Here is a 103,593-nt window from a genome sequence, read left to right as displayed (position 1 = left end):
AGGGTAAGGTCAGGTCGGAACGGAGCGATTCCGAACGGCCTTCGGAGGCGGCCTCGCCGCCGCTAATGAGACAATATCCGAAACACCAACACGGTGAACGCGAATGCCAGAAGCGTTCGTCTGTGCCTGTTGGTCGAGCAAGCCCAAAGATACCTCCAAGTCCGTCGAAGTGTCGGCGACTCCCTGCTGGCAAAAATAACAGGTGGGAGTCAGCGGCATTGAGGATAGGAGTAACGGCGGTTTGGCACCGCCAGTCAGCCACCGTTTCGTGATGGGTTAAACGGGTTCCCGAAGAAGAAATCGGACTCATGGTTGCGAACCTGAAACTCCCACCGCTCGGGATTCCTCCGCGTTCACGCGGAGGAGGATGTCAAACGACCTCAATTGTCGTCACATACTAATGGTCGAGCAACAGCATAAGCGTATGTGTGGCAATATGTAGCGTAGTAAACTCCACTGAAGTATCGCGTCCGCCCCGTTCTGGTGAGCCGTATCGGCCGCTTGCGTGACCAACGAGCGGCGACCGATTCGCGCGCTACAGTCAGCACGGCCTTTCCGGGTTATCAGGGACAGTGGACTTTAACGGTGGCAGCGGCGCGATCTCGGACGTTCGCTACTCCAAGGGTTACGCTTCGTCAAACTGAGAAAATCGGAGATTTTTGCGCTTGATTTCGCTCCGCTCAATCAAACAACGCAGCGCTCCGCGCTGCTGGCTCGACGAGGCTTACGCCTCGTCGAACAACGTCTCGCCTTCGACCATGTGCTCCTCGACGGTGTCCATGTCGAGTGTGACGCCGAGGCCCGGCTTCTCCGGCACCTCGATGTAGCCGTCCTCGATGACGTCCTCCTCGACGAGGTCCTCCCACCAGCCGAGCTCGTAAGAGTGGTACTCGATGGCGAGCGAGTTCGGGATGGCGGCGCCGACGTGCGTCGCGGCCATCGTCGCCACCGGCGAGGCGACGTTGTGCATCGCGACCGGGACGTAGTACTGGTTCGCGACGTCCGCGATCTTGCGGGTCTCGCGCATGCCACCGACCTTCGGGAGGTCAGGCGCGACGATGTCGACCGCCTGGTTCTCGATGAGGCGGCGAAGCTCTGTGACGCGGTAGCGGTTCTCGCCGACCGCGATGGGCGTGACCGTGTTCTTCGTCACTTCCTCTTGGACTTCAAGGTTCTCCGGCGGGACAGGGTCTTCGAGCCACCACACGTCGTACTCCTCGATGGCGTCCGCGAGGCGCTTCGCGGAGCCGCCCGAGAACGTCCAGTGGCAGTCGAAGGAGACGTCGGCCTTGTCCTTCACGCGCTCGGTTACTTTCTCGACGATCTCCGCCTTGTGGCGGATCTCGCCGGGGCGGAGGTGGCGGTTCGCGCGGTCCTTCTCGAACCCGCTGGGCACGTCGAGGTCGAACTTCAGCGCGTCGTAGCCTAACTCGTCGACGACGCGCTCGGCCTCGTCCGCGCACGCCTCGGGGTCGGCCTCCTCTTCGGTGTGGCAGTCGCAGTAGACGCGCATCTCGTCGCGGTACTTGCCGCCGAGCAGCTGGTAGGCGGGCACGTCGAGGATTTTGCCGGCGAGGTCGTGGAGCGCGACCTCGATGCCGGAGATGGCGGTGACGGTGACGCCCTCGACGGAGCCCTCGCCGGACATCTTCTGGATGAGGTGTTCGTAGAGGCGGTCGATGTCGAGCGGGTTCTCGCCGACGACGAACGGCTTCATGCGCTCGATGAGCTCGGGCACGCCGGCGCCCCAGTACGCCTCGCCGGTGCCGACGACGCCCGCGTCGGTGTACACGCGGACCAGCGTCCATGGGAAGTTCCCGTCGACCATCGTCGTCTGGACGTCCGTGATCTCGACGTCGCGGCCGCCGCCGCGCGTCCCCGTGGTCCCCATCGTCTCGGCGGAGAGCTCCCGCATCGTGTACTCCGCGTTCGGGTCGTGGAGCGACTCGTAGTCTGGGCTCATAACCGGGTGATTCATTCGGAACAGGGTAAACGTTTACCTTCGCACGCCCCACGGTCCGAACAGGTGGCTTTTCATCCCCGTACGGCCAAAAGGGACCATGGTCGAGATCACTGATTCTCTCGCGTGTCTGTACACGGGTCGGGTGGAGTCCCGGGGCGACGACTACGTCGTCACCGTCCCCGCCTCTGAGATCGAACACGGCAGCGTCAGCGAGGGCGAAACGTATCGAATCGCCGTCTTAGACCGCGCCGAACCGAGCGGCGAGGAGTCGGCGTCGGGCGGCGACGGCGCGTCGGTCCCGGATGCGGACGGCTCCTCCGCGGGGACGCCGTCCGACGACGGGCAGCGCCCCACCTCACGCGGCGCCGCCGGCGCGGTCCAGCCGGACCCGCCCGTCTCGGAGGGCGAGGTCCGCGACGTGACCATCGAGACGCTTGGCGACAAGGGCGACGGGATCGCGAAGATCGAGCGAGGGTACGTCGTTATCGTCCCGGACGCCGAGCCGGGCGAGGAGCCGACCGTCGAGATCACGAGCGTCCGCGAGAACGTCTCGTTCGCGAACGTCGTCGAGGAGTAGCGCCGCCCACCGGACGCCCCCGCCTCCGCGCCGCGACCCGCCCGCCCTCACGCGTTCCTTCTCACTCCGGCGGCTCGCCCCGTGAGAACAGCGCCCGCAGGTTCGACGGCGAGAAGAACGAGGACGGCTCGTCCATGTGGACGCCGATCTCGCCCGAGAGCGCTCGCAGGCCGACTCGCTGGACCGGCTCCGGCAGCGAGTAACACCGCCGGATCGCCTTCCCGAGCCGGATCTCCGTGGCGAGTTCGTCGCGCCACCCGGACTCGTAGTCGGCGAGCGTCGAGGGGTCGCGCGGGTCGATGACCGTCGCGGCGACGTCGGCGGCGCGCATCCCGTAGAGGATGCCGCCGCCGGTGAACGGCTTCGTCTGCGCGGCGGCGTCGCCGATCAAGAAGCCGCGGTCGCTCGTCGTCTCCGCCGGTGGCCCCACCGGAATCGCGCCGGAGCAGCGCCGGTCGGTCGTCGCCCCGTACGCGTCGGTGAGCCGGTCGAACCGCCCCGACACGTTCTCGCTCGGCGGCGCCGCCAGCCCGTACTCGACGCCGGCGTCGCCGCGGGGGATCCGCCACGCGAAGAACGTCGGCGCCGTGAGGTGGACGTCGACGAAGTCGCCCGCGTCCGCCTCGTCGTCGAACCCGAGGACGCCGTGGAGCAGTTCCGCCGGCTCCGGGAGGTCGAGCGCGCGGCGCACCCGCGAGGTCGGGCCGTCGCAGCCGGCGACCATCCGCGCCTCGACTTCCTCGACGTTGTCCGCCGGGGTCCGGACCTCGACGACGACCCGGTCGGACCGCTCCTCGACGCCGACGACCGTGTGGTTCTCCCGGACGTCGGCGCCAGCGTCGCGCGCGCAGTCCGCGAGGGTCCGGTCGAGCCCGACGCGGTCGATCACGTTCGACACCGGCTCCCGTTTATAAAACGGGTACGCCCGCGATCCCGGACCGCCGACGTGAAACCGGGCGCCGTACACGAGGTTCTGGAGGAGCTCGTCGCGGGCGCCGTCGGGGACGTACCCCCACACGTCGTCGGAGACGTGTCCCGAGCAGGCGAGCGGCTCGCCGACCGACCCCTTCTCGAAGGCGACGACGTCGCGGCCGGCTTCGGCCGCGCGCCGGGCGAACCGGGAGCCCGGCGGGCCCGCGCCCACGACGACGAAATCGTACATGGAGGAAGCGAGGTGACGGGGATATTTAATTACGACGCGGCGTCCCGACCCGCCAGAGGATGAGCCGAGGCGGGCTGACGCGCGGCCGCTACGCCGACGGCTCCCGCGTCTCCAACCACTCCAGCGCCGCGTCGAGGTCCGTCCGCGGCGGCGAGCAGGTGAACCCCTCGCAGACGTAGGCGGTCGGCTCGCCGTCGGTCGCGTCGCGGTCCGCCCAGATCGGCGGGGCCTCGGCCATGCCGAGGCTGTCGAGCCACGCGTCGAGACCCTCCTGCGAAGCGGGGCGGGGCGCGACGAGCGCGCCCGGGAGGTACCGTTCGCCGAGCGTCTCTCGCCACTCGTGGGGGACCTCGGCGGTGGCGATCGTCACCTCGATCCCGCCGGTCTCGACGAGGTCGGCCGCCCGCACGAGCGAGGCGTGTTCCAGCGGGCTCCCGCGGATCCGGTCGGCGTGGGTCGTCACGACACGCTCGGCGACATCGCGGAACTCCCCGTCGGTCCGGAAGCCGTCGAGGAGCGCGAGCGTCTCGGCGGCGACGCCGAGGCTCGACGGCGTCGACCGGTCGGTGAACTCCTGCGGCCGCGCGATGAGGGGGCCGGAATCGTCTGTCTCCGAGGTCTCGCCGCCGAGCTCACGGGTGAAGTAGATCGTCCCGTCGTCGGCGTCGTAGAACTCTGCGACGAGCGCGTCGGCCAACTCCAGCGCGAACCCGAGCGCCTCCGGGTCGCCGGTCGCGGCGTAGACGTCGAGCGCGCCGCGCGCGAGGAACGCGTAGTCGTCGAGGTATCCCGGCCCGCGCACGTCCCCGTCGAGCCAGCGGCGGGCGAGCGCACCGCTCTCGCTCTCGGCGTCGTAGAGTCGCTCGCGGCAGAAGTCGAGCGCCTCGCGGGCGATGTCCGCGTACGGCTCGCCGAGGGTCTTCCCGGCCTGCGCGAACGCGGAGATCGCCCGCCCGTTCCACGCCGCTAGCACCTTCTCGTCGCGGGCGGGCCGCGGACGCGACTCCCTGGCGTCGAACAGCGCCGTCCGCGCATTCGTCAGAATCTCTCGGACTTCGTCGGGCGACAGGTCCCGGTCCGCGGCCAACTCTTCGACCGACGCGGCGACCGTCGGGACCGTCGTGCCGCGTTCGAAGTTACCGCCGGTCCGGATCCCGTATCGCTCCTTCGCCAGCGTCGCCGCCGGCTCGTCGAGGACGGCGTCCACCTCCGCGGGCGTCCAGACGTAGAAGGCGCCCTCGACGTCCTCCGATTCGTCGGAGTCGTCCGCACCGCCGCCCCGGCGGCTTTCAGGCCGCCGGCTCCGCGCGTCGAGGGTGCTGAAGAACGCGCCGTCGTCGTGGCGCAGTTCGCGGTCGAGGAACGCGAGCGACTCGCTCGCGACGCGGGCGTACGCGGGGTCGCCGGTGAGGCGATAGCCGTCGAGGTAGGCCATCGGCAGCTCGGCGTTGTCGTACAGCATCTTCTCGAAGTGGGGGACCGTCCACTGGCGGTCGACCGCGTAGCGGTGGAACCCGCCGCCGATCTGGTCGTACATCCCGCCGCGGGCCATCCCGTCGAGGGTGCCCGTCGCGGCCGACAGGAGCGCGTCGCGACCGCTGCCGGCGTACGCGCGCATGAGGAGGTCGATCCGCCCCGGCATCGGGAACTTCGCGCCGCCGCTCCCGAAGCCGCCGTACTCATCGTCGTAGCCGCGCAGCGCGGCCGCGGCGGCCGTGTCGAGCAGGTCGTCGCCGGGCGGTGAGGCGGCGCCCTCTCCGTCCGCCCCCGCCGCGTCCGGCGTCGGCACCGACTCCAGTTCGTCGCGCGCGCTCTCGGCCCACTGGTCGGCGCGCCGCTTCATCTCCTCGCGCTGCTCGGGGTCGCTCCAGGAGTCGGCGATCCGCTCGCAGAGCTCGCGGAAGCCGGGGTGATTCTGCCGCGGCTCGGGCGGGAAGTAGGTGCCGACGTAGAACGGCTTCCCCTCGGGCGTACACCACGCCGAGAGCGGCCACCCGCCGCCGCCGGTGACGAGCTGGCAGACGGTCATATACGTGGTGTCGACGTCGGGGCGCTCCTCGCGGTCGACCTTGATCGGGACAAATGACTCGTTGACCGCGGCCGCGACCGACTCGTCCTCGAAGCTCTCCTCGGCCATGACGTGACACCAGTGACACGAGGAGTACCCGATGGAGACGAACACCGGTACGTCGTGCTCGCGGGCGCGCTCGAACGCTTCGTCGCCCCACGGCTGCCAGTTGACGGGGTTGTCGGCGTGCTGCCGGAGGTAGGGACTCGCCTCCCCGTCGAGGCGGTTCCGCTCGGTCGGCTGTGACATAGGCCTGATTCGACCCGGCGGGGCAAAAGGCGTCCGGGCCGGGACGAGCGGCGCCGCTCCCGCCGTTCATCCCCCCTACCGGCGTGCCCGGTAATACCCACGAACGCGCATATATCTGGTCGCGTAGAGAGTAAGGTTTACACTACCGTGCGGATATCCGTCGGACATGACGGAGACCGTACTGCTGGTGGGGGGCGGCGGCCGCGAACACGCGATCGCCCGCGCGGTGGCGGACGACTGCGCGCTATACGCCTGCGCGAGCGTCCGGAATCCGGGGATCCGGCGACTCGCTGACGGGTTCGAGGCGATCAACGAGACCGACGCCGAGGCGGTCGCCGACTACGCGACCGAGGTCGGCGCCGATCTGGCCGTCATCGGGCCGGAGTCGGCGCTGGAGGCGGGCGTCGCGGACGCGCTCGACGACGCCGGCGTCTACGCGTTCGGCCCTCGGGCCGAGGAGGCGCGTCTGGAGACGGACAAGGCGTACCAGCGGGAGTTCATGGAGGAGCACGCGGTCCCGGGCTGTCCCGACTACGCGGTGTTCGACGACGTCGAGGCCGCCTGCGAGTACATCGACGACTACGACGGTGACCTCGCGGTTAAGCCCGCTGGCCTCACCGGGGGCAAGGGCGTGAAGGTTATCGGCGACCAGGTGACCGCGGAGGAGGCCAAAGAATACCTCCGCGACTCGGAGTACGACCGCGTCGTCCTCGAAGAGCGGCTCGTCGGCGAGGAGTTCACGATTCAGGCGTTCGTCGCGAACGGCGACGTTCGGACGACGCCCGCGGTCCAGGACCACAAGCGCGCCTACGAGGGCGATGAGGGGCCCAACACCGGCGGGATGGGGTCGTACTCCGACACCGGCCTATCGCTCCCGTTCATGGCCGAGGGCGACTACGAGGCCGCGGTCGACGTCCTTGATGCCGTCGTCGGCGCGCTCCCCGACTACAAGGGCGTCCTCTACGGCCAGTTCATGCTCACCGACGACGGGCCGAAGGTCGTCGAGTTCAACGCGCGCTTCGGCGACCCGGAGGCGATGAACACGCTGCCCGTCCTCGACACGCCGTTCGTCGACGTGCTCGCCGCCGCGCGCGACGGCGAGTCGCTCCCGGAGCTCTCCTTCTCGGGCGAGGCGACCGTCTGTAAGTACGCGGTGCCGGACGGCTATCCAACCGACCCCGACGCGGGCGCGGAGATCGCCGTCGACGAGGAGAGCGCGGGCGACGCGCTCCTCTACTACGCGAGTGTCGACGAGCGCGACGGCCGCCTCTACACCACCACGTCGCGCGCGTTCGCCGTCGTCGGCCGCGGCGACTCGATCGCGGCCGCAGAGGCGCAGGCCGAGGACGCGCTGGCGGCCGCGGGCGACCGCGTCCGGATCCGCCACGACATCGGGAAGGCGGACCTCGTCCGGCGCCGGATCGACCACATGGACGACCTCCGGAGCTAACGCAGTCGAGAGCCGAACCGCCGCAGCCGGGAGCGACCCTTTTATTCTCGCCGTCCAAACGGCGTGACGTGACCGACGACGACACGGACGCGACGGGCAGCGATCCGGATGCCACTCGCGACGACGCCAATTCTCCCCGGAGCGACCGCCTCGACCGGTTCCCGACGCCCGGGGCGCGCAACTCCCTGTGGTCGTGGCCTGACGCGAAGTCGCCGCTCGCGGTCGTGCGCAACTACGTGGTCATCGTCCTCGCGCGGATCTGTCCGAGCCTCCGGCTGAAGAACTGGCTGCTGCGGCAGATTGGCGTCACGGTCGGCGCCGGCGTCGCGTGGGGGTTGGAGTCGACGCCGGACGTGTTCTGGCCCGAGCGGATCACCGTCGGCGACGACGCGATAATCGGGTACGACGCCACGCTGCTCTGCCACGAGTTCCTCCACGAGGAGTACCGGCTCGGCGACGTGGTCGTCGAGGACGAGGCGATGATCGGCGCGGGGGCGGTAGTCCTCCCGGGTGTCACAGTCGGCGAGGGCGCGCGCGTCGCCGCGAACTCCCTCGTCGCGGAAGACGTGTCGCCGGGCACGACCGTCGCGGGCGTGCCCGCCGAGGTCGTCTCGCGGGCCGAGACGCGCGCGAGCGACGATTAAGCTGCGTCTTCCTCGGTCGGGTCCGAACCGTCGGTCGCGTCCGCGTCGGTGTCCGAATCGCTGGGTGCGTGCGAGTCGGCGTCGTCCGCCTCTTCGGCCGCCGACTCCTCGGCGTCAGTGATGTGCGCCTCGGTGCTCACGCGCGCTAAGTCGACGCCGACCTCCTCGGCGACGGCGTCGAGGACGGCCCGCTGCTCTGCCATCTCGTTTTCGAGCGTCTTGACGCGCTCTGAGGTGTCTATCACCGTCTCCTGCGTCTCGTCGACCTCGTCGCGAAGCTCGCTGATCTTCTTGTAGGTGCGCTCCGCGCGGTCGGCGAGCGTCTGGATCTTCTTGGCGGTGTCCCCGAATCCCATACCGAACGGTCGGCCCGCCGATACGTGTGCTTTTCCGTTCGGTTCGCGGTCGCGGGGCCGCCGTCCGCGCCGGCCGATCGACGGTGGACTTTTGCCCGACTCGCCCCAGTACTCGGTATGACCGTCGACCGGATCCTGTTGACCAACGACGACGGCGTCGACGCCGCGGGGCTGCGCGCGCTGTACGATACGCTCGCGGCCGAGTACGCGGTTACCGTCGTCGCCCCGGCCGACGACCAGTCCTCGGTCGGCCGCCGCCTCTCCGAGGACGTCGCGGTCGCCGACCACGAGCTGGGGTACGTCGTCGAGGGCACGCCCGTCGACTGCGTCGTGGCGGGGCTCGACGAGCTCGTCCCCGAGGCGGACGCGGTCGTCGCGGGCTGTAACGAGGGGGCGAACCTCGGCGCCTACACCCTCGGCCGGTCGGGGACCGTCTCGGCCGCGGTCGAGGCTGCGTTCTTCGACGTCCCCGCGGTGGCGACCTCGATGTACGTCCCCGGCGGCGACGACTGGTGGAAACGCGAGTTCGAGGCGACCGACTTCGCGCACGCGGCGCGAGCGACCCGGTTCCTCGTCGACGAGGCGGTCGACGCGGGCGTGTTCGACCGCGCCGACTACCTCAACGTCAACGCGCCAATCGCGGACGCGGACCGCGCGCCGCTCCGCGTCACGACGCCCTCGACGTGGTACGGGATGCGCGCCGAGCGGAACGGCGACGGCCGCGTCGGGTTCTCCGACCCGATATGGGGCCGGATGAACGACGGCGACGTGCCGGACCCGGTCGGGACCGACCGGCGGGCCGTCGTCGACGGCGAGGTGTCCGTCTCGCCGCTGTCGGTGCCGCACGCGGCGGAGCCGAACGCGGGACTCGACGACCTGGCGGACGCCTACGAGGCGGCGATCCGGTCGTGAAACGCGTTCGCACTGCTCGGTTGCGGTGGACTCGGCGTGTTAGTCCCCGTCGCCGGTGCTGACGGTCACTTTCGCCTCGCTCAACACGCGGTCGCCCATCTCGTAGCCGGGCTCGTACACCTCGTGTATCGTCCCCTCCGGGTGGTCGCTGTCGACGCGGAGCATCACCTGGTGGCGCGCGGGGTCGACCACCTCGCCGGGCTCCGGCTCGATCGCCTCGACGCCCTCGTCGGCGAGTACCTCGTCGAACTTCTCCAGCGTCGACTCGACGCCGGGGCGGAGGTCGCTTCCCTCGTCCTGGTCGAGCGCGCGAAGGAGGTCGTTCCGGACCGGGGTGAGCCGCTCGACGAGCGCCTCGGAGGCGCGCTCGCGGATGTCCTCCTGCTTCCGCTTTGCGCGCTCCTTGTAGTTGCTGAAGTCCGCCTTCACGCGGGCGAGCTTGCTCGTCAGCTCTTCCACCTCCTCGTCGCGCTCTTGGAGCGCCTCGCGGGTCTCTGCGAGGTCAGCCTCCAGTGCCGCGACCTCGCGGGCAAGCGCCTCGTCGTGTTCGGCGACGGCCGCGGCCAGCGCCTCGGCGTCGCGGCGGGCGTCCTCGCTGACCGGCTCGCTGTCGGCCGATTCGCTGTCGGCCGATTCGCTGCCGGCCGATTCGCTGTCGGCCGACTCGCCGGCCGCTCCCTCGGCGGTCGCCTCCGCCGTGCCGTTCGCTCTCGCCGCGTCGCCCTCGGCGTCGTCGGGGGTCTCGACATCGACGGCGTCCTCGTCGCTCATACTCGATCGAAGTCGGTCGTCGGGGATAAGCGTTCAGAAGCGCGACGCGACGAGCTCGACGAGGACCCGGAACCGGCTACCGCCGAGCCGATAGCGCCGTGACGACGCCGTTCGTCCAGCCGAAGCCGTACTGGAGCTCGTACTCACCCAGGTCGCTCGCCGCCTCGGCCGTGCGGACGTCGTACTTCTCCGCCATGCGGCCGGTCTCATCGAAGGAGCTCCGCGCGAGGTCGACCCAGCGGCTCGCGACGTCGTCGGCCAAGTCCTCGTGCCCGTACCGGCGCAGCCCGGTGACCGCCATCCAGTGGAGGGGCGCCCAGCCGCTCGGCGCGTCCCACTGCTCGCCGGTGGCCTCGAGCGTCGTCACCAGTCCACCGGGCCGGAGGAAGTCCCGGCGGAGCCGGTCCGCGACCGCGGCCGCCCGGTCCTCGGTCGCGACCCCGGTGAAGAGCGGCGCGACGGCGGCGAGTGTGAGGCGGTCCGACCGCCGGTCGTCGGTCCACGAGTGGTCGACGTAGAACTCCGCCTCCGCGTCCCAGCAGTACCGATTGATCGCCTCCCGACGCCGCGCGGCCAGGTCGGCGTACCGCTCGCCGGCCGCCGTCCGTCCGACGCGCGGAAGCCACTCCGCGAGCGCGGACTCCATCCCGAAGAGGACGGCGTTGAGATCGACCGGCACCAGCTCCGTCGTCCGGATCGTCGTGAGGTCGTCGCCAGCCAGCCACCGAGAGCTGAAGTCCCAGCCGGACTCGCAGGCGGCCCGAACGTCCCGGAACAGCGCAGGCCGGTCGTCGACCGGGACCCGGTCGGCGAGGCGACGGTCCTCGTAGTACGACTCCGGTCGCGGGCGAGCGCGGTCGTCCCAGTACCGATTGAGGACGGTCCCGTCCGAGAGTCCGACCACCCGACGGTGTGCCGCGGGCCCGTCGTCGCGGGCGACGCGGTCGGCCCCGTCCATCCAGAACTCGTGTTCCGTTCGGAGCGCGTTCACGTGGGGAGCGACGGCGTCGAACCCCTCCTCGCGCTCTAACACGCGAAGCATGCGGTAGAACAGCGGAACCTGCGACCGGCTGTCGTAGTACGTACGGTTCCCGGTCGGGACGAAGCCGAAGCGGTCCAGAAGCGACGCGATGTTCTCGACCATGCCCGCGACGAGGTCGGTTCGATCGTCCGCCGCCAACCCCTCCGCGGTGAAGTAGCTGTCCCAGTAGTACATCTCGCGGAAGCGACCGCCGGGGACGACGTGCGGGTTCGGGAGGGGGACGAGCGTCGACCCCGCCGCGTCGGCGTCGTCGAACGCTCGCGTCAACGCTCCCCACAGCGACGAGACGTGGTCTTTCATCGACCGGGAGGCGGCGAGGTTCGGTGCGACCCCGACCGGCTCCGGTAGCCTGAACTGCTCTTCGACGAACGACTCGAGGTCGAAGTCGTCTCGGTTCCGCCGCGTCAGATACCGCTCGAACAGCAGATCCGGATCGACCCGCGGCTCGGCGTCGACGAACCGCTTGTCGTCGTCGAAGAGGTCCCGCCGCTGAACGGCGCGGAAGAGTTCACCGGAGATCTGCGGGAACGTGCTGTAGTCGAAGCGGGCGGAACTCATCTCTATCACGTAGTGAAAGGATTAGTAAGTACTTGATGAATTAGCCGCGGAGAGAACGGATCACGCGCACCATCGGCGATCCTCTCATCAATGGGCCATGATTAATTATAAGTGTAATAAATGAATACCGCCGAGTAGTTGATGACCCGCATTAGCATGCGATCGGTGAGTAAGTACTTCGACGGGGGTGACACGGTCGCCAACTACAAGCTGGACATGGAGGTGGACGACGGGGAGTTCGTGGTGTTCCTGGGGCCGTCCGGCTGCGGAAAGACGACTGCGCTCCGGATGATCGCGGGGCTCGAGGACCTCTCCGAGGGCGAGATATACTTCGACGACGACCGCGTCGACGGGATGCCGCCCGCCGATCGCAACGTTGCGATGGTGTTCCAGAACTACGCGCTGTACCCGCATATGACCGTCCGGGAGAACATCGAGTATCCGCTGAAAGTCAGGGGGGTGCCGCCGGAGGAGCGCGACGAGCGGATCGCCCAAGTCGCCGGGCTGTTACACATCGAAGACCAGATGGACAGCGACCCGGGCGAGATATCCGGTGGACAGCGCCAGCGGACGTCGCTCGCGCGGGCGATCATCCGCGAGCCGTCGGTGTTCCTGCTCGACGAGCCGCTCAGCAACCTCGACGCGAAGCTCCGCTTGGAGATGCGCTCCGAGCTCAAGCGGATCCAGAACGAGCTCGGGATCACGACGGTGTACGTCACGCACAACCAGGAGGAGGCGATGAGCATGGGCGACAAGATCGTCGTGTTGAACGACGGTACGATCCGACAGGTCGCCGAACCCCAGGAGCTGTACCAGCGGCCGCGGACCACCTGGGTCGCGAAGTTCATCGGGTCGCCCCCGATGAACCTCTTCGAGGGAGAGAACCGCGACGGTACCGTCCAGCTCGCCGAGGGCAACACCCTCCCAATGCCGGCGGAGACGTCGTCGTCGACCGTGTCTGTCGGGATCCGGCCCGAAGATATCGACGTGTCGATCGAGCCTCCCGACACGGACTGGACGGTGCCGGGCACGGTCAAGACGGTCGAACCGCTCGGCGAGTTCGTCTTGGTCAACGTCGAGGTGGGCGGCTCCGTGGTGAACGTGAAGGTCCCGAAGACGGACGCCGAGGCGGGGGATCACATCCACCTCACCTTCGACCCGACCGACGCGTACCTCTACGACGAGGACGGGGAACTGGTGGCCTGATACCATGTCAGTCGAATCGTACCTGGAGGACCGGCTCGACCGCGACGTCGACGGGGAGAAGCTCACGGCGATCCTCGTGTTCATGCTCCCCGGCCTCACGCTGTTCGCCATCTTCTCGGTCGGACCGATGCTCTACTCCGCGGTCGGGAGCTTCTTCACCTGGGACGGGTTCACGATTGGGCAGTTCGCCGGGTTCGACACGTGGGTCGCGACGTTCCAAGACGACGCGATCATCAACTGGAGCAACCTCCTCGCGTTCCAGTACCCGATGGGAGCGCTCCCGCAGAACATCATCTGGATGATCGTCCACGTCCCCTTCAGCACGCTGCTGGGCCTCGGCCTCGCGCTGCTGTTCGCCGACCTGCGCGGCCGGAGCATCCTCCGATCGATGGTGTTCCTCGCGTTCACGACGCCCACCGTCGTGATCGGGCTCGTGCTGCTTTTCGTCTACGACCCGCAGGCCGGCATCTTCAACGGGCTGCTCCGGGGTATCGGGCTGGAGTCGGCGGTCCGAAACTGGGTTCAGGAGCCCCAGATCGCGATCTACGCGCTCATCGCCGGCGGCGTCTGGGTGCAGACCGGCTTCAGCATGCTGTTGTACAGCTCCGCGCTCGCGGGGATCGACCCCGCGTTACTGGAATCCGCGCGCGTCGACGGCGCGGGGCGGTTCCGACGGTTCAAGGACATCATCTGGCCGCTCGTCAAGCCCGTGACGGCCGTCGTCGTGATCATGAGCATGATCTGGGTGATCCGGATCTTCGCCATCGTCTACGCGGCCGGCGGCCCGTCCGGCGGTCCGGGCGGGGTGTTCTCGGTGTTGGGCCTGGAAGTGTATCAGGCCGCGTTCTCGACGCCGATCGAGTACAGCAAGGCGATGGTCGTCGCGCTCATCGAGCTGGTGATCGCCCTCCCGATGGCGTGGTACATCGCGTCAATGGACTGATCGACTATGACCGACACACACCACTCAGACGATCCGACAGACGCCGACAGCGAGCCGAAGACCGACGGCGGGCGCGTGTACCACGAGGCGCCTGAGACCGCACCGATCTCCGACCGACCGCTCCCCGAACGGCTCCGTGCGGCGGTGCCGAGCGGCCCGCGCGCGCTGCGGTACGCGATCGCGATCGGCGTCGCGCTCCTGTGGCTCGTCCCGCTCGTGGGGCTGTTCATGGCCTCCGTCCGCCCGCTCGACCAGATCATTCAGGGCTGGTGGAACTTCGAGACGTTCACCGTCACCTTCGAGAACTACGCCCGCGCGTGGACGTTCCAGTCCGGGCCGATGCGGCAGGCGATGTGGAACACCGCGATCGTCACGATCCCGTCCGTCCTCGCCGTGACGCTGCTCGGGACGATGGTCGCGTACCCGTTCGCCCGCTTCGACTTCCCGGTGAAGAAGGGGCTGTTCTTCCTGCTCATCGTGGTCATGGCCGCCCCGCCGGAGCTGGTGGCGATGGGTAACTACAACACCCTGCGGAACACCGGCCTGTTCGACACGTACATGGGGCTCATCCTGGTCCACATCGGCTGGGGGATGGGGTGGGTCGTCATGTTCCTCCGGAACTTCCTCCTGGGGCTCCCCGAGGAGCTGGAGGAGGCTGCCCGGATCGACGGCGCGTCCCGGTACCAGATCTTCAAGTCGATCGTGTTGCCGTACTCTGCCCCGGCGCTCGTCTCCGTGGCGGTCATCCAGTTCACGTGGGTGTGGAACTCCTTCTTCTTCCCCCTCGTGTTCATGCGGTCCCGTGAGAACCAGCTCGCGCCGCAGGTGTTGCCCCTGATGAAGGGTCGCCTCCAGATCGACTGGGGGCTCGTCGCCGCCGGCTCGGTGCTGACGATGATCGTTCCCATCCTCCTGTTCGTCACGCTCCAGCGATACTACAAGCAGGGGATGGTGGCCGCGGTCGCCGACTGAGCCGCCGTCGGTCGGTTTTCCGTCGAATGGACGCCCGTTTTTTTCCATCGCTGAAACCCGCTCTGACCGACGGGTTCTGCCGGGCGAGGCCGAACCGGGAAGTGCTGCGCGCGAAACGTGCCGTCAGGACTCGCGCCACTTGTGGCCGCATCTCGACGCAGGTGAACAGCCGGACCTCGTAGGAGCCGCCCGGCTTCGGCAGCATCTCCGAGTGGGCTCGCTCACCGTCGCAGTCGGCCGCCGGACAGGGCTCTCGCGTCGTCTCGGCGTCGTCTCTGGTCGCGTCGGCCACGGCGGGCGCCCCGTCGTCCCGCTGCCCGTCCCGGGTCTCCATCGCCGCTTCCGCCTGCGAGTCCCGCGGCTCCTCGTTCCCACACGAGCGACACGCCCACGCGTCGCCCGCCGTGTGCATCATCGACCCGCACTCGTCGCAGAACTTCATACGAGGGAGGAACACGCGGCTGTCGGATATATGCCTTCACTTCCGATCCGCCGCGGGCGGCCGCCGGCGCCGACGCCACGGCTGCGGCCTACGTGAGAAAGGGGAAACCGCAGTCCGCCGCCTCAGTACGGCAGCGTGCCGGTCGCGGTGCCGAGCAGCGATACCGCGATCGCGAGCGCCTGCGCGACGAAGAACGCCTTCGAGGAGGCCCACCCGAAGTACAGAAGCGTCGCCATCGGGACCACCCCGATGACCGACGGCCAGAACCCCATCGTAAACAGGATGGCGAGGAAGCCCGTCGTCACGAGGATGAGGACGTCCATCCCGAGCGAGACGAGGTTGCGTCGGCGGAGCTCCTCGGGGTCGAACATTTGCGCCAGCGACCCGCGGCGGTCGCTCCGGTCGTCCGCGGTCGACGTCGACTCCATCGTTAGTCGTTAAGCGTCTCCTGGTGGGCGTCGTCGAGCGAGCTGGTGATCTCGTCGGTCGGCGTGTCGGGCGTGGCCCACAGGCCCTTGAGGACCGACCAGAACTCCTGCTGGAACGGGTTCCCGAGCGCGTCGTCGAGGTCGGGTACGACGGTCACCTCGGCAGCGAGGTCCGGCAGGTTCGCCATCACTTCGATTTCGTAGGCGTCGTCCGGCACCTCGGTGTTGGAGGCGATGAAGCCGCCGTCCTCGACCCACACCTGCTGCCCCTCGGCGGAGACGAACGAGCTCAGGGCGTCGCGGGCGGCGTCGACGTTGTCCGAGTACGTCGGCACGGTGAACCAGTTGACGGACGAGGAGATGCCGTCGACGCCGGGCAGTCGGAAGACGCCGAGGTCCGACGGGTCCTCGACCGCGTCCTGCGCCGGCGTGAACGAGCCCATGAAGTACAGCGGGAGGCTGTTGTCCCAAAAGTACTCGTACTGGACGCCGAAGTCGCGGGTCTGGCTGAAGTACCCCTCCTCGTGGAGGGTCTTGATCTCGTCGAACGCCGTCGCGACCCGGTCGTCGGTCATGGAGGCGTCGCCGTCGATGAGCCCCTGCTGGAGCGACGCGCCGTCCTCCTGCCGCATGAAGAAGCCCTCGGTGAGGTCGCTGAGCGGCCAGCCGGTGCCGTTCCCGGAGGCGATGGGCGCGTCGACGCCCTCGATCCCCGAGATGTCGTCGAGCAGGGTCATGAACTCGTCCCAGCTCTCGGGCTCGGAGAGGCCGTGCTCGTCGAAGAACGACTTGCGATACCAGAAGCCGGGCTTGAGGTCCATCTTGAACGGCGCGGCGTACACTTCGCCGTCGACGGTGACTCGCGACGGGTCGACCGCGAAGTTGTCGGCGTTCCACGCGTCGCCGACCGGCGCGAGGTGACCGTTCTCGGCGTCCGAGATGATCCGCGCCGGCGAGGGCATCACGACGATGTCCGCGGAGGCGACGCCGGACTCGTAGTCCATCAGGGTCCCGGTGAGCAGGCTGTCGGTGTCGCGCGGGAAGTACTCCAGGCTCATGCCCGTCGACTCCTCCACGAAGTCCATCACCTTGGTGAACGACTCCTGCTCGCCGCCGGACCAGACGCCCGTGATCTCGAGGTTGTTACTCCCGCCGTCCCCTCCGTCGTCGCCGTCGGAGCCGTCGCCGCCGTCGCTTCCGTCGGAGCCGTCTCCGCCGTCCCCGCCGTTGCCGGAGCAGCCCGCGAGCGCGACGCTCCCGAGTACCGACGCGGTGCCGGTCGTCTTCAGCACGTTCCGCCGCGTAGTACAGGATCGATCATCGGACATGTCGTCCCAACCCAGTCGGCCCACTTACTTCAAATTTGCTTATTAATTACCGGTATAGTTACTAATCTCAGTCGACCCGACGCGGCACGCGATCACGGCTATTTATGGGTGTATCGGCGGTTAGTGGGGGATATGACGAACGGAGCCGACACCGCACCCGACTCGCTGGACCGCCCGAATCTCGTCCTCGTTCACTGTCACGACCTCGGCCAACACCTCAGCTGCTACGGGGCCGACGTCGACACGCCGAACATCGACGCGCTCGCGGCCGACGGCGCGCGGATGGCAAACAGCTTCTGTTCGGCCCCGCAGTGTTCGCCCAGCCGGTCCAGCATGATGACGGGCTACTACCCCCACGAGAACGGCGTCATGGGGCTCGCACACATGGGCTGGGCGCTCGGCGAGGACTGGGAGACCCTCCCGAAGCGCCTCCGATCGGCGGGCTACGAGACGGCCCTGCTCGGCTTCCAGCACGAGGTGCCCGACGAGCCCGAGCGGCTCGGCTACGACTACGTCGACAGCGGGACGAAGCGCGCGCTCGAACTCGTCGACGTCGTCGACGACTTCTTCGCCGAGCGCGCGGACGCGGACGACCCCTTCTTCGTCTCGATCGGCATCGAGGAGCCGCACCGCCCGTTCCGCCGGGAGTACCTCTCCGAGGGAACCTACGACGCCTACGATCCCGACGAGGTCCCGCTCGACGACTTCCCGTACCTCCCGGACGCGCCGGGGGTCCGGGAGGACGTCGCCGACCTCCGGTCGGTGATCGCGGAGGTGCTGGACCCGGCGGTGGGTCGCTACCGCGAGTCGCTCGCCGACGCCGGGCTGGCCGAGGAGACGGTCTTCGTGTTCACGACCGACCACGGGCTGGCGATCCCGCGCGCGAAGGGAACCTGTTACGACCCCGGAATCGAGACCGCGCTCGTCGTCCACCACCCGGGCGCAGTCGCGGGCGGCGAGGTCCACGAGTCGCTCGTCACCAACGTCGACTTCACGCCGACGATGCTGGACCTGCTCGGCGTCGAGCCGCCGACGGACACCTCCGGCGAGTCGTTCGCGCCGCTGCTCCGCGGGGAACCGCACGAGGGCCGCGACCGGATCTTCGCCGAGATGACGTGGCACGACCGCTACAACCCGATCCGCACGATCCGGACGGAGCGGTACAAGTACGTCCGGAACTTCTCCGTGCTCCCGAGGGTGTTCGTTCCGATGGACGTCGCGCCGACCGCCTCGGGCCGAGCGGTCCACGAGGAGTTCCACGTCCCGCAGCGCCCCACGGAGGAGCTGTACGACCTCGAGGCGGACCCGCACGAGTCTGAGAACCTCGCCTCGGACAAGAAGCCGTTCGAGCCGGCGGCCGAGGCGAGCGACCCGGACCCGGCCCACGCCGACGCGCTCGACCGCCTGCGGGACGAGCTGGAGTCGTGGATGGAGTCGACAGACGACCCGCTCCTCGACGGACCGGTCCCTTATCCGGACGTCAGGTGAGATCGCGGCGGCGACGGCCGAACCGTCTTGATGATTTTTATACACCGAGGTGGTTAATTGATCGTCATGGACACCGAGGAACTCCTGGAGACGCTCCAGGCCGCGGACCTCTCTTACTATCAGGCGAACGCGTACGTCACGCTGCTCGAACTGGGGACCGCCTCCGCGACCGAGGTCGCACAGGCCAGCGACGTCCCCGACGCGCGGATATACGACGTGCTCCGCGACCTCGACGACTTCGGGTACGTGGAGCTGTACGAACAGGAGACGTTCCAGGCTCGCGCGACCGACCCGGAGACGATCGTCTCTGGGCTCACCGACCGCGCGAGCGCGTTCGAGTCGGCCGCCGAGGAGATCGAGGAGCGCTACGAGCGGCCGACGCTCGACACTCAGACGGTCAGCATCGTCAAGCGGTTCGACACGGTCCTCGAAGCGGCCCGGACGTTCGTCCGGGACGCCGAGACGCAGGTCCACGCGACGCTCACCCGGGACCAGTTCGAGGCGCTGCGCGGCGACCTGGCCGACGCCCGCGACCGCGGGGTCACGGTCAACGTCACGATCCTCGGCCGCGACGGGGACGAGCCGCTCGCGGACGCCGACTACGAGGGGGCCGTGAGCGCGGCCCACCGCCTCTCCCGGCCCGCGCCGTTCGTGCTCACCTCCGACCTGCGCCGCACGGCGTTCGCGCCGAACCCCGCCGCGGTGGAAGACTACGGGCTCATCCTCCGCAACCGCTCGTTCACGTACGTCTTCTTCTGGCACTTCCTGCTTTTCACGTGGCTCCCCTCCCCCGTTGCGTACGAGGCCGACATGGCCGGCCCAAAGCGGTACGCGGACATCCGACAGTTCCTGCTCGAGAACCGCGCCCTAATCCGCGGGGACGAGCCCCTCCGGGTCGAGATCGAGGGGCGCGAGACCGACGGCGACCGGTCGGTGACCGTCTCCGGCGAGGTCGTCGACGCCGAACACCTCTCGGACGCCGCGGTCGACGGCGACCAGGCCCCGAGCGTCATGGCGCTGACGGGCACCGCTTCCATGGTCGTCGACGACGGGGAGGAACGATGGACCGTCGGCGGGTGGGGCGCGACCTACGAGGAGGTGGAGGCGGACCGGATCCGGGTGACGGGCGTCGGCGCCGAACTCGACGCCGAACCGGCGGAGTAACGCCGGTCGACTTTTGCCCCTCCGCGACCGAGCGGGACCATGCCGATCGAACCCGACGAGGTCGCCGATCTCATCGAGGGGAACCTCCCCGACGCGGTCGCCAGCGTGACCGCGCCCCGGATCCACAACGACGAGGACGAGGACGCCCACTTCGCGGCCGTCGTCGTCTCGCCCGCCTTCGAGGGCGAGTCCCTCGTCGACCAGCACCGGCGCGTGTACGACGCGGTGGGCGACCACATGACGCAGTCCGTCCACGCCTTGGAGATCAAGACGTACACCCCCGAGGCGTACGCGAAACACGGCGACGGGACCCTCGACGCCGATCTCCGCGAGGCCGGGCTGTTCCCGGTCGACGGGGCCTGACCGCCGGCTCCGACCCGCCAAATCCGCGAGCCCTCCACGTCGATGCGCTCCGCCATCGCTCGCGCCCTCCGCGGGACCCTCGCCGCGGTCTCGCTGCTGGCGTTCATCTCGCTCTTCCTCGCCCTCGAAGCGCGCGTCACGTCTCCGGCCGTCCTCGGCGGACTCGCGGCGCTCGGGACGGCGACGCTGCTCGCGGCCGCGGGGCGTTCGGGGGTCCAACGGTTGCTCGGCCGAAACGAGTGGGGTCCCGAAAACGACGGAGAAACGACCGCCGACGGGGACGAGTGGCTCGACGAGTCCGCCGACGACACGCCGTGGACGGACCGCGCCGACCGCGCCGGCGACGGCTCCGAGACCGACTGGCCGCTCGCGCGGCTCGAACCCGCGCTCGACGACGCCTGGAACCGGTGGTCGGACGCCGCGCTGACGCTTGGGTTGGCCGCGCTGGGGATCGGATCGCTCGTCCTCCTCGCCACCTATCCGGGCGAGGAGCCGCCGCTCGGGCTGCTGTTGCTGGTCGCGTTCGGGTTCAATGGGGCGCTCGTGACGCTCCCGTTCGTTTTTAAAGAGGGCTGACTGGGCGCTTCCGATCAGCCGTCCTCTCGGTCGTCGGTCGCGGTCGGTTCGTCGGCTTCACCGTCGGACGCCTCGCCCGCGACGCGGTCGGCCACCGCCTCGGCCAGCGGGTCGACGGTGACGGTCAGGCGGGCGACGAGGAACACGACGGGGACGAGCGCGACGAACAGGAAGGCGGCGTCGTACGCCCACGCGGCGCCGTTCAACAGCGGGACCGCGGCGCCCGCGAGCCCGCGGTATGCGACGAGGACGGCGCCGAAGACGACGAGCCAGTGGACCACGCCGCCTGCGTTCTCGGCGATCCGGCTCGGCGGCGCGTCGCCCTCGCCATCGGCGCCGCGCCCGCCGAGCGCCAGCCGCGTCAGTAGCGCGAACTTGGGCGCCGCGTACAGGAGGATGCCCGCCACCGCGAGCGTGACGACGGCCGTCGCGACCGCGGCGAACGTCACCGGGGCAAAGGGAACGAGCCGGTCGGCGCCCGGCAGCAGGGTGATGACGGCGAGGACGCCGACGACCGCCAGCGCGCCGATCAGGAGTTTACTCGTCGACCGGACCGTGTCGCGGTCGAGCGCCGTTCCGATCGCTGAGTCGTTCGAGTTCATGTGCGCCCGGTCGTTGGCGGCGGACCGATATATAAGGGCCAAGCGTTTGCGCCGATTTTCGGCCGTTTTCCTCGATTTTCTCGACCGCCCGTACTTGGTCCCTGTTACCGAATATATTGGTACTTAACCACACGATTCTACGGCGTTGGCGGCTTCCAGTACCTTTTACAGCGTCTCGCGGGAAGGTCGGCGCATGGGTGACGACTACCGCACGGAGGAGGACAGCCTCGGCGAGATGCAGGTGCCGGCGGACGCCTACTGGGGGGCACAGACCCAGCGCGCCGTCGAGAACTTCCCCGTCTCGGGGATCCCGATGAGCCGGCGGTTCATCCGCGCGCTCGGCGTCGTGAAGAAGGCGGCGGCGCAGGCGAACCGCGACCTCGACCTCATCGACGAGGACACCGCGGAGGCGATCGTCGCCGCCGCGGACGAGGTGATCGCGGGCGACCACGACGACCAGTTCCCGGTCGACGTGTTCCAGACCGGCTCGGGGACCTCCTCGAACATGAACGCCAACGAGGTGATCGCGAACCGTGCCGCCGAGATCGCGGGCGCGGAGATCGGCGACCGCGTCGTCCATCCCAACGACCACGTCAACTACGGCCAGTCGTCGAACGACGTGATCCCGACGGCGATGCACGTCGCCGCGCTCGAGGCGGTCGAGAAGGACCTCGTGCCGGCGTTGGAGACGCTCCACGCCGAGCTCGAAGCCAAGGAGACCGAGTTCGACGGCGTCGTCAAGACCGGCCGGACGCACCTCCAGGACGCGACCCCGATCCGGCTCGGACAGGAGTTCGGCGGCTACCGGACGCAGGTCAAGAAGGGGATCGAACGCGCCGAGAGCGTCCAGTCGAACCTCCGCGAACTCGCCCTCGGCGGCACCGCGGTCGGGACCGGGCTCAACACCCACCCCGATTTCCCGGAGCTCGCGGCGGAGTACATCTCCGACGAGACCGGGACGGAGTTCCGCGAGGCGGAGAACCACTTCGAGGCGCAGGCCGCCCACGACGCGATGGCCGAGGGCCACGGCGCGCTCCGCACGATCGCGGGCAGCCTCAACAAGATGGCCAACGACCTGCGGCTCCTCGCCTCCGGCCCCCGGAACGGGCTCGGGGAGGTCGAACAGCCGGAGAACCAGCCGGGCTCCTCGATCATGCCCGGGAAGATCAACCCGGTCGTCGCGGAGTCTGTCAACCAGGTCCACAAGCAGGTCGTCGGCAACGACGCCGCCGTCTCCGCGGGTGCGGCCCGCGGCGAGATCGACCTGAACCTTTATAAACCGGTCATCGCGCACAACTTCCTCGAGTCCGCGGAGCTGCTCTCGAACGTCGCCGCGACGTTCGGCGAGCGCTTCGTCGGGAAGCTAGCGGCCAACGAGGAGCACTGCGAGACGCGCGTCGAGCAGTCGATGGCGCTCGCGACCGCGTTGAACCCCGCGATCGGCTACGACAAGGCCTCGAAGGTCGCCAAAAAGGCGCTCGCCGAGGACAAGAGCGTCCGCGAGGTCGCCGTCAGCGAGGGGTACCTCACCGAGGAGGAGGCCGACGAGGTGCTGGACCCCGAGGCAATGACGCACCGCGTCATCCTCGGCGACGAGGCCTGAAGGGACCGTTCTCCGGTGGATCATCCGCCGGCTTCGGGGCGCCCGTCCGCGCCGAATCGGAACCATTTAAGCCGATGTCGGTACCGATCCCACACGGATGAAACTTCACGAGTATCAAGCGAAGTCTCTCTTCGCGGACGCCGGGATCCCGGTTCCGGACTCCCGGCTCGCGACGAGCGTCGACGAGGCGCTCGACGCGGTCGACGAGATCGGCTACCCGGCCGCGATCAAAGCGCAGGTCCACGTGGGGGGCCGCGGCAAGGCCGGCGGGATCAAGATCGCGACTGACCGCGAGGAGGCGGAGCAGTACGCCGAGGAGATCCTCGGGATGGACCTGAAGGGGTACACCGTCGACCAGGTCCTCGTCGAGTCCGGCGTCGACTTCGTCGACGAGCTGTACGTCGGCGTCACGATGGACCGTGGCGAGGGGAAGCCCGTCCTGATGGTGTCGACCGAGGGCGGCGTGGACATCGAGGAGGTCGCCGAGGAGAACCCCGACGCGATCGCGCGCGAGCACGTCGACCCCGCGTTCGGGCTCCACCCGTATCAGGCCCGCAAGGTCGTCTACGAGGCCGGCGTCGACGCCGACGTCGCGCTCGACGTCGCCTCGATCCTCTCGACGCTGTACGACCTCTACGAGGAGAACGACGCCTCCGAGATCGAGGTCAACCCGGTCATGATCACGAGCGACCGCGACGTGGTCGCCGCGGACGCCGTGATGAACATCGACGAGGACGCGCTGTTCCGCCAGCCCGACCTCGCCGAGATGGCCGAGGAGTCCTACGAGGACGACCTCGAACGGAAGGCCGGCGAGTACGGCTTCGACTACGTCCGCCTGTCGGGTAACGTCGGCATCATCGGCAACGGCGCCGGGCTCGTGATGACCACGCTCGACTTAGTCGACTACTACGGCGGCGCGCCCGCGAACTTCCTCGACATCGGCGGCGGCGCGAAGGCCGAGCGCGTCACGCAGGCGCTCGATATGGTGTTCTCCGACGAGAACGTCGACGCGGTCGTCTTCAACATCTTCGGCGGGATCACCCGCGGCGACGAGGTCGCCAAGGGGATCAACGAGGCCTTAGAGCAGTTCGACGAGATCCCGAAGAAGGTGGTCGTCCGGCTCGCCGGCACGAACGCCGAGGAGGGGATGGAGATTCTGAACACCGACCTCGTCGAGGTCGAGGAGACGCTGGAGGACGCGGTCCAGCGCGCTGTCGCGAACGCTGACGAGGTGACCCAATGAGTATTTTCGTCGATGACGACACCAGAGTGGTGGTCCAGGGGATCACCGGCGGGGAGGGCAAGTTCCACGCCGGCCAGATGATCGAGTACGGCACAAACGTCGTCGCCGGCGCGGTGCCCGGCAAGGGCGGCCAGGAGGTCGACGGCGTCCCGGTCTACGACACCGTCGACGAGGCCGTCGAGGCTGAGGACGCGGACGCCTCCGTGATCTTCGTACCGCCGGCGTTCGCGGCCGACGCGGTGTTCGAGGCGCTCGACACCGACCTCGACCTCGCGGTGGCGATCACCGAGGGGATCCCCACCCAGGACATGGCGAAGGTGAACAAGCGCCTGAGCGAGACCGACACGCGCCTCATCGGGCCGAACTGTCCGGGCATCATCACGCCCGGCGAGGCGAAGCTCGGCATCCTCCCCGGCAACATCTTCTCGGAGGGCAACGTCGGGCTCGTCTCTCGCTCCGGCACCCTGACCTACCAAGTCGTCGATAACCTCACCGAGCGCGGGCTCGGCCAGTCGACCGCCATCGGCATCGGCGGCGACCCGATCATCGGCACCTCCTTCGTTGACGCCCTCGAGGCGTTCGAGGCCGACACCGAGACCGACGCCGTCGTGATGTGCGGCGAGATCGGCGGGGAGGACGAGGAGCAGGCGGCGAAGTTCATCGGCGAACACATGGACACGCCGGTCGCCGGCTTCATCGCCGGGCGCACGGCGCCGCCGGGCAAGCGGATGGGCCACGCGGGTGCCATCGTCTCCGGCTCCGGCACCGGCACCGCGCAGTCGAAGATCGACGCGCTCAACGACGCGGGCGTCCCCGTCGGCGACACTCCCGAGGAGGTCGCCGACCACGTCGAGGACTTCCTCTAGCGTCCGTCGCACGGCGTCGACCCGTTCGACCGTCCGTTTCGGTTCGGGTTCCGTTTTTCAACTTCGGTAGCCGGAGCGAAAGCTAAAACTATCGGTAGGGAAACACACGCTCATGAATTCGGATCCCGGTGGCCCCTCGGCGGGGCCCGGAGCGGACTCGTCCGACGCGCCGGGATCGAGCGTCGACCCGTCCAGGCGCGTCCTGTTCGTCGACGACGAGCCGGGGGCGGCCGACCTCGCAGCGACCCACGTCGAGCGGCTCCTAGACGGGATCGAGACGGTGACGCGACTGTCGCCGGACGAGGCCCTCGACGTGGTCCGGGACGACTGCGTCGACTGCGTCGTCAGCGACTTCGACATGCCGCGGAGCGACGGGCTCGAACTGCTCGAGTCGGTCCGCGAGATCGACCCCGACGTCCCCTTCGTGCTGTTCACCGGCAAGGGGAGCGAGGAGATCGCGAGCGACGCGATATCCGCCGGCGTCACCGACTACCTTCAGAAGGGTGCGGGGCGGGACCGCTACGAGATGCTCGCGAACAGCGTCGCGAACGCGCTCGGGCGGCGCCGGGCGGAGCGCGACCTCCGCGAGGTGAACGACCAGATCACTGCGATCCACCGGTTCGCGACGGAACTGGCGTCGGTGACCGATGTCGCGACGGTGTTCGACCGCACGGTCGACGCGGCCGAGGAGATACTCGAGTTCGACCGCTGTGTCACCGCCCGCCGACGCGGCGACCGGGTCGTACCCGCCGTCCTCTCCGAGAGCGTCACCAGAGACGAGGTCCGGACGTTCGACGTCGGCGAGGGGGTCGTCGGGACCACGGTCGCCGAGGAGGAGACGATGGTGGTCGACAATCTCAGCGTCGACCCCGCGGACCCGGACGAACTGGAAGACCCCTCGTCCCCGGGTCGGACGTCGAACCGGGCTGATCGACGGGAGGGGTCGGCAGTGGCGGACCCGGTCGCCGACGACATCCGGTCGGCGATCAGCGTCCCGATCGGCTCTCACGGCGTGTTACAGGCCGTCTCCAACGGCTACGCCGCGTTTGACGAGCGCGACGTCGAGTTTGCGGAGCTGATCGCTTCACACGCAGCGAACGCGATCGAACGGATCGAGACCGAGGCCGCCCTCCGCCGGGAGCGCGACCGCCTCGCCGCCCTCTTCGAGAACCTCCCGCTCCCGATGGCGCGGACCATCGTCGGCGAGGACGGCGAGCGAACGCTCGCGCAGACGAACGACGCGTTCGTCGACGCGTTCGGGTACGACGCCGAGGGGTCGGCTTACGGCGAGGTGGTCGACGCGATCATGCCGGCCGAGGCGGAGCGGTTCGACCACGAGGCGCTGATCGCCGCGGACGAGCCGACCGGACTGGAGGTCCGCCGTCGGGCGACCGACGGGCTGCGGAACTTCATCCTCCACGCGATCCCCGTCGTCCAGCCCGAGGAGCCGGTTGTCTACTCAGTCTACGCCGACATCGACGAGCAGAAGCGGGTCGAGCAGACGCTCAGGAAGCTCCACGCGACGACCCGCGAGATGTTCGGCGGCGGGGACCGCGAGGAGGTGGCGGCGGTGGCGACCCGCGCGGCGATCGACATCCTCGAGTTCCCGAACAGCGGCGTCCGGCTGTACGACCCCGAGGCGAACGTCCTCCGACCGACAGCGATAAGCGCGGAGGCGACGGCGGCCTTCGGCGACAGGCCGGCGTTCGGCCCGGGCGACGGTCGCGTCTGGGAGGCGTTCGAGTCCGGCCAGCCAATCGTCGTTGACGACCTCGCCGCGGTCGACACCGCGGTCGGGTACGGCGACCTCCGGAGCCTCCTCGTCGTCCCGCTCGGCGACCACGGCGCGATGCCGCTCGGCTCGTGCGACCCGGACTTCTTCGACGAGACGGACCTCCAGCTGGCCCGCGTCCTCGCCGCGAACGTCGCGGTCGCGCTCGATCACGCCGAGCGGACCGAGCAGCTGCGCGACCGCGACGCAGCGCTCCAGCGGGAGATCGACCGGCTGGAGAAGTTTGCGGGGCTCGTCTCCCACGACCTCAGGAACCCGCTCAGCGTCGCCGCCGGCCGGACCGACCTCGCCCGCTCGCTGACCGACGACCCGGCTGTCCTCGCGGAGCTCGACCGGGTCGAGGGGGCCCACGACCGGATGAGCCAGCTGATAGACGACCTCCTCGCGCTCGCGCGACAGGGCCAGACGGTCGACGAGGTCGAGTCGGTCACGCTCGACGCGGCCGCCGAACGCGCGTGGCGCACCGTCGACACCGCGGGCGCGACGCTCGACGTCACTGAGGCGACCTCCACGGTCGAGGCGGACCCGGAGCGGCTCCGCACGCTCTTCGAGAACCTGTTCACAAACAGCGTCGAACACGGTCTCACGAACAGTCGGGCAGAGCCCGAGGACAGCGTCGAACACGGCTCGGACCCAGACGATGCCACCGGGGCAGAAGATGCCACCGGGGTAGACGATGCCACCGAGGCGGCAGACGACCTCACCGTCTCCGTCGGGTCGCTCCCGGACGGGTTCTACGTCGCGGACGACGGGACCGGCTTCGAGATCGACCCGGAGGCGGCGACGGAGTACGGGCGTTCGAGCACCTCCGACGGCACCGGGTTCGGCCTCGCGATCGTGCGCGAGATCGCGACCGCCCACGGCTGGGAGCTGTCGATACACGGCGACGACGGCGTTCGGTTCGAGTTCCACTCACAAAACTAGTATATAAAAACCCGGTTGACGTGCGGCGGGAGCGCACAGGCGGGCCACGGTTATGCGCGAATCGCCCCTGTACGTGACGTATGGACGAAGGAACCCGAGAGCTACTCGAACCGCTCCCGCCGAGCGCCAAGCTGGTCTACTACGTGCTCGACGCGGAGGGTCGGTTCGACCAGACCGGCCTCGCCGAGGAGACCCGCCTCTCGACCCGTACCGTCCGGTTCGCGGTCGAGAAGCTCACCGAGGTCGGCCTCGTCGAGGAGGGGCTGTGCCCCCGGGACGCCCGCCGCTCCGTCTACCAGGCCGTCCCGCCCGCCGAGCGCGACACCGTTGACGAACCAGAGGCGACCGCGGAGGCCGACGCGCCGACCGCCGCGGTCGCCGAGGACTGAGGCGGACGCCGGCTCGACCCGGCCTGCTCTGACTCGCCCACGCCCCGATCCGTCGCGTTTTTGCCCACGGGACCGATAATGAACTCACTCCGATGGCGACGTACCACATCGAAACCTACGGCTGTAGCTCGAACCGGGGAGAGAGCCGGGAGATCGAGCGCGCCCTCCGCGACGGGGGGCACCGCCCGGCCGACGGCCCGGAAGACGCGGATGTCGCCATCCTCAACACCTGTACCGTCGTCGAGAAGACGGAGCGAAACATGCTCCGCCGCGCGGAAGAGCTGTCGGAGACGACCACCGAACTCGTCGTCACCGGCTGTATGGCGCTCGCGCAGGGCGACATGTTCGCCGAGGCGGACGTCGACGCCGAGATCCTCCACTGGGACGAGGTCCCCACCTACGTGCTCAACGGCGAGTGCCCGACGGTCACGCCCGACGCCGAGCCGGTCTTAGACGGCGTCGTCGGCATCCTTCCCATCGCCCGCGGCTGTATGAGCAACTGCTCGTACTGTATCACGAAGTTCGCCACCGGCCGCGTCGACTCCCCCTCGATCGAGGAGAACGTCGAGAAGGCGCGGGCCCTGGTCCACGCCGGCGCGAAGGAGATCCGCGTCACCGGTCAGGACACGGGCGTCTACGGCTGGGATAACGGCGACCGGAAGCTCCCCGAACTGCTCGACCGGATCTGCGACATCGACGGCGAGTTCCGGGTCCGGCTGGGGATGGCGAACCCCGGCGGCATCCACGGGATCCACGAGGAGCTGGCCGAGGTGTTCGCCGCCAACGAGGAGCTGTACGACTTTATCCACGCGCCGGTCCAGTCCGGCTCCGACGAGGTGCTGGAGGAGATGCGCCGCCAGCACCGCGTGGAGAAGTTCCGCGAGGTCGTGGAGACGTTCGACGACCGGCTCGACCACTGGACGCTCTCGACGGACTTCATCGTCGGCTTCCCCACCGAGAGCGAGGCCGACCACGAGCGCTCGATGGACCTACTCGCCGAGGTCCGCCCGGAGAAGATCAACGTCACCCGCTTCTCGAAGCGCCCCGGGACCGACGCCGCGGATATGAAGGGGCTCGGCGGGACCGTCAAGAAGGAGCGCTCGAAGGCGATGTCGGAGCTGAAGATGGCGGTCGTCGGCGAGGCGTACGAGTCGATGGTCGGCGACCGGTTCGAGGTCCTCGTCGTCGAGGAGGGGACCGGCGACTCCGTGAAGTGCCGCGACGGCGCCTACCGACAGATCATCGTCCAGAACGCGACCGAGCGCGGGGTCGAGGTCGGCGACTTCCTCACCGTCGAAGTGACCGGCCACAACACGGTGTACGCGTTCGGCGACCCGGTGGCGGCCGACGCGGCGCCGGAGCATGGCCCCGTCGACGGCGACTCGGTCGAGCGCGACCCTGTCGACGGCGATTCGGTCGAGCGCGACGACCGGCCGGAGTCGACGGCCTCCTCGGCGTGACGACTCGGTGAGTTACCGTCCGCGGCAGAGGTGCCGTCGCGTCGGCTCAAGCGGCCTCGTCCGGCCACGACTCCGCCGAGCCGGCGTCCCCTGACTCGGCCCCGCTCCGGGTCGAGTCTGCCCACTCCTCGGGGGCGAAGTCTTCCGGTACTCCGCCCGTCGAGGCGCTCGTCTCGGGCCGATCCGGGAGCCGGATCCCGACGACGGTGCCCCGCGGCTCGTTGTCCGCGAAATCGACCGTTCCGCCCGCCCGAGTCACGGTCCAGTATATCAGCCAGAGCCCGAGCCCCTCCGTGTGTTCCAGCGGCGTTTCCTCGTCGTTTCGGAGCGTCTGCCGTTCGATCTGCGGGATCCCCCGCCCGGTGTCCGCGATCGAGAGCGTCGTCGCGCCGCCGTCCCGTCCCACCCGCACCGCGACGGTCACGTCGTCGTCGTTGTGTTCGATTGCGTTCCGCAGCGCCTCCTCCAACGCGAGCGGGAGCGACGGGTGCGCCCGAACCACTTGACTGTCCGGCAGCTCCGTCCGCACGGTGACGCCGGGGAACTCTGCGCTCACCTCGGCCACCCGCTCCTCGACGACGGCGACGAGGTCGAACGACTGGAGCGACTCGGTCCGCCAGATCGACGCGATCCGGCGGGTCCGCTCGCTCGTCTCGACGAGCTCTTCGAGGTGAGTCCGGACGATCGCCGCCCGGTCCGCAACCTCCGCGTCGTCCTCCACGTCCTCGATCCGGTCGAGGTAGCCGAGCGCGATCGACAGCTCGTTGCGGATGTTGTGGCGCAGCACGCGGTCGTTGATCGAGAGGAGCGTCGCTAGCTCCTGCGCCTCGGCGAGCTTCTCGTCGGCCTTCACCGCGTACGGCCCGGCCCGCGACCCGACCGCGGCGCCGAGGCTCGCGGCGAACGAGATCAGAAACGAGAGCTTGAACGCGTGGTGTTCGAGCAGCCAGATGAGCCAGACGACACCTGCGAGCGCGGCGAACGAGAGGGCGGTCAGGGCGGCGATCCGAACCGCGCGCCACCGCCCGGACGGGGATATCCCCCAGCCCGGTAGGTCGTACACGGTGTAGAAGACGAAGCCGGAGAGCCCGACTATCAGCGACGACTCGAGCAGCGCCCCGACGCCTCCCCCCTGAAGCGCCAGGTGTCCGGCACCGAGGCCGGCACACAGGCCGCCGAGCGCGGCAAATCCGACGCGGGGGGTCACGAGGGACGCCATCGAGTATCGTACTCCTCCCCGACGTTTAGGGCTTTCTCGGCGGATCGACCGCGACGGACGGGATTAGCTCTCCTCGTAGATCAGCTCCACCTCGTCGGCGAACCGGTCTAAGATGTTGCGCCGCTTCTTTTTCATCGTGGGCGTGAGCAGGTCGTTATCCTCGGTGAACTCCTCTTCGACGAGCCGGAACTGCTTGATCTTCTCGTACGACTCGAACTCCCCGTTCACGCGGTCGACCTCCTCCTGGATCCGATCGCGGACCCGGTCGTCGCGGCAGACCGCCGCGCGCTCCTCGGGCAGGTCGATCCCGTTCTCGTCGGCCCACGCCGTCACCTTCTCGAAGTTCGGCACGATGAGCGCGGAGACGAACTTCCGGCCGTCGCCGAGGACGACGCACTGCTCGACGAACTCGTTGGCCGCGAACCGGTCTTCGATCGGCCCGGGGGCGACGTTCTTGCCGGTCGAGAGCACGAGCAGCTGCTTGGCGCGCTCGCGGAAGGCGACGTACCCGTCCGGGCGGAGCTGGACGATGTCGCCGGTGCGGAACCACGGCGCCGCGGCGGCGGCCTCGGCGTCGTCTGCCTTGTCCCCGTCAACGTCGACGCGCTCGTCGGGCGGGGTGCCGGCGGTGACGGCGTCGTCGGGGAGGTCGTCCGCGTCGACGAACGCCTCCGCCGTCGCGTCCGGCCGGTTCCAATAGCCGTCGGTCACCTGCGGGCCGCGGACGAGCAGTTCGCCGACGTCGCCGGCCAAGTCGGCGACCTCCTCGCCGACGACGGCGCCGTCGATCGCGATCTCGGTGTTCACCACCGGCGGGCCGATCGTGCCGACCTTCGGCGCCTCCGGCGGGTTGACGCTGATGACGGGCGAGGTCTCAGTCAGCCCGTACCCCTCTAAGATCGGCAGGTCCATGGCGTGATACAGCGCGCACAGCTCGGCCGACAGCGACCCGCCGCCCGAGATGAAGAAGTCGACGTTCCCGCCGATCGCCTCGCGGACCGACGAGAAGACGAGCCGGTCGGCGACCGCGCGCTTAGTGTCGAGCAGGACGCCGGGGTCGTCGGCCTCGTGGTGGTCCCGGCCGACCTCGACCGCCCACTCGAAGATGCGCTCTTTCACCGGCGACTCGCCCGCCTGCTCGCGGATCGCGTCGTACAGCTTCTCGTAGACGCGCGGGACGCTCGTGGTCGTCGTCGGCCGGACGAGCCCGAAGTCCTCCCGGAGCGTGTCGGGACTCTCCGCGTACGCGACGGTCGCGCCCGCGGCGAACATCATGTAGTGGCCGGACATCCGCTCGAAGACGTGCGCGAGCGGCAGGAAGGAGAGCGTGGTCGTCTCCTCGGAGATGCCCGGCACGTCCGGGTCGCGGTCGGCCCGGTCGGCGAACCGGCGGTAACACTGCGAGACGTTGTCGCGGAAGTTCGCGTGCGTGAGGCGGACGCCCTTCGGCTTCCCGGTGGTCCCGGAGGTGTAGATGAGGCTGGCGAGGTCGGCGACGTCGACTGCGTCGATCCACTCCTCGTAGGTCGCCTCGTCGAACGCCTCGGCGCCGCGCTCGTGGACCTCGCCGAGGGTGTACACGTCGTCGGCCGAGATCTCTTCTATTTCCACGTCGTCGATGGCCACGATCGCGTCGAGGTCGTGCTCGAGGTCGCCGCGCACCGCGAGCACGTCGTCGAGCATCTCGCGGTTCTCGACGACGACGACGGTCGCCTCCGGGTCCTCGAGGAGGTACCGCAGCTGGCTCGGCGACGACGACGCGTACACGGTCGTCACGACCGCGCCCGCGGCCAGCGCCGCGAAGTCGGTCTGGGCCCACTCCATGCGCGTCTGCGCGTACATCGCCACGCGCGTGTCGCCGTCGACGCCCAGCTCACGGAGCCCCGTCGCGAGGTTCCGGACGATCTCGCGCATCTCCGCGTACGTCAGCTCGGTGTACTCGCCCGCCGGGGCCCGCGGAACGACCTCCTCGGCGACGAGGGATCGGTCGTACGTCCCCCCCTTATACCGCTGTGCGGTCCGGTTCGCGTGTCGCTTCGCGGTGCGCTCGAACGTCTCGGGGAGCGTCTCTCGGGCGATAGCGTCGTCCGTGAACGCTCGCTCCGCCGCTTGCCAACTCATACACGCTCAGTCCCACCCTACCTTCATAAACAATCCGGTAGTTTTGAGTTTCCGCGTCGTACGGCGGCGTCTCCCGTGGCTGGCGGGCGATTCGCGACTACGAGGCGATCCGCGGTCACGGGGCGATCCGCGGTCATGGGGTGATCCGACGTAACGGGACGGTCCGCAGTCACGGGGCAATCCGACGTAACGGGACGGTCCGCGGCCACGCGGCGGTCAGCGGTCGGCGGCGATACGGCTGCCGACGCGCTCCCTGTCCGCGCGGATCTCGTCGGCGACCTCCGCGATCTGCGCGAGGAGGGGGTAGCGCGGACCGTCGGTGGGGCCGTAGAGGTAGCCGTAAAACGGCCGCTCGCGGTCGCCGTCGGGGCCCATTTCGTGGGTCAGCGGCGGGTCGTCGAGCGACCGCTGCCGCTCAGCGGCGAGTTCGTCGCACTCCCGTTCGAGCTCTGTCAGCCGGTTCCAGACGTCGATCGCCGCGTCGGTCTCGCGACCGGGCCGGATCCCGTCCAGGTGCCCGAGCAGCCGGCGACGGCGGCGGTCGATCGACGACAGCGTCGCCTCGCGGTCGCTTAGATCGCCGATCTCCTCGTCGATGGCGTCGGCGAGGCGGTCTCGCGCGGTGGCCGCGCGCCGGCTCCGGTCGACGAGCGCCGACTTGGCGCCCTCCGACAGCCCGCCGTCGGACGCCAGCGCGGTCGCGGTGTCCGGTCCGAGCTCCGCCGCGAGGCTCTCTGCGGCCGTCTCCTCGTACTCCGCTCGGTAGTGCGGCAGGGACAGCACGGTGTCGTGGTAGGCGGCCATCACCCGTCTGAGAGTGACGTTGTTGCCGCCGGGCCCCCCTCCGGGACCCTGTCCGCCGCCGGGGGAGCCGATTCCGCGGAGCGCGCCGGCCGGCACGCCGGTCGGCGTCGTGTCCGTCGCGACGGAGACCGTGTCGATCTGCGCCACCCGATCGGCGAACGACTCGAACGCGTCCCGCTCGTCGAGGACGCGGCGTCGCTCGCGGCGGCACGCGGACTCGGCGTCGCGGACGTACGCGAACGTCAACAGCGCGAGGAGCCCGACGAGCGCGAGCGCCGTGACGACTCCCGGCTCGGTCGCGGCCGCGCCCAGCTCGCACCAGACGTCCGAACACCCCGCTCCCGTCACCCCCTGATCGGGGATCTGAAACACCCCGGTTGAACCCTGATGGACGCTCATTGTAGTCGGTAACACGGTACACGCACAAAGCGTTTTGGGCCGTTCGGCGGCGCTCGCCGGGTTATGCCCGCGCTCGGCGCGGTCTCGCTTTAGTTCCGGACGCCGTCGTCGGTGATCACGGTGTCGATCATGCCGATCGGCGTGGCGTCGTAGCTGGGGTTCTCGATCTCGACGTCCTCGACCGGCTCGCGCATCACCTCGACGGCGTCGCGGAACTCGTTTTCGAACCGGAACTCCTCGATGGTCTTCGCACCCGAGCCGACCGCGGTGACGGGGACGCCCAGCTCGCGGGCGGTGACGACCAAGGGGAACGTGCCGATCCGGTTGTAGTAGGTGCCGCCGGTGATGCAGGTGATCCCGAGCAGGACGCGGTCGCAGTCGCGGAGCGCGTACCCCATCGCGCTGTCGACGACCATGCGAACGTCGACGCGCGAGACGCCGGCAAGCACCCGCGCGGTCTTGCGGCCGAGGGTGCGCGGGCGGGCCTCGGTGACGTAGACGGTGAGGTGTGCGCCGTCGCGCGCGGCGTTCTCGACCGCCTCCAGCACCGTCGTCGAGTAGTCGTGGACGAGCAGGGTGTCGCCGTCCTCGATGTGTTCGGCCGCGTTGGCGGCCGCCTCGCCTTTCGCCGTCTCGATATCGTCGACGACGCGGGCGATCACGTCCTCCAAGAGCTGCTTCGCGCCCTCGACGCTCGTCGCCTCGCCGACGATGGAGCGCTCGACCTCGCGCATCGCGTTGTGGAGCGCGGCGTGGGAGGGGTTCGACCGCCGCAACACCCCCGCGTTGTGTTCGAGGTCGCGCTCGAACTCGTCGACGGTCACGTACTCCCGGTCTAACAGGTCCGCGAGCGACTGCGTCGCCTTCACGGCCACCGCCGACGTGCTGTGGGTCCGCATCGCCCGGATCTCGGCGACGGTCTCGTCGATCATGCCCGAAGGGTCGACCGCGCCCGTAAAAGGGGTTCCGGGGGCGGGGCGGCGGGGAGGAGCCGCGGACCGCGCCGGCGGAGTGGAGCCGCGGACCGCGCCGGCGGAGTGGAGCCGCGGACCGCGCCGGCGGGGAGGAGCCGCGGACTGCGCCGGCGGGGAGGAGCCGCGGACCGCGCCGGCGGACTACCCGAGTCCGATCCGGTCCACCGCGCGCGGCAGACAGCCCTCCTCCGGCTCGACGTACGAGTAGTGGTCCGCGACGAGGTCCGTGACCTCGACGTCCGCGTAGCCGTCGGGCGCGGTCGCCCCGTCCGGAAGCCCGCCGTGACCGACCGCGCGGGTCCGGTCGGACGCGCGGTACACCCAGCCGAGGACGCGGTCGTTCCGGCTGTGGAAGTTGAAGAGGGGCGCGTCGAGCGCCGCGATCGCGGCGCCGTATCGCCCGTCGACGGCGGCGCTCTCGTCTGGGATCGCCCCGCCGAACAGCGAGACCGACGCGAGCGCGTCGGTTCGTCCTTGGGCCGCGAGCTCCCGGAGGGTCGCCCCCGTCACGCGGGCGCCGAGCGAGTGGGCGAACAGGTGGACCGGCCGGCCGTCGTCGTCCGCCCACTCTCTCAGCCAGTCGGCGAGCGGCGCGGCGTTCGCGTCGGCGGCCTCCTTGGCCGCCCCCCAGTCGACGTTCGACGCCCACGAGTAGCCGATTACGGCCGGGACGCCATTTCCGTTGATTGCCGCAGCCATCGCCTCCAGTCCCAGCCGGGCGGTGTACGCCAGATCCCGGGCTGATTTCGTGTCCGCGCCGAGGCCGTGGACGAGCAGGACCACCGCGTCGGCCCCGTCGAACGCCCACGAGCCAGACCGCTCCGTCGGATCGTCGGCGTCGAGGCGCCCGCGCGTCGACACCATCGGCTGCGTCTCGGGCGCCTCGTACCCGCCGGCGTCGCCGCCGAGCGCGTTCGCGACGTAGAGGCCGCCGCCCCCGAGGAGGCCGACTCCGCCCGCGACGCCGTAGAGGAGTCGCCGTCGCGTGACGAGTCCGGAGGAGTCGCCCGATGCGGTCGAGTCGTCGGCAGGGGAATCAGATGGGATACCGGACCGTCGCTCCGAACGATCAAATACCTGACGCGCCGGCGACGGCTGTTTATAAACGGCGCCCGTACTCCCGGTATGAGCTACCCGGTCACGTACTACTGTCCGCACTGCGGGACGCTCGTCGCGCTCGACCGCGAGGGGTACCTCGCGGACAAGTCGGTGACGCCGTACCCGCTGGAGGGGTGGACGTACGTCGCGCCCACGGACCCGTTCGACGCGGATGAAGGGGAGGACGGCGAGAGAGATGGCGAAGCGGTCGACGCCGACGGCGTCAGGTTCGTCTGCGGCGAGAGCGACGGCGTCGACTGGGACCCGCACGATGGGGTTCGGGGGACGGACGTCGGCGGCGACGAGCCCTACCGGGAGCCGGACGCCGACGGCGTCGGCTGCGGCGAGGCGTTCTACCTCTCGTTCGTCCGCTTCGACGAGGGGCGGGAAATTGATCCGGCAGCGGAGGCAGAGCCCGTCGATATCAACCCCGATCCGCGGCCGAGCGGTCCCCGTGGCCCGCCCGGTCCCGGCGAGGCCGGTAGCCCGAGCGACTCCGACGGCGGCTTCTGGTGACTACTCGTCGAACGTCCTCTTGAACTATTTATAAGTGATTGGCGACGGATCGGCGGCGAACACCTCCAAAGCCCCAGCCGCTCGCTTATAAATGGCTGATTCTGGATCGACGGCGAACACCTCCAAAGCCCCAGCCGCTCGCTTATAAATGGCTGATTCTGGATCGACGGCGAACACCTCCAAAGCCCCAGCCGCTCGCTTATAAATGGCTGATTCTGGATCGGCGGCGAACACCTCCAAAGCCCCAGCCGCGAGGCGGGCGCACGCTCGCTGCGCTCCTCGTCACTCACTCCGTTCGTTCCTGCGGTCCTTGCGTCGCCTGCGCCCGCCTCGCGGCTGCCCCTTTGAGTCCCGCCCCGCACCGCACGACACCGCGCCTCACACCTCCCCAGCCTCGTCGGTGGTCCTCCGCGTTGCTCCGGACCACCGACTCCCTCGCGCGTGCTCCTCGCGGCCGCCTTCGGCGGCCACTCGGAGGCACGCGCCACCGCATCGTTTGTTTATAAATGTCGTCGCCGTGGGCTTCCGAGAGCTCCCGAGTCGAACAGCCAAACCCCTTAAACGGTGAGTGAGTAGGCCGACACATGGAGAGCATCAACCGGACCGCGATCGAGCTGGTCGACGAGGCGCTCGATTTCGCCGGCGAACTGGATGTCGTCGGCTACGAGCTGGACAACGGCGCCACCGTCGTCGACTTCGGAATCGACGCGGCCGGCGGGGTCGAGGCGGGACTGCTGCTCGCGGAGATCCAGACCGCGGGGCTCGCGAACCTGCGAACCCGGATGGGGACGCTCGCGGGCGCGCCGCGCCAGTACGTCGAGCTGTCGACCGACCACCCGGCCGTCGCCCTGCTCTGCTCGCAGAAGGCCGGCTGGGAGGTGACCACCGAGAGCGGCTTCGAGGGGCTCGGCTCCGGACCCGCCCGCGCGCTCGTCGGCCGCGAGACCGAGTTCGAGCGCGTCGGCTACTACGACTCCGCAGAGTTCGCCACGCTGGCGATCGAGTCGACGATCCTCCCCGACGAGGAGGTCGCGGAGCAGGTCGCCGAGCTGGCCGAGGTCGACGCCGAGGGCGTGTTCCTCCCGACGTTCGCCACCGGTTCGACCGCCGGCTCCGTCACCACCGCGGCCCGCGCCGCCGAGCTCGCCGTCTTCCGCCTGCTTGAGGTCGGCTACGAGCCCACGGACGTGCTCCACGCCTCCGGCTCGGCGCCGCTCGCTCCCCCGACCCGCGACGAGACGGAGGCGATGGGCCGGACCAACGACGCCTTGGCGTACGGCGGCGAGGTCCACCTCCAGGTCGCGCGCGACGACGACCGCTTCGGCGAGATCGTCTCGACCGCGAGCGAGGAGTACGGCACGCCCTTCGTCGACGTGTTCGAGGACGCCGACTGGGACTTCTATGACGTCCCCGAGAGCGTGTTCGCGCCGGCGCAGGTCACGGTCGACGTCGTCGACGGCCCCGTCTACACCGTCGGCGAGACGAACGAGGAACTGCTCGCCGAGTCGTTCGGCTACCGCTGACCGCCGGACAACCGCCGACCTCACGCTCCCGTGCGACTCAAACCCGTCCCCGAACCCCCGGCCGACCTCGACGAACTCCGCGAGCACCAGCGCGCCGTCCCGCTCGTCCCCGGCGACACCGACGACTGCTGCGCCCGGCTGCGCCGGCGCCGCGACCTCCCGGACCGCCAGACCGCGAACGACTGGCTCGCGTTCCTCCGCGCGCTCGGCCTCGCCGAGGAGACCTCCCGCGGGTTCGTCCGCGCCGACGCCGAGCCGACTCCCGAGCGCGTCCGCGAGGGCCTCCGCGACGGCGTCCTCCTCGTCCCCGAGGCGCTCGCGGCGCTGCGGGAGGCCTCGCCCGACGACCCGCTGACGCCCGCCGACCTCTTCGCGGCCACCCGCGAGCGGGTCCCGCGCCACGACCGCGCCCGAAATCCCGACTGGGAGGCCGCGTGGCGCGACCGCGCGGCCCGGCTGCTCGGCTGGCTCGCGCTTGTCGACCTCGCGGCACCGGTCGACGGCGACCCGGACCCGGCCGCCGTCGATCTCGGCTACGTCGCCGGCGACGCGCTCTGACTCGACCCTCGAACCCGCCTCGAGCGTTCGGCCGCGCCCGCAACAAGCCTTTTACTCGCCGCCGGAGAGTGAGTCGCATGGGACGCTTCGACGGGCGCACGGTCCGCTACGAGCCGACGAGCGTCAAGGACCTGCTCGTCGAGATGAAGGACACGGCGGAGCTTCTGATCGATCTCTCGTACTCCGCGGTCCTCCACGGGAGCCCGACGGTCGCCCACGAGGTCGTCGAGCTCGAACACCGGATGGACGTGCTCCAGCTTCGCGCCCGGATGAGCCTGATGCTCGCGGCGCGGAATCCGAACGAGGCCGAGACGCTCGCGCCCGTCCTCGGCGTGATCGCCGCGGCCGACAAGGTCGCCGACGCCGCGGGCGACATCGCGAAGATCGTCACCGAGGAGATCGGTCTCCCCGACGCGATGCGGGGCGCGCTCTCGGCGGGCGTCGAGACGCTGGTCCGCGGGACCGTGACCGGAGACTCGGCGTACGCCGGCCGGACGCTCGACGACATCGACCTCGAATCCGTGACCGGCGTCCGGGTCATCGCGGTCCGGCGCGACGAGGACTGGATCCTCAACCCCGGGCCGACCACCCGGCTGGAGGCGGGCGACGTGACGCTGCTTCGCGGCCCCGAGACGGGCGTCGCCGACGTCTACCCCGAACTGAGCGGCGAGCCGTTCGAGCCCGACCCGCCCGCGGAGCCCGCGATCGACGACCTCGAGCGCGCGGTCGACTCGATCGTGTTGATGAAGAACCTCTCGGAGCTCGCCGTCGACCTCGCGTACGGCTCGGTCCTCTTCGACAACGAGGAGCTGGCGGAGGAGGTGAGCAACTTAGAGATCGAGGTGGACGCGCTCCAGTCGCGGTTCGAGGCGTGGACGCTCCGGGCCGCGGCCGAGGCCGCCGACCCGGTGTCGCTGCGCGGGCTCATCCACCTCGGCGTCGCGACCGAGGAGATCTCCGACGCCGCGCTCGCGATCACCGAAGGGGTCCGCCGCGACCTCGACGTCCACCCGGTCGTGGAGATGGCGGTCCAGGAGTCCGACGAGATAATCACCCGCACCACCGTCGGCGAGGGGAGCGACCTCGACGGGACGGCGGTCGTCGACGGCGTGCCGGCGACCGACATCTCGACGAGCGTCCTCGCGATCCGCCGCGCGGACGACGAGTGGCTGGTCGGCCCCGACATCGACACCACGCTCCGGGGCGGCGACGTGATCATCTCGAAGGGGACCCGCACCTCCGCCGAGGAGTTCGATGCCCTCGCCGCGTGAGGCGGACGGGGAGGGAGAGGCGGGGGCGCCTGAGGATTCAGACCCCGCCGCCCTCGCTCGGGCGTACTACGACGCGCTCGACGCCGGCGAGTACGACCTGCTCGCGGCGCTGCTCGACCCCGACTTCGTCCAGCGGCGCCCCGACCGGACCTTCGAGGGGCGCGACCGCTTCGTCGCGTTCATGCGCGACGAGCGGCCGAACACCGACACGACGCACGTCGTCGAGCGCGCCTACCCCGCGGGCCCTGGCGTGGCGGTCCGCGGCCGCCTGCTCGACGCCGACGGCGAGGCGCTGTTCGCGTTCGTCGACGTCTTCGATGTCGACACGGAAAACGGGACGCTGGCCGCGCTGGAGACGTACGCGGCCGAGTCGTAACGCCGCGCTGGCGGACGGCGCCGCCCGCGGAACCGGCGCCTACCAGGCGGCGCGCAACACGCCCAAGATCCCCTCGGCGGTCGCGTCGAGGTCGGCCGGCGCGCGCGCCATCGGCGGGTCCTCGGCGACGAACTCGGCGATCGCCGGCAGATCGTCCTCCTCGGTCTCGGGTAAGTCTCGAAGGCGGCTGGGGACGTCGAGCGCGTCGCGGACCTCGGCGACCGCCTCGACGACGTCCTCCGCTATCGCGTCGTCGTCACGGCCGTCGGTCCGGATCCCAAGCCCGGCCGCGAGCGCCCGTCGGCTCGCGTCGACCTCGTCGAAGAGGTACGCTAGCGCATGCGGCGCGACGACGGCGTGGATCGCGCCCTGCTGGACGTCGTAGCGGCGGGCGAACCCGTGGCCGAACGCGTGGATCACCGATATCTTGCGGTCGAGCTGGACGAGCAGCGATCCCACGACCGCGCGGTCCGTCGCCTCCTCGCCGCCCGGTCGGTCGCCCGCCACGCGGGGAAGCGCGTCCGAGAGGAGCCGGAGCCCGTGGACCGCGGCCGCGTCGCTCACGGGGGAGGCGTCGCGGGCGTACGGCGTCTCGATCCCCTTGTCGAAGCCGTTCATCGCCGACCCGGCCAGTACCGAGGTTGGCGTCGTCTCGAACAGGGCGGGGTCGGCGACGTCGGCGATCGGCCACGCGCCGCTCCCGCTGACGTTCACCGGCTGGCCGGTCGGCGACTCGTCGGCCGAGAACACCTCCAGCGACCCGCCGGTCGAGACGTCCGCGCCCGCGAACGTCGTCGGCACGACGACGAACGGGAAGTCGGGGCCGCGCTCGGGCGCGAGGTCGCCAAGCGCCGTCGGCCCTTCCTCCGCGTCGGCGCGGAGTTCGTCGAGGTCGCGACCGTCGGCCGCGAGCAGCGTCGCCTGCCGCGCGATGTCGAGGCTGGCGCCGCCGCCGACCGCGACGAGGACGTCCGCGCCGACCTCGGCCCGCGCGTCGAGCAGGTCGTAGGCGGTCTCGACCCGCTTGTCTGGAGTCGTCCCGTCGAAGACGCCGGCGAGCCGGTCGCCGAGCCCCGCCCGGATCGGGTCCATCAGCGCGTCGTTCGCGCCCGTGTTCGAGCCGCAGACAACGAGCGCGTCGTCGAGGCCGCGCTCGCCGAGCCAGCCGCCGAGGCCGTCGATTCGCCCCCGTCCGTACCGGATCTCGCAGCCGCGGTGAACGTGTTCGAAGGCATCCGCGATCGGTAGCATCGGTGACTGGTACGCGGGGCCGCGGCTTGTAGCTGTGGGAAGGCTCCGCATACGTCGGTTACCTCGCCGGTCGGGGCCCGACAGCGCGTTGATTCGGGTGGCGGAAGAGCGGGCTGTCTGGTGGCGGAAGAGCGGGCTGTCCGGTGGTGGGAGAGCGGGCTTCGCCGTTCACGCCCGCGCGCGTGCGCCGGCTTTATAAGCCGACAGCGACTAGCGATGGTAAGTTCCTATGTCAGAGCAGAGTGAATACGGAGCCGGCCAAATACAGGTCCTCGAAGGCCTTCAGGCCGTCCGTAAGCGACCGGCGATGTACATCGGATCCACGGACGGTCGGGGGCTCCACCACCTCGTCTACGAGGTCGTCGACAACTCCATCGACGAGGCGCTCGCGGGGTACTGCGAGGCGATCGAGGTGCGGATCCACGACGACGGCTCCGCCTCCGTCACCGACGACGGGCGCGGCATCCCCGTCGACACCCACGAGGAGTACGACCGGCCGGCACTGGAGGTCATCCTGACCGTCCTCCACGCCGGCGGGAAGTTCGACTCCAAGTCGTACCAGGTCTCCGGCGGCCTCCACGGCGTCGGCGTCAGCGTCGTCAACGCCCTCTCCCAGCGGCTGGAGGTCGAGGTGAAACGCGACGGCGGCGTCTTCCGTCACGAGTTCGCGGGAGGCGAGCCCGCGGAGGACGGCTTCGAGCGCGTCCGGGACATGGACGCCGACGAGTCGACCGGGACGCGGATCCGCTTCTGGCCCGACGAGGAGATCTTCGAGACGACCGAGTTCAAGACGTCGACGCTCGCCAACCGGCTCCGCGAGCTGGCGTTCCTCAACTCCGGCGTCGAGATCCGCCTCGTCGACGACCGCGACGACACCGAGGAGACGTTCAAGTACGACGGCGGCATCCGCGAGTTCGTCGCGTACCTCAACGAGACGCGCTCGCCGATCCACGAGGAGGTCATCTACTTCGAGGGCGAGACCGACGGCGTCCACGTCGAGGTCGCGATGCAGGCGACCGAGGAGCTGCAGGGCTCGGTCCACGCGTTCGCGAACAACATCAACACCCGCGAGGGCGGTACCCACCTCACCGGCTTCAAGACCGCCCTCACGCGGACCGTCAACGACTACGCCAACGAGCACGGGCTCGTCGACGACCTCGACGCCAATCTCAAGGGCGAGGACGTCCGCGAGGGGCTCACGGCGGTCGTCTCGGTGAAACACCCCGACCCGCAGTTCGAGGGCCAGACGAAGACGAAGCTCGGCAACAGCGAGGTCCGCGGCGTCGTCGAGTCCGCGACTCACGAGAAGCTCGGCACGTTCTTCGAGGAGAACCCGGACACCGCCGAGAAGGTCGTCCATAAGGCCGCGGAGGCCGCCAGAGCGCGGAAGGCTGCCAAGAAGGCCGAGGAGCTCACCCGCCGGAAGTCGGCGCTGGAGTCGACCGCGCTGCCCGGTAAGCTGGCCGACTGTCAGACCCGCGACCCGACCGAGGCGGAGCTGTTCGTGGTGGAAGGCGACTCCGCGGGCGGCTCGGCCAAGCAGGGCCGCAACCGCGAGAACCAGGCGATCCTCCCGCTGAAGGGGAAGATCCTCAACGTCGAGAAGCATCGCCTCGACCGCATCCTGGAGAACGACGAGATCCGCGCGCTGATCACGGCGATCGGCGCGGGGATCGGCGAGGAGTTCGACATCGAGGACGCCCGGTACAACAAGATCATCCTGATGACGGACGCCGACGTCGACGGCGCCCACATCAGGACGCTACTGTTGACCCTCCTATACCGCCACATGAAGCCGCTGCTGGAAACGGGCTACGTGTACGCGGCGCAGCCGCCGCTGTACCGCGTCCGCTACCGCGGCGAGACGTACGACGCGATGACGGAGGCGGAGCGCGACCGGATCGTAGCGGAGAAGTGCGACGGCGCCCCCGACCAAGTCCAGCGGTTCAAAGGACTCGGGGAGATGAACCCCGACCAGCTGTGGGACACGACGATGGACCCGGAAAACCGAATCCTCAAGCAGATAACCATCGACGACGCGGCCGCGGCCGACCGCATGTTCAACGTGTTGATGGGTGACGCGGTCGAGCCGCGCAAGCAGTTCATCAAGGAACACGCGACGGAAGCCGAGTGGGTGGACATATGAGCTCGGACCTCCCCGACGCCACTCCCGACGACGTTCCCGCCGCGCAGGTGACGAACGCCCGCATCGAGGACGAGATGGAGCAGTCGTACATCGACTACGCGATGTCGGTCATCGCGGGTCGCGCGCTCCCCGACGTCCGCGACGGGCTCAAACCCGTCCACCGGCGCATCCTCTACGCGATGCACGAGGCGGGCGTCACGAGCAACTCCTCGCACCGGAAGTCCTCCTCTATCGTCGGCGAGACGATGGGTGACTACCACCCGCACGGGGACAGCGCAATCTACGACACGCTCGCGCGGATGGCCCAGGACTTCTCGATGCGGTACCCGCTCGTCGACGGCCAGGGGAACTTCGGCTCCGTCGACGGCGACCCGCCGGCCGCGATGCGGTACACGGAGGCCCGGATGGCCCCCATCGCCGAGGAGCTCTTAGCGGACATCGAGCGCGACACCGTCGACTTCACCGCCAACTACGACGACCGGCTCGAGGAGCCGGAGGTGCTGCCCTCGGCGGTGCCGCACCTGCTCGTCAACGGTTCCTCCGGGATCGCGGTGGGGATGTCGACGAACATCCCGCCGCACAACCTCGGCGAGGTCGTCGACGCGACAGTCGAGCTGATCCAGAACCCCGACGCGACCGTCGAGGACCTGATGGAGCACGTCAAGGGGCCCGACTTTCCGACCGGCGCGAACATCGTCGGCCGGAACGCGGTCCACAAGGCGTACAAGACGGGCCGCGGTCGCGTCCGCGTCCGCGCCGAGTTCGAGGTCGACGAGGAGGAGGGCCGGATCGTCATCTCGGAGCTCCCCTTCCAGCAGAACAAGTCCCGGCTCGTCGAGCGGATCGCCGAGGACGTCAACGAGGGCGCGATCGAGGGGATCCGCGACCTCCGCGACGAGTCCGACCGCGACGGGATGCGTATCGTCGTCGAGCTCAAGCGCGACGCGATGGCCGAGGTCGTCAAGAACCAGCTGTTAGAGAGCCACCTCGAACGCACCTTCGGCGTCATCAACCTCGCCTTGGTCGACGGCTCGCCGCAGGTGCTCGATTTAAAAGAGACGCTCCGCCACTACATCGAGCACCGCCGGGAAGTGGTACGACGGCGCTCCGAGCACGAGCTCGCGGAGCGCGAGGACCGCGCGCACATCCTCGAGGGACGGCTGAAGGCGCTCGAACAGGTCGACGACGTGGTCGAGACGATCCAGAACTCCGACGACCGCGACGCCGCGAAGGCGGCGCTCGAGGCCGAGTACGAGTTCTCCGAGGCCCAGGCGGCCCACATCGTCCGGATGCAGCTCGGGTCGCTCACCTCGATGGAGACCCAGGAGATTGAGTCGGAGTACGAGGACGTGACCGCCCGGATCGAGCGGCTGGAGACGATCCTCGCCGACCCCGACGAGCTCGACGCCGTGATCGTCGACGAGCTCCGGGAGATGAAAGCGGAGTACGGCGACGAGCGCCGCACGAGCTTCATCGAGGATGTCGGCGACGTCACCCACGAGGACCTCATCCCGGAGGAGGAGTGCGTCGTCGTGATGAGCGAGGACGATTACATCAAGCGGATGTCGCTCGACACCTTCCGCGCGCAGAACCGCGGCGGCAAGGGGATCATCGGCACCGGGCTCAAGGAGGGCGACCGCGTCTCCTCCGTGTTCGCGGCCAACTCCCACGACTACCTCCTCGCGTTCACGAACCGCGGACAGATCTACGAGCTGAAGACCTACGAGATCCCGGAGATGTCCCGCACGGCCCGGGGGAAGTCCGCGGTCAACCTCCTCGATCTCGACGACGGCGAGGAGATCGAGTCGGTGGTCAACACGGAGGACTTGGACGACGACGAGTTCCTCACGATGGTCACCCGGGACGGCTACATCAAGCGGACCGCCGTCGACGAGTTCGGCAACATCCGGTCGACGGGGATCCGCGCGATCCGGCTGGAGGACGGCGACGAGCTCGTCGACGTCGAGGTGACCGACGGCGAGCGCGACATCGTCATCGGCAGCCGGAACGGGATGGCGATCCGCTTCGACGAGTCGGACGCCCGCGCGATGGGGCGCACGGCCCGCGGCGTGATCGGTATCGACCTCCGCGAGGGCGACGCCGTCGCGGGCGTCGCCGCCATCGACGACGAGTACCACAACTGGGTGCTCACCGTCACCGAGAACGGCTACGGGAAGCGCTCCGACCTCGACGAGTACCGCCAACAGTCCCGTAACGGGAAGGGACTGATAGACATCAAGACCGGCGACCGCAACGGCGAGGTCGTCGCCATCGAGGCGGTCACCTACGGCGACCACCTCGTCGCCATGAGCGGGGCCGGTCAGATCATGCGGACCCGCGTCGAGGAGATCTCGACGGTGAGCCGCAACACGAAGGGCGTCATCGTGATGAATCTCGAACCGGACGACGACGTCGCCTCGGTCGACATCGTCCCCGAGTCGGTCCACGCCGCCGCGGACGAGGCGGACGACGCGGAGACGGGCGACGCGGAGACGGGAGACGCCGAGTAGCCGTCTCCGGCGGTCCCGTTTCGACGGCGTCGACGACCGCGCCGCGTGTCCGGGCTTGAAGTACCTTCGCGACGAGCGACCGCCATGGAACGACGCGGACTCCTCGCGGCGGGCGCCGGCGCGCTCGCGGCCGTGACCGCCGGCTGCCTCGGCCTCGGAGGGGCCGACCCCGGCCGACTCGACCTGACGGTGCGAAACGACGGCGATGACCCCGTCGACGTGGACGTGCTCGTCGAGGGCGACGACGGGACGACGTACGAAGCGGAGTCCGACCGCGTCGACGCCGGCGTTGCCCGCGCCTTCGAGGTGACTGTCGGCGTGAACGGGCGCCACGAGGCCGCGGTCACCGGCGCCGACTGGGAAGGGCGGCTCGCGTGGGACGCGGGGACCTGTCGCGTGTACGATGGACTGGTCGCGGTCGACGACGCGGCCGTCGAGGTCGCGGGCGAGTGCGGCGAGCCGCGGTAGGTCCTTCAGGAAAGTTACTTACTGTCGCCGCGAAAATCACTGGACGAGATGGACGAGTACGAGGGGATAGACGAGGTCGTACACGAGCCGAGCGAGGCGTTCGCGGAGTCGACGAACGTCGCCGCGTTCATGCGCGAGCACGGGATCGACGACTACGAGGCGCTCATCGAACGCACCACCTCGGCGGTCGCGGGCGAGCCCGATTCCGGCGTCGACTGGTTCTGGGACGAGATCGTCGACTACCTCGACATCGAGTTTTACACCGAGTACGACGCGGTCCGGGACGATACTGAGGGGCCGCAGTTCTCCGACTGGTACCCCGGCGGCGAGGTCAACGTCGCGCACAACGTCGTCGACCGCCACGCCGCGGTCGACTCCCCGAACCGGAACCGCGTCGCGCTGATCTGGGAGGGCGAGCCGGGCGACGTCCGCGAGATCACCTTCCACGAGCTCCGCCGACAGAGCGACCGCGTCGCGAACTACCTGACGGAGGCGGGGATCGAGACCGGCGACACCGTCGGGCTGTACATGCCGATGGTGCCAGAGGTCGTCGCGATCCTCTACGGCTGCCTGAAGGTCGGCGCGATCGCCGTGCCGATCTTCTCCGGGTTCGGCCGCGAGGCGACCGCGACGCGGATCGACGACGCGGAGCCCGCGGTGCTTTTCACCGGCGACGGGTTCTACCGGCGGGGCGACGAGGTCCGGCTGAAGGCGACCGCGGACGACGCGGTCGCGGACGCCGGCCACGTCGAGGAGGTGGTCGTGTACGACCGACTGGGAGCGACGCCCGCGAGCGACGGCAGCAGCGATAGCGGTAGCTCCGGAGCCGACGGCGTCGATCCCGTCCCGTGGGACGGCGACCGCGACCGGACATGGGACGACGCGGTCGGCTCCCAGCCCGCGACGTACGAGACGAAACACCTCCCGAGCGGCCAGGAGTCCATGCTGTTGTACTCCTCGGGGACGACCGGGACGCCGAAAGGGATCGTCCACACCCACGCGGGCGTCCTCACACAGTGCGCGAAGGAGATCCACTTCGGCTTCGACCAGAAGCCCGCGGACCGGTTCTTCTGGGTCTCCGACATCGGCTGGATGATGGGCCCGTGGACGCTGATCGGGAACCACGCGTTCGGCGGGACGGTCGTGATGTACGAGGGCGCGCCCGACCACCCCGAGCCGGACCGCTTCTGGGAGATGATCGAGCGACACGGGGTCACGCAGTTCGGCATCTCGCCGACCGCGATCCGCGCGCTCCGCAAACACGGGGACGAGTGGGTCGAGGACCACGACCTCTCCTCGCTCCGGATCTTGGGCTCGACCGGCGAGCCGTGGGACCCCGAGTCGTGGCGCTGGTTCTACGACGCGGTCGGCGGCGGCGAGTGCCCCATCGTCAACATCTCGGGCGGGACGGAGATCTGCGGCTGCTTCCTGATGCCGATGCCGAACCAGCCCCTGAAGCCCTGTACGCTCGGCGGGCCGGGGCTCGGGATGGACATCGACATCGTCGACGAGGCCGGCGAGTCGGTGACGGAGTCGGGGCGGCGCGGCTACCTCGTCGCGCGCGACTCCTGTCCCTCGATGACGAAGTCGCTGTGGTCGGGCGACGAGCGCTACCTGGAAGAGTACTGGTCGACGTGGGACGACCTCTGGGACCACGGCGACTTCGCGCAGAAGGACGAAGACGGCTTCTGGTTCCTCCACGGCCGCGCCGACGACGCCCTCAACGTTGCCGGCCGGAAGGTCGGCCCGGCCGAGATAGAGGGTGTCCTCATCGACCACGACGCCGTCAACCAGGCGGCGGCGGTCGGCGTCCCGGACGACACCACCGGCACCGCGGTCGTCGCGTACGTCGTCCTCGAACCCGACGTGGACCCGGGCGACGATCTCCGCGAGGAGCTTCGGGCGCTGGTCGGCGACGAACACGGCAAGCCGTTCCGGCCGCGCGAACTGCTGTTCGTCGACGCCTTCCCGAAGACGCAGTCGGGGAAGATCATCCGCCGCGCGATCGAGTCGGTGTACAACGGCGAGGACCCGGGCGACCTCTCGTCGATGGAGAACCCGGAGGCGCTCGAATCGCTCCGGGACCCGGCCTGAGCGCGGCCACCGTCCGACCGGTCGCCCGTCAGGCCGCCGCGCCCGTCAGGCCGCCGCGTCCGCCACCGCCTCGGCGAGCGCGTCGTAGTCCGGTTCCTGCCCTGCGTTGTCCGCGAGCCAGCGGTACGTCACGGTCCCGTCCGCGTCGATCACGAAGACGGCGCGCTGCGCGACCGTCTCGACGCCGTAGTGTTCGAACTCCTCGATCACGTCGTACGCCTCGATCGCGCGGTGGTCCGGGTCGCCAACCAAGGCGAACGGGAGGTCGTACTGCGTCCGGTACGCGCCGAGCGCGTGCGGCAGGTCGGTACTCACGCCAAAGAGGGCGCAGTCGTCGCGGTCGAACCCGTCGCGAAGCGCCTCCATCTCGTCGGTACAGGTGTTCGAGAAGGCGGCGGGGAAGAAGGCGAGCACGACCGGCTCCTCGCCGAGGTGGTCGGAGAGTTCGAACGGCGCGATGTCGCCGTCTACGAGCGATCCGGTGAAGTCGGGGGCGTCGTCGCCGACGTCTGGCATATCGGCACCTCGTCGGCCGCGCGTATCACCGTTTCGGCGGCGGCGGTCCGATCGAGGCAAAAAGACTATAATCGCCACAGGGTTACTCGGAGGCAGAGATGGTAAGTGCGACACCACTGATCGGCGGCATTCCGGCGGGGCCGGAGCTCCTCATCATCCTGCTCGTGTTGGTCCTGCTGTTCGGGGCGAACAAGATCCCGAAGCTCGCTCGGTCGACCGGCCAGGCGATGGGCGAGTTCAAGAAGGGCCGCGAACAGGTCGAAGAAGAGCTGAAAGACATGCAAGACGGCGAGAAGGCGGACTCGACGCTCGAAGACGAGGACGAGGACCTTGACGAGCTCGAGACCGAGACCGACAAGGAAACCAGCGCGTAAGCCGGCCCCCGGTGCCGACCGATCCCTGCCGTCCCGTTTTTTCCACCCGTTTTGGGCGCGTGGCCTAGCGGACAGGGCGAGAGGTTCCTAACCTCTCGATCGCGGGTTCGAATCCCGTCGCGCCCGTTCCCTCACTACGTTCGGTCACGGGCACGACTGGCTCCACGCTCGCTCACTTCGTTCGCTCGCGTGGATCCCGCCGCGCCCGCTATCTGCGAACGAAGTGAGCAGTAGCGGCACAAGCGGGATTCGAAGCAGGGAACGGAGCGAGCGGAGCGAGCGAAGTGACTGAGGTTCAAATCCCGCCGTGCCCGTTCCTTCGCTTCGCTCAGTCACGGGCGCGACTGGCTCCACGCTCGCTCACTGCGTTCGCTCGCGTGGATCCCGCCGCGCCCTTTTATACAACTTAAATAATATCTGTCGCTGCTGTTGAAGTCATTTAAACAGCGCTCGACCGAGCCTGTTTTTCCGACCGCGGCTCAGTCCGACCCCTCTTCCAGCCGCCGGAACGAGCGCGACGCGAGCGCGACGGAACCGACCGCGATGGCGAGCGTCGCGGCCGCCAGCCCGGCCCCGGGCTCGTACAGCAGGGGCGGGTGGTAGCCGAATCCGTAGTCGACGATGACGTTGACCGCGCCGAGCCCGAGCGCCGTCGCGAGCGCGCCGCGCGTCGTGCGTCCGAACGCCGGAAACAACAGCGCGAGCCCCACGAACAGCAGGTGCGTACCGATCACCCCCCAGTAGTAGATCCACGCGTCGGGAGCGGCGACGTACTCGCCGAACGCGAGGTTGAGCGAGACCAGCGGCCAGACGCCGAACTGAACCAACCAGACGAACGCGAGCGTGTGGAGGTACGCCAGTCCGCGGGAGACCGGCGCGTCCGCGGTGACGTCGCCGCCGCGCCGGACGGTCGCCACGAGGGTCGCGAGGACGCCGCCGCCGAGCGCGACGGCGACCGCCGAGTCGGCGTACAGCGGCCAGAGCGCGACCGGCACCTCGCCCGCGGTCGGCGCGTAGTACCCGCTCCCGACCGCGAGCATGAACGCGGTGAACGCGCAGACGACGGCGAGACTTCGCGGCGTTCCGAGCAGCTCCTCGGCGATCGCCGCGCGGACGCGCCGCCTGACGGCGGGCTGCCGGAGCCGTCGCAGTCGCCGGAACCGCTCGGAGCGTGACACGGACGGCGATCGGTGCGCGGGGGCCTAAAACCCGCCCGTCCCGGTCGATTATCAATCGCGGTGTTTTGCGAGACACCTTTTTCAACGGACGAGCTGTTCTCCGAACTATGAGCGACGAGGACGCCGAGCGGTCCGCCCAGCGGTCCGGTCCCGAGGGCGACCGATCGGCGTCCAAGGCGGAGGACGCGGACGCGACTGAAGCGGACCATAGGGAGGCGTCGACGGACGCGACTCAAGTGGACTCGATTGAAGCGGACGCGACTGAAGTGGACGAATCGGACGACGGAGCGTCCGCCCCGACGGAATCCGACGACCGAGACGGAACGAGCGACGGCGCTCCGGTCGTCACCGACCGGTACACCTGGCGGTCGCTGCTCGCGGAACGGGGACGCGAGGACGCCGCGGAGCGCGTGTACGCCGACGTGCCGGACGCGCCGGTCGTCCCGGCGGACGCGGTCGCGCTCCACCTGCCGGAGGGCGCGAGCGAGGTCGTCCGCGCTGCGGGCGTCGACGAGCCCTTCGAAGCGGACGGAGAGACCGCGGTACCCGGCCACGGCACCCCGGAGCGAGGCACGCTCGTCGTCGGCCCCGACGCCGTCGTCCTCGACGGCGCCGCCGTCGTGCCGACCGGTGAGCGGGTGGCGGCGCCGTCGACGCCCGAATCCGCCGCAAACGAGCAGGGCGAAGACGACGACAGCGCCGAAGACGATGCGGCGGGCGAGGTGGCGGATGACGCAGACGAGACGGACGCGGAAGAGACGGACGCAGACGAGACGAATGCGGAAGAGACGGACGCGGAAGAGACGGAAACGGACGAAGAGGGAGGTGCGGACGGCCCGGACGCGGACGAAGCGAGCGCCGTAGCGGGTGACGGCCCGAACGAGGGCGAAGAGACCGGCTCGGCTGTAGACGGTGAAGGCGATCTCGACGAGACCGTCCCCGCCGCCACCGACCCCGAGACGGTCTTCGACGCCCCGGTCGGTCGCGGCGGCACCTCAGGCGTCGTCGTCGCTCCCGGCGACAGCGTCGAGTTGGTGCCATCGCGCGCGCCGACGCCCGAGGAGTGGGACCGAGTGGCGTTCGATCCCGCGACGCTCCTCGGGTTCGACCCGAGCGAGACCGACTACCGCTTCCGTGCGGCGGCCGCGGTCGGCGATGTCCTCTGGGACCTGTGCGCCGCACGCTACGACCCCTACTCTGTTCCCGTCTTGAAAGGCTACTACACGTGGGACGACTACCGCGAGGAGTTCTTCCTCGACGCGGACGGGAACCCGCCGACCGAGGAGAACGAGGAGGGAGAGGCGGTGCCGCTGGAATTCACCCACGAGGACAAGACGGAGGCGCTCGGCTTCGATCCGGACCGGACCGAGGAGCTGCTCGGCGCGGGTGGGAGCGCCGCGGCCGACCTCGCCGACCTCGTCGACGAGCGGACGGTGGACGTCAACCCCGACATCGACGAGGACGCGTTCTTCTCCACCGACGAAGGCCACACTACGCTGACGAACCGGTACGACTTAGAGAAGGCGGTTCCGATGCCGAAGAAGACGCACTTCCAAGAGGAAGAGCGCTACTGGGTGAACAAGCCGTACTCGTTCGTCATCGTCTTCCGGTCGCGGAAGGAGAACGAGGCGAAGTACTACGCCGTCCAGCCGTACCGGACGGAGATCGAGGCGGACCTCACGGAGTTTCTCACCGGGAAGCTCCGGACCTCGATCAAGTACGCCGCCGAGTCGATCGCGGGCGGCGACGAGGCGTTCCGCGAGGAGGTGATAGTTGAGGAGGCGCGCTCGCTGCTCGACCGCTATGGACTCTACGAGGACGATGGCGACGAGGCCGGGATCGCGGACACGCTGGTCGACCGGTTCGGCATCGACCCGACGGAAGGGATCGCCGGACGGATCGCGGAGTCGCTCGGGTACGAGCCCCCGACCGAATCGCCGCCTGACCCGCCGACGATCAGCGCTCGGCCCGAGCCCGCGGTGCTCGCCGAGGACTCACGGACCCTCTCTGACCACCAGGTCGAGAAGCTGCTGTACTACCTGAAGCGGGACTTCGTCGGCTACGAGCGGATCGACCCGATCAAGTACGACATCAACGTCGAGGACATCTCCTGTGACGGGTACAACTCCCCCGTCTTCGTCTACCACTCGGAGTACGAGCAGATCATCACGAACATCCACCACGGCACCGACGAGCTCGACGACTTCGTTGTGAAGCTCGCCCAGCGCTCCGGGAAGGGGATCTCGAAGCGCCGGCCGCAGGTGGACGCCACCCTCCCGGACGGCTCGCGCGCCCAGCTCACCCTCGGCCGCGAGGTGTCCGATCACGGGACCAACTACACGATCCGGCAGTTCAACGACGTGCCGTTCACCCCGATCGACCTGATCAACTGGAAGACGTTCTCGCTCGACGAGATGGCCTTTTTGTGGCTCTCCATCGAGAACCACAAGAGCCTGATCTTCGCCGGCGGGACCGCCTCCGGGAAGACGACGAGCCTGAACGCTGTCTCCCTCTTTATCCCCTCCAACGCGAAGATCGTCTCCATCGAGGACACCCGCGAGGTCGAGCTCCCCCAGCGTAACTGGATCGCCTCCGTCACGCGCCCCTCCTTCTCCGACGACGACAAGGGCGACATCGACGAGTTCGACCTGCTGGAGGCCGCGCTCCGCCAGCGCCCCGACTACATCGTGATGGGTGAGATCCGCGGCGAGGAGGGCCGGACCGCGTTCCAGGTGATGTCGACCGGCCACACCACCTACACCACGTTCCACGCCGACTCCGTCGGCGAGGTGCTCAAGCGGTTCACCACCGACCCGATCAACGTCTCGAAGACGATGTTCACCGCGCTCGATCTGGTCTCCATCCAGACCTCCACCCGCGTCCAAGGGAAGAAGGTGCGCCGGAACAAGTCGATCACCGAGATCAACCACTACGACGCCGAGAACGACGAGATCAACGTCCAAGACGTGTTCCAGTGGCAGGCGGAGACGGACGAGTTCCTCCAGATGGGCGACTCGAATACCCTCGAGGACATCATGTTCGACCGCGGCTGGAGCCGCGCGACGCTCGACGAGGAGCTGCGCAAGCGCCGGATCGTGTTAGCGTACCTCATCGATCACGGGCTCAACAGCTACGCGCAGGTGGCGGCGACGTTCCAGGCGTTCATCAACGACCCGGAGACGGTGCTCGCGCTGATGGCCAACGACGAGCTGGAGCGGTCGCTGGAGGACCTCCGGGAGATGGAGTCGGTGCTGATCAACGTCGACCGCGACAAGGAAGAGCTGGTCCCCCGGCCGACGCCCGACGCCGACGGTGAGGCGGAGGCCGCGGAGATACTCGACGCTGCTGAGGACCTGTTCGAGACGTACCGCGGCGAAGTCCCCGACTCGGTCGCCGACGCCCTCCTGGAGATGAACCACGCGGGCGACGTCGAAGTCGCCCCGAGCGACCGCGAGGCGCTCGCCGAAACGGCCCGGGAAGCCGAGGCGGCCGACGACGAGCCGGCCGGCCCGGATCCGGCGACGACGGGAACCGAGCCCGACGCCGCGGACGCCGACGCGACCGACGCGCCCCCGACCGAGTCCGACCCGTCGGCTGCGCCGTCGCCGGACCCCTCGCACGGCGATTTCGAGGGTGTCTCCGAGGCGGAGGCGACGCCCGCGAGCGACGGATCCGGCGACCCGGATCAGATCGACTTCGGGGAGCCGTTCGACGAGGGGGTCGACGTGCTCTCGTCGCCCGCGCCCCCGTCCGAGGGCGGCGCGTCGCCCGACTCGAGCGCGGACCCCGACGTGAGCGAGGGGTTCAGCGCCGCAGAGCCCGTCGATAGCGAGCCCTCCGGCGAGATTCACGACGAGGAGTCGGCCGCGACCGACGACACCGAGAAACCGGCGACGAGCGACGACACCGATGAAGGTGACGAGGGCCGCGACGGTGAAGAGGGGGCCGACGAGGGCCGCGACGGTGAGGAGGGGAGCGACGACGTCGACGACGAGCCGACCGACGAGATCGACGAGTGGGGGTTCGACGCCGTCGAGCCCGCGGAGGAGGGGTAGCGCCGTGTCCGTCGCGAGGGCCGCGCCGTGAGCCTCGACGTCGACGCGGGCGAGGGCGGCCTCGACGCGAACGTCCTCGCGGAGCTGTGTTACCCCGTGTTCGAGCTGCTGTTCGACCCCGACGGCGACTTCGTCGCGGACGTCGAGCGCAAGCTGGCGGAGGCGCGGATGCCGGATCAGGTCGAGATGTACGTCTCGCTGGCGCTGGCGGTCGGCCTGCTGGTCGGCGGGGTGCTCTGGGCGCTCGGCACGCTGGTCGGCTACGGGGTGTTCTCGCTCGGGCTGATCGACCCGTCGGCGCTCTCGCTCGGCGTCCCGGCGCCGACTCCGGAGGTTCAGGCGCTGCTCCGGTCGCTCGTCGTGCCGACGGCGGTGCTTCTCAGCGGGCTCGTCTTCGGCTCGATCGGGTTCGCGTTCGGGTTCGGCGGCCTCGTCGCAGTCCCGTACTCGCGGGCCTCCTCGCGGAAACGCGAGATCAACCTCCTGCTCGCGGACTCGGTGTCTTTCATGTACGCGCTCTCCGTCGGCGGGCTCAACCAGTTGGAGATCCTCCGCGCGATGGCGACCGCCGAGGACACGTACGGCGAGGTGTCCCGCGAGTTCCAGAGCATCGTCAACGAGACGGAGTACTTCGGCACCGACTACCGGAACGCGATCCGCCAGCAGTCGATGGAGACCCCCTCCGACGAGCTCTCGCAGTTCCTCGCCGACATGCTCTCGATCGTCAACTCCGGCGGCGACATGGAGAGCTTCCTGAAGGACAAAAAGGAGAAACACCTCCGTACGTCGAAACAGGAGCGCGAGATGACGTTGGAGACGTTAGAGCTGTTCGGCGAGATGTATATGACGCTCTCTTTGTTCCCCCTGCTTCTCATCATCATCCTCGTCATCATGGGGATGATGGGCGAGGCCGACGACCGCCTGCTGTACGTCACGGTGTACCTGCTCATCCCGCTCGTCGGCGTCGGCTTCCTCGTGTTGGTCTCGACGGTGAAACAGGACGACCCCGGCGACGGCTACCTCCAGCCCGACGGCGGCAGCGAGCGCCTCCGACAGACGAGTCAGGAGGGCCTCTTCCACTTCGGGCTCGTGGAGGCGTTCGTCGGGCCGTTCGGCGTCTTCGACCGCATCCGCGACCGAGAGGGGACTCACAAAACGAAGGAGATCCTCGCCGCGCCGCACCTCTTCCTCCGGGAGAACCCGCTGTACACGCTCGCGTTGACCGTGCCGTCGGCGCTCGCGCTCGTCGCCGTCGCGGTCGCCGCCGGCTCGGCGCCGACGACGTACGACGGGTGGATCGCCCGCCCGGTGTGGTCGGCGTTCGTCTGGCTGTACGTGCCCCTCTACGTCGTGTTGATCCCGCTCGGGATCTTCTACGAGTGGCACCAGCGCTCGCGGCGCGCGGTGACCGGGAAGCTCTCGGAGACGCTCCGGAAGCTCTCCTCCGCGAACGACACCGGGCAGACGCTGCTCGAGTCCGTGCGCACCGTTTCGGAGACGTCGACCGGGAAGCTCGCCGAGGAGTTCGAGGTGATCCACGCGAAGGTGAACTACGGGATGAGCCTGCGGGACGCATTAGTGGAGTTCAACAACTCGTACGCGGTGCCCCGGCTCGCGCGGACGGTGAAGCTGATCACCGAGGCGCAGGAGGCCTCCTCGCAGATCACGGACGTGCTGACGACGGCCGCGCAGGCCTCTGAGAACCAGGACGACATCGAGCGCGAGCGGAAGTCCCGGACCCGGATGCAGGTCGCGATCATCGTGATGACGTACATTACGCTGCTCGGCGTGATGGCCATCCTCCAGACGCAGTTCATCGACGTGATGGGCGACCTGGTCTCCCAGAGCGACGGCGGCGGGAGCGGCGGCGGAGCGGGGTTCGGCGGGGGCGGCGGCATCGATCCTGACGTGCTCTCGATGCTCTTCTTCCACGCCGTGACGATCCAGGCGATCCTCTCGGGGTTCATCAGCGGCTACATCCGTGACGCGGAGCTTATCTCCGGCGTCAAGTTCGCCGTGATCCTGATGACGCTGGCGCTGGGGGTGTGGATCTATGTCGGGTGACCGCGCGCAGACGGTCCTCGACTTCGTCGTCGGGATGTCGGTGTTCCTCGTCGCGGTCGGCTTCACCTTCGCGTTCGTTCCGTCGCTGTTGGAGCCGTACGCCGTCGGCGAGGGCGCGACCGTCATCGTCGCCGAGCGCGGCGCGGCCCGGCTGGCGGAGTCGTCGCTCGCCGAGCCCTCGCTCGCCGGCGCCGGCTCCACCGCGACGCTGTCGCACGCCTGTACCCTCGCGTTCTTCGACGGCACGGACGCTGAGGCGGCGAGCGACGAGTCGGACTGCGCGTGGACGGCGAACGCGGACGACCTCCACGCGGAACTCGGCGTCGCCGACCGGCGCGGGCTCAACCTCACCGTCACGCAGCGCGGGAGCGTCGCGTCGCTCGACGCGGACGGGACCGTCGTCGCGATGCGCGCCGGCCCTGAACCGCCGCGGAGCGAGAGCGTCTCGGCCGCGAGCCGCATCGTCACGATCAATGACCCCGGTGACCGGGAGTCGCCGGAGACCTACCGGCTCACGCTGCGGGTGTGGTGAGATGTTCGTCGAACACCTCCCCGACGACCGGGGACAGGCGCACACGCTGGAGGCGTTCACGGCGGCGCTGCTCTTAGTCACCGGCCTCATCTTCGCGACGCAGGCGACGGCCGTCACGCCGCTCTCGGCGAGCACGTCGAACCAACACGTCGAGAACCAGGCGGAGATAGCCGCGGGGGACCTGTTGGCGACGACCGAGGCGAGCGGAAACCTCTCGGCGGCGCTGCTACACTACGACAACGGGAGCTTCGTCGGCGCGACCGACGGGGGCGGATACGCGGGGATCCCGCCAGCGTCGCACCCGCTCCATGACCCGCTGACGGAGGCGTTCGGCGACCGGCAGATCGCGTTCGATATCGACGTCTACTACCCGGACGACAGCAGTGACGGCACGGGCGACGTCGCGATGGTCGACATGGGGTCGCCGAGCGACAACGCGGCGACGGCGAGCACGCGCGTGACGCTGTACGGCGACGACCGGTTCGGCGCCGACGACCAGCACGCCCTCGCGGAGGACGGCCCCGGCAGAGGGTACTTCGCCGACCCGGTCGACGGGGACGGGGAGGTCCTGTACACGGTCGTGGAGGTGCGCATCACCGCATGGCAGATGTGAGTCCCCCTCGTCTCCGTGGCCGTGAGACCGCCGACCCCGACGAGGACCGCGCGCAGATAATCCTGATCACGGGGCTGACGCTCGCGGTCCTCTTCGTCGCGGTCGTGCTCCTGTTGAACACCGTCATCTACACGGAGAACCTCGCGACCCGCGGCGCCGACGCGGGCGGCGCGGAGGCGATCGAGTTCCGCGACGGCGTCACCGAGGACCTCGCCGGAATCCTCCACCGCGAACACCGGAATCGGAGCAGCGCGGCCGGGGTGGCGAGCGACTTCAACGAGAGCGCGGAGACGTACGCCGAGACGGTCGCGGACCTCCGGGCGCGCGACGGGGTGATCGCCGACGTTCGCGTGATCGGATCGACCGTCGAGGACGGCTACTTCATCGCGCAGAACGAGACCGAGAGCGGGTTCCGCAACATGACGGCGCCCGACTCGGCCGACGCGGACTGGACCGTCGCGGGCAACGCGACCCGGACGCGGAACTTCCGACTGACGGTCGACCCCGACAACCTTTCGGACTCGGCGAGCGGCGCGTTCACCGTCGTGGCCGACGGGACGACCGCGGGCACCAACGAGACGTGGTCGGCGACGCTGACCCGCGAGACGGACGGCGACCTCACCGTGACGGTGGATAACGCGACCGGGACGACCGCCGAGACGTTCGCGTCGCGCTCGGACGGGAACCACACCGTCGACTTCACCGCCGGCACGGTCAACGGCGAGCCGTTCGACGCGCTCTCCTGGGCCGAGAAAGTTCAGACCGGGAGCGACGAGTACGACATCCGCTACGAGAACGGCGACGCGGCGGAGGGGACATACCACCTCGTCGTCGACGACCGCGACGGCGGCGCGGACGCCGACCGGTCCTCGCGACCGTACGTCGCCGAGGCGGTGTACGGCGTCGAGGTCGAGATCAGTCACCGGACGCCGGAACTGACCTACCGCGACGTGATACGGCTCGCCCCGGGTGAGCGTGATGCGTGACCGCTCGGGCGGGTCGGACCGCGCCGTGTCGGTCACCGTCGGCTACGTCATGACGCTCGCCGTCTCGACCCTGCTGCTCTCCGGCCTGTTCGTAGCTGGCGGGTCGTTCGTCGAGTCGGAGCGCGAGCGCGCGGCGCAGGGGGAGCTTACTGTCGTCGGCGAGCGGATAGCGGCCGACCTCGGCACCGTCGATAGGCTCGCCGCGAACACGGCGTCGCGGGAGGACCTCACCGTCGAACGGTCGCTGACACTCCCGGACCGGGTCTCGGGGACCGGCTACCGGATACGGGTACGAGCGGGCGACGCGACGGGGACTATCGCGCTCGAAAGCGACCGGACCGACGCGACCGTGGAGGTCCCGTTCCGCACGAGCGAGGACGTCGCAGTCGAGAACGCGACCGTCGACGGCGGGAGCCTCGAAATTCGATGGGACTCGGACGGCGGTGACGACGGCAACGGCGCAGTGGTGGTGAGCGAGCGATGACGGGCTCCGACCGCGCGTTGACCTTCCGGACGGCCGACCGCGGCGTCAGCGAGACCGTTGGCTTCGTGCTGGTGTTCGCGCTGATCACGACGACCATCGCCGTCACGTTCACCGTCGGGCTCGGGGGGTTAGAGGACGCCCAGCTCGCCGAGCGCGACAACAACGTCGAGCGCGCGTTCGACGTCCTCCACGACAACCTCAACGACCTCAGCCGAGACGGCGTGCCGAGCCGAGCGACCGAGCTCCGACTCGGCGGCGGCGAGCTGGCGCTCGAAGGAGACTCCGAGTTCCGGCTCAACGGGACTGGCTTCGGGACGCGGGTCACCGAGGGGGGATCGCTCACCTACCGCGGCGCCGGCGACACCCGGATCGTCTACGAGAACGGCGCGGTGTTCCGGATGAACGGCGACAACGGCGTGATGATCAGAGAGCCCGACCTGCTGGTCGGCGACACGGTCGTCTACTCGCTGTACGGGCTCGGCGGTCCCGCGGAGTCGGTGAGCGGCGAGCGCACGGTCCTCGTCGTCGGCGAGCGCACGGACCGGGGGGTCGCGGCCGACGACCGGACCGCCGCCGAGAACGTCACGCTCGATATCAACTCCACGCAGGCGACCGTCTGGGAGCGGTACTACCGCGATCTCGCGGCGGAACACGACCAGATCGCCGTGACGACGGACGGCTCCGCGGACCTCACGGTGACGTTCGTTGCCGACCGCTACGACCGGTTCGTCGTCCACCGGACCGCCGCGCGCGTCGAGTTCTCGGACTGAGGCTCGACAGGTTCCGAAGGGGGTCGACCGCGGGACTCAGCCGGACTCGACGACGACGCCGTGCGTGGAGACGTGGAGGTAGCTCACGACGGGGACCGTCTCGCCGTCGAACGGCTGGCGCGTGCGCAGCGCCTCGTCGTAGTGGATTTCGATGTCGCCGTCGTCGAACGAGAACTGCCGGAAGGTGAACGACCCCCTGATCGTCATCTGGTCTTCCAGTTCGACCTCGCTCTGGGGCGCGTAGAAGACGCCGGTGAACCGAACCCGGTCGCTGTCGTCGCTCTCGCCGCCCTCTATCTCGACCTCGTCACCGCTCGAGTACAGCCAGAGGTTGCCCGCGACGTCGCCGTCCGCCGCGATGTTCACGCGTCCGGTCAGGTCGATCTCGTCGGTGTTGTACACGTCGAGGCGCGTGTCCTCGGCCGTCGTCACCGAGGCCGTGTCCTGGAGGCCGATCGAGTCGTCGACGTACAGCTCCGCGCGACCGCCGCCGGAGGCCCTGGTCGTCGCGTTGCCGCTGAGGTCGACGCCTTGGTCGACGAGCACCGTGACGTTCCCGCTCCCCGTGTCGAGGTCGAGCGTCGCGTTCTCGTCCCCCTCGACCGTCACCGAGCCGGCGACGTGGAGCGTCGCGCCGCCTTCGACGCTGAGCGTCGCGCGGTCGGCGACGGTGACGTCGCCGCTGACGTACGTGTCCTCCGTTATCGTCTCCGACTCGTCGCCCGCCAGGTCGATGGCGCTCCGCGAATTCCCGTCCGCGAGATTCTGCTCTCGGACGCCGTCGATCCGTTGCCTGATACCGCCCGCGACGGGCGCGAGCTCGTCGAACGCGCTCTCCGTCCGAGTCTCGCCGCTGACGTTGAGCTTGTCCGACTGCCCCGGCGGGATGTTGTACGATTCGGCCGTCAGGTTCCCGCGGATCCTGACGGTCTCCGTGTTCCCGCCGCCGCCTTTGGTGAGCGCGAAGTCGCCGCGGGTCTGGATGCTCGCGCGGTCGCCGGGGGTCTGCGAGTCGTAGGTGCCGTTCGTTGAGTTGTAGCTGTCGGCGTACAGCCAGTCGACGTCGCCCATCTGGAGCTCGGAGCGCCCCGTCGCCGAGACGCTGGCGCCGAGCGTCGGGTGTTCGGTCGCGGTCCGGAGCCGGATCCGCACGCGGTCGTCGTCGAGCTCGGTCACCGACGCGCTCGTTCGCGACTCGAAGAACCGTCCCCAGGCGTCCGCGTACTCGCTTTGAACCGTGATCTCGACCGTCACGTTGCTGTCGGAGAGCGGGTTGCCGTAGTCGTCGTTCGGGAACACCGACTCGGCGTCGCCCGGGCTCTCGCCGATCCGAACGGTGTCGCCCAACGGGCCCGACCCGTTCTCGATCGACACCAGCGGGAGCGTGAGCGTCTCCGGCCCGTCGGTCCCGCGGTAGTGGAACTCCGGCGGCGATACCATCCGGGAGCGCCCGCCGCTCGATCGCCAGACGCCGCCGCCCTGGTAGGCGACGGTCTCGCCGCCGCGCTCGTAGACGATCGCGCCGAGCGAGGTCTGGTTCGTGACCGTCCCGTTGTCGCCCCCGCTCACCTCGATCCGCAGCCAGCCGGCGTCCTCGTCGACGCGGAAGTCCGCGCCCCGACCGACGTCCATCCGGACCCGCTGGGCGGAGGACCCGCCGTGCGCGACGAGGCTCGCCTTGGAGTCGACCTGCGTCATCGCCCCCTCGACGCGCTGGAGGTCGGCGGTCCGCTGGGAGTCGTCGAGCGCGGTCGCGCCGAGCGCGACGGTGGTGCCGACGACCGCGACCGTCAGCCCCAACAGGAGCACCGTGCCGAGCACCTCGCTCTGCGCGCGCTCGGCCGCGGCTCCGCGCTCACCCCCGTTCATACGGGCCGGTAGGACGGGGGCGCTGATAAACGTGGACACCCGCGTATCAGTCGCGATAGCGGCCGACAGAGTGAGTACGCTCCCGCGGAACCGGCTCGACGGGAACTTCCGAGGACCGGGGATATATCTCGACGGCGCCCTTCCTCCCGCCCGTGACCGAGCGACTCTACCTCGCGGACGACACGGTGACGACGTTCGAGGCGACCGTCGAGCGCGTCCTCTCGGACCCGGACCGGCTCGTCCTCGACCGGACCCACTTCTACCCGACCGGCGGCGGGCAGCCGCACGACACCGGAACGATCCGGGTCGTCGACGGCGACGGAACCGCCCGCTGGCGCGTCGTCGACGTCGAGATGGCGGACACGGTCCACCACGAGGTCGAACCGATCGCCGGGGCGGACGAGGCGGTCGACGACGGGGCAGCCGACGATGCCGGGTCGCCTTCGCTCCCGGAGCCGGGGACCGAGGTCGCCTGCGAGGTCGACGCCGACCGCCGCGCGGCGCACTCGCGGTACCACACCGCACAGCACCTGCTGTCGGCGCTGCTGCTCGACGAGTTCGACGCGCGGACGACCGGCAACCAGCTGTATCGCGACCGCGCGCGCCTCGACGCCGAGTACGACCGGTTCTCCGACGACGACCTCGACCGGATCGAGTCGCGGCTCAACGCGCTCGTCGCCGACGGGCGACCGGTGTCGAGCTACACGATGGACCGCGAGACCGCGGAGGCGACGCTGGACACCGACCGGACGCGGATCGACCTCCTCCCGGACTCGATCGAGGAGCTCCGGATCGTCGAGATCGCGCGCGCGGACGCCGAGGGCGAGCCGTACGACCGCACCGCCTGCGCCGGGACCCACGTCGCGAACACCGCGGACGTCGGCGAGGTCGTCGTCACCGGCCGGGAGACGAAGGGACCCGAGGAGGAGCGCGTTCGGTTCGCGCTCGCCGACCACGTCGACGCGGACTGACGGGGGCGTCAGGGCCCCCAGCGCGCGCCCGGCCCTCGCCCGCGATCCCGCCGTTTAAATACGATCCGCGGTAGGTTCGGGCATGAAGTTCTGCGACGAGTGCGGATCCATGATGAAATCCGGCGAGGGCGAAGACCACTGGGTGTGCGACTCTTGCGGTTACGAGATCGGCCGTGACGACGGCGACGACGAGTGGACGACCGAGTCACAGGTCGAGTCCGAAATCGTCGACGTGAGCGACGCCGAGGACAAGGGGCTCCCGACGACGACCGCGCAGTGCCCCGAGTGCGACAACGACCGGGCGTACTGGTACATGCAACAGATCCGCTCCGCCGACGAGTCCGAGACCCGCTTTTTCGTCTGTACCGAGTGCGAACACAAGTGGCGCGAAGACGACCACTGACCGCCGTCTCATCGGCTCCGACTCCGCTCCTGCCGTTCGTCCGACTCCGCTCTCCCCGCGGCCCGCCGTTTTATTCCCGTCCGGAGAGATCCGGGCCCATGGAGCCGCCCGCCGTCCCCCGCGACCGCCTCGACGGCTGGACGCTCGTCGCCGAGACGACGGAGCGCCCGTTCGATGCCGGCCCGGTCTCGGTCACGGCAGGAACGGCCCGCTACGAGCGCGAGACGCCGCCGCCGCGGCCGTTCTTCTTTGCGAGCCGACTCCGCGTCTCCCCGGACACCGGACCGAACCCCGCCCTGACCCGGCTCGTCGAGTCGCGGGCCCGAGAGGGGTTCCGCGACCGCCTCGCCGAACGCGACATCTCCGACCTCGTGCGCCGCGACGACCGCCCTCTCGCCGTCGACGACCCGGACGCGTCGCGCGTGACGCTCACCGTGTTCCACGGCCGCTGCGCGGTCGACGGCGAGCGGGTTCCGGTAGAGGCGCTGCTCGCGGTGTGGACGGCCGGCGAGTACCTGCTCGCCGGCGGCGCCTACCCGACCGTCGACGGCTTCGAGGCGACTCGGCAGGAGGTGTTGTCGCTAGTGCGCGGCGTTCGGCCGCCGGACACTGGCGACGACGGGGTGCGGAGAGCTTGAAGTAGCCGATCAACAGGCGACCGCGCCGGCGCCCGAATCGATCGGCGACCCGTCGTCCTCGTAGTCGGCGTCGCTGACCGAGCCGGCGAACATCGGGAGCCGTAGCTCGTAGGTGTACAACACGTCGAACGCCGCGAACGGGTCGATCCCGTCGGCGACCGCCTGCCGGGCGGTCAGCCTGACGCCCGCGGCGAGCGTCACGATCGACTCCCCGTCGAGCCGACCGGCGGTCTCGAGGCCGAACTCGTTGCCCGCGTCCGGGTCGGTCAGCACCGAGAGGTGGACCACCGCCTCCATCGTCGCGCCCCCCTCGCCGTCCCCGATCGAGATGGGGTACCCGCTTCCGGTGAAACACCGGGTTATCGGCGCGACGTCGCTCCCGTTCGAACCGAGGCCGGGCCCGGTGGTCGCGGGACCGACGACGGGACCTTCGGCCGCCGACTGCGTGGCCGTCCCGCCCCACGCCGCGGCCTGGCCCGCGAGCGCGCCGGCGCCGAGGCTCGCGGCGAGGAGCAGCAGCGAGAGCGCGAGGGCGCGGGTCCGTTGCGGGCGCGTCATCAGGCGTCTCTTCGTTCGGCCGTTTAAATGACCGCGGTCGGCGGTATCAGTCGAGAGAATCGGCGCCGAGCAGCCCCTCGACGAGCAGCTCCGCGGACGCCACGTTCGTCGCCAGCGGCACGTCCTTCACGTCGCAGACCCGCAGCAGCGCCGAGATGTCCGGCTCGTGCGCCTGCGCGGTCAGCGGGTCGCGGAGGAAGACGACGCCGTCGACCAGGTCGTCCGCGATCATCGCGCCGATCTGGAGGTCGCCGCCGTAGGGCCCCGACGACTGTCGGTCCACGGAAAGGCCCGTAGCCTCCGCGATGCGTTTGCCCGTCGTCCCGGTGGTCACCAGATCGCACTCGTCGAGGACCTCGGTGTGCGTCTCGACGAACGCGACCATCTCGTCTTTCAGCTCGTCGTGAGCGATGAGCGCGATGCGCATACTATCGGCTCATCGCGGCGTCGCTTAAGGACTGGCTTCGCCGCAGTTGTCGTCCGCGTCCGCTCCGTCGTCCGCGTCCGCACGGTCGGCGTACTCACCAACCGCTCGCCGCGGGGCGAACCGCCCGAGTGCGACGCGGGCCAGCGTGCCCGGGCTGTGCCGGCGGATCACCGAAACCGCGTTGGCCGCGAAGACGGCGACGCCGAGCGTCACCAGCGACACGCCGACGAGCGCCGGTCCGGGAGCTCCGCCGGCGAGCGTCGTCCCCGACGCGCCCGCGAGGAGGTCGGCGGTAACGAGGAGCGCGGTCCCGGCGAACAGCAGCGCCCCGTCGGCGGCCGCGAGGCGGTCGTCGTAGAGGTCGTCGATCATCGGGACCGCCTCGAAGCCGAGGCGGTCGCTGTACCGCTCGACCCAGACGACGAACGGAACGATGTGATACAGCGTCCCGAAGATTACGAACCCGACCACGCCGAGCAGCAGCAGCGGCGCGCTCCCGGCCCCGCCCAGCGCGTGCTCGGGCGCCGCGGGCGATCGGAGCCATGCGGGCGCGGCGGTCGCGACCCACGCGCCGAGCGCGAGCGCGACGACCGCGTACCGCGTGTGCATCGGCGTGCGCTCGACGCGCATCTCGGAGAGTCGGCGGGCGAGGACGACCCCGAACCCCAGCGCGGCGAGCAGGACCAGGACGGCGCCGACGCGGGCGAGCGGGGTCGCCCCGACGAGTCGCCCGGCCGCGAGCGCGACGACGCCGACCGGGTGACCGACCTCCTCGACCGCGCGGAGCCGGTGGTCGACCCCGTGGAGCTCCGTCTGCGTGAACATCGTGCCGAGCTGGTACAACGCGCCGTATATCGTCGTCAGCACCGCGCCGAAGACGGCGAGGGTGACGTGGGCGCCGCGGACCCCGGCGTGCGAGATGCCGAGCCCAGCGAGGAACCCGGACCCGAGGTCGACCGCGAGCAGGACGCCGAGTCCGGTCAGGAGGACGAAAAAGCCCAGCGCGACGGCGAAGTGGCGCTCGGTCACGTCGAACCCGTCGACCGTGGCGAGCGTCCGTCCGACGTTGTAGACGAACGTCCAGAAGCCGACGAGCATGACGGCGCCGAACCCAGCGAGCCAGGGGAGTCGACCCAGCGCGAGCGCGGCCGCGAACCCGATCAATCCGCCGCCGACCAGCGCGAGCTGTGCGCTCGCGAGCCCCCGCGAGTGAAGCGTCGTCCCCGACCACACCGGGACGAACTGCGTCATCGCGCCCATGATCGTCACGCACACCCATCCGACCAGGAACAGGTGGACGTGGACGAGGCCGCCGAGCCCCGGCACCGCGTCGACGATCAGCCCGATCCCGACGAGCAGGGCGCCGCCGAGGAGCGCCAGCCCGACGAGAAAGTGGCGAAGCGGGACCGTCATCGGCGGCCCTTGCGCCGTGTCGAGACCGCCCGGAACTGCTCCCATGGTCGGATCGCGGTTCGCCACCGGCCTCCGACTGTCCCCGAAGATGTTCGTACGCTCGTCGCGTCGCGGGATCCCAGCGCCGGACTGGCGACTGCCGATCGCCGGGCGCCGTGGGAGGCCGCACCGCGGAACTGGGCGGTCTTAAGTCCGTCCGGTAACGATGGGGGCCTATGCCATGCGACCGAGACACCGCGCCGCCCGGCGTCCGGAGGCCCCGCGACGCCGCGGGGGTGTCGTAGATGGGCGGGGGATCCGCGGACGGTCGACCGGCGGCCGATCGACAGGGCGTCGAAGATCGACAGGGCGCCCACGACCGACCGACGGCCGGCCCGGCGATCGGCGTCGACGTCGGGGGGACGTTCACCGACGTGGCGCTCTCCGTAGACGGCGACCTCGTCACCGCAAAGGTGCCGAGCACCGACGACCAGAGCGAGGGCGTCGCGGCGGGCATCGAGAGGGCCTGCGAGGCGGCCGGGATCGACCCCGAGAGCGTGACCGAGTTCTCCCACGCGATGACCGTCTCCGTCAACGCGCTCTTAGAGAACGACGGCGCGCGGACCGCGCTCGTGACAACCGAGGGGTTCCGCGACGTGCTGGAGATCGGCCGGCAGACCCGGCCGTCGCTGTACGACCTCGACGCCGAGAAGCCCGCGCCGCTGGTCTCCAGGCGCCGCCGGTTCGAGGTCGCCGAGCGCGCGGCTCCGGACGGGGTCGAGCGCCCGGTCGACGACCCCGAGATCGAGTCGCTCGTCGCCAATCTCCGCGACGCGGGCGTCGAGTCCGTCGCGGTCTGCCTGCTGCACGCCTACGCGCACCCCGAGAACGAAGCGCGCGTCGCGGACGCGCTGCGCGCGGAACTCGACGTCCCGGTGTCCGCCTCCCACGAGGTGCTCCCCGAGTTCCGCGAGTACGAGCGCACCTCGACGACAGTCGTCGACGCGTACGTGCGCCCGGCGATCGACGGCTACGTCGGTCGCCTCACCGAGCGGGCGCGGGACCTGGGCCTCCCGCAGCCGCGGATCATGCAGGCCAACGGCGGCGTCACCGACGCCGACACCGTCAGGCGGAACGCCGTGACGACCGTCCTCTCGGGCCCTGCGGCGGGCGTCGTGGGAGCGAGCGCGACGGCGGGAGCCGACGCCGACCGCGACGGGCTGATCACCTTCGACATGGGCGGCACCTCCAGCGACGTGAGCCTCGTCCGCGACGGCGAGGTGGCGCGGACGACGGAGTCGGCGGTCGCCGACCGACCCATCGGCACGCCGATGGTCGACGTCGAGACCGTGGGCGCCGGCGGCGGGTCGATCGCGTGGGTCGACGCCGGGGGCGCGCTCCGGATCGGCCCGCGCTCGGCCGGCGCCGACCCCGGCCCCGCCTGCTACGGGAAGGGCGGGACGGAGCCGACCGTCACGGACGCGAACCTCGTGTTGGGGTACGTCGGCGCGGACACGGACCTCGGCGGCGACCTGTCGCTCGACGCGGCGGCCGCCCGCGACGCGCTCGCCGACCTCGCCGACGAGGCGGGGATGGACGGCCCGGTCGCGGCCGCGCTCGGCGTCCACCGCGTCGCGAACGCCGACATGGCCCGCGCGATCCGCTCTGTCACCGTCGAGCGCGGTCACGACCCCCGCGAGTTCGGCCTCGTCGCGTTCGGCGGCGCCGGCCCGATGCACGCGGTCTCGATCGCGGACGGCCTCGACGTCGAGCGCGTCGTCGTTCCCCACGCGTCGGGCGTCCTGTCAGCGTACGGCCTGCTCGCGGCAGACGAGACGCGCGACGCGGTACGGACGCGCCAGGGGCCGCTCGACACGGTCGACCCAGAGGCGGTCGACGCGCTCTACGGGGACCTGACGGACGACCTGCTGGACGAGGTCAGCGACCCGGACGCGGCGCGCGTCGAGTACGCCGCTGACTGCCGGTACGCCGGGCAGAGCTTCGAGCTCACCGTCGACGTCGAGCGCCCCTTCGACCCCGCGGCCGTCGGGGAGCGGTTCGCGGCGGCCCACGAGTCGGCGTACGGCTACCGCGCCGACGAGCCGGTCGACCTGGTGAACTGCCGCGCGACGGCGACGGTCCCCCGGAGCGCGCCCGCGGTCGGGGCCGTCGGGGGCGAGGGCGCCGAGCCGCGGACCACCCGCGAGGCGGTCTTCCCCGACGGGGCCCGCGAGACGCCCGTCTACGACCGCGATCGGTTCCCGACGGGTGAGGGGGTCGAGGGGCCAGTCGTGATCGAAGGCGCGGAAAGCACGGTCGTCGTCCCGCCCGCGTGGCGCGTCCGACTGCGCGACGACGGCGCGCTGGTCGCGGAGGTGAGCGACGCGTGAGCGACGCCGGCGCCGACGCGGACATCGACCCGGTCTCGCTGGAGATCCTCCGGAACCAGCTGGAGAGCGTCGCGGCCGAGATGGGCCACGTGCTGATCCGCGGCGCGTACTCGCCGAACATCAAGGAGCGGCAGGACTGCTCGACCGCGCTGTTCGACGCCGACGGCCGGCTGGTCGCGCAGGCCGAACACATCCCGGTCCACCTCGGCGCGATGCCCGACGCGGTCGAGGTCGTCCTCGAAAAGAACCCGAAGCCAGGCGACGTGTTCGTCGTCAACGACCCGTTCGCCGGCGGAACCCACCTCCCCGACGTCACGCTGGTCTCGCCGGTCGCGCCCGACGGCGATGTCGTCGGGTACGCGGTGTCGCGCGCGCACCACGCCGACGTCGGCGGGAGCGCGCCGGGGAGCATGCCGCCCGGCGCGCGGGAAATATACGAGGAGGGGCTCCGGCTCCCGGCGGTCCGCCTCGTCGACGGCGGCGAGCCGAACGACGCCGTCCGCGATCTCATCCTCGCCAACGTCCGCACGCCGGACGAGCGCGAGGCGGACCTCCGCGCGCAGCGCGCCGCGAACGCGCGAGCGGAGGAGCGGGTCGGCGAACTGCTCGACGAGCACGGGTCGACGCTACTCGACGCGTTCGACGCCGTCATCGACTACTCCCGAGAGCGCGTCGAAGCGGAGATCCGGGAGCTGCCGGACGGCACCTACCGCGCGCGGGACGTCCTCGAGGGCGACGGCGTGACGGACGCGGACATCCCGGTCGAGGTGGCGGTCACCGTCGACGGCGCCGCGATCGACGTCGACTTCGCCGGCACCGCCGACCAGGTGGACGGCAACCTGAACGCCCCGTTCTCCGTCGCGAAGAGCGCGGTGTACTTCGTCGTCCGCGCGGTCACCGACCCGGATATCCCGCCGAACCACGGCTGCTACGAGCCGGTTTCCGTCTCGGCACCCGAGGGATCGCTGCTCGACCCCCGACCGCCGGCCGCGGTCGTCGGCGGGAACGTCGAGACGAGCCAGCGCGTCACCGACGTGACGCTGGAAGCGCTCGCAGAGGCGGTGCCCGACGCCGTTCCCGCCGGCGGGCAGGGGACGATGAACAACCTGATAATCGGCGACCGCGCGGGGGAGTTCACCTACTACGAGACGATCGCCGGCGGGTTCGGCGCCCGGCCGACCAAAGACGGGATGGACGGCGTTCAGGTCGGGATGACCAACACGCTCAACACGCCGATCGAGGCGCTGGAGACGGCGTACCCGCTCCGCGTCGAGCGCTACGCGCTGCGCCCGTCGAGCGGCGGCGACGGCCGCCATCGCGGCGGCCTCGGCATCGAGCGGACCGTCACCGTCGAGACCGACGCGACCGTCTCGCTACTAACCGAGCGCCGGCGGACCGCCCCGCGGGGGCTCGACGGCGGCGCGGAGGGCGCGCTCGGGGAGAACCTGATCGACGGCGAGGCGGTCCCGGCGAAGGCGTCCGTCGACGTCGCGGCCGGAACGACGGTCTCCGTCCGGACGCCGGGCGGCGGCGGGCACGGCGACCCTGCCGAACGCGACCCGGACGCGCGGGAGCGGGACCGGCGGGACGGGAAGGTCGACGCGCGGGAGCGCGAGTCGGACGGGGAAGGACGGGACGGGAAGGTCGACGACTGAGACGGACGCCGAATCCAGTCGCGGACGCCGAACCCGGTTACGGACGCCGAACCGACGACTCCGCCCGCGTCAGGGGGTGGCACCGCCGCTCGCGTCGGCGCTCCGTTTCAGCCTGATGATGAGGCTGATCAGGAACGTTCCGACCATCACCAGGAGAACGTTGACCGCGCCGCTGACGGCGGCCTGAGGGATCGGCGCGAGGACCGCTCCCTCCGCGACGCTCAGCGCCCCGACACAGAGCAGGACGGCGATGGTGTAGGTGACGGTGGCGTCGAGGACGGTTCCGCGGGTCAACCGCCGGGCGCGGATCGCCTGCCCGAACGAGGCGCCGTAGACGGTGAACGCGCCGGCCGCGAGCGCGAGGATCACCTGTGCGACCGCCGTCGGCCCGACCCAGACGACGACCGGGAACTGGACTAATGCGAGCAGCATGAATCCGGTCTCGATCCGCCGGGCGGTCGACAGCGAGATCCGGTCGCTCTCCGTCGACGTCGCGGGCTGTGCGTAGTACAGCTCCCGCAGCGACAGCGCGAGGAAGGCAACGAAGAACAGCTGCGCGAGGAGCCGGAACGCGACGACGACCGTTCCGACGGTCGGCGTGACCGTCTCGACCAGTAGCAGCCCCGCGAAGACGGCACCGACGGTCGTCGACAGCGCGACGTAGCGCCACACGAGGGTGTCGTGCGGCTCGTGTCTCGCGGTCACCAGCGCGTACCGCGCCGTCCCGAGACACGCGGTCAACACGAGTACCGCCGCGACGAACCGAGTGACGCCCGTCCCTGACGACACCGTGGCGGGCCCGACGACGGCCGCAGCGTCCGGGACGCTCGCGGGGAGACCGGGGTCCGCGAGGCGAATCGATCCCGCCGCAAGCTCACGCACCGTCGCCCTCCGCGGCCAGGTCCCGTTCGAACGCCGCCGCGGACGCGTACCTGGCCATCTTCGCCGGTTTGAGTGCCTTCGCGAGGACCGTCGACAGCCCTTCGGGGACGCCCTCGGCGACCGTCCGGGTGGGGCGGACGGTCCCGTCCTCCCGGACCGGTGCGCTACCCGTCAGTAGCTCGTGCCCGATCACGCCGAGCCCGTAGATGTCGGTCGCGGCGTCGACGCCCCCGAACCGATCGGGCGCGACGTGTTCCGGCGCGGCGTAGCGGTCGGGTAGCTCGAAGAGCTCCGCGGTCGGCCCGACCGCCGCTCGGAGCCCCCAGCCGCCGACCCGCGGATACGCCCAGGCGTCCGGGTCTTCGACCGCGTTCACGAGCGTGACGACTCCCGGCCAGACTCCCCCGTGTAACACGCCGGCCGCGTGCGCGTAGCCGAGCGCGGCCGCGATCCGAGACAGGATCCATCGGGCCTCCGCCGGCGGGACCGGCGCGTCCCGATCGGCGAGCGATCCCGGAGCGCCCCGCTCGGAGACGAGCCACGGCGCGGGGCGCGTTCCGTGGTCCACGACGCGCGCGACGGCGTCGTGCCCGTCGATCCGACGCCACCGCTCGACCGCGTCCCGGAACGCCGTCTCGTCGACGCTCCGCGCGCTCGCCGCCGTTCGACGAGCCGCCGTGAACTCTCGACCGCCCTCGGCGAATCTGGTGGTGTCGACGTCCGAACCACCGCGCCGTTCCTCGGCCGGGACCGGATCGTATTCGGGAAGCGTTCGGTCGAGCCGCGGCGGTTTGGCCGGTGGCTCGGCCGGAGGATGACCGGACGGCTCCGGCGGTCCCTCGTCGGGTGCCGCGTCGCTCGGTTCGCGACGCTCAACGTCGACGGCGGTCTCGGTCGGCGGGGTCGCTTCCTCTCCTTCGTCGGTGATAACCGACCCGCCGGACTCTGGTTCCGAGGGCCGGTACCCCCCGACGACGCGTCGCCCGACGACCTCGTCGATCGCTTCGGCCTCGACCGCCCCGTCGACGATCTCGGTGACCGCCTCCCGGTTGTGTTCAGCGAGGACCGCGAGCGTCCGGAGGACGACCGGTCGGGCCTCGGGGTCACGGAGCGCCCGCCGGAACCGACCGGCGCAGGTGTCGACGATCGAGGGCCGCTCCGCGGCGACGAAGCGAATCGCCCACGACGCGGCCCGCCGGACGTCCGCGTCGTCTTGTTCCAGCTGCGCCACCAGCCTCGCGGTTCGCGCCGCATCCAGCGATTCCGGGTCCGTGAGCGCCGTCTCGAGGAGGTCGTCCGGGTCCGGCGTCTCGTCGGTTCGGTCCATCTCGTCGCGCGCTTACTTGAACCGGAACGTCTCCAGGTTCTTCGGCGCGAACGTCCGCATGTTGTAGTCGTGATACAGCGACGACGAGAGGTCCTGAACCGAGCTCTCGTCGCCGTGGACACAGAGGACCTTCTCCGGGCGCGGGTTCATCGTCTTCACGAAGTTCTCTAACCCCTGCCGGTCGGCGTGACCGGAGAAGCCGTCGACGACCTCCGTGCCCATCTCCAGAGTCAGCGTGTCGCCGCGGCTGCCGCCGCCCCAGCCGTCGACCGGGATCTCGTCCCAGCCGTTCTGGATCCGGCGGCCGAGCGTACCCTGCGCCTGGTAGCCGACGAACACGAGGTTCGAGTCCGGGTCGGGACCGATGTGGCGGAGCCACGACATGATCGGTCCGCCCTCGATCATCCCGGACGTGGAGACGATGATACACTGATCGCCGTCGGCGACCTCCTGTCGCTCCTCCTCGCCGGCGTCGATGTGGTTGAACTGGTCGGCGAGGAACGGGTTCTCGTCCTCGTGGAAGATGCGGTCGCGGAGGTCGTCGCGGAGGTACTCGGGGTACGTCGTGTGGATCGCGGTCGCCTCCCAGATCATCCCGTCGAGGTGGACGGGCATCTCGGGGATATCCCCCTCGCGCATCGCTTCCTCTAAGACGAGCATGATCTCCTGGGAGCGCCCCACGGCGAAGGCGGGGATGACGACTTTCCCGCCCTGCTCGTACGTCTCGTTGATGACCTCCTTGAGCGCCTCTTCGGAGTCCTCCTGGTCGGTCTGGTAGTCGTTGCGGCCGCCGTAGGTGGACTCCAACACGAGCGTCTCCACGCGCGGGAAATCGTTGACCGCGCCGTTGAAGAGGCGCGTGTCCTCGTAGTGGATGTCGCCCGAGAACGCGACGTTGTAGAGGCCGTCGCCGATGTGGAAGTGGGTAACGGCGCTGCCGAGGATGTGGCCCGCGTTGTGGAACGTGAGCTTCACGTCCGGAGCCACGTCGGTCACGTCGCCGTACTCCAGCGGGATGGTGTGTTTGATCGCGTCGCGGACCTGCGCGGACTCGTACGGCGGCGTCCGCCCGTCCTTCGCCGCGACGTCGAGGTAGTCGAGCGTGAGCAGACCCATCAGGTCGCGGGTCGGCTCCGTCGTGTAGATGGGACCGTCGTAGCCGTATTTAAACAGCAGCGGGACTAGCGCCGAGTGGTCGAGGTGGGCGTGGGTCAACACGACCGCGTCGAGCGTCGCCGCGCCGGCGCCGAGCGCCTCGGGCACCTGGAGGTACGGCACCTCTCCCTCCGCGCCGGGCTTGTCGCCGCAGTCGATGAGGATCCGGGTCTCGGGCGTCGAGAGGATGAAGGCCGCGCGGCCGACCTCGCGGCAGCAGCCGAGCGTCGTGATCCGGACCCACTCGTCGTCGGACATCTCCTCGCGGTGGATCTGCCGGCCGACGCGTTCGAGGATGTCGCGGCGCTCCTCGCGCTCGTTCTTCAGGAAGCCGCGGACGTTCGAGACGGTGGAGGACTCTATCGGCGGCGTCCGAACGACCTCGGGGGTCCAGCCGACCTCCTGGGTGATCTCGCGGAGCGTCGAGCCGCGGCGGCCGATCACCATCCCGGGCTTTTCGGCCTCGATGACGACCTCGCCGGTGTCCTCGTGGAAGTCGAGGTCGGTCACGCCGGCCTCCTCCGGGATCACCTCCCGGACCTGGTCTTCGGCCCGCGCCGGCGGCGAGAGGGCGCTCGGGTCCGGTCGGACCGTGATCCGCTTGCGGAGCTTCGAGGCGAGCCGGCGGATAAGGTCGCCGTCGCCCGCGAAGCGCTTGGGGTCGCGCGTGTACACGACCAGCTCCGGCCCCTCGTATTTCACGTCGGTGACCGTGATATCGTTCGGGATCTCCTGTTCGATCTCTGATTTCAACGTATCGAGTTGCTTGTCGACTTGACTCATATCTCACTTCGGGTCGTCGAGGCCGCCGTCGTCGTCGAATCACGTCGCGCGGCGACTCGCCGCCGATCGATCGACCGTGACGGGGTAGGCATAGTGGAAGTACTGTCCGTACTGGTTCCGTACGCGGGAACAGCCAGCGAAAACCCGCTTGGATCGGACTACTGCCCCGCCGTTATAAAAGCCTTCGCAAAGGGCAAGCCGCAGGCGACCTGACTCCGTCCATGCGCGTCACGCCAGAGACGGTCCGCGACGAACACGCCTGGGTCCGCGACCGCGCCGACGTGGTCGTCCCGATTCTCAACGACACCCGCGACCGGCTCGGCCGGCTCTTCGAGACCGACGTCGACGCGGTGGCGCCCGACGCGTACCGCCGCGAGGTCGACGCCGTCTTCGCCGCCGGCGAGGTCGCAGTCAACGTCGCGGCCTGCGTCGCGCTCCTGCGCGACCTCGACGTGGCCGGCGACTACCCCGGCTTCGTCGTCGACGAGGTCCTCGGCCGCGAGCTGGCCGCGACGATAGCGGGCGGCCGCCCCCTCTCGCTGCTCGCCGAAGCGACGTTCCACGTCACGGACCTCTACGTGGACCGGGACGCCACGGCCGAGACGGACCGGACCGGGGCCGGGACCGCCGGCGCGGACGACCTCGACGCCGCGCTCGCGGCCGGCTTCCAGACGCGGCTCCCCGGCTGGGACTGGCGAGAGAGGGAGAGCCCGTTCGCGGTCGACGCGGACGGCGACGGCAGCGGTCCGGCGTGACGCCCGACCACTACGAGGTAAAGTTTCGAACGAGCCCGTACGCCTTATCCAGCAGCGCTTCGGGGAGGAGTCGCGCGAGGACGCCGACGCGCGCGACGGTGCCGGGCTGCACCCGTGCCGGCGGCTGGGTCGCGCTCGCGGCGTCGTAGATGGCGTTCGCGACGAGCTCCGGCTCGACCGCGCCGGGGCCGTCGCCGCCGATCAGCTTCGCGTCCTCGAACATCGCGTAGAACTCCTCGTACGCGTCGGTCCGTGCGATCCCCTCGCGCTCCTCGGGGTCCGCTTCCCGCTCCGCGCGCTTCGAGAAGTTCGTCTGTACCGGGCCGGGCTCGACGACGACCACGTCGATACCGAGGTCCGCGACCTCGTTGCGGAGCGCGTCGGACATCGCCTCCAGGGCGAACTTCGAGCCGCTGTAGACGCCGCCGCCGGGAATCGACACCCGACCGGCGACCGAGGAGACGTTGACGATGGTCCCGTCGCGTTCGCGGCGCATCGCCGGGAGGACCGCGCGGATCAGGCGATGCGGACCGTACACGTTCACGTCGAACTGGTCGTGGACCCGCTCCGTAGCGACGTCCTCGACGGGGCCGAACTGACCGTAGCCGGCGTTGTTGATCAGGGCGTCGATCGCGCCCTCCTCGTCTAAGACGCGGTCCACGACGCGGTCGACGTCGTCCTGGTCGGTGACGTCGAGCGTGGCGAGCTCACAGCCCGCCTCGCCGAGCGCTTCGACGTCCGCGGGGTTCCGCGCGGTAGCGTACACGGTCCATCCCTCGTCGAGGAACGCGTGCGCCGCGGCGCGGCCGATGCCCGAGGAACAGCCGGTGATGAGTGCCGTCTTCTGCACGCCTCTCCGGTCAGTCTCCGACGGCATAACTCTCCCGACCGGCGGCGAAACGCCTCCGGCGACCGGGAGCGAGCGGACGCGTTACTCCTCGTCGGCGTCGGCGTCCTCGCCGTCCGCCTCGTCCTCGTCGGTCGCGAGCAGGTCGCGCTCGTCGAGAACCCCTTCGATCTCGTCGGTCGGTAGCTCCGCGTACTCGGGGTCGTCGACGGTGATCGTTGCGACGCCGACGCCGTCGGGCGACAGTTCGCCGTCGTTCGACTGCGCGAGGGTGTCGAGCGCGAGCCCGACCGCCTCGTCCGTCGAAATGCCCTCGTCGTACTCCGACTCGAGGTAGTCGCGGAGGTCGCTGCGGTCCGAGCCGATCGAGAGCGCCTGCCACTCGTAGGGGGTGCCCGAGGGGTCCGTCTCGAACAGGCGCGGCTCGCCGTTCTCGACCCCGCCGACGATGAGCGCGACGCCGAACGGGCGCGCGCCGCCGACCTGCGTGTACTGCTGGATGTGGTCGGTGATGTTCTTCGTCAGCGTCTCGATGCCGACCGGCTCGCCGTAGCGGAGGCGGTTCACCTGCGCCTGCCGGCGCGCGAAGTCGATAAGCTGGCGGGCGTCCGCGACGTGGCCCGCGCTCGCGACGCCGACGTGGTCGTCGGCCTTGTGGAGCTTCTCGATGCTCTCCGGCTCCATGAGGGGGGAGCGGGCGCGCTTGTCGGCCGCGAGGACGACGCCGTCCTCGGCGCGGATCCCGACGCTCGCCGTCCCTCGTTTCACCGCCTCCCGAGCGTACTCGACCTGGTAGAGTCGGCCGTCCGGAGAGAAGATGGTGATGCCGCGGTCGTACGCCTGTTGTTGGGATTGGCCCTGCATGATATCACTCGGTGTCGAACATCGTCGCGCCGACGCGGCCCGACTCGCCCCGCAGGTCGCACGCGTCTCCGCGCACGACCGCGGGCCGCTCGGCGCCCTCGAACGCGACGTCTCGCTGTGTCGAACTGGCGGTCGCGCGACCCATATATCTTTCCTCACAGGCACGCACCGTCCCCGAAATCCCCCTGACGAGGATTCCGACCGGCTCGCCGTCGACCTCGCTCACGCAGGCGATCGCGGCGCGCGCGTCGTCCACGTGCCCGTGTCTGACGCGGACGACGGCCTCGCCGGTCCCGTCCGCGTGCGCGAACGACAACAGCGTGAGGTCGGCGTCGGCGCTGCCCGCGTCCCCGAGGAGGTTGCCGGCGCTGTACCACAGCGCGCGCTGGAACGCCCGCCGCCCGATCTCGGTGTCCGCCCACGACTCGATCCCGACAGCGAGGTACCGCCACCGCGGCCGGAGGTGTTTCGGGAGGTGTTTCACGGCGATATCACACCGGGAGCTCGCGGACCCGCTCCGCGACGATCACCGCGACCTGGTCGTGGACGCGCTCGGCCGCGGTCACCGCGAACCCCTCCTCGGTGAACGCCTCGACGAGCGTGCCCACCGTCGCCGGGTCGTCGACCTCGGGGCTGTAAAAGGGCGCCTCGGGGTCCGGCTCCTCGAAGAAGGCCACGTCGCCGAGGACGATCCGCCGGGCGCCGGTCTCCGCCATGACCCGGATCGCCTCTCGCTTCTCGTCGTCCGCGAGGTGGTGGAGCGCGAAGTTCGAGGTGACGACGTCGACTCGCCGGTCCGAGTCGAGGCCGGGGTCGCGGAACTCGCCGTACGCGAACTCGACATTGTCGAGGCCGCGATCGTCCGCCTTCCGGCGACCCTCCTCCATCATTCCCTCGCTGATATCGCGCGCGAGGACGCGCTCGGCGTCCTCGGCGACCGCGAGCGCGATGGCGCCGGTCCCGGCGCCTAAATCGAGGACCACGTCGTCGGCTTCGGGCGCGGCGTGGTCGATCACGAGGCTCGCGCAGGCGTGGTACTCGTCGCTCTTCGAGTCGTCGTATGCCGCGGCCTTCTCGGAGAACCGCTCGGCGTGCTCCTCAACCGTCTTCTTCATACCTGCCACGTCGGACCCCCGGCTCTATGAAGCCCTCGGAGCGGCGCTCCCGGTTGCGCTCGACGAGGTCGCCCCACGCCCGGAGCCCCTCGCGGACGGCCTCGGCGTCGAACCCGATCGCCTCGCCGACCGCGACCAGTTCGCGGGGCGCTCGCAGCCCGAGGTGCGAGCGCGCGTTCGCGCTCACGACGTAGGGCGCGTCGTAGTGGTCGACGATCTCGCGGAGCTTCCGGAGGTCGGCGAGCGCCCGGACGCGCTTCCCGCCGGTGGCGCGCAGCGCCGGGCCGAAATCGAACTCGACGCGGACGCCGTTGTCGCGCGCCGCCTTCGCGAGGACGTGGTTGAAGTCGCCGCCGCTCGCCATCGGGCGGACGAGCACGTCGACGCGGGCCTGCTCGACCGCGAACCGGTTCAGGGCGTCGTCGCCCCCGACGACGCAGACCACGGTCCGGTCGGAGCGGTAGTTCCCGACCGCGCCGGAGGCGCTCGTCGGGTCGTCGGCGTCGATCTCGACCGCGTCGACGACGTCGATCCCGTACTCCTCCCGAAGGGCCTCGGGGTCACAGATGGGGCTCCCGTCACCGTCCGCCGCGGTCGACCCGCCACCGTTGCCGGCCGCCGCCAGCGCGTCGCGCGTCCGCACCACGATCCCGTCGTAGCCGTGCCTGGCGGCGGTCGCGGCGTGGCGCGCGACGGTCGCCTCCCCGTCGGGGTGGGCGTGAACGGCCTCGTACATGGGGTTCCGTTTCGCGGCCGAGCGTATCGGCGTTGCGCTTTCGGGGCCGCACCGACGCTCCGCGGCCCCCTGTCGCCCCCGACGGTCGGGCCGTCACGCCGCCGCACCCGGTCGCCGGCTCACCTGCCGACCGACTGCGTGATGGCGAAGACGAAAAGCGCCACGAAGAACGGACCGATGAACGCCTCGCTCGCGACGATCACGCCGAGGCCCGGCGTCGACACCTCCGGGATCCCCAACACGAGCGCGTTGAACGACTGGAAGCTGAACGCGAGCGCCGCGAGCGGCCCCTGATACGTCAGTTCGACGCCCAGCCGCGCGTAGACGAGCGCGTACAACGCGATCACGCCGATCGAGGCGTACACGACGCGTCCCGGTCGCTCGCCGTACCCGCAGGTGTACCTGAGGACCTGGTTGCTCAGCCACTTCCGCGCGAACCGGAGCCGTCCCCCGAGGCCCCCGTCGTCCGCGTCGGTCGCGCCGAACGCCGAACGCCGGTGGGACCGACCGCGGTTGAGCAGCTCCCGGAAGTGGAACTCGCGGGCCGCGGTGTTCTCGCCGACCGCGATCGCCCCGTTTTTCGCCCGCAGGTACGTGTTCTCCCGCTCGGACGGCGTCGCGTCGACGCCGTGGAGCCGCCACTCCAACCGGTCGAAAAGCGACCGGTACGCCCCGAAGTCGAACCCCTCAAAGACGGTGTTCTCGAACCGGAAGCTGTCGAGGTCGGGGTCGGCCGACGCCACCCGCTCGAGCCGCACGTCGCCGAGCACGCTCCCGCCGAAGTCGAACACGTGGTGATCGGTGATCTCGATCGCCCCCGAGACGGAGTCGACGTCCCGGAAGTCGACGGTGATCGGGTCGCCCGACACCGACTCCATGCCGCGCAGCTCCACGTCGCCGCGGAGGTCCACGCCGGCGGCGACGATCCGCGACTCCGCTGTCGTCTCGGCCAGCTGAAGGTCGCCGACGCAGCGCGCCGACGAGAGCGCCAGGCAGGTCTCCGGGACCCTCCCATCCCGGTACGGCAGTTCGGAGTCCGCGAGCGACGGGTCGTCGACGAAGTTCGTCCCGACCGCCACCGGCGCGCCGAACTCGCAGGCCGTGAACTTCGCGTCGGCGCGGAACGTCGCCGAGGAGAACAGCCCGCCGCGCTCGAACGTCGCGTCGTAGAAGTTCGCGACGGAGTCGAACGCCGCGTTCATGAAGTCGGCCGCGTCACGGAAGGCGACGCCGACGCCGAAGAGCCCCTTCGCGAAGGACGCGCCCCTGAAGCAGGCCTCGTCGTGGAAGGTCGCGTCCTTCAGGTCGGCCCAGCGCCGGAACGCCGTCAGGTTGAACGCGACCGGGCCGCGAAACTCGGCGTCGGAGAAGCTCGCGCTCGCGGCGAAGGTCCCGTCCTCGAACACCGCGCGCGACTCGAAGACGGAGCCGTCGAACCGGACGACGTTCGCGAACCGGCAGTTGTAGCACTCGACCGGGCCGAGCAGCCACGACTCCCGGAGGTCGACCGGCTGGGTCGTCTCGCCGTCGACCACCGCGTATTCGAGGTCGATACCCGGACAGACGGCGCCGAACAGCCTGTTCTCGTCGGCTCCCTCGGACTCGACGACCTCGACTATCTCCTCTCCGATCCGCTCGGCCGAGACGCCCCGCACCGGGTGCGACCGGATCGGCTGGTGAAACACGCAGTAGTCGGTGTCGCCGTGGCGGTCGAGCGGGCACCGCCACACGTCGCCGTCGACGTCGTCGAACCGCTCTCCGCCAACGTCGTGCGCGTAATCGCACGACTCCCCTCCGCTCATGTCGGGCGCTCACGGGGAGGGGTGGAAAACCTTCGGGTCGGCTCCTCCGTCGACCGGACCGCCCCCGGCCGCCTCCCCTATCGACCCGGGCGCTTTTGTCCGCCCGTCGGGACACTCGCGTATGCCCGCCGACTTGGAGGAGAAGACGGACCGCTACGAGCGAATGCTCGCCGACGCGCTGGCGGTCGCGGAGCCGCGTCCGCCGGCCGACACGCCGCTGGGCTCGGCCGCGGCGGACGTGACGGAGATGGCCGAGTCGTACCTCGAGGACGGCCGTCACTTCCGGGCTGACGGCGACCCCGTGAACGCGCTCGCGTCCTACTCGTACGGCTACGGCTGGCTCGACGCCGGCGTCCGACTCGGGCTGTTCGCGGTGCCCGACGACACCGAACTGTTCACCACGTGAGGCCCGGGCGCCAGCGTCCGGTCGCCCCGAGTGTCCGCGAGGGACGCGCTTAAGCGGTGACGGCCGCCACTAGGCGGCATGGACGAACTCGCGGACCTGACCGAGCGGCTCGTCTCGATCCCCTCCCACGACGACGAGGCGGCCGCGGGTGACGCCATCGAGGAGTGGCTGCGCGCAGAGACGGACGCGACCGTCGAGCGCGACGGGGCGGGCAACGTCCTCGCGTTCGCGGGCGCGACCGACGACCCGGACGCCGACTCGCTCGCGCTCGTCGGCCACCACGACGTGGTCCCGCCGGCGCCGGAACAGACGACGGGCGACGGCCTCGACGGCGAGTACGTCGTCGAGCGGCGCGACGGTCGGATCTACGGCCGCGGGACCGCCGACATGAAGGGTTCGGTCGCGGCCGCGATGTGCGCCTTCCGAGACGCGTCGCCGCCCGAGGGAAGGGAACTGGTCTTCGCGTCGTTCGTCGGCGAGGAGGTCGGCGGCGATGGGGCGCGCCACGCGATCGACGCCGGGTTCGCGCCGGACCGCGCGGTCGTCGCGGAGGGGTCGACGAACTACTCGAAGCCGGGCGTGACGGACGTGGTCGTCGCTCACCGCGGGCGGCGCGGATCGCGGCTCGTCGCGCGCGGGGAGGCTGCGCACGCCTCGGAGCCCGAGGCCGGCAAGAACGCGATATACCGCGCCTGCGACGCGATCGACGCGGTGCGCGACCTCGACGTGCCTGAGGCGACGGTCCTCGGCAACGACGTCTCGGGCTCGCTCGCGGTCACGATCGTCGACGGCGGCGAGACGTGGAACGTGATCCCGGAGCGCTGCGAGGCGACCGTCGACGAGCGCACGGTGCCCGGCGGCCGCGCGGACCTCGCGGGCGTCGCCGACGCGGTATCAGGCGTCGAACTCGTCGTCGACCAAGACCTCCCGCCGATGGCCTGCGGCGACGCCGGGTTCGCGGACGCGGCGCTCGACGTCGCCCGCGCGGTCCACGACGAGCGCGGCCTCGACGCGCCCGAACACGTCACGAAGCCGCACGCGACCGACGCGGGGTGGCTCGCGGGGGCCGGCACCGACTGTCTCGTCTGCGGCGCCTCGGAGCCGGGCGAGGCGCACACCGACACCGAGAGCGCGAGCCTCGACGTCCTCGACCGCTGTTACCGGATTTATACGGGCATCGCCGAGCGGGAACCGTAACGGGCTCCGCCGATGTCTCGGCGCGCGCCGAGCGGCGGCCGAACGGAGCCCGAGCGCCGCCGCGCGCGACCCCGTATGGAAGGGGTTTTATGCGACCCGGGGGAAGTGTGCGCCACTATGGGAGACAAGTCGAAGGCTCAAAAGAAGCGTCTGGCGAAGGCCGAGCGCCAGAACACCCGCGTCCCCGCGTGGGTCATGATGAAGACGGACATGAACGTGACGCGAAACCCCAAGCGGCGCAACTGGCGCCGGAACGACCTGGACGAGTAGATGTCGACGAACGACTTCGAGGAGCGCGTCGTCACTGTCCCGCTCCGCGACGCGAAGGACAAGCCCGTCCAGCAGCGCGCCGACTACGCCATGAAGATCACCCGTCAGCACCTCGCGAAGCACTTCTCCGTGGACGAGGACGACGTGATCATCGACGGCTCCGTCAACGAGGCCGTCTGGGAGAACGGGCGACAGAACCCGCCCAGCACGGTTCGGGTCCGCGCGGCTCGGTTCGTCGAGGACGGCGAGCCGGTCGTCGAGGCCGAACACGCAGAGTAACGTGTTACGGGCGACCTTCACCGGCTCGTCGTACGTGGGCGTGTTCGCCCGCGCCGTCGACGACCTCCTGCTGGTCCGGCCGGACGTCGACGAGAGCCTCGCCGAGGACCTCGGAGCGGAACTCGGCGCCCAGCCGCTGCTGACGACAGTCGGAAGGTCCAACACGGTCGGCGCGCTCGCGACGGGCAACGAGAACGGCGTGCTCGTCTCCTCGCGCGCGACCGAGCGCGAGAAGGACCGCATCGCCGACACGGCCGATACCACGGTGCGCGAGCTCCCGGGCGAGATCAACGCCGCCGGCAACGTCGTCCTCGCGAACGACTACGGCGCCTACGTCCACCCGGACCTCTCCCGGGAGTCGATCCAGGCGGTCAAAGACGCGCTCGACGTCCCCGTGACCCGGGGCGACCTCGGCGACGTCCGGACCGTCGGCACCGCGGCGGTCGCCAACAACACGGGCGTGCTCTGTCACCCCCAGTCGACCGAGTCGGAGCTTCAGGCCGTCGAGGAGGCACTCGACGTCCGCGCCGACCTCGGCACCGTCAACTACGGCGCGCCGCTCGTCGGTTCCGGCCTCGTCGCCACCGACGAGGGGTACGTCGTCGGCGAGGACACGACCGGGCCCGAACTCGGTCGGATCGAAGAGACGCTCGCCTTCATCGACTAACCAGTCCTCGCGTTCCCGTCTCCGTTTCCGCCACACTCCCACATTTAAGAGCCGCAGCGGAGTTGCGGACGGTATGCCCGCCATCGAGTGCCGCGATCTCTCCAAATACTACGGCGACGTCCGCGGGGTCGAAGACGTCTCGTTCACCGTCGAGGACGGTGAGGTGTTCGGCTTCCTCGGGCCGAACGGCGCCGGGAAGACGACCGCTATCCGCACGCTGTTGGGGTTCCTCTCGCCGACGAGCGGCGGCGCGACGCTGCTCGGTCACGACGCGACCGACCCGGTCGAGTCGCGCCGCGCCCGCGAGCGGATCGGGTACCTCCCCGGCGACCCGGGGCTCGACCGCGACCGCACCGCGAAGGCCTTTCTCGATCACCAGGCGGCGCTCCGCGGCGCGGTGAGCCGCGACGAACTCGTCGAGCGGTTCGGACTCGACGAGTCGCGCCGCATCGCCGACCTCTCGCGCGGGAACCGGCAGAAGGTGGCGCTGGTGGCCGCGTTCATGCACGACCCGGACCTCTTGTTGCTCGACGAGCCGACCTCCGGGCTCGACCCGCTGCTTCAAGAGGAGTTCGCCGGTCTCGTGCGCGAGCGCCTCGACGACGGAGCGAGCGTCCTGCTCTCCTCGCACGTCCTCGGCGAGGTGGCCGCCCTCTGCGATCGCGTGGGCGTCCTCCGGGAGGGCCACCTCGTCGCGGTCGAGTCCGTCTCGGACCTCCGCTCGCGGGGCGGCAAGCGGGTCCGCGTCCGCGTCGCGGAGGACGTCGACCGGACCGACTTCGAGGTCCGCGGGACCATGAACCTGCGCGTCGGGGAGACCGTCTCGTTCACGTGGACCGGCGGGTACGACGCCCTGATCGACCTGCTCGGCGGGTACACCGTGCTGGACCTCGACGTCGTCGACGCGCCGCTCGAAGAGGCGTTCATGACGTTCTACGACGGCGACGTGCCGGGGCCGACTCGAGGCGGAGGCGGCGGCGCGACGCACGACGGAGGCGGCGCGACACGCGACGGAGGCGGCGGGGGACACGGCGGTGACGCGGGACGAGACGCGACCGCCGAGTCGGAGGGTGACGCCCGATGAGCGACCGCCGGACGCCGTGGCTCGCGATCGCGCGATACGACGCCGCCGGCCGGGCCCGCGGCTCGTTGGTCGTGACGGGGCTGCTCTCGGCGTTCCTGCTCCTCTTCTTAGCGTTCTACCCGTCGCTGTCGACCGCAGGTATCGACCTCGACGCGTACGTCGAGGCGTTTCCGCCCGCGTTCCGGGAAGCGTTCGGGATCATCGCCATCTCCTCCATCGAGGGGTTCCTCGCGGTAGAGTTCTACCAGTTCGCGTGGCTGCTCTTAGTCGGCCTCTACCTCGCGTACCTCGCCGGGGAGACGGTCGCCGGCGACGTCGCCTCCGGCCGGATGGATCTCACGCTGTCGGCGCCGGTCGCGCGCCGCGACGTCGTCATCGGGCGGTTCCTCGGGCTCGTCCCGCTCGTCGCCCTGCTGAACCTCGTCTTGCCGGTCGTCGCGTACGTCGGCGTCGTCGCCGTGGGGGAGACGATCGCGGTCGAACGGCTCGTCGCGGTCCACGCGCTCGCGGTGCCGTACCACCTGACGTGCGTCGCGGTCGGGATCGCCGTCTCGACGCTCGTCTCGCGGCCGGGAATCGCCCAGCGGGTCGCGCTCGGCGCGCTGTTCGCGCTGTTCATGTTCGAGTCCGTCGTCGCGAGTACCGACTACGCGACGACCGGAGACCTCTGTCCGACGGCGCACTACGACCCCTCCGCGGTCCTCGTGCTGGGCGAGTACGACCTCGCGGGCGCGGCGGTTCTGCTCGCGGCGACGACCGTCCTCGTCGCGCTCGCCGTCGTCCGGTTTCGGCGCGCGGATCTCTCCGGGTGAGCCCGGCTCTCGGGATCGCTCCGCCGGGTCTCGGGAATGCTTTGCTGTCCCTCGGGACCGTTCCGCCCTCTCCCGACTCCGCTCCGCCCCGACCGCGGCGGCGGCGTCGCCTGTCCCTTTTTAGGAAGATACTTCCCTGTCCCTGCCGGATCGGGGAACATGAGTACCTACACGGTGAGTGGACGGTTCCAGAGCCGAGACGGCGACCAGCCGTTCACGAAGGACGTCGAGGCGGAAAACGAGGACCTCGCCCGCGAGCGCATCTACACCACGGTCGGGAGCCAGCACAACCGCAAGCGCACCCAGATCGACATCGAGGAGGTGTCCGAGGAATGATGGGCGGCGGACAACAGCAGCTCCAGCAGCTCTCTCAGGAGCTGCAGGCGCTCGACGAGGAGATCGAGACCCTCGAAGCCGAAATCGCCGACTACCGCGAGGAGAAGGCGGACATCGACGACGCGGTCGAAGCCATCGAGACGCTCGAAACGGGCGCGACCGTTCAGGTCCCGCTCGGCGGCGGCGCCTACCTCCGCGCGGAGGTCCAGGACATCGACGAGGTCATCGTCTCGCTCGGCGGCAACTACTCCGCGGAGCAGGAGCAGGACGACGCCATCGACGTCCTCCGGCGCAAGCAGGAGGCGCTCGACGACCGCATCGAGGAGACGCAAGAAGAGGTCGAGGAGCTCGAGTCCGAGAGCGACGAGCTCGAACAGCAGGCCCAGCAGATGCAACAGCAGATGCAACAACAGCAGATGCAGCAGATGCAGCAGTCGCAGGACGAAGAGGAGTAAGACGAGGACTCGACCGTGTTCGACGGACTGAAAGACAAGCTCTCCGGCTTCCGCGAGGACGTCGAGGAGTCGACCGAGGCCGAGGAGGAGCCCCCCGACGACGAGACGGCCGCCGAGAGCGGCGCAGCCGCGAGCGACGCTTCGGCCGAAGGCGTCGGCGACACGACCGACGCCGCTGCGGTCGAGAGCGACTCCGCGGAGGCGGCCGCGGACGACGACTCGGCGTCGAGCGACGACGAGCCGAGCACGTTCCAGCGCGCGAAGGCGTTCGCGACCGGCCGGATCATCATCGAGGAGGAGGACTTAGAGGAGCCGCTGTGGAACCTCGAGATGGCGCTCCTCGAAAGCGACGTGGAGATGAGCGTCGCCGAGCAGATCCTCGATAGCGTCCGCGAGAGCATGCTCGGCGAGTCGCGCAAGCAGGTCGAGACGACCGGTGAGCTCGTCGAGTCGGCGCTTCACGATGCCCTCCTCGACGTGATCGCGGTCGGCCAGTTCGACTTCGAACAGCGGATCGCCGAGGCCGACAAGCCGGTCACCATCGTCTTCACCGGCGTCAACGGCGTTGGGAAGACGACGAGCATCGCGAAGCTCTCGGAGTGGCTCGCCGACCGCGGCTACTCTTCCGTCCTCGCGAACGGCGACACGTACCGTGCGGGCGCCAACGAGCAGATCCGCGAGCACGCCGACCGGCTCGGCCGCGACCTGATAAGCCACGACCAGGGCGGCGACCCGGCGGCGGTCATCTACGACGGCGTCGAGTACGCGGCGGCGAATGACATCGACGTCGTCCTCGGCGACACGGCGGGCCGCCTCCACACGAGCGACGACCTGATGGCCCAGCTGGAGAAGATTGATCGGGTCGTCGACCCGGACATGACCCTCTTCGTCGACGAGGCGGTCGCGGGGCAAGACGCCGTCAACCGCGCGAAGGAGTTCGACGACGCCGCCGCGATCGACGGCGCAATCTTGACGAAGGCCGACGCCGACTCCTCGGGCGGCGCCGCCATCTCCGTCGCGTACGTCACCGGCAAGCCGATCCTCTTCCTCGGCACCGGGCAGGGGTACGACGACATCACGCTGTTCGACCCCGAGGACCTCGTCGAGAGTCTGATCGACGAGGAGTGACCGCGGCTTCGGTTTTCCCCGCCTGCGCTCACCGCGTCCCGGAGCGCCAGCCCTCGAAGGCGGCGCTCGCGGGGTGGTAGTCGGGCTCGACGCCCGGCGGCTCCGGCGAGACCGGCTCCCCCTCGGTCCCCGCCGGCGGGAGCTTCTCGTACCAGAGCCCGGCCGGACCGCGGTACGCGTCGGCGGCGTCGACGAACCGGTCGCGCCACTCGCGGAAGCGCCGGCGCGCGGCGTCGTCGCCCCGCTGGCTCGCCCGCTCCGCGAGCGCCGCGGCCGCGCCGATCCCCTCCGCGACCGCCCACCCGTACCGGTCCCCGACGATCACGCTCCCGTCTGCCTCGACCGTGTACGCGAATCCGCGGTCGGTCCAGCCGCGGTCGACGGCGGCGTCGAACAGCGCGACCGCGCGCTCGTACCAGTCTCCGGAGCCGGGGACCGACTCGCGGTCCGCGGGTGATGCCGCGTCGTACCGGTCCAGCAGCGCGCAGAGCTTCGCCCACTCGACGTGGTGGCCGGGCTGGTACCCGGGCGGGCGGAACCGGTGGCCCGGCTCGTCGGCGTTGTACGCGAAGTCGTGGCTCCACTCCGCGTCGTAGTGCTCCCAGAGCAGACCGTCGGTCTCGGCGCCGAGGTCGACGGTTATCCGCTCCGCGATCCGCCGCGCGCGGTTGAGGTGTTCCCCGTCGCCCGTCGCCTCGTAGGAGGCGAGGTAGGCCTCGCAGGCGTGCATGTTGGCGTTCTGTCCGCGGTACGGCTCGCGCTCGGACCAGTCCGGGGCGCAGTCGCTCCGCAGGCAGCCGGTGCCGTCGTGAAACCGCTCCGCGAGGAGGTCGACGGTCGCGTCCAGTCCCGCGGCCGCGCCGTCGACGTCGACGGCGGCCGCCCGCGCGTACGCGAGCAGGACGAACGCGTGGCCGTACGCCGAGCGCGTGCGGTCGACCGGCGAGCCGTCGGCGTCGACGATGAGGTGGAATCCCTCGCTTCGGTCGGTCGCGTCGGGGCGGTGGGCCGACTCGAGGAACGCGACCCCGTGTTCCGCCGCCTCGAGACACCAGTCGGGCCCGTCGGCGACGGCGCCGGCCGCGAAGTTCGCGATCGACCGACAGGTGGCCACGAGGTGCCGGCTGTCGCCCGCGTACGGCTCCCCGCTCTCCGGGTCCAGCAGCCGGAATCCCCCGGCGCGGTCGAGCGCGTCGGGAAACTGGAGCCGGAGCGTCGTGAGGAGTCGCCCCCGGAAGGCGTGGGGATCGGTTCGAGTCACGCGTCGACGTACGCGCCGCGCGAGTGAAAGCCCCGACGCCTCACCGCCGCGCTCTGCGGGTCGAGCGCCGCCGACACGCTAATCGTCGCCGGTGCGAACGGTCGGGTCCCCGCGCTCGCCGCCGTGAGCCGCTACCGACGACGACTCCGCTCGGTCCACGATCCGCGCCGCGACGGCCACCGATACGACGCCGAGCGCGACGCCTGCGACGACGTCGGACAGCCAGTGGATCCCGAGGTACATCGTCGAGAACACCACGGCGGCCGCGACCGCGGCGGCGACCGGCGTCCACCGCGGATGCGTCCGTCGCGAGCGCCACGCGACGGCGACGACGGCCACCGACAGGGAGGTGTGGAGCGACGGGAACACGTTCGTGTTCGACGCCACCGCCGCCGTGAGGTCCTGCGTCTGCGGGTACGCCCGGTACATCAGCCCGGAAACCGTCTCCAAGTGGTTCCGCGGCCCGTACGAGATGAAGAGGGTGTAACAGACGGTCCCCACCGCGTAGTTCAGCATGTACGCGACGAGCAGCTCCTTCAGGTGCCGTCGACCCTGCCCCGGCGAGAGGAAGTACGTCACCGGGGCCGCGACGAGGAGGAACGCGAACCCGATCATGTAGCTCACGGTGAAGAACTCCAGCGTCGCCTCCGGAGTCAGGTCCTGAAGCGCGGCCACGAACCCGCCCTCGAGGGCGTACAGCGCGTCGGTGATGTCCCAGTCGAGCGCCCGCGAGAGCCGCAGGCGGTACCCCTGGGTGAGCTGTTTGGCCGCGAGCAGCGCGAGCGCCGGCCCGAGGTAGGGGGCGACCTCGCGGACGCGGTCGTCGACGTCGGTCATCGCACGGGACACCTGTCGCGGGCCGACACAGAGGAGGGCTGTGACCGCCGTGCCGGCGACCACTGAGAGGCCGGTGGCGGCGGTCACTTCGAGGAGCGCCATCGTCGGGTCCACACCGTCACGACACATGAGTGACACGGTGTCGGAGCGAACCGGTCGCCGTTCGAAACGAACCGGTCACCAGCCGGTATCGACGTCGCGGGCGCGAACGACCGGTAATGCGGCGTTACTCGCGGCAGAGCCGGATACGGCCTCCATAACAAACCCCGCGAGCGCCGTCCGAGCACACGCAATGAAACGAACTGACATCTCCGAAGCGGACGAGGGAAAGCGGGTCGTCAACTCTGAGGGAAAGAAGATCGGGATCGTGAAAGCGGTGAAAAACGGGCGAGCGTACGTCGATCCGTCTCCCGGAATCACCGGCGCCATTCGCTCGCGGCTCGGATGGGGGGACGCTGACGAGGACGATTACGAGCTCGAACCCAGCCGTATCGCCGATGTCAGCGACGAGGAGGTCCGCCTCAAACCGTGATCGACGCGCTCGCCGCGCTCGGAAACGCAGCGGCTGACGGAGGCACCGAGACCGGACTGTCCCAGCGATCCGACAGACTATCGACTCACCACAGCTCATGACCACATCTCACCCCGCTAACGACCTCGTCTCGACCCTGAACGACGGCGGCGTGGCGCTGGGCGTGCTCGATAACGCGTACAGCCCGACGCTCGTGGAGTACTACGGCGAACTCGGCGTCGACTTCGTCTGGCTGGACTTCGAACACGGCGGCCCGGACCCGTGGCACGGGCCCCGGTTGGCGGACCTGCTCCGCGCGGCGGAACGGACCGACGTTGAACTGCTCGTCCGCCTCCCCGACACGGATCCGACGCTCGTCCGGAAGGCCCTCGACCTCGGCGTGAGAAACGTCTTTCTGCCCCGCGTTGAGACCGCAGACGAGGTCCGGACGGCGGTTCGATCCGCCCGGTTCCGCTACGACGACGGCCCCGGCGATCGCGGGCTGGCGTCTCCCCGGGCCAGCCGTTGGGGCCTCGCCGACGACTACGTCGCCACCGAAGACCGGGAGACGTGCGTCGGAGTCACCATCGAAACGGCGGCGTCCGTCGAGAACCTCGACGAGATCCTGTCCGTCCCGGAGTTGGGGTTCGTCTTCGTCGGTCCGTTCGACCTTTCCGTCTCGCTCGGCCACCCCGGCGAGATTGACCACCCGGACGTTCAGGAGGCCGTCGAGATGACCCGATCGAAAGCCGTCGAGGCGGGCGTCCCCGTCGGCGGCCTCGGATTCGGCATGGACGACGTCAACGAGAAGGCGGCGAACGGGTATCAGATCCTGAACCTCGGGAGCACGACGGCGGCACTCGAAGGGGCCGTCACCGGCTGGCTCGACGATTACGAGGAAGAAGGCGAGTAGCTCAAACTCTCCGCTGTTCCGAGAATCAGTACCCGACCCACGGGAGGGCCGCCGCACCGATATTAGTATAGCGAAATAAGATTTATCTGTTGGACTTCGAGCAGACTTCCGTTGCTATGCGAGCGACAGAAATCCGTGTCACTCGACGACTCACACCGATAGCCGGTACACGTTCGCCTCGTACACCTCCCGCACCTGATCTCCCCAGTTGTGGGTGTACGTGTCGATCACGTCGTCGGCGACGTCGCCGCGGAGGTACTTCACCACGCCCCGGTCACCCGTCCGATCGCGGAGGTGCGTCGTGAAGAAGTGCCGGAAGTAGTGGGGCGTGACGTTCTCGTCGGCGCCGCCGCCGGTCCGATACCACCCCTCCTCACGGGCGTGCCGCTCGACGACGTGTCTGACCGCCTGCGGGCGGAGCCGCTCGCCCCACCCCTCCGCGGTGCCGACGAACAGCGGCTCCGCGGGCGACGGCGAGTCTGGTCGCACCGCGAGCCACGCCTTCAGCGCCCGACGGAGCTCGTCGTCGACCGGGATCACCGTCCCCCGTTTCCGCTTGTTCGCGGCCGTCCGCACCTCGCCGTTCAGCTCCTCGCCGACGGTCGCCTCGGCGGTCACGAATATCGAGTCCGGTCGCTCGGACAGCGCCGGGCGCCCCCCGAGCGAGTACGCCGCTTCGAGGTCCGGATCGGTGACAGACAGGTCGCGTAAATCGAGGTTACAGAGCTCACCGACCCGCATTCCGGTCTTCAGGAGGGTGACCACGAGCGCGCGGTGGAGCGGGTGGCGGATCCCGGCGACGAACGACCGCATCGCCGGGATAGAGACGTCGCGACGAGCGGGGTCCTTATCGACGGTCTCGTCCATCTCCTCCATCACCAGCGTCATCGGGTTGCTGTCGAAGACGCCCACCTCCGTCATATACCCGTAAAAACGGTGGAGGTAAGCGGCGTACGTCGCCACCGTGCTGTCGGCGACGTCGCCCCGCATCGAGTGGACGAACGACATACAGTCGCGGTGGGTCGCGGACTCCGGCTCGGATTCGTCGAGAAACCCCTCGAACCGTCGGAGGACGCGCTCGTAGGCCGCTCTGGTTCGTTGCGTCTTTCCGTGGTAGGTGAGGTCCTCGAGGAAGTAGCCGACTGGGTCGTCCGGATCAGGGGCCGCGCGGGTGCTACTCATCGGTCAACACGTACCCTCCGTCTCGGCCGCTGTATCGAATCCGGTTGCGCTCTTGGAGGTCGTCGAGGGTCGCCTCCAGTTCGTCCTCTACGTCGCCGACCACCGCCTCGACGAGTTCGTCCCACGAGCAGGGGCCGGATTCGAGAGCCGTCCGGACGCCCTTTTCGAGGTCGTGACCCCGGGGGTCAGCGGTCTCAGAAGCGGGTTCCTCGGGTCCCGTCGAGTCCGTCGGCGCGAACCCCCTGCGTCCGGCCTGAACCATCGTCCTGACGAACTCGCTCAGCGACATGTCGAGTTCGTCGGCGTGGTCGCGCCAGACGTCTTTTTGTTCCGTCGGCACGTACGTCTTCACCGACTGTCGATCGCCTTCCATCGTTCTCGGACGACGCTTCTCGCGCCCGCGACTTCAATCTATCCTAGATTTACGCATAAGTGACTTTATCTCGGAGAGTGGTACCCTATATCTGTCGGCGTGAATAACATATCCCAAATTCTAGTTCCGTATATTGCGCTCTCGGGGTACAAAATTCCGGATATCTCTTTTTGATAGAATACCCCACCGAAACGCCTCCCGAGGTGAAACGCTGGGATCGCCACGGGCCAGGTCAGCCACCATCAGCCGTGTGTTCGGAGTACGACCCGCGGCCGACCGTTATCGGCAGCAGTTCGAAACGGCTCGTGTAGGTGTCGGCCCGTTCGACCGGTCCCCGGTACTCGTGAGAAGTCGAGGCCGCGCGTCGGGGCTTACCCGCGTCCAGATTTGTACACGTATATTCCATACCGCTATACGATACGGGAGGTCAGACGCGGATCTCCGAGTCGGCCGCCTCGCGTTCGAGCGCCCGAAGGACGCGAGAGACGCGATCGTCCGTCTCGGCCGCGTTACGCATCAGAACCGTCTCGCTGGGGAAGAGGTGTTCGCCCACGGAGAGGCCGTTCTCGCGCGCCGTGGAGCCGGTGACGGTGAGGTACACGCCGAGTCCGACCCGGGCGATCGCGGCCTCCTCCTCCTCGTCCGCCTCAGGGTAGACGAACTCGACGCCATCGAGCGCGTCGGTCCCCAACACCGCGGTGACGAGGCGCTCGTACCGCGGCGAGATACACAGCGGCCCTTCGTAGTCGGCGAGGTACGCACGGTCGAACGTCGTGTTCGGCGCCCGGCGGTCCTCGCGCCCCATCAGGGTGTGATACACCGTGTCTCCGAGGCCGGTCACGACGCGCACGTCGGTGTCGACTGGGTCGATGCGGTCGTTGATGTCCGAGATGTTGCCGAGCCCCGAGTCCCTGATCCCGACGACCTCCTCTAAGACGAGGTCGGCGGAGTCGAAGCCGAGCGCGAACTCGTGGGTCCGGAGCGCGCGGAACGGCTCCTCGCGGCCGACGAGTTTGACCGTCACGTCGCCCAGATCGACCGTTGCGGCGTCGAAGACGATCCGCCGGGGCTTCCCGTTCCGGTCGTCGCGCAACAGCGTGAACTCCGGCTCGGCGGGCGTCGCCGGGTCGGAGTACTCGGCGAGCCGCTCGTAGGGGCCGGCGTCGGCGTCGACGGACCCCTTCGTGACGGCCTTCTCGTACCGGAGCGTGTTGCTCACCCCGTCCGCGAGCCGGTCGAGGCGGTCGTCGTCCGCGACGGCCGCGATCCGCTCTAAGACCGCTTCGAGCGGTCGTCCCTTGCGGGGGACGGCGACCGGAACCGGATCTGTCATTGACCGATCTGCGGTCGGGCGCGTAAAACGGGTTGCGTTTTTGAACCGGACCGACAGGGACCGGCGGAATCGTACTGAAGCGGCCGCACGGCGTCGAAAACAGCGGAATTAGGGACCGAAGGCCTCGTTGAGGCGAGAGCGGAACTCGTCGAGCTCCTCGAGGTGGTCGTTGATCTCGTCTAACTCGGCGGCGACGTCGTCGAGGTCCTCTCCGAGCCGGTCCTCGATGTCGGTGAGCCGCGAGTCGACCTCGGCGAGGTCGTCCCACAGGTCGTCGAACTCCTCGTCGAAGCGGTCGAGCCCGGACTCCACGTCGTCGACGCGCGCCGCGGCGTTGGCGGCGCGGTCCTCGGCGTCCTGGGCCTGTTCCTCGGCGTTCTCCGCGCGCTCGGCCGCCCTGTCGACCTCCTCGTACAGCGTCTCGACGTCGTCGCCCAGGTCGTCGACCGCGTTCTCGACCGCAGTGGCCTGCCCCTCGACGCGGTCGACGTCGGCCGCGAGGTCGTCGATGTCGGTCTCGACGTCCGAAACGGCGTCTCGAACCGATTCGACGCTCTCGTCGACGGACGCGACCTCCTCGTCGACCGCCCGAACGTCCGCTTCCACGCCACGCACGTCGCCTTCGACCGCCTCGACGTCGCTCTCGACGGCGTCCACGCGCTCGTCGACCTCTTCGACCGCGTCGGCGGCGTCGTCGACCGCGGAGTCGACGCGGGCGACGTTCGATTCGATCGCCTCGCGCTCGTCGTCCGCGTGGTCGAGGCGGCCGTCGAGGGCCTCGACCTCGGACTCGACGGCGTCGACGCGCTCGTCGATCCCGTCGAGGATCTCCCTCGCCGTCCCCTCGTCGTCGATGAACTCCGCGAGCGCGTCGGCGTACGCCTCGATGTCGGCCACGCTCGACTGGAGGCGAGCGATCCGCACGTCGACGCTCCGTGGCACGCCGCCCTCGAACGCCTCCTCGATGGCCGCGACGTCCTCCTCGTCGGCCGCGCCGGAGCGGATCTCGGCCGCCAGCGCCGCCGCGAGGCCGCCCTCTCCGGGCAGCGTTACGGCCTCGTCGCTCGCATCGCGCTCGGCCGTTTCCGTCTCGTCGGCAGGTTCCGCGGCGGCCTCTGGCCGTTCGGGCTCGGCCTCCGGTTCGGCGTCGGTCTCCGCTTCCGTCGCGGCCCCGATCGGCTCCCCCTCGTGCGCGGTCACGGCGGCCGTGCCCTCGTCGACCGCACGCGGCTCGGGAGGCGTAGGTCCGTCGTCACGTTCCGCCTCGTCGACGTCCGGTTCACCGGCGGCTTCCGATTCGTCGTCAGCCTCCGTTGCTTCGGCGGGTTCCGCGTCTGTCTCCTCGGTCGTGACCGGCTCGACGGGTTCTTCTGCCGGGTCTTCGGGCAACAGCTCGTCGTCTTCCGCCATTCCGGGGAGCGTCGCGCGGTCGCCGGAGAGCACCTCTCGTACCGCGTCCGTGTCGCCGGCGCCGAGGACGTCTTCGATCTCCTCGCCGACGGGGACGTGTTCGATCACCGGCGTCCCGAGGAACCCGTCGAGGTCGGGGTCGTCGTCGCGGATCCCGAACACCGTCTCGACGCTCTCGTCGGGGTCGATCACGCGTTCGAACTCCACGCGGTGGTCCTTGTACGCCGTCCAGTTCTCGCTCTCGTACTCCGGGTGAAACCCCACCCGATCCATCGGGAACGACTCCGGGATCCGGTCGACGATACGCACCCGTACGGGGTCCTCGCGGTGCGAGGAGAGGGTGTACATCACCGCGGGCACGGGGAACGCGTCGTCCGTGAAGGATTTCTCGACGCGGATGCCGTCCTCGTCGACGGTCGTGGCCGCCTCAGCCGTCCGTTCGCTCATACCCGCACGTCCCGGAGCAGGGGCTTAAATTCCACGGGCCGGGTTTCGTGGTTGATAACCGAAACGCCGCGAAAACGGCCGCTCGACTCCCGTTTACAGGTCGATCCGGTCGCCGATCTCGACGATCTCCAGCCGGTTCGGCGACTCGTAGCTCCGCACGTGGTCGTGGAGCGCCGTCGGGTCGGCGGTCAACCCCTTCCACATGTCCCAGTGGGTCGGCACCAGCCGGTCGAGTCCGAGGTCGTTCGCCGCCGTCGCGACCTCGTTTTCGTCGCTGTACCACTTCGTCTGGACCGGTTCGCCCGTCTCCTTGTCGGGAATCGTGCCCTCGGAACCGAACGCGAGGATGCCGAGGTCGATGTCGAACCGCTCCGCGAGCCCGGTGAAGGACGGCGAGGGCTTGCTGTCGCCGGCGTGGAACACCGTGCCCGCCTCGTGTTCGATCACGTAGCCGACGGGGTGGGTGGCGTCGGCGTCGCGCGTCTCGACGACGTGAACGGTGAACTCGCCGATCCGCAGCTCGTCGCCCTCTGTCACCTCCGTGAAGGCGGCCTCGCTCACCGCGTACTCGTCGGTCCACGCCTCCTCCTCGCGCGCGACCGCGAGCGAGTCGTCGGGCGCGACGAGGTCGGCGTCGGTGTTCTCCAGGATCGGCGCCTGCGAGGGACCGTGGACGTGGTCCGTGTGCTCGTGGGTGGCCAACACGGCGTCCGCGGTCTCGACGTCGGCCGGATCGAAGGGGATCGGAACCATCCGAACCGTCCGGGGCGGGTCGCCCGTGCCGACGTACGGATCGATCCAGAGGACGGTCCCCTCGCTTCCCTTGACCGCGAAGCCGTTACAGCCCAGGTACCACAGCGCAACCGTGTCGGGGTCGGCGGCCGCGACCGCGCGCGGCAGCCAGTCGCCCCAGTCGGAGTCGACCATGGGCGTCGATGCGGCGGCGGCGGGGGTAATTTTTCCGGAGTTCGCCGGATCGGCGGTTAATTTTGTCGGGAACTCTCCGACGAATTGCTGTCGTGGGCGCAACGTGTAAATCGCATCTCGCTATATCAAAAACCTCGATCTTCATGAGCATAAGTTCGAGACGTTCGTCTCGTACAAGGCGACGTGGCGGGAGATCCCAACGGATACCGGAGACGCTTCTCACAATTCGAAGACGTGTTCATGCTGTGGTGAGCGGGGCAGTCGTCAAGGACGGCGGTTCTGGTATCCGAACGATGGGTGTGACGTGGTACAAGACCACACTGACCGGAACGCCTCGGTGAACATCGCGTGGCGCGAGAAGGTGAAACTCGACGATAACAATACGAATTACCGGACTCACAAAACCCAACCGCAGGTTCGGTTGGTGCGTCTGTCCGGGTCGGGGCGTGTAATCCGTCCACCCTCATCCCGCTCGCTTGCCGAGCAGGGAATGCTACGCACGGCTGAGGAAATTAGAAAGCCTCGGGCCACCGCGCCCGAGGTTGTTTACCGTGAGTTCGAGCCGATCCAAGCACATCTCGATCTGATCGTCGATCGGTTCAGATCCCCGTACTGCCCCGTTGATCTCCGAGAGAATACCTTGGAAGAGGACCAAGTCCGACGCACCGGTCCGCATGCGAATGCGCCGACGTCGATAACGACGGCGTACTGGCGTTTGCTCTCTTCGCTCAGCAACTCGTCAATCGATATCTCGTTTTTACGGTCCGTCTGGTCGTCTTTGGCCGCCCTCTCCTCGAGAGACAATTTAGCGTATTTTTAAATATAACGGTTCTTCGGGTCCCACTGTATCGTGAGCGATGCGAACCGCTCGGGCTGGGGTGTAACTACTGCTCAACTTTCACCCGAGAGAGTGTCTAAGAAGTTTTAGCGTCTTGGTTTACCGCGCACCGACTCGTTCGCTCGGCTCTATGAGAGGGGTGCGCCGACGCGGTTCATTTGAACATAATATCCACCTGATCTCGCTCGCGAGACGTCTGAACAGTACACCAAATGAGTTAAGTTATATCGAGTTATATCGATATGTATGTCGATACTCGACCGACTGCTCGGAGGCGAGTCGAACAACGACGAGAGCTGCTGTGACATGCAGATAGAGGAGGTAGACGCGGACGAAGGGGAGGCGGACGCGCCGGATGAGCGCGCCGACCGCGCGGAGGACTGATCGATAATGTCGCAGGAACCGAACGCGGCGGCTCAAGCGGGCTCCGAATCCGCGAGCGGGACGCTCCGACGGATGGGGGATGGCGTCTGCTGTGACGGGCCGTTCCCGGAGACTCGACGGGCGGACGACGCGGTCGTCGAGGCGGAGCTGTCGGCGTTTAAAGCGTTAGCCAACGAGAAGCGACTCGCGGTCGTCCACGCGCTTCGAGAGGGCGAACTCTGTGCCTGCGAGTTGGAGACAGTACTCGACGCGCCCCAGTCGACGGTCGCGTCGCACCTGCGAAAGCTTCGCGACGCCGGCATCGTCAACACGCGAAAGGAGGGGAAGTGGACGTACTACCGGATCGCGGACACGGCGAGCCTCCAGCTGCTCGACCTGGCCGCGGCGCTGGGTGAGGATCGATGATCCCGACGGGAACCGAAGCGGCGCTGCTCGACTCGTGGGACTACTTCCTCCATCTCGCGATGGTCCTCACACCGCTGTTTATCGGGGCGTCGTTCCTCGTGGGGCTCGCACAGGAGTACCTCCCGCCGGAGCGCGTCGAGGAGATGCTGCGCGCACGCGACCACGGCAGCGGGAACGTCCTCGCGGCAGGCCTCGGGGCGGTGACGCCGTTCTGCTCGTGTTCGACCGTCCCCGTCTTGGCTGGCCTGTTGGGTGCCGGCGCGCCGACGGGCATGGCCTTCTCGTTCCTGCTCGCCTCCCCGATCGTCAACTGGATCGCCGTGTTCCTGCTGTTCGGGCTGTTCGGAACCGGCGTGACCGTCGCGTACGTGACGACCGCGCTGCTCGCGGCGATCGTCGCGGGGCTGGTCATCGGCACGCTCGATCTCGACGGCTATATCAAAGACGTCCGGATCACTGCGGGCGGCCGCGAGATCGCGACCGACGGCGGCGCCCCCGCATCGGACGCCTCCAAGGCGGCCGACGCCGGCGGCTGTAGCGAGTGTAGCACTGCGGCGTCGAACCGAACCCACAGGGAACGCGTGACTGCAGCCGGGGAAGGTGCGCTCTCCTTCTTCCGCGACACGCTCCCGTACATCGCGGTCGGGATCGCGATCGGCGCGCTGATCCACGGCGCCGTGCCGGCGGAGTTCCTCCAGCGGATTGCCGGGCCGGGGAACCCGCTCGCGACGCCGATCGCCGCGCTCGCGGGCGCGCCGATCTACGTGAGCATCAGCGGAATGTTGCCGATCGCGCATTCGCTCACCGAGGCGGGGATCCCGATCGGAACGGTGATCGCGTTCGTCATCGGCGGCGCGGGGATCAGCATCCCGAACCTGATCCTCCTGAACAAGCTGTTCGAGCGCCGACTGCTCGCGATCTACGCCACGACGGTCGTGACGATCGGTATCACGATCGGCGTGCTGTTCAACACCGTCTTCGCCGGCCTGCTCTGAGCCGGGGCCGCTTTTTCACAGCGACCGCGACCCGTCGAGCGCGACGAGGACCGCGTTCGCGCGCGGCGTGGCGCGGTACATCCGCCACTTCCCTTCCTTCCGGCGCGTGACGAGGCCGGCGTCGGTGAGCTGCGAGAGGGCGTGGCTGATCGCGCTGTCGCTCACGTCCAAGAGCGGCGAGAGCTCGCAGACGCACAGTTCCTCGTCGTCGGCCGCGTGAAGCATCCGGACGATCTTGTATCGGGTCTCGTTGCCGAGCGCCGACAGCAGCTCGATGTCGGTCTCCAGGTCGGACCCGCCAACGCTCTCGTTCAGTTCTTCCAGCTCCGCTAACCGGTCGGCGAGATCTTCGTCTGTACAGGAGCCGCACTCATCGGCGACGTACCGCTGTAACCGCTCGGTGGATGACATACACACAATTGAAACGACGTGTGATTAAGCGTTATGGACCGATACGCATCTAACGTCAGGGTTTGCTTTGTAATTCATTATATCCTCAATTGGGAGATGCGGCTAACTGTAACTCTTCTAATTGACAGAGAAGGCGTATGTCGATCTCATGGCCGTGTTTGAAGACAGTAAAACGCTGTTTGACGCGTTTTCGGTGATCAGGCCTATCGAAGGATTTATAATCATATGAGGGTTCGTTCAAGTGTACTGATCGCACGGAAACTCGGTGATACCCTCCGTTGCGAACGATCGCTCAGATGATCGACGACAATCTGACCTCACCATGACCGAACTCACCCTGTACGAAGAAGCGATGTGTTGCTCCACCGGCGTCTGCGGTCCCGATCCCGACGACGAACTCGTCGAGGTCAGCGCGGCGCTCGACCAGCTCGAAGACGCGTTCGACGACCTCGAAGTCAACCGAGCAAACATGCAGCACAACATCGACCAGTTCCTCGAAACGCAGCGGATCTACGACCGCGTTCAGGAGGACGGTCCGTCGATCCTCCCGATCACGGTCGTCGACGACGAGATTGTCGCCGAGGGCGAGTACCTCTCGTACGACGAACTGACCGCGGCCGTCGACGGCAACGCCGCGCCACAGGAGGCCTAACGAATGGCCCAATCACAGTCGACGGCGACGAGCGCGCGTGACGTCGTCGAACCGAGTAGCGACGAGACGGAGTTCGTCTTCTTCAGTGGGAAGGGCGGCGTCGGCAAGAGCACGGTGAGCTGTGCGACCGCGACGTGGCTCGCCGACAACGACTACGAGACGCTGCTGGTGACCACCGACCCCGCGCCGAACCTCTCGGATATCTTCGGGCAAGCCATCGGCCACGAGGTCACAGCGATCGACGGGATCGAGAACCTCTCGGCGATCGAGATCGACCCGGACACCGCCGCCGAGGAGTACCGCCAGGAGACGATCGAGCCGATGCGCGAACTGCTCGGTGAAGAGGAGATCCAGACGGTCGAAGAGCAGCTCAACAGCCCCTGCGTCGAGGAGATCGCCGCCTTCGACAACTTCGTCGACTTCATGGACAGCCCCGAGTACGACGTCGTGGTGTTCGATACGGCGCCGACGGGCCACACCATCCGGCTGATGGAGCTTCCCTCCGACTGGAACGCCGAACTCGAGAAGGGCGGCTCGACCTGTATCGGGCCGGCCGCCTCGATGGAGGACAAAAAACAGGATTACGAGCGCGCGATCGACACGCTCCAAGACGACGAGCGCACTTCCTTCGCCTTCGTCGGCAAGCCGGAGGACTCCTCGATCGACGAGATCGAACGCAGCGCGAGCGACCTCGGCGACCTCGGGATCGAGTCGCAGCTGTTGATCCTCAACGGCTATCTCCCAGAGTCGGTGTGTGAGGATCCCTTCTTCGATGGGAAGCGTGCTGACGAGCAGGCTGTCATCGAGCGCGCCCGCGAGGAGTTCGACGCCGACGCGACGGCGACGTACCCGCTCCAGCCCGGCGAGATCGCCGGCCTCGACCTGCTCGCGGACGTTGGCGGGGTCCTCTACGACGGCAGAGAAGCGACCGTCGACGTCGGGACCGCGACTGATGTCGATGCTGACGGCGCGGCCGAGTTCGATTCGATGACGGACCGTGACGCGGTCGTCGATCAGCTGACGCCGGGCGAGGAGACGCAGTACCTCTTTTTCACCGGGAAGGGCGGCGTCGGCAAGAGCACGGTCGCCTCGACGGCAGCGACGAAGCTCGCCGAGGCGGGCCACGAGACGCTTGTCGTCACGACAGATCCGGCCGCGCACTTAGAGGACATCTTCGGCGAGCCCGTGGGCCACGAACCTACCTCGGTCGGCCAGGAGAACCTCGACGCGGCGCGGATCGACCAGGAGAAAGCGCTTGCGGAGTACCGCGAGCAGGTCCTCGACCACGTCACCGAGATGTACGAGGACAAAGAAGACACCCAGATCGACGTGGACGCCGCGATCGCGAACGTCGAGGAGGAGCTGGAGTCGCCCTGTGCCGAGGAGATGGCCGCCTTGGAGAAGTTCGTGAGCTACTTCGACGAGGACGGCTACGACGTCGTCGTCTTCGACACGGCACCCACGGGTCACACCCTCCGCTTGCTCGAACTCCCCTCCGACTGGAAGGGGTTCATGGACCTCGGCTCGCTGACGAAGGGGGCCGCGCCCGCGAAGGGCGACCAGTACGACGAGGTCATCGAGACGATGAAAGATCCCGAACGGAGCACATTCGCGTTCGTGATGTACCCCGAGTACACCCCGATGATGGAGGCGTACCGGGCTGCCGCCGACCTCGAAGACCAGGTCGGCATCAAGACCTCGCTGGTCGTCGCCAACTACCTCCTCCCCGAGGAGTACGGCGACAACGCCTTCTTCGCGAACCGCCGCGCCCAGCAGGCCCAGTACCTCGAGGAGATCCGTGACCGGTTCGACGCGCCACTGATGTCGGCGCCGCTCCGGCAGGACGAACCGATCGGGCTCGACGAACTCAGCGCCTTCGGCGAGGAGATCACCGGGCTGGCGGACATTGTCGAGGCGGACGCACCGGAGGTGACGCCCTCGTGAGCGACGCACAGGACGTAGAAGCTGCGGCCGAGGAGAGCGTGGGCGTGTCCGATGAGGAAGACGTAGAAGCCGACGTCGAGGCGGCGCTCCGCGAGTTCCTCGACACACTCGGCGAGTCTGAGACGTATCAGCAGTTCGTCGCGGCCGACGAGGCGTTACAGAACGATGACGACGCGATGGCGCTGCTCCGCGAGTACCAGCGAAAGCAACAGCAGATGCAGCGTGGTGGCTTCGACGAGTCGGTGATGGCCGAGCTGAAGCAACTCCAGACCGAGATGTCGAACAACGAGACAATCCAGCGTCAGCAGACCGCCCAGGCCGATCTGATAGAACTCCTCCAGCGAACGAACGACGCCATCAGCGACGAGATCGGCGAGGAGTTCGCGCGGTCCACCGGAGGTGGGTGCTGTTGAGCGCTTCCGATCAGGACGCCGGTGAGGACGGATTCACGGACGACGAGGTTGTCGCGGCCGCCGAGTCGCTCGGCGAGGAGCTCGCGGCGGCGAAAGAGTGCTCCTCGGAGTTCACGTTCACCACCATGGTGATGCAGTGTAACGAGGCGATCGGCGACGAGACCGGAATCGATTACGGGAGCGTCTGCGGCGCCGACGACGACGGCTGCTGTTAGCGGAGATCAGAGGAGCCGCTGCGGTTGACGCCGCCGACGCGACCGCTCACCCGCGGAAGAGGTTGACGACTTCGTCGACGACGTCAGACTCGACGGCGAGGATGTACTGCTCCGACGGCTCCAGTATCGTCTCGGGACCGGCGAGCGACTCCCGGGCCGACGTGGAGATGAGGAGGCTTCCGGCCGGGAGCGCGATCTCATCCAGCCGTCGCCCCGCGACGGGAGCCGACTCGGCGACGGTCACCTCGATGATGTCGAGGTCGGCGGTGGGGAAGACGAGCGTGCGGACCTCCTCGCCGGTGAGCATGTCGGCCGCGTGGTCGCCGCCCAGCGACTGCGGGAGCAGCGTGGCGTCGATGGCCTCGTCGTGTTCCCGCTCGGTCCGCGACTCCGATCTGGCGAGGGTCCGGATGGACGGCGCGAGGTAGTGGGCGGTCATACAGATATCTAGGTTTGTCCCCGTCTCGTCGGTCAGCGCCGCGATCGCGTCGGCGTTCG

General features: G+C 69.4%; 98 protein-coding genes, 1 tRNA gene and 2 pseudogenes (1 of these 101 cut by a window edge). 61 read left to right on the top strand and 40 right to left on the bottom strand.

Annotated elements, in window-relative coordinates; all coding sequences use genetic code 11:
- Positions 1-724: 724 nt before the first annotated feature.
- Positions 725-1,963 carry a mandelate racemase/muconate lactonizing enzyme family protein gene (locus F3H13_RS05885; RefSeq protein ID WP_149798112.1) on the bottom strand — a complete coding sequence of 413 codons (1,239 nt, stop codon included), beginning with the start codon at positions 1,961-1,963 and terminating at the stop codon, positions 725-727.
- Positions 1,964-2,060: 97 nt separating this feature from the next.
- Between F3H13_RS05885 and F3H13_RS05880 the strand changes: the two genes are divergently transcribed.
- Positions 2,061-2,540 (top strand): TRAM domain-containing protein, encoded by a 480-nt coding sequence (locus tag F3H13_RS05880; protein ID WP_149798111.1) that lies wholly within the window; start codon positions 2,061-2,063, stop codon positions 2,538-2,540.
- A 61-nt stretch (positions 2,541-2,601) separates the two neighbouring features.
- Here the strand turns inward: F3H13_RS05880 and F3H13_RS05875 are convergent, their stop codons facing one another.
- Both F3H13_RS05875 and F3H13_RS05870 read right to left on the bottom strand, forming a co-directional pair.
- Positions 2,602-3,702 (bottom strand): geranylgeranyl reductase family protein, encoded by a 1,101-nt coding sequence (locus F3H13_RS05875; protein WP_149798110.1) that lies wholly within the window; start codon positions 3,700-3,702, stop codon positions 2,602-2,604.
- Between the two features lie 88 nt (positions 3,703-3,790).
- Complete coding sequence (locus F3H13_RS05870; protein WP_149798109.1) at positions 3,791-6,019, bottom strand: thioredoxin domain-containing protein; 2,229 nt, start codon at positions 6,017-6,019, stop codon at positions 3,791-3,793.
- Positions 6,020-6,185: 166 nt separating this feature from the next.
- Here F3H13_RS05870 and purD point away from each other — a divergent pair, with 166 nt between their 5' ends.
- On the top strand, positions 6,186-7,469 hold the full coding sequence (gene purD / locus F3H13_RS05865; protein ID WP_149798108.1) for a phosphoribosylamine--glycine ligase: 1,284 nt from the start codon (positions 6,186-6,188) through the stop codon (positions 7,467-7,469).
- A 68-nt stretch (positions 7,470-7,537) separates the two neighbouring features.
- Entirely contained in the window at positions 7,538-8,113 is a 576-nt protein-coding gene (locus tag F3H13_RS05860; RefSeq protein ID WP_149798107.1) for an acyltransferase, read from the top strand.
- Here the strand turns inward: F3H13_RS05860 and F3H13_RS05855 are convergent.
- Positions 8,110-8,469, bottom strand: a complete 360-nt coding sequence (locus tag F3H13_RS05855; RefSeq protein ID WP_149798106.1) for a DUF5798 family protein — start codon at positions 8,467-8,469, stop codon at positions 8,110-8,112. The two genes, F3H13_RS05860 and F3H13_RS05855, sit on opposite strands and share 4 nt — an antisense overlap.
- A 117-nt stretch (positions 8,470-8,586) precedes the next feature.
- Here F3H13_RS05855 and surE point away from each other — a divergent pair, with 117 nt between their 5' ends.
- Positions 8,587-9,381 carry a 5'/3'-nucleotidase SurE gene (surE, locus tag F3H13_RS05850; RefSeq protein ID WP_149798105.1) on the top strand — a complete coding sequence of 265 codons (795 nt, stop codon included), beginning with the start codon at positions 8,587-8,589 and terminating at the stop codon, positions 9,379-9,381.
- Between the two features lie 39 nt (positions 9,382-9,420).
- On the opposite strand, the gene F3H13_RS05845 is transcribed toward surE, so the two are convergent.
- Both F3H13_RS05845 and F3H13_RS05840 read right to left on the bottom strand, forming a co-directional pair.
- Positions 9,421-10,152, bottom strand: coding sequence for a nucleotide exchange factor GrpE (locus tag F3H13_RS05845; protein WP_149798104.1), 732 nt, complete (start codon positions 10,150-10,152; stop codon positions 9,421-9,423).
- Between the two features lie 76 nt (positions 10,153-10,228).
- A complete protein-coding gene (locus tag F3H13_RS05840) occupies positions 10,229-11,752 on the bottom strand; it encodes a trehalase family glycosidase (RefSeq protein ID WP_149798103.1) in 1,524 nt (507 codons plus the stop codon).
- 156 nt (positions 11,753-11,908) lie between these two features.
- On the opposite strand from F3H13_RS05840, the gene F3H13_RS05835 reads away from it, so the two are divergent.
- Genes F3H13_RS05835 through F3H13_RS05825 form a run of 3 tightly spaced genes read left to right on the top strand, consistent with a single transcriptional unit; the run spans position 11,909 to position 14,873 of the window.
- Positions 11,909-12,958, top strand: a complete 1,050-nt coding sequence (locus tag F3H13_RS05835; protein ID WP_149798124.1) for an ATP-binding cassette domain-containing protein — start codon at positions 11,909-11,911, stop codon at positions 12,956-12,958.
- 4 nt (positions 12,959-12,962) lie between these two features.
- A complete protein-coding gene (locus tag F3H13_RS05830) occupies positions 12,963-13,901 on the top strand; it encodes a carbohydrate ABC transporter permease (protein WP_149798102.1) in 939 nt (312 codons plus the stop codon).
- Positions 13,902-13,907: 6 nt separating this feature from the next.
- Positions 13,908-14,873 (top strand): carbohydrate ABC transporter permease, encoded by a 966-nt coding sequence (locus F3H13_RS05825; protein WP_149798101.1) that lies wholly within the window; start codon positions 13,908-13,910, stop codon positions 14,871-14,873.
- Positions 14,874-14,996: 123 nt separating this feature from the next.
- On the opposite strand, the pseudogene F3H13_RS05820 reads toward F3H13_RS05825, so the two are convergent.
- The 3 genes and pseudogenes from F3H13_RS05820 to F3H13_RS05810 all read right to left on the bottom strand — a co-directional run bounded on the left by F3H13_RS05820 (position 14,997) and on the right by F3H13_RS05810 (position 17,071).
- Positions 14,997-15,315: pseudogene (locus F3H13_RS05820) on the bottom strand (RPA12/RPB9/RPC11 RNA polymerase family protein).
- 122 nt (positions 15,316-15,437) lie between these two features.
- Positions 15,438-15,743, bottom strand: coding sequence for a hypothetical protein (locus F3H13_RS05815; RefSeq protein ID WP_149798100.1), 306 nt, complete (start codon positions 15,741-15,743; stop codon positions 15,438-15,440).
- Positions 15,744-15,745: 2 nt separating this feature from the next.
- The gene (locus F3H13_RS05810; protein ID WP_223174381.1) at positions 15,746-17,071 is read right to left on the bottom strand and encodes an ABC transporter substrate-binding protein; all 1,326 of its coding nucleotides are present in this window, start codon (positions 17,069-17,071) and stop codon (positions 15,746-15,748) included.
- A gap of 132 nt (positions 17,072-17,203) precedes the next feature.
- Here F3H13_RS05810 and F3H13_RS05805 point away from each other — a divergent pair, with 132 nt between their 5' ends.
- From F3H13_RS05805 to F3H13_RS05790, 4 genes are all read left to right on the top strand, one after another.
- On the top strand, positions 17,204-18,559 hold the full coding sequence (locus F3H13_RS05805) for a sulfatase family protein (RefSeq protein ID WP_149798099.1): 1,356 nt from the start codon (positions 17,204-17,206) through the stop codon (positions 18,557-18,559).
- Between the two features lie 66 nt (positions 18,560-18,625).
- Positions 18,626-19,723: a TrmB family transcriptional regulator gene (locus F3H13_RS05800; RefSeq protein ID WP_149798098.1), complete on the top strand. Its 1,098-nt coding sequence runs from the start codon at positions 18,626-18,628 to the stop codon at positions 19,721-19,723.
- Positions 19,724-19,762: 39 nt separating this feature from the next.
- Entirely contained in the window at positions 19,763-20,086 is a 324-nt protein-coding gene (locus F3H13_RS05795) for a BolA family protein (protein ID WP_149798097.1), read from the top strand.
- 42 nt (positions 20,087-20,128) lie between these two features.
- On the top strand, positions 20,129-20,662 hold the full coding sequence (locus tag F3H13_RS05790) for a hypothetical protein (protein WP_149798096.1): 534 nt from the start codon (positions 20,129-20,131) through the stop codon (positions 20,660-20,662).
- Between the two features lie 14 nt (positions 20,663-20,676).
- Here F3H13_RS05790 and F3H13_RS05785 read toward each other — a convergent pair whose 3' ends face one another.
- Entirely contained in the window at positions 20,677-21,264 is a 588-nt protein-coding gene (locus F3H13_RS05785) for a hypothetical protein (protein WP_149798095.1), read from the bottom strand.
- A gap of 193 nt (positions 21,265-21,457) precedes the next feature.
- Here F3H13_RS05785 and F3H13_RS05780 point away from each other — a divergent pair, with 193 nt between their 5' ends.
- The 6 genes from F3H13_RS05780 to F3H13_RS05755 all read left to right on the top strand — a co-directional run bounded on the left by F3H13_RS05780 (position 21,458) and on the right by F3H13_RS05755 (position 29,541).
- A complete protein-coding gene (locus F3H13_RS05780; protein WP_149798094.1) occupies positions 21,458-22,867 on the top strand; it encodes a class II fumarate hydratase in 1,410 nt (469 codons plus the stop codon).
- Positions 22,868-22,964: 97 nt separating this feature from the next.
- Positions 22,965-24,110, top strand: a complete 1,146-nt coding sequence (sucC, locus tag F3H13_RS05775; RefSeq protein ID WP_149798093.1) for an ADP-forming succinate--CoA ligase subunit beta — start codon at positions 22,965-22,967, stop codon at positions 24,108-24,110.
- Complete coding sequence (sucD, locus tag F3H13_RS05770) at positions 24,107-24,976, top strand: succinate--CoA ligase subunit alpha (protein ID WP_149798092.1); 870 nt, start codon at positions 24,107-24,109, stop codon at positions 24,974-24,976. The genes sucC and sucD overlap by 4 nt, the downstream gene beginning before the upstream one ends.
- A 112-nt stretch (positions 24,977-25,088) precedes the next feature.
- Positions 25,089-27,692 carry a GAF domain-containing protein gene (locus tag F3H13_RS05765; protein ID WP_149798091.1) on the top strand — a complete coding sequence of 868 codons (2,604 nt, stop codon included), beginning with the start codon at positions 25,089-25,091 and terminating at the stop codon, positions 27,690-27,692.
- Between the two features lie 80 nt (positions 27,693-27,772).
- Positions 27,773-28,081 (top strand): helix-turn-helix domain-containing protein, encoded by a 309-nt coding sequence (locus F3H13_RS05760; RefSeq protein WP_149798090.1) that lies wholly within the window; start codon positions 27,773-27,775, stop codon positions 28,079-28,081.
- A 92-nt stretch (positions 28,082-28,173) separates the two neighbouring features.
- Positions 28,174-29,541, top strand: coding sequence for a tRNA (N(6)-L-threonylcarbamoyladenosine(37)-C(2))-methylthiotransferase (locus tag F3H13_RS05755; protein WP_149798089.1), 1,368 nt, complete (start codon positions 28,174-28,176; stop codon positions 29,539-29,541).
- 46 nt (positions 29,542-29,587) lie between these two features.
- Here the strand turns inward: F3H13_RS05755 and F3H13_RS05750 are convergent, their stop codons facing one another.
- The 5 genes from F3H13_RS05750 to F3H13_RS05730 form a co-directional block, all read right to left on the bottom strand.
- Positions 29,588-30,760: a sensor histidine kinase gene (locus F3H13_RS05750; RefSeq protein ID WP_149798088.1), complete on the bottom strand. Its 1,173-nt coding sequence runs from the start codon at positions 30,758-30,760 to the stop codon at positions 29,588-29,590.
- 63 nt (positions 30,761-30,823) lie between these two features.
- Complete coding sequence (locus F3H13_RS05745; protein WP_149798087.1) at positions 30,824-32,881, bottom strand: AMP-dependent synthetase/ligase; 2,058 nt, start codon at positions 32,879-32,881, stop codon at positions 30,824-30,826.
- Between the two features lie 216 nt (positions 32,882-33,097).
- Positions 33,098-34,084: a DUF7260 family protein gene (locus tag F3H13_RS05740; protein WP_149798086.1), complete on the bottom strand. Its 987-nt coding sequence runs from the start codon at positions 34,082-34,084 to the stop codon at positions 33,098-33,100.
- Between the two features lie 89 nt (positions 34,085-34,173).
- A complete protein-coding gene (locus F3H13_RS05735) occupies positions 34,174-35,016 on the bottom strand; it encodes a translation initiation factor eIF-2B (protein WP_149798085.1) in 843 nt (280 codons plus the stop codon).
- A 183-nt stretch (positions 35,017-35,199) separates the two neighbouring features.
- Complete coding sequence (locus F3H13_RS05730) at positions 35,200-35,922, bottom strand: DUF726 domain-containing protein (protein WP_149798122.1); 723 nt, start codon at positions 35,920-35,922, stop codon at positions 35,200-35,202.
- A 261-nt stretch (positions 35,923-36,183) separates the two neighbouring features.
- Between F3H13_RS05730 and F3H13_RS05725 the strand changes: the two genes are divergently transcribed.
- The 5 genes from F3H13_RS05725 (at position 36,184) to F3H13_RS05700 (ending at position 40,400) form a co-directional block, all read left to right on the top strand.
- Positions 36,184-36,672 carry a hypothetical protein gene (locus F3H13_RS05725; RefSeq protein ID WP_149798084.1) on the top strand — a complete coding sequence of 163 codons (489 nt, stop codon included), beginning with the start codon at positions 36,184-36,186 and terminating at the stop codon, positions 36,670-36,672.
- A gap of 584 nt (positions 36,673-37,256) precedes the next feature.
- Positions 37,257-38,195, top strand: coding sequence for a methenyltetrahydromethanopterin cyclohydrolase (gene mch / locus F3H13_RS05715; protein WP_149798082.1), 939 nt, complete (start codon positions 37,257-37,259; stop codon positions 38,193-38,195).
- A gap of 30 nt (positions 38,196-38,225) precedes the next feature.
- Positions 38,226-38,753 (top strand): hypothetical protein, encoded by a 528-nt coding sequence (locus tag F3H13_RS05710; protein WP_149798081.1) that lies wholly within the window; start codon positions 38,226-38,228, stop codon positions 38,751-38,753.
- A gap of 77 nt (positions 38,754-38,830) precedes the next feature.
- The gene (locus tag F3H13_RS05705) at positions 38,831-40,024 is read left to right on the top strand and encodes a potassium channel family protein (RefSeq protein ID WP_149798080.1); all 1,194 of its coding nucleotides are present in this window, start codon (positions 38,831-38,833) and stop codon (positions 40,022-40,024) included.
- Entirely contained in the window at positions 40,008-40,400 is a 393-nt protein-coding gene (locus F3H13_RS05700) for a nuclear transport factor 2 family protein (protein ID WP_149798079.1), read from the top strand. Before F3H13_RS05705 ends, F3H13_RS05700 begins: the two co-directional genes overlap by 17 nt.
- A gap of 39 nt (positions 40,401-40,439) precedes the next feature.
- Here F3H13_RS05700 and F3H13_RS05695 read toward each other — a convergent pair whose 3' ends face one another.
- Positions 40,440-41,651, bottom strand: a complete 1,212-nt coding sequence (locus tag F3H13_RS05695; protein WP_149798121.1) for an iron-containing alcohol dehydrogenase family protein — start codon at positions 41,649-41,651, stop codon at positions 40,440-40,442.
- A gap of 229 nt (positions 41,652-41,880) precedes the next feature.
- Between F3H13_RS05695 and gyrB the strand changes: the two genes are divergently transcribed.
- The 4 genes from gyrB (at position 41,881) to F3H13_RS05675 (ending at position 48,869) form a co-directional block, all read left to right on the top strand.
- A complete protein-coding gene (gene gyrB / locus F3H13_RS05690) occupies positions 41,881-43,797 on the top strand; it encodes a DNA topoisomerase (ATP-hydrolyzing) subunit B (RefSeq protein ID WP_149798078.1) in 1,917 nt (638 codons plus the stop codon).
- Entirely contained in the window at positions 43,794-46,307 is a 2,514-nt protein-coding gene (gene gyrA, locus F3H13_RS05685) for a DNA gyrase subunit A (protein ID WP_149798077.1), read from the top strand. The genes gyrB and gyrA overlap by 4 nt, the downstream gene beginning before the upstream one ends.
- Positions 46,308-46,391: 84 nt before the next feature.
- Positions 46,392-46,775, top strand: a complete 384-nt coding sequence (locus tag F3H13_RS05680) for a hypothetical protein (protein ID WP_149798076.1) — start codon at positions 46,392-46,394, stop codon at positions 46,773-46,775.
- A gap of 48 nt (positions 46,776-46,823) precedes the next feature.
- Positions 46,824-48,869, top strand: a complete 2,046-nt coding sequence (locus F3H13_RS05675; RefSeq protein ID WP_149798075.1) for an AMP-binding protein — start codon at positions 46,824-46,826, stop codon at positions 48,867-48,869.
- A gap of 45 nt (positions 48,870-48,914) precedes the next feature.
- On the opposite strand, the gene F3H13_RS05670 is transcribed toward F3H13_RS05675, so the two are convergent.
- Positions 48,915-49,385, bottom strand: a complete 471-nt coding sequence (locus F3H13_RS05670) for a redoxin domain-containing protein (protein ID WP_149798074.1) — start codon at positions 49,383-49,385, stop codon at positions 48,915-48,917.
- 98 nt (positions 49,386-49,483) lie between these two features.
- Between F3H13_RS05670 and F3H13_RS05665 the strand changes: the two genes are divergently transcribed.
- Positions 49,484-49,759 carry a Sec-independent protein translocase subunit TatA/TatB gene (locus F3H13_RS05665; RefSeq protein WP_149798073.1) on the top strand — a complete coding sequence of 92 codons (276 nt, stop codon included), beginning with the start codon at positions 49,484-49,486 and terminating at the stop codon, positions 49,757-49,759.
- Between the two features lie 53 nt (positions 49,760-49,812).
- Positions 49,813-49,885 (top strand) — tRNA-Arg (locus tag F3H13_RS05660).
- Positions 49,886-50,238: 353 nt separating this feature from the next.
- On the opposite strand, the gene F3H13_RS05655 is transcribed toward F3H13_RS05660, so the two are convergent.
- Positions 50,239-50,937, bottom strand: coding sequence for a DUF1405 domain-containing protein (locus F3H13_RS05655; RefSeq protein WP_149798072.1), 699 nt, complete (start codon positions 50,935-50,937; stop codon positions 50,239-50,241).
- A 107-nt stretch (positions 50,938-51,044) separates the two neighbouring features.
- Between F3H13_RS05655 and F3H13_RS05650 the strand changes: the two genes are divergently transcribed.
- The 7 genes from F3H13_RS05650 to F3H13_RS05620 are packed head-to-tail and all read left to right on the top strand — an operon-like array spanning position 51,045 to position 60,441.
- A complete protein-coding gene (locus F3H13_RS05650) occupies positions 51,045-54,992 on the top strand; it encodes an ATPase, T2SS/T4P/T4SS family (protein ID WP_149798071.1) in 3,948 nt (1,315 codons plus the stop codon).
- Between the two features lie 27 nt (positions 54,993-55,019).
- Positions 55,020-57,056, top strand: coding sequence for a type II secretion system F family protein (locus F3H13_RS05645; protein WP_149798070.1), 2,037 nt, complete (start codon positions 55,020-55,022; stop codon positions 57,054-57,056).
- Positions 57,046-57,588, top strand: coding sequence for a DUF7287 family protein (locus F3H13_RS05640; protein ID WP_149798069.1), 543 nt, complete (start codon positions 57,046-57,048; stop codon positions 57,586-57,588). Before F3H13_RS05645 ends, F3H13_RS05640 begins: the two co-directional genes overlap by 11 nt.
- A 1-nt stretch (position 57,589) precedes the next feature.
- Positions 57,590-58,201 (top strand): DUF7288 family protein, encoded by a 612-nt coding sequence (locus tag F3H13_RS05635; protein ID WP_149798068.1) that lies wholly within the window; start codon positions 57,590-57,592, stop codon positions 58,199-58,201.
- Positions 58,189-59,187 (top strand): DUF7261 family protein, encoded by a 999-nt coding sequence (locus tag F3H13_RS05630; RefSeq protein WP_149798067.1) that lies wholly within the window; start codon positions 58,189-58,191, stop codon positions 59,185-59,187. Before F3H13_RS05635 ends, F3H13_RS05630 begins: the two co-directional genes overlap by 13 nt.
- On the top strand, positions 59,180-59,671 hold the full coding sequence (locus F3H13_RS05625; RefSeq protein WP_149798066.1) for a DUF7266 family protein: 492 nt from the start codon (positions 59,180-59,182) through the stop codon (positions 59,669-59,671). The genes F3H13_RS05630 and F3H13_RS05625 overlap by 8 nt, the downstream gene beginning before the upstream one ends.
- The gene (locus tag F3H13_RS05620) at positions 59,668-60,441 is read left to right on the top strand and encodes a DUF7289 family protein (RefSeq protein ID WP_149798065.1); all 774 of its coding nucleotides are present in this window, start codon (positions 59,668-59,670) and stop codon (positions 60,439-60,441) included. Before F3H13_RS05625 ends, F3H13_RS05620 begins: the two co-directional genes overlap by 4 nt.
- 36 nt (positions 60,442-60,477) lie before the next feature.
- On the opposite strand, the gene F3H13_RS05615 is transcribed toward F3H13_RS05620, so the two are convergent.
- A complete protein-coding gene (locus tag F3H13_RS05615; RefSeq protein WP_149798064.1) occupies positions 60,478-62,310 on the bottom strand; it encodes a DUF7289 family protein in 1,833 nt (610 codons plus the stop codon).
- Positions 62,311-62,462: 152 nt separating this feature from the next.
- Here F3H13_RS05615 and F3H13_RS05610 point away from each other — a divergent pair, with 152 nt between their 5' ends.
- The 3 genes from F3H13_RS05610 to F3H13_RS05600 all read left to right on the top strand — a co-directional run bounded on the left by F3H13_RS05610 (position 62,463) and on the right by F3H13_RS05600 (position 64,322).
- Complete coding sequence (locus F3H13_RS05610; protein ID WP_149798063.1) at positions 62,463-63,281, top strand: alanyl-tRNA editing protein; 819 nt, start codon at positions 62,463-62,465, stop codon at positions 63,279-63,281.
- 82 nt (positions 63,282-63,363) lie between these two features.
- Entirely contained in the window at positions 63,364-63,684 is a 321-nt protein-coding gene (locus F3H13_RS05605; protein ID WP_149798062.1) for a transcription factor S, read from the top strand.
- Between the two features lie 98 nt (positions 63,685-63,782).
- Positions 63,783-64,322: a DUF6517 family protein gene (locus F3H13_RS05600; protein ID WP_149798061.1), complete on the top strand. Its 540-nt coding sequence runs from the start codon at positions 63,783-63,785 to the stop codon at positions 64,320-64,322.
- Between the two features lie 9 nt (positions 64,323-64,331).
- Here F3H13_RS05600 and F3H13_RS05595 read toward each other — a convergent pair whose 3' ends face one another.
- From F3H13_RS05595 to F3H13_RS05585, 3 genes are read right to left on the bottom strand one after another with little or no spacing between them, the layout of a single operon-like run.
- Positions 64,332-64,880 carry a DUF7332 family protein gene (locus F3H13_RS05595; protein ID WP_149798060.1) on the bottom strand — a complete coding sequence of 183 codons (549 nt, stop codon included), beginning with the start codon at positions 64,878-64,880 and terminating at the stop codon, positions 64,332-64,334.
- A 46-nt stretch (positions 64,881-64,926) separates the two neighbouring features.
- Positions 64,927-65,307, bottom strand: a complete 381-nt coding sequence (locus tag F3H13_RS05590) for a methylglyoxal synthase (protein WP_149798059.1) — start codon at positions 65,305-65,307, stop codon at positions 64,927-64,929.
- Positions 65,308-65,331: 24 nt separating this feature from the next.
- Positions 65,332-66,720 carry a hypothetical protein gene (locus F3H13_RS05585; protein ID WP_149798120.1) on the bottom strand — a complete coding sequence of 463 codons (1,389 nt, stop codon included), beginning with the start codon at positions 66,718-66,720 and terminating at the stop codon, positions 65,332-65,334.
- Positions 66,721-67,004: 284 nt separating this feature from the next.
- Between F3H13_RS05585 and F3H13_RS05580 the strand changes: the two genes are divergently transcribed.
- Positions 67,005-69,089, top strand: coding sequence for a hydantoinase/oxoprolinase family protein (locus tag F3H13_RS05580; RefSeq protein ID WP_223174379.1), 2,085 nt, complete (start codon positions 67,005-67,007; stop codon positions 69,087-69,089).
- Positions 69,086-70,744: a hydantoinase B/oxoprolinase family protein gene (locus tag F3H13_RS05575; protein WP_149798058.1), complete on the top strand. Its 1,659-nt coding sequence runs from the start codon at positions 69,086-69,088 to the stop codon at positions 70,742-70,744. The genes F3H13_RS05580 and F3H13_RS05575 overlap by 4 nt, the downstream gene beginning before the upstream one ends.
- A 69-nt stretch (positions 70,745-70,813) precedes the next feature.
- Here the strand turns inward: F3H13_RS05575 and F3H13_RS05570 are convergent, their stop codons facing one another.
- The 3 genes from F3H13_RS05570 to F3H13_RS05560 are packed head-to-tail and all read right to left on the bottom strand — an operon-like array spanning position 70,814 to position 74,891.
- A complete protein-coding gene (locus tag F3H13_RS05570; protein ID WP_149798057.1) occupies positions 70,814-71,626 on the bottom strand; it encodes a hypothetical protein in 813 nt (270 codons plus the stop codon).
- Positions 71,619-72,953 carry a protein kinase domain-containing protein gene (locus tag F3H13_RS05565; RefSeq protein WP_149798056.1) on the bottom strand — a complete coding sequence of 445 codons (1,335 nt, stop codon included), beginning with the start codon at positions 72,951-72,953 and terminating at the stop codon, positions 71,619-71,621. Before F3H13_RS05565 ends, F3H13_RS05570 begins: the two co-directional genes overlap by 8 nt.
- 12 nt (positions 72,954-72,965) lie before the next feature.
- The gene (locus F3H13_RS05560; protein ID WP_149798055.1) at positions 72,966-74,891 is read right to left on the bottom strand and encodes a beta-CASP ribonuclease aCPSF1; all 1,926 of its coding nucleotides are present in this window, start codon (positions 74,889-74,891) and stop codon (positions 72,966-72,968) included.
- Between the two features lie 221 nt (positions 74,892-75,112).
- Between F3H13_RS05560 and F3H13_RS05555 the strand changes: the two genes are divergently transcribed.
- A complete protein-coding gene (locus F3H13_RS05555) occupies positions 75,113-75,646 on the top strand; it encodes a hypothetical protein (RefSeq protein WP_149798054.1) in 534 nt (177 codons plus the stop codon).
- 10 nt (positions 75,647-75,656) lie between these two features.
- Here F3H13_RS05555 and F3H13_RS05550 read toward each other — a convergent pair whose 3' ends face one another.
- The 6 genes from F3H13_RS05550 to F3H13_RS05525 all read right to left on the bottom strand — a co-directional run bounded on the left by F3H13_RS05550 (position 75,657) and on the right by F3H13_RS05525 (position 81,010).
- Entirely contained in the window at positions 75,657-76,523 is an 867-nt protein-coding gene (locus tag F3H13_RS05550) for an SDR family oxidoreductase (RefSeq protein ID WP_149798053.1), read from the bottom strand.
- 54 nt (positions 76,524-76,577) lie between these two features.
- Positions 76,578-77,357, bottom strand: a complete 780-nt coding sequence (gene psmA / locus F3H13_RS05545; protein WP_149798052.1) for an archaeal proteasome endopeptidase complex subunit alpha — start codon at positions 77,355-77,357, stop codon at positions 76,578-76,580.
- Between the two features lie 4 nt (positions 77,358-77,361).
- The gene (locus F3H13_RS05540; protein WP_149798051.1) at positions 77,362-77,841 is read right to left on the bottom strand and encodes an Rpp14/Pop5 family protein; all 480 of its coding nucleotides are present in this window, start codon (positions 77,839-77,841) and stop codon (positions 77,362-77,364) included.
- Between the two features lie 7 nt (positions 77,842-77,848).
- Positions 77,849-78,472 carry a class I SAM-dependent methyltransferase gene (locus F3H13_RS05535; protein WP_149798050.1) on the bottom strand — a complete coding sequence of 208 codons (624 nt, stop codon included), beginning with the start codon at positions 78,470-78,472 and terminating at the stop codon, positions 77,849-77,851.
- Positions 78,456-79,208: an RNase P subunit p30 family protein gene (locus F3H13_RS05530; RefSeq protein ID WP_149798049.1), complete on the bottom strand. Its 753-nt coding sequence runs from the start codon at positions 79,206-79,208 to the stop codon at positions 78,456-78,458. Before F3H13_RS05530 ends, F3H13_RS05535 begins: the two co-directional genes overlap by 17 nt.
- A gap of 119 nt (positions 79,209-79,327) precedes the next feature.
- A complete protein-coding gene (locus F3H13_RS05525; protein WP_149798048.1) occupies positions 79,328-81,010 on the bottom strand; it encodes a pentapeptide repeat-containing protein in 1,683 nt (560 codons plus the stop codon).
- A gap of 121 nt (positions 81,011-81,131) precedes the next feature.
- On the opposite strand from F3H13_RS05525, the gene F3H13_RS05520 reads away from it, so the two are divergent.
- The 10 genes from F3H13_RS05520 (at position 81,132) to ftsY (ending at position 87,644) form a co-directional block, all read left to right on the top strand.
- Positions 81,132-81,416: a DUF357 domain-containing protein gene (locus F3H13_RS05520; RefSeq protein ID WP_149798047.1), complete on the top strand. Its 285-nt coding sequence runs from the start codon at positions 81,132-81,134 to the stop codon at positions 81,414-81,416.
- 78 nt (positions 81,417-81,494) lie between these two features.
- Positions 81,495-82,613, top strand: coding sequence for a M20 family metallopeptidase (locus F3H13_RS05515; protein ID WP_149798046.1), 1,119 nt, complete (start codon positions 81,495-81,497; stop codon positions 82,611-82,613).
- Positions 82,614-82,730: 117 nt separating this feature from the next.
- Positions 82,731-82,883: a 50S ribosomal protein L39e gene (locus tag F3H13_RS05510; protein ID WP_004050128.1), complete on the top strand. Its 153-nt coding sequence runs from the start codon at positions 82,731-82,733 to the stop codon at positions 82,881-82,883.
- Positions 82,884-83,162, top strand: a complete 279-nt coding sequence (locus F3H13_RS05505; protein ID WP_149798045.1) for a 50S ribosomal protein L31e — start codon at positions 82,884-82,886, stop codon at positions 83,160-83,162. It begins immediately after the preceding gene.
- Between the two features lies 1 nt (position 83,163).
- On the top strand, positions 83,164-83,829 hold the full coding sequence (locus tag F3H13_RS05500; protein WP_149798044.1) for a translation initiation factor IF-6: 666 nt from the start codon (positions 83,164-83,166) through the stop codon (positions 83,827-83,829).
- A 73-nt stretch (positions 83,830-83,902) separates the two neighbouring features.
- Entirely contained in the window at positions 83,903-84,913 is a 1,011-nt protein-coding gene (locus F3H13_RS05495; RefSeq protein WP_223174378.1) for an ABC transporter ATP-binding protein, read from the top strand.
- Positions 84,910-85,725 (top strand): ABC transporter permease subunit, encoded by an 816-nt coding sequence (locus F3H13_RS05490; protein WP_149798043.1) that lies wholly within the window; start codon positions 84,910-84,912, stop codon positions 85,723-85,725. The genes F3H13_RS05495 and F3H13_RS05490 overlap by 4 nt, the downstream gene beginning before the upstream one ends.
- Positions 85,726-85,884: 159 nt before the next feature.
- Positions 85,885-86,061: a 50S ribosomal protein L18Ae gene (gene rpl18a, locus F3H13_RS05485; RefSeq protein WP_017343293.1), complete on the top strand. Its 177-nt coding sequence runs from the start codon at positions 85,885-85,887 to the stop codon at positions 86,059-86,061.
- Complete coding sequence (pfdA, locus tag F3H13_RS05480; protein ID WP_149798118.1) at positions 86,061-86,516, top strand: prefoldin subunit alpha; 456 nt, start codon at positions 86,061-86,063, stop codon at positions 86,514-86,516. The genes rpl18a and pfdA overlap by 1 nt, the downstream gene beginning before the upstream one ends.
- Before the next feature lie 15 nt (positions 86,517-86,531).
- Entirely contained in the window at positions 86,532-87,644 is a 1,113-nt protein-coding gene (ftsY, locus tag F3H13_RS05475) for a signal recognition particle-docking protein FtsY (RefSeq protein WP_149798042.1), read from the top strand.
- Between the two features lie 28 nt (positions 87,645-87,672).
- Here ftsY and F3H13_RS05470 read toward each other — a convergent pair whose 3' ends face one another.
- The gene (locus tag F3H13_RS05470; RefSeq protein WP_149798041.1) at positions 87,673-88,905 is read right to left on the bottom strand and encodes an AGE family epimerase/isomerase; all 1,233 of its coding nucleotides are present in this window, start codon (positions 88,903-88,905) and stop codon (positions 87,673-87,675) included.
- A gap of 78 nt (positions 88,906-88,983) precedes the next feature.
- On the bottom strand, positions 88,984-89,844 hold the full coding sequence (locus tag F3H13_RS05465) for a phosphatase PAP2 family protein (protein WP_149798040.1): 861 nt from the start codon (positions 89,842-89,844) through the stop codon (positions 88,984-88,986).
- A gap of 190 nt (positions 89,845-90,034) precedes the next feature.
- On the opposite strand from F3H13_RS05465, the gene F3H13_RS05460 reads away from it, so the two are divergent.
- Both F3H13_RS05460 and F3H13_RS05455 read left to right on the top strand, forming a co-directional pair.
- Entirely contained in the window at positions 90,035-90,274 is a 240-nt protein-coding gene (locus F3H13_RS05460; RefSeq protein WP_149798039.1) for a PRC-barrel domain containing protein, read from the top strand.
- A 97-nt stretch (positions 90,275-90,371) separates the two neighbouring features.
- Positions 90,372-91,166 (top strand): HpcH/HpaI aldolase family protein, encoded by a 795-nt coding sequence (locus F3H13_RS05455; RefSeq protein ID WP_149798038.1) that lies wholly within the window; start codon positions 90,372-90,374, stop codon positions 91,164-91,166.
- Between the two features lie 150 nt (positions 91,167-91,316).
- On the opposite strand, the gene F3H13_RS05450 is transcribed toward F3H13_RS05455, so the two are convergent.
- The 5 genes from F3H13_RS05450 to F3H13_RS05430 form a co-directional block, all read right to left on the bottom strand.
- Positions 91,317-92,348: a tyrosine-type recombinase/integrase gene (locus tag F3H13_RS05450; RefSeq protein WP_149798037.1), complete on the bottom strand. Its 1,032-nt coding sequence runs from the start codon at positions 92,346-92,348 to the stop codon at positions 91,317-91,319.
- The gene (locus F3H13_RS05445) at positions 92,341-92,721 is read right to left on the bottom strand and encodes a DUF5805 domain-containing protein (RefSeq protein WP_149798036.1); all 381 of its coding nucleotides are present in this window, start codon (positions 92,719-92,721) and stop codon (positions 92,341-92,343) included. Before F3H13_RS05445 ends, F3H13_RS05450 begins: the two co-directional genes overlap by 8 nt.
- Positions 92,722-93,148: 427 nt before the next feature.
- Positions 93,149-94,054 (bottom strand): hypothetical protein, encoded by a 906-nt coding sequence (locus F3H13_RS05440; protein WP_149798035.1) that lies wholly within the window; start codon positions 94,052-94,054, stop codon positions 93,149-93,151.
- A gap of 108 nt (positions 94,055-94,162) precedes the next feature.
- On the bottom strand, positions 94,163-95,911 hold the full coding sequence (locus tag F3H13_RS05435) for an alanine-zipper protein (protein WP_149798034.1): 1,749 nt from the start codon (positions 95,909-95,911) through the stop codon (positions 94,163-94,165).
- 93 nt (positions 95,912-96,004) lie between these two features.
- On the bottom strand, positions 96,005-96,838 hold the full coding sequence (locus tag F3H13_RS05430) for an MBL fold metallo-hydrolase (protein WP_149798033.1): 834 nt from the start codon (positions 96,836-96,838) through the stop codon (positions 96,005-96,007).
- Positions 96,839-96,986: 148 nt separating this feature from the next.
- On the opposite strand from F3H13_RS05430, the pseudogene F3H13_RS16635 reads away from it, so the two are divergent.
- From F3H13_RS16635 to F3H13_RS05410, 4 genes and pseudogenes are all read left to right on the top strand, one after another.
- Positions 96,987-97,334, top strand: a pseudogene (locus F3H13_RS16635) (zinc ribbon domain-containing protein); the annotation flags it as partial.
- 588 nt (positions 97,335-97,922) lie between these two features.
- Complete coding sequence (locus F3H13_RS16130) at positions 97,923-98,060, top strand: hypothetical protein (protein WP_188128005.1); 138 nt, start codon at positions 97,923-97,925, stop codon at positions 98,058-98,060.
- A 6-nt stretch (positions 98,061-98,066) separates the two neighbouring features.
- The gene (locus tag F3H13_RS05415; RefSeq protein ID WP_149798032.1) at positions 98,067-98,465 is read left to right on the top strand and encodes an ArsR/SmtB family transcription factor; all 399 of its coding nucleotides are present in this window, start codon (positions 98,067-98,069) and stop codon (positions 98,463-98,465) included.
- Entirely contained in the window at positions 98,462-99,460 is a 999-nt protein-coding gene (locus F3H13_RS05410) for a permease (protein WP_149798031.1), read from the top strand. Before F3H13_RS05415 ends, F3H13_RS05410 begins: the two co-directional genes overlap by 4 nt.
- A 15-nt stretch (positions 99,461-99,475) precedes the next feature.
- Here F3H13_RS05410 and F3H13_RS05405 read toward each other — a convergent pair whose 3' ends face one another.
- Complete coding sequence (locus tag F3H13_RS05405) at positions 99,476-99,871, bottom strand: ArsR/SmtB family transcription factor (protein WP_004595752.1); 396 nt, start codon at positions 99,869-99,871, stop codon at positions 99,476-99,478.
- A gap of 322 nt (positions 99,872-100,193) precedes the next feature.
- On the opposite strand from F3H13_RS05405, the gene arsD reads away from it, so the two are divergent.
- Genes arsD through hcsS form a run of 4 tightly spaced genes read left to right on the top strand, consistent with a single transcriptional unit; the run spans position 100,194 to position 103,095 of the window.
- Positions 100,194-100,523, top strand: a complete 330-nt coding sequence (gene arsD / locus F3H13_RS05400) for an arsenite efflux transporter metallochaperone ArsD (RefSeq protein WP_149798030.1) — start codon at positions 100,194-100,196, stop codon at positions 100,521-100,523.
- A gap of 3 nt (positions 100,524-100,526) precedes the next feature.
- The gene (gene arsA, locus F3H13_RS05395) at positions 100,527-102,467 is read left to right on the top strand and encodes an arsenical pump-driving ATPase (protein WP_149798029.1); all 1,941 of its coding nucleotides are present in this window, start codon (positions 100,527-100,529) and stop codon (positions 102,465-102,467) included.
- Positions 102,464-102,880, top strand: coding sequence for a halo-CC-star protein HcsL (gene hcsL / locus F3H13_RS05390; protein ID WP_149798028.1), 417 nt, complete (start codon positions 102,464-102,466; stop codon positions 102,878-102,880). The genes arsA and hcsL overlap by 4 nt, the downstream gene beginning before the upstream one ends.
- Positions 102,871-103,095, top strand: coding sequence for a halo-CC-star protein HcsS (gene hcsS, locus F3H13_RS05385; RefSeq protein WP_149798027.1), 225 nt, complete (start codon positions 102,871-102,873; stop codon positions 103,093-103,095). The genes hcsL and hcsS overlap by 10 nt, the downstream gene beginning before the upstream one ends.
- 46 nt (positions 103,096-103,141) lie before the next feature.
- Here the strand turns inward: hcsS and F3H13_RS05380 are convergent, their stop codons facing one another.
- A protein-coding gene (locus tag F3H13_RS05380; RefSeq protein ID WP_149798026.1) for a potassium channel family protein crosses the window boundary here: on the bottom strand, positions 103,142-103,593 show its 3' portion. The gene runs 202 nt beyond the window's last position; 452 of the gene's 654 nt are visible here — the last part of the coding sequence; its start codon lies off the right edge, out of view; the stop codon is at positions 103,142-103,144.

Origin of the sequence: Halorubrum xinjiangense (genome assembly GCF_900102375.1) — an archaeon.
Classification (GTDB): domain Archaea; phylum Halobacteriota; class Halobacteria; order Halobacteriales; family Haloferacaceae; genus Halorubrum; species Halorubrum xinjiangense.
This window is presented reverse-complemented; position numbering and strand designations above follow the sequence as displayed.

Bases quoted from the DNA above. Each gene is read 5' to 3' on its own strand.
- F3H13_RS05885 (WP_149798112.1), bottom strand. From the start codon at position 1,963: ATGAGCCCAGACTACGAGTCGCTCCACGACCCGAACGCGGAGTACACG.
- F3H13_RS05880 (WP_149798111.1), top strand. From the start codon at position 2,061: ATGGTCGAGATCACTGATTCTCTCGCGTGTCTGTACACGGGTCGGGTG.
- F3H13_RS05875 (WP_149798110.1), bottom strand. From the start codon at position 3,702: ATGTACGATTTCGTCGTCGTGGGCGCGGGCCCGCCGGGCTCCCGGTTC.
- F3H13_RS05870 (WP_149798109.1), bottom strand. From the start codon at position 6,019: ATGTCACAGCCGACCGAGCGGAACCGCCTCGACGGGGAGGCGAGTCCC.
- purD (WP_149798108.1), top strand. From the start codon at position 6,186: ATGACGGAGACCGTACTGCTGGTGGGGGGCGGCGGCCGCGAACACGCG.
- F3H13_RS05855 (WP_149798106.1), bottom strand. From the start codon at position 8,469: ATGGGATTCGGGGACACCGCCAAGAAGATCCAGACGCTCGCCGACCGC.
- surE (WP_149798105.1), top strand. From the start codon at position 8,587: ATGACCGTCGACCGGATCCTGTTGACCAACGACGACGGCGTCGACGCC.
- F3H13_RS05845 (WP_149798104.1), bottom strand. From the start codon at position 10,152: ATGAGCGACGAGGACGCCGTCGATGTCGAGACCCCCGACGACGCCGAG.
- F3H13_RS05840 (WP_149798103.1), bottom strand. From the start codon at position 11,752: ATGAGTTCCGCCCGCTTCGACTACAGCACGTTCCCGCAGATCTCCGGT.
- F3H13_RS05835 (WP_149798124.1), top strand. From the start codon at position 11,909: ATGCGATCGGTGAGTAAGTACTTCGACGGGGGTGACACGGTCGCCAAC.
- F3H13_RS05830 (WP_149798102.1), top strand. From the start codon at position 12,963: ATGTCAGTCGAATCGTACCTGGAGGACCGGCTCGACCGCGACGTCGAC.
- F3H13_RS05825 (WP_149798101.1), top strand. From the start codon at position 13,908: ATGACCGACACACACCACTCAGACGATCCGACAGACGCCGACAGCGAG.
- F3H13_RS05815 (WP_149798100.1), bottom strand. From the start codon at position 15,743: ATGGAGTCGACGTCGACCGCGGACGACCGGAGCGACCGCCGCGGGTCG.
- F3H13_RS05810 (WP_223174381.1), bottom strand. From the start codon at position 17,071: ATGTCCGATGATCGATCCTGTACTACGCGGCGGAACGTGCTGAAGACG.
- F3H13_RS05805 (WP_149798099.1), top strand. From the start codon at position 17,204: ATGACGAACGGAGCCGACACCGCACCCGACTCGCTGGACCGCCCGAAT.
- F3H13_RS05800 (WP_149798098.1), top strand. From the start codon at position 18,626: ATGGACACCGAGGAACTCCTGGAGACGCTCCAGGCCGCGGACCTCTCT.
- F3H13_RS05795 (WP_149798097.1), top strand. From the start codon at position 19,763: ATGCCGATCGAACCCGACGAGGTCGCCGATCTCATCGAGGGGAACCTC.
- F3H13_RS05790 (WP_149798096.1), top strand. From the start codon at position 20,129: ATGCGCTCCGCCATCGCTCGCGCCCTCCGCGGGACCCTCGCCGCGGTC.
- F3H13_RS05785 (WP_149798095.1), bottom strand. From the start codon at position 21,264: ATGAACTCGAACGACTCAGCGATCGGAACGGCGCTCGACCGCGACACG.
- F3H13_RS05780 (WP_149798094.1), top strand. From the start codon at position 21,458: ATGGGTGACGACTACCGCACGGAGGAGGACAGCCTCGGCGAGATGCAG.
- sucC (WP_149798093.1), top strand. From the start codon at position 22,965: ATGAAACTTCACGAGTATCAAGCGAAGTCTCTCTTCGCGGACGCCGGG.
- sucD (WP_149798092.1), top strand. From the start codon at position 24,107: ATGAGTATTTTCGTCGATGACGACACCAGAGTGGTGGTCCAGGGGATC.
- F3H13_RS05765 (WP_149798091.1), top strand. From the start codon at position 25,089: ATGAATTCGGATCCCGGTGGCCCCTCGGCGGGGCCCGGAGCGGACTCG.
- F3H13_RS05760 (WP_149798090.1), top strand. From the start codon at position 27,773: ATGGACGAAGGAACCCGAGAGCTACTCGAACCGCTCCCGCCGAGCGCC.
- F3H13_RS05755 (WP_149798089.1), top strand. From the start codon at position 28,174: ATGGCGACGTACCACATCGAAACCTACGGCTGTAGCTCGAACCGGGGA.
- F3H13_RS05750 (WP_149798088.1), bottom strand. From the start codon at position 30,760: ATGGCGTCCCTCGTGACCCCCCGCGTCGGATTTGCCGCGCTCGGCGGC.
- F3H13_RS05745 (WP_149798087.1), bottom strand. From the start codon at position 32,881: ATGAGTTGGCAAGCGGCGGAGCGAGCGTTCACGGACGACGCTATCGCC.
- F3H13_RS05740 (WP_149798086.1), bottom strand. From the start codon at position 34,084: ATGAGCGTCCATCAGGGTTCAACCGGGGTGTTTCAGATCCCCGATCAG.
- F3H13_RS05735 (WP_149798085.1), bottom strand. From the start codon at position 35,016: ATGATCGACGAGACCGTCGCCGAGATCCGGGCGATGCGGACCCACAGC.
- F3H13_RS05730 (WP_149798122.1), bottom strand. From the start codon at position 35,922: ATGGTGTCGACGCGCGGGCGCCTCGACGCCGACGATCCGACGGAGCGG.
- F3H13_RS05725 (WP_149798084.1), top strand. From the start codon at position 36,184: ATGAGCTACCCGGTCACGTACTACTGTCCGCACTGCGGGACGCTCGTC.
- mch (WP_149798082.1), top strand. From the start codon at position 37,257: ATGGAGAGCATCAACCGGACCGCGATCGAGCTGGTCGACGAGGCGCTC.
- F3H13_RS05705 (WP_149798080.1), top strand. From the start codon at position 38,831: ATGGGACGCTTCGACGGGCGCACGGTCCGCTACGAGCCGACGAGCGTC.
- F3H13_RS05700 (WP_149798079.1), top strand. From the start codon at position 40,008: ATGCCCTCGCCGCGTGAGGCGGACGGGGAGGGAGAGGCGGGGGCGCCT.
- F3H13_RS05695 (WP_149798121.1), bottom strand. From the start codon at position 41,651: ATGCTACCGATCGCGGATGCCTTCGAACACGTTCACCGCGGCTGCGAG.
- gyrB (WP_149798078.1), top strand. From the start codon at position 41,881: ATGTCAGAGCAGAGTGAATACGGAGCCGGCCAAATACAGGTCCTCGAA.
- gyrA (WP_149798077.1), top strand. From the start codon at position 43,794: ATGAGCTCGGACCTCCCCGACGCCACTCCCGACGACGTTCCCGCCGCG.
- F3H13_RS05680 (WP_149798076.1), top strand. From the start codon at position 46,392: ATGGAACGACGCGGACTCCTCGCGGCGGGCGCCGGCGCGCTCGCGGCC.
- F3H13_RS05675 (WP_149798075.1), top strand. From the start codon at position 46,824: ATGGACGAGTACGAGGGGATAGACGAGGTCGTACACGAGCCGAGCGAG.
- F3H13_RS05670 (WP_149798074.1), bottom strand. From the start codon at position 49,385: ATGCCAGACGTCGGCGACGACGCCCCCGACTTCACCGGATCGCTCGTA.
- F3H13_RS05665 (WP_149798073.1), top strand. From the start codon at position 49,484: ATGGTAAGTGCGACACCACTGATCGGCGGCATTCCGGCGGGGCCGGAG.
- F3H13_RS05650 (WP_149798071.1), top strand. From the start codon at position 51,045: ATGAGCGACGAGGACGCCGAGCGGTCCGCCCAGCGGTCCGGTCCCGAG.
- F3H13_RS05640 (WP_149798069.1), top strand. From the start codon at position 57,046: ATGTCGGGTGACCGCGCGCAGACGGTCCTCGACTTCGTCGTCGGGATG.
- F3H13_RS05635 (WP_149798068.1), top strand. From the start codon at position 57,590: ATGTTCGTCGAACACCTCCCCGACGACCGGGGACAGGCGCACACGCTG.
- F3H13_RS05630 (WP_149798067.1), top strand. From the start codon at position 58,189: ATGGCAGATGTGAGTCCCCCTCGTCTCCGTGGCCGTGAGACCGCCGAC.
- F3H13_RS05625 (WP_149798066.1), top strand. From the start codon at position 59,180: ATGCGTGACCGCTCGGGCGGGTCGGACCGCGCCGTGTCGGTCACCGTC.
- F3H13_RS05620 (WP_149798065.1), top strand. From the start codon at position 59,668: ATGACGGGCTCCGACCGCGCGTTGACCTTCCGGACGGCCGACCGCGGC.
- F3H13_RS05615 (WP_149798064.1), bottom strand. From the start codon at position 62,310: ATGAACGGGGGTGAGCGCGGAGCCGCGGCCGAGCGCGCGCAGAGCGAG.
- F3H13_RS05605 (WP_149798062.1), top strand. From the start codon at position 63,364: ATGAAGTTCTGCGACGAGTGCGGATCCATGATGAAATCCGGCGAGGGC.
- F3H13_RS05600 (WP_149798061.1), top strand. From the start codon at position 63,783: ATGGAGCCGCCCGCCGTCCCCCGCGACCGCCTCGACGGCTGGACGCTC.
- F3H13_RS05595 (WP_149798060.1), bottom strand. From the start codon at position 64,880: ATGACGCGCCCGCAACGGACCCGCGCCCTCGCGCTCTCGCTGCTGCTC.
- F3H13_RS05590 (WP_149798059.1), bottom strand. From the start codon at position 65,307: ATGCGCATCGCGCTCATCGCTCACGACGAGCTGAAAGACGAGATGGTC.
- F3H13_RS05585 (WP_149798120.1), bottom strand. From the start codon at position 66,720: ATGACGGTCCCGCTTCGCCACTTTCTCGTCGGGCTGGCGCTCCTCGGC.
- F3H13_RS05580 (WP_223174379.1), top strand. From the start codon at position 67,005: ATGGGCGGGGGATCCGCGGACGGTCGACCGGCGGCCGATCGACAGGGC.
- F3H13_RS05565 (WP_149798056.1), bottom strand. From the start codon at position 72,953: ATGGACCGAACCGACGAGACGCCGGACCCGGACGACCTCCTCGAGACG.
- F3H13_RS05560 (WP_149798055.1), bottom strand. From the start codon at position 74,891: ATGAGTCAAGTCGACAAGCAACTCGATACGTTGAAATCAGAGATCGAA.
- F3H13_RS05555 (WP_149798054.1), top strand. From the start codon at position 75,113: ATGCGCGTCACGCCAGAGACGGTCCGCGACGAACACGCCTGGGTCCGC.
- F3H13_RS05550 (WP_149798053.1), bottom strand. From the start codon at position 76,523: ATGCCGTCGGAGACTGACCGGAGAGGCGTGCAGAAGACGGCACTCATC.
- psmA (WP_149798052.1), bottom strand. From the start codon at position 77,357: ATGCAGGGCCAATCCCAACAACAGGCGTACGACCGCGGCATCACCATC.
- F3H13_RS05535 (WP_149798050.1), bottom strand. From the start codon at position 78,472: ATGAAGAAGACGGTTGAGGAGCACGCCGAGCGGTTCTCCGAGAAGGCC.
- F3H13_RS05530 (WP_149798049.1), bottom strand. From the start codon at position 79,208: ATGTACGAGGCCGTTCACGCCCACCCCGACGGGGAGGCGACCGTCGCG.
- F3H13_RS05525 (WP_149798048.1), bottom strand. From the start codon at position 81,010: ATGAGCGGAGGGGAGTCGTGCGATTACGCGCACGACGTTGGCGGAGAG.
- F3H13_RS05520 (WP_149798047.1), top strand. From the start codon at position 81,132: ATGCCCGCCGACTTGGAGGAGAAGACGGACCGCTACGAGCGAATGCTC.
- F3H13_RS05515 (WP_149798046.1), top strand. From the start codon at position 81,495: ATGGACGAACTCGCGGACCTGACCGAGCGGCTCGTCTCGATCCCCTCC.
- F3H13_RS05510 (WP_004050128.1), top strand. From the start codon at position 82,731: ATGGGAGACAAGTCGAAGGCTCAAAAGAAGCGTCTGGCGAAGGCCGAG.
- F3H13_RS05505 (WP_149798045.1), top strand. From the start codon at position 82,884: ATGTCGACGAACGACTTCGAGGAGCGCGTCGTCACTGTCCCGCTCCGC.
- F3H13_RS05495 (WP_223174378.1), top strand. From the start codon at position 83,903: ATGCCCGCCATCGAGTGCCGCGATCTCTCCAAATACTACGGCGACGTC.
- F3H13_RS05490 (WP_149798043.1), top strand. From the start codon at position 84,910: ATGAGCGACCGCCGGACGCCGTGGCTCGCGATCGCGCGATACGACGCC.
- rpl18a (WP_017343293.1), top strand. From the start codon at position 85,885: ATGAGTACCTACACGGTGAGTGGACGGTTCCAGAGCCGAGACGGCGAC.
- pfdA (WP_149798118.1), top strand. From the start codon at position 86,061: ATGGGCGGCGGACAACAGCAGCTCCAGCAGCTCTCTCAGGAGCTGCAG.
- F3H13_RS05465 (WP_149798040.1), bottom strand. From the start codon at position 89,844: ATGGCGCTCCTCGAAGTGACCGCCGCCACCGGCCTCTCAGTGGTCGCC.
- F3H13_RS05460 (WP_149798039.1), top strand. From the start codon at position 90,035: ATGAAACGAACTGACATCTCCGAAGCGGACGAGGGAAAGCGGGTCGTC.
- F3H13_RS05455 (WP_149798038.1), top strand. From the start codon at position 90,372: ATGACCACATCTCACCCCGCTAACGACCTCGTCTCGACCCTGAACGAC.
- F3H13_RS05450 (WP_149798037.1), bottom strand. From the start codon at position 92,348: ATGAGTAGCACCCGCGCGGCCCCTGATCCGGACGACCCAGTCGGCTAC.
- F3H13_RS05445 (WP_149798036.1), bottom strand. From the start codon at position 92,721: ATGGAAGGCGATCGACAGTCGGTGAAGACGTACGTGCCGACGGAACAA.
- F3H13_RS05440 (WP_149798035.1), bottom strand. From the start codon at position 94,054: ATGACAGATCCGGTTCCGGTCGCCGTCCCCCGCAAGGGACGACCGCTC.
- F3H13_RS05435 (WP_149798034.1), bottom strand. From the start codon at position 95,911: ATGAGCGAACGGACGGCTGAGGCGGCCACGACCGTCGACGAGGACGGC.
- F3H13_RS05430 (WP_149798033.1), bottom strand. From the start codon at position 96,838: ATGGTCGACTCCGACTGGGGCGACTGGCTGCCGCGCGCGGTCGCGGCC.
- F3H13_RS16130 (WP_188128005.1), top strand. From the start codon at position 97,923: ATGTCGATACTCGACCGACTGCTCGGAGGCGAGTCGAACAACGACGAG.
- F3H13_RS05415 (WP_149798032.1), top strand. From the start codon at position 98,067: ATGTCGCAGGAACCGAACGCGGCGGCTCAAGCGGGCTCCGAATCCGCG.
- F3H13_RS05410 (WP_149798031.1), top strand. From the start codon at position 98,462: ATGATCCCGACGGGAACCGAAGCGGCGCTGCTCGACTCGTGGGACTAC.
- F3H13_RS05405 (WP_004595752.1), bottom strand. From the start codon at position 99,871: ATGTCATCCACCGAGCGGTTACAGCGGTACGTCGCCGATGAGTGCGGC.
- arsD (WP_149798030.1), top strand. From the start codon at position 100,194: ATGACCGAACTCACCCTGTACGAAGAAGCGATGTGTTGCTCCACCGGC.
- arsA (WP_149798029.1), top strand. From the start codon at position 100,527: ATGGCCCAATCACAGTCGACGGCGACGAGCGCGCGTGACGTCGTCGAA.